Origin of the sequence: Streptomyces sp. NPDC006458, assembly GCF_040612135.1 — a bacterium.
In the GTDB taxonomy this organism is placed as follows: Bacteria; Actinomycetota; Actinomycetes; order Streptomycetales; family Streptomycetaceae; genus Streptomyces.
In genome coordinates this window covers 1-87173 of sequence record NZ_JBEXPR010000031.1, presented here as the reverse complement: position 1 = coordinate 87173, position 87173 = coordinate 1, and the positions used below count along the sequence as shown (strand labels likewise).

General features: G+C 69.0%; 81 protein-coding genes and 19 pseudogenes. 46 read left to right on the top strand and 54 right to left on the bottom strand.

The annotated features are described in order from the left end of the window. Window positions 1-293: 293 nt before the first annotated feature. A complete protein-coding gene (locus tag ABZZ79_RS32640; protein ID WP_356694967.1) occupies window positions 294-725 on the bottom strand; it encodes a MarR family winged helix-turn-helix transcriptional regulator in 432 nt (143 codons plus the stop codon). Between the two features lie 68 nt (window positions 726-793). Between ABZZ79_RS32640 and ABZZ79_RS32635 the strand changes: the two genes are divergently transcribed. From ABZZ79_RS32635 to ABZZ79_RS32595, 9 genes and pseudogenes are all read left to right on the top strand, one after another. Beyond that, a complete protein-coding gene (locus ABZZ79_RS32635) occupies window positions 794-2152 on the top strand; it encodes an MFS transporter (RefSeq protein ID WP_356694965.1) in 1359 nt (452 codons plus the stop codon). Continuing rightward, window positions 2149-2961: an NAD(P)H-binding protein gene (locus ABZZ79_RS32630; protein WP_356694963.1), complete on the top strand. Its 813-nt coding sequence runs from the start codon at window positions 2149-2151 to the stop codon at window positions 2959-2961. The genes ABZZ79_RS32635 and ABZZ79_RS32630 overlap by 4 nt, the downstream gene beginning before the upstream one ends. 962 nt (window positions 2962-3923) lie before the next feature. Continuing rightward, window positions 3924-4115, top strand: a complete 192-nt coding sequence (locus tag ABZZ79_RS32625) for a hypothetical protein (protein ID WP_356694961.1) — start codon at window positions 3924-3926, stop codon at window positions 4113-4115. Next, window positions 4108-4974, top strand: a complete 867-nt coding sequence (locus ABZZ79_RS32620) for a sigma-70 family RNA polymerase sigma factor (protein ID WP_356694959.1) — start codon at window positions 4108-4110, stop codon at window positions 4972-4974. Before ABZZ79_RS32625 ends, ABZZ79_RS32620 begins: the two co-directional genes overlap by 8 nt. A gap of 523 nt (window positions 4975-5497) precedes the next feature. Continuing rightward, window positions 5498-5722, top strand: coding sequence for a hypothetical protein (locus ABZZ79_RS32615; RefSeq protein WP_356694957.1), 225 nt, complete (start codon window positions 5498-5500; stop codon window positions 5720-5722). Between the two features lie 151 nt (window positions 5723-5873). Continuing rightward, window positions 5874-6230, top strand: coding sequence for a hypothetical protein (locus tag ABZZ79_RS32610; protein ID WP_356694955.1), 357 nt, complete (start codon window positions 5874-5876; stop codon window positions 6228-6230). A gap of 376 nt (window positions 6231-6606) precedes the next feature. Next, a pseudogene (locus tag ABZZ79_RS32605) lies at window positions 6607-7348 on the top strand (phosphotransferase). A 28-nt stretch (window positions 7349-7376) separates the two neighbouring features. Beyond that, window positions 7377-7699: pseudogene (locus ABZZ79_RS32600) on the top strand (transposase); the annotation flags it as partial. Window positions 7700-7950: 251 nt separating this feature from the next. Further along, complete coding sequence (locus ABZZ79_RS32595; RefSeq protein WP_356694953.1) at window positions 7951-8925, top strand: GNAT family N-acetyltransferase; 975 nt, start codon at window positions 7951-7953, stop codon at window positions 8923-8925. Window positions 8926-9746: 821 nt separating this feature from the next. Here ABZZ79_RS32595 and ABZZ79_RS32590 read toward each other — a convergent pair. From ABZZ79_RS32590 to ABZZ79_RS32575, 4 genes and pseudogenes are all read right to left on the bottom strand, one after another. Further along, window positions 9747-10388, bottom strand: a complete 642-nt coding sequence (locus ABZZ79_RS32590) for a hypothetical protein (RefSeq protein WP_356694951.1) — start codon at window positions 10386-10388, stop codon at window positions 9747-9749. 47 nt (window positions 10389-10435) lie between these two features. Beyond that, complete coding sequence (locus tag ABZZ79_RS32585) at window positions 10436-11014, bottom strand: hypothetical protein (RefSeq protein ID WP_356694949.1); 579 nt, start codon at window positions 11012-11014, stop codon at window positions 10436-10438. Between the two features lie 121 nt (window positions 11015-11135). Then, on the bottom strand, window positions 11136-11909 hold the full coding sequence (locus ABZZ79_RS32580; RefSeq protein ID WP_356694947.1) for an MFS transporter: 774 nt from the start codon (window positions 11907-11909) through the stop codon (window positions 11136-11138). 34 nt (window positions 11910-11943) lie between these two features. Then, window positions 11944-12384: pseudogene (locus ABZZ79_RS32575) on the bottom strand (MFS transporter); the annotation flags it as partial. Between the two features lie 35 nt (window positions 12385-12419). On the opposite strand from ABZZ79_RS32575, the pseudogene ABZZ79_RS32570 reads away from it, so the two are divergent. Further along, window positions 12420-12614: pseudogene (locus ABZZ79_RS32570) on the top strand (transposase family protein); the annotation flags it as partial. Window positions 12615-12681: 67 nt separating this feature from the next. Here the strand turns inward: ABZZ79_RS32570 and ABZZ79_RS32565 are convergent. Next, entirely contained in the window at window positions 12682-13914 is a 1233-nt protein-coding gene (locus ABZZ79_RS32565) for a SpoIIE family protein phosphatase (RefSeq protein WP_356694945.1), read from the bottom strand. A 726-nt stretch (window positions 13915-14640) separates the two neighbouring features. Then, complete coding sequence (locus ABZZ79_RS32560) at window positions 14641-15078, bottom strand: hypothetical protein (RefSeq protein WP_356694943.1); 438 nt, start codon at window positions 15076-15078, stop codon at window positions 14641-14643. 161 nt (window positions 15079-15239) lie between these two features. Here ABZZ79_RS32560 and ABZZ79_RS32555 point away from each other — a divergent pair. Beyond that, window positions 15240-15344: pseudogene (locus ABZZ79_RS32555) on the top strand (hypothetical protein); the annotation flags it as partial. 259 nt (window positions 15345-15603) lie between these two features. On the opposite strand, the gene ABZZ79_RS32550 reads toward ABZZ79_RS32555, so the two are convergent. From ABZZ79_RS32550 to ABZZ79_RS32540, 3 genes and pseudogenes are all read right to left on the bottom strand, one after another. Further along, window positions 15604-15858 (bottom strand): hypothetical protein, encoded by a 255-nt coding sequence (locus tag ABZZ79_RS32550; RefSeq protein ID WP_356694941.1) that lies wholly within the window; start codon window positions 15856-15858, stop codon window positions 15604-15606. 345 nt (window positions 15859-16203) lie between these two features. Next, window positions 16204-16986, bottom strand: a complete 783-nt coding sequence (locus tag ABZZ79_RS32545) for an N-acetyltransferase (protein WP_356694939.1) — start codon at window positions 16984-16986, stop codon at window positions 16204-16206. Between the two features lie 462 nt (window positions 16987-17448). Beyond that, window positions 17449-17683, bottom strand: a pseudogene (locus tag ABZZ79_RS32540) (hypothetical protein); the annotation flags it as partial. Window positions 17684-17975: 292 nt separating this feature from the next. On the opposite strand from ABZZ79_RS32540, the gene ABZZ79_RS32535 reads away from it, so the two are divergent. Continuing rightward, window positions 17976-18359: a hypothetical protein gene (locus ABZZ79_RS32535; protein ID WP_356694937.1), complete on the top strand. Its 384-nt coding sequence runs from the start codon at window positions 17976-17978 to the stop codon at window positions 18357-18359. Here ABZZ79_RS32535 and ABZZ79_RS32530 read toward each other — a convergent pair. After that, window positions 18355-18549 (bottom strand): annotated as a pseudogene (locus ABZZ79_RS32530) (transposase); the annotation flags it as partial. The gene ABZZ79_RS32535 and the pseudogene ABZZ79_RS32530 overlap by 5 nt on opposite strands. A gap of 98 nt (window positions 18550-18647) precedes the next feature. On the opposite strand from ABZZ79_RS32530, the gene ABZZ79_RS32525 reads away from it, so the two are divergent. Further along, window positions 18648-19148: a pentapeptide repeat-containing protein gene (locus ABZZ79_RS32525; RefSeq protein ID WP_356694975.1), complete on the top strand. Its 501-nt coding sequence runs from the start codon at window positions 18648-18650 to the stop codon at window positions 19146-19148. On the opposite strand, the gene ABZZ79_RS32520 is transcribed toward ABZZ79_RS32525, so the two are convergent. The 3 genes from ABZZ79_RS32520 to ABZZ79_RS32510 all read right to left on the bottom strand — a co-directional run bounded on the left by ABZZ79_RS32520 (window position 19063) and on the right by ABZZ79_RS32510 (window position 22580). Next, entirely contained in the window at window positions 19063-20265 is a 1203-nt protein-coding gene (locus tag ABZZ79_RS32520) for a hypothetical protein (RefSeq protein ID WP_356694935.1), read from the bottom strand. The two genes, ABZZ79_RS32525 and ABZZ79_RS32520, sit on opposite strands and share 86 nt — an antisense overlap. Then, window positions 20262-22253, bottom strand: coding sequence for a CHAT domain-containing protein (locus ABZZ79_RS32515; protein ID WP_356694933.1), 1992 nt, complete (start codon window positions 22251-22253; stop codon window positions 20262-20264). The genes ABZZ79_RS32520 and ABZZ79_RS32515 overlap by 4 nt, the downstream gene beginning before the upstream one ends. A 150-nt stretch (window positions 22254-22403) precedes the next feature. Beyond that, window positions 22404-22580, bottom strand: a complete 177-nt coding sequence (locus ABZZ79_RS32510) for a hypothetical protein (RefSeq protein WP_356694931.1) — start codon at window positions 22578-22580, stop codon at window positions 22404-22406. Between ABZZ79_RS32510 and ABZZ79_RS32505 the strand changes: the two genes are divergently transcribed. Both ABZZ79_RS32505 and ABZZ79_RS32500 read left to right on the top strand, forming a co-directional pair. Beyond that, entirely contained in the window at window positions 22537-23496 is a 960-nt protein-coding gene (locus ABZZ79_RS32505; RefSeq protein ID WP_356694983.1) for a hypothetical protein, read from the top strand. The genes ABZZ79_RS32510 and ABZZ79_RS32505 overlap by 44 nt on opposite strands. Beyond that, a pseudogene (locus ABZZ79_RS32500) lies at window positions 23391-23768 on the top strand (tetratricopeptide repeat protein); the annotation flags it as partial. The gene ABZZ79_RS32505 and the pseudogene ABZZ79_RS32500, both read left to right, overlap by 106 nt. Before the next feature lie 134 nt (window positions 23769-23902). On the opposite strand, the gene ABZZ79_RS32495 reads toward ABZZ79_RS32500, so the two are convergent. Next, window positions 23903-24556, bottom strand: a complete 654-nt coding sequence (locus ABZZ79_RS32495) for a hypothetical protein (RefSeq protein ID WP_356694929.1) — start codon at window positions 24554-24556, stop codon at window positions 23903-23905. A 151-nt stretch (window positions 24557-24707) separates the two neighbouring features. Here ABZZ79_RS32495 and ABZZ79_RS32490 point away from each other — a divergent pair. Then, window positions 24708-24894, top strand: a pseudogene (locus ABZZ79_RS32490) (acyl-CoA dehydrogenase C-terminal domain-containing protein); the annotation flags it as partial. Here ABZZ79_RS32490 and ABZZ79_RS32485 read toward each other — a convergent pair. Next, the gene (locus ABZZ79_RS32485) at window positions 24895-25098 is read right to left on the bottom strand and encodes a hypothetical protein (protein ID WP_356694981.1); all 204 of its coding nucleotides are present in this window, start codon (window positions 25096-25098) and stop codon (window positions 24895-24897) included. Window positions 25099-25460: 362 nt separating this feature from the next. Between ABZZ79_RS32485 and ABZZ79_RS32480 the strand changes: the two genes are divergently transcribed. The 3 genes from ABZZ79_RS32480 to ABZZ79_RS32470 are packed head-to-tail and all read left to right on the top strand — an operon-like array spanning window position 25461 to window position 28104. Continuing rightward, window positions 25461-25994, top strand: coding sequence for a SigE family RNA polymerase sigma factor (locus tag ABZZ79_RS32480; protein WP_356694927.1), 534 nt, complete (start codon window positions 25461-25463; stop codon window positions 25992-25994). Window positions 25995-26015: 21 nt separating this feature from the next. Continuing rightward, window positions 26016-26885: a hypothetical protein gene (locus ABZZ79_RS32475; RefSeq protein ID WP_356694925.1), complete on the top strand. Its 870-nt coding sequence runs from the start codon at window positions 26016-26018 to the stop codon at window positions 26883-26885. Window positions 26886-26928: 43 nt separating this feature from the next. Beyond that, a complete protein-coding gene (locus ABZZ79_RS32470) occupies window positions 26929-28104 on the top strand; it encodes a hypothetical protein (RefSeq protein WP_356694923.1) in 1176 nt (391 codons plus the stop codon). An 849-nt stretch (window positions 28105-28953) separates the two neighbouring features. Here the strand turns inward: ABZZ79_RS32470 and ABZZ79_RS32465 are convergent. The 4 genes and pseudogenes from ABZZ79_RS32465 to ABZZ79_RS32450 form a co-directional block, all read right to left on the bottom strand. Next, the gene (locus tag ABZZ79_RS32465) at window positions 28954-29466 is read right to left on the bottom strand and encodes a GNAT family N-acetyltransferase (RefSeq protein ID WP_356694973.1); all 513 of its coding nucleotides are present in this window, start codon (window positions 29464-29466) and stop codon (window positions 28954-28956) included. A gap of 138 nt (window positions 29467-29604) precedes the next feature. After that, on the bottom strand, window positions 29605-29904 hold the full coding sequence (locus tag ABZZ79_RS32460; RefSeq protein WP_356694921.1) for a hypothetical protein: 300 nt from the start codon (window positions 29902-29904) through the stop codon (window positions 29605-29607). Window positions 29905-29989: 85 nt separating this feature from the next. After that, window positions 29990-30199 (bottom strand): TIGR04222 domain-containing membrane protein, encoded by a 210-nt coding sequence (locus ABZZ79_RS32455; RefSeq protein WP_356694919.1) that lies wholly within the window; start codon window positions 30197-30199, stop codon window positions 29990-29992. A 394-nt stretch (window positions 30200-30593) separates the two neighbouring features. Next, window positions 30594-30836, bottom strand: a pseudogene (locus ABZZ79_RS32450) (hypothetical protein); the annotation flags it as partial. A gap of 116 nt (window positions 30837-30952) precedes the next feature. On the opposite strand from ABZZ79_RS32450, the gene ABZZ79_RS32445 reads away from it, so the two are divergent. Beyond that, complete coding sequence (locus ABZZ79_RS32445; RefSeq protein WP_356694979.1) at window positions 30953-31273, top strand: hypothetical protein; 321 nt, start codon at window positions 30953-30955, stop codon at window positions 31271-31273. A gap of 100 nt (window positions 31274-31373) precedes the next feature. Here the strand turns inward: ABZZ79_RS32445 and ABZZ79_RS32440 are convergent, their stop codons facing one another. Beyond that, window positions 31374-31637, bottom strand: a complete 264-nt coding sequence (locus ABZZ79_RS32440; protein WP_356694917.1) for a hypothetical protein — start codon at window positions 31635-31637, stop codon at window positions 31374-31376. A 130-nt stretch (window positions 31638-31767) separates the two neighbouring features. Between ABZZ79_RS32440 and ABZZ79_RS32435 the strand changes: the two genes are divergently transcribed. Then, a complete protein-coding gene (locus ABZZ79_RS32435; RefSeq protein ID WP_356694915.1) occupies window positions 31768-32706 on the top strand; it encodes a MerR family transcriptional regulator in 939 nt (312 codons plus the stop codon). 174 nt (window positions 32707-32880) lie between these two features. On the opposite strand, the pseudogene ABZZ79_RS32430 reads toward ABZZ79_RS32435, so the two are convergent. Further along, window positions 32881-33648, bottom strand: a pseudogene (locus ABZZ79_RS32430) (IS256 family transposase); the annotation flags it as partial. 462 nt (window positions 33649-34110) lie between these two features. On the opposite strand from ABZZ79_RS32430, the gene ABZZ79_RS32425 reads away from it, so the two are divergent. The 3 genes from ABZZ79_RS32425 (at window position 34111) to ABZZ79_RS32415 (ending at window position 36226) form a co-directional block, all read left to right on the top strand. Beyond that, a complete protein-coding gene (locus ABZZ79_RS32425; RefSeq protein WP_356694913.1) occupies window positions 34111-34647 on the top strand; it encodes a hypothetical protein in 537 nt (178 codons plus the stop codon). Window positions 34648-34900: 253 nt separating this feature from the next. Then, window positions 34901-35242: a cyclic-phosphate processing receiver domain-containing protein gene (locus tag ABZZ79_RS32420; RefSeq protein WP_356694911.1), complete on the top strand. Its 342-nt coding sequence runs from the start codon at window positions 34901-34903 to the stop codon at window positions 35240-35242. A gap of 204 nt (window positions 35243-35446) precedes the next feature. Continuing rightward, window positions 35447-36226 (top strand): hypothetical protein, encoded by a 780-nt coding sequence (locus ABZZ79_RS32415; RefSeq protein WP_356694909.1) that lies wholly within the window; start codon window positions 35447-35449, stop codon window positions 36224-36226. Here ABZZ79_RS32415 and ABZZ79_RS32410 read toward each other — a convergent pair. Then, on the bottom strand, window positions 36196-36558 hold the full coding sequence (locus tag ABZZ79_RS32410; RefSeq protein WP_356694907.1) for a hypothetical protein: 363 nt from the start codon (window positions 36556-36558) through the stop codon (window positions 36196-36198). The two genes, ABZZ79_RS32415 and ABZZ79_RS32410, sit on opposite strands and share 31 nt — an antisense overlap. Window positions 36559-36624: 66 nt before the next feature. On the opposite strand from ABZZ79_RS32410, the gene ABZZ79_RS32405 reads away from it, so the two are divergent. After that, complete coding sequence (locus ABZZ79_RS32405) at window positions 36625-36900, top strand: ATP-binding protein (RefSeq protein ID WP_356694905.1); 276 nt, start codon at window positions 36625-36627, stop codon at window positions 36898-36900. Window positions 36901-37045: 145 nt separating this feature from the next. Beyond that, the gene (locus ABZZ79_RS32400; protein WP_356694903.1) at window positions 37046-37513 is read left to right on the top strand and encodes a hypothetical protein; all 468 of its coding nucleotides are present in this window, start codon (window positions 37046-37048) and stop codon (window positions 37511-37513) included. Window positions 37514-38609: 1096 nt separating this feature from the next. Here ABZZ79_RS32400 and ABZZ79_RS32395 read toward each other — a convergent pair. From ABZZ79_RS32395 to ABZZ79_RS32355, 9 genes and pseudogenes are all read right to left on the bottom strand, one after another. After that, window positions 38610-39404 carry a VOC family protein gene (locus tag ABZZ79_RS32395; protein ID WP_356694901.1) on the bottom strand — a complete coding sequence of 265 codons (795 nt, stop codon included), beginning with the start codon at window positions 39402-39404 and terminating at the stop codon, window positions 38610-38612. 665 nt (window positions 39405-40069) lie between these two features. Further along, window positions 40070-40864 (bottom strand): annotated as a pseudogene (locus tag ABZZ79_RS32390) (PIG-L family deacetylase). A 44-nt stretch (window positions 40865-40908) separates the two neighbouring features. Next, on the bottom strand, window positions 40909-42273 hold the full coding sequence (locus ABZZ79_RS32385; RefSeq protein WP_356694899.1) for a hypothetical protein: 1365 nt from the start codon (window positions 42271-42273) through the stop codon (window positions 40909-40911). After that, window positions 42270-42506, bottom strand: coding sequence for an NUDIX domain-containing protein (locus ABZZ79_RS32380; RefSeq protein ID WP_356694971.1), 237 nt, complete (start codon window positions 42504-42506; stop codon window positions 42270-42272). Before ABZZ79_RS32380 ends, ABZZ79_RS32385 begins: the two co-directional genes overlap by 4 nt. Window positions 42507-42547: 41 nt before the next feature. Further along, on the bottom strand, window positions 42548-43168 hold the full coding sequence (locus tag ABZZ79_RS32375) for a class I SAM-dependent methyltransferase (protein ID WP_356694897.1): 621 nt from the start codon (window positions 43166-43168) through the stop codon (window positions 42548-42550). A gap of 33 nt (window positions 43169-43201) precedes the next feature. Next, window positions 43202-43936, bottom strand: coding sequence for a phosphotransferase (locus ABZZ79_RS32370; protein ID WP_356694895.1), 735 nt, complete (start codon window positions 43934-43936; stop codon window positions 43202-43204). Between the two features lie 242 nt (window positions 43937-44178). Next, a complete protein-coding gene (locus tag ABZZ79_RS32365) occupies window positions 44179-44895 on the bottom strand; it encodes a dihydrofolate reductase family protein (protein WP_356694893.1) in 717 nt (238 codons plus the stop codon). Window positions 44896-45258: 363 nt separating this feature from the next. After that, window positions 45259-45654, bottom strand: a complete 396-nt coding sequence (locus ABZZ79_RS32360) for a DUF5958 family protein (RefSeq protein ID WP_356694891.1) — start codon at window positions 45652-45654, stop codon at window positions 45259-45261. 306 nt (window positions 45655-45960) lie between these two features. Then, window positions 45961-46908, bottom strand: a pseudogene (locus ABZZ79_RS32355) (WYL domain-containing protein); the annotation flags it as partial. Window positions 46909-47112: 204 nt separating this feature from the next. Here ABZZ79_RS32355 and ABZZ79_RS32350 point away from each other — a divergent pair. Beyond that, on the top strand, window positions 47113-47799 hold the full coding sequence (locus ABZZ79_RS32350) for an alpha/beta fold hydrolase (protein ID WP_356694889.1): 687 nt from the start codon (window positions 47113-47115) through the stop codon (window positions 47797-47799). A 57-nt stretch (window positions 47800-47856) separates the two neighbouring features. Here ABZZ79_RS32350 and ABZZ79_RS32345 read toward each other — a convergent pair. Further along, window positions 47857-48147 (bottom strand): annotated as a pseudogene (locus ABZZ79_RS32345) (integrase core domain-containing protein); the annotation flags it as partial. Window positions 48148-48267: 120 nt separating this feature from the next. On the opposite strand from ABZZ79_RS32345, the pseudogene ABZZ79_RS32340 reads away from it, so the two are divergent. After that, window positions 48268-48681 (top strand): annotated as a pseudogene (locus ABZZ79_RS32340) (transposase family protein); the annotation flags it as partial. A gap of 125 nt (window positions 48682-48806) precedes the next feature. Then, on the top strand, window positions 48807-49199 hold the full coding sequence (locus tag ABZZ79_RS32335) for a DUF6281 family protein (RefSeq protein WP_356694887.1): 393 nt from the start codon (window positions 48807-48809) through the stop codon (window positions 49197-49199). A gap of 2 nt (window positions 49200-49201) precedes the next feature. On the opposite strand, the gene ABZZ79_RS32330 is transcribed toward ABZZ79_RS32335, so the two are convergent. Then, complete coding sequence (locus ABZZ79_RS32330) at window positions 49202-49339, bottom strand: hypothetical protein (protein WP_356694885.1); 138 nt, start codon at window positions 49337-49339, stop codon at window positions 49202-49204. 181 nt (window positions 49340-49520) lie between these two features. On the opposite strand from ABZZ79_RS32330, the pseudogene ABZZ79_RS32325 reads away from it, so the two are divergent. Further along, window positions 49521-49829, top strand: a pseudogene (locus ABZZ79_RS32325) (helix-turn-helix domain-containing protein); the annotation flags it as partial. A 448-nt stretch (window positions 49830-50277) separates the two neighbouring features. Here the strand turns inward: ABZZ79_RS32325 and ABZZ79_RS32320 are convergent. From ABZZ79_RS32320 to ABZZ79_RS32305, 4 genes are all read right to left on the bottom strand, one after another. Then, window positions 50278-51468 carry a Mu transposase C-terminal domain-containing protein gene (locus tag ABZZ79_RS32320; protein WP_356694883.1) on the bottom strand — a complete coding sequence of 397 codons (1191 nt, stop codon included), beginning with the start codon at window positions 51466-51468 and terminating at the stop codon, window positions 50278-50280. Next, a complete protein-coding gene (locus tag ABZZ79_RS32315) occupies window positions 51438-51935 on the bottom strand; it encodes a hypothetical protein (protein ID WP_356694881.1) in 498 nt (165 codons plus the stop codon). The genes ABZZ79_RS32320 and ABZZ79_RS32315 overlap by 31 nt, the downstream gene beginning before the upstream one ends. Window positions 51936-52208: 273 nt before the next feature. Next, window positions 52209-52958, bottom strand: coding sequence for a TnsA-like heteromeric transposase endonuclease subunit (locus ABZZ79_RS32310; RefSeq protein ID WP_356694879.1), 750 nt, complete (start codon window positions 52956-52958; stop codon window positions 52209-52211). Window positions 52959-53319: 361 nt separating this feature from the next. Further along, entirely contained in the window at window positions 53320-54267 is a 948-nt protein-coding gene (locus ABZZ79_RS32305) for a hypothetical protein (RefSeq protein WP_356694877.1), read from the bottom strand. A 663-nt stretch (window positions 54268-54930) separates the two neighbouring features. Between ABZZ79_RS32305 and ABZZ79_RS32300 the strand changes: the two genes are divergently transcribed. The 4 genes and pseudogenes from ABZZ79_RS32300 to ABZZ79_RS32285 form a co-directional block, all read left to right on the top strand. Beyond that, on the top strand, window positions 54931-55089 hold the full coding sequence (locus tag ABZZ79_RS32300) for a hypothetical protein (RefSeq protein ID WP_356694977.1): 159 nt from the start codon (window positions 54931-54933) through the stop codon (window positions 55087-55089). 85 nt (window positions 55090-55174) lie between these two features. Continuing rightward, complete coding sequence (locus ABZZ79_RS32295) at window positions 55175-56059, top strand: hypothetical protein (RefSeq protein WP_356694875.1); 885 nt, start codon at window positions 55175-55177, stop codon at window positions 56057-56059. A 144-nt stretch (window positions 56060-56203) separates the two neighbouring features. Further along, window positions 56204-56704: a hypothetical protein gene (locus ABZZ79_RS32290; protein WP_356694873.1), complete on the top strand. Its 501-nt coding sequence runs from the start codon at window positions 56204-56206 to the stop codon at window positions 56702-56704. Window positions 56705-57436: 732 nt separating this feature from the next. After that, window positions 57437-57641: pseudogene (locus ABZZ79_RS32285) on the top strand (IS256 family transposase); the annotation flags it as partial. A gap of 22 nt (window positions 57642-57663) precedes the next feature. On the opposite strand, the pseudogene ABZZ79_RS32280 reads toward ABZZ79_RS32285, so the two are convergent. The 7 genes and pseudogenes from ABZZ79_RS32280 to ABZZ79_RS32250 all read right to left on the bottom strand — a co-directional run bounded on the left by ABZZ79_RS32280 (window position 57664) and on the right by ABZZ79_RS32250 (window position 65277). Then, window positions 57664-58417, bottom strand: a pseudogene (locus tag ABZZ79_RS32280) (transposase family protein). 249 nt (window positions 58418-58666) lie between these two features. After that, window positions 58667-60142 carry a VCBS repeat-containing protein gene (locus ABZZ79_RS32275; protein WP_356694871.1) on the bottom strand — a complete coding sequence of 492 codons (1476 nt, stop codon included), beginning with the start codon at window positions 60140-60142 and terminating at the stop codon, window positions 58667-58669. 150 nt (window positions 60143-60292) lie between these two features. Then, the gene (locus ABZZ79_RS32270) at window positions 60293-60916 is read right to left on the bottom strand and encodes an ATP-binding cassette domain-containing protein (RefSeq protein ID WP_356694869.1); all 624 of its coding nucleotides are present in this window, start codon (window positions 60914-60916) and stop codon (window positions 60293-60295) included. Between the two features lie 47 nt (window positions 60917-60963). Beyond that, a complete protein-coding gene (locus ABZZ79_RS32265) occupies window positions 60964-61533 on the bottom strand; it encodes a DoxX family protein (protein WP_356694867.1) in 570 nt (189 codons plus the stop codon). 140 nt (window positions 61534-61673) lie between these two features. Then, window positions 61674-62330 carry a lytic polysaccharide monooxygenase auxiliary activity family 9 protein gene (locus ABZZ79_RS32260; RefSeq protein ID WP_356694865.1) on the bottom strand — a complete coding sequence of 219 codons (657 nt, stop codon included), beginning with the start codon at window positions 62328-62330 and terminating at the stop codon, window positions 61674-61676. Between the two features lie 76 nt (window positions 62331-62406). After that, window positions 62407-62850, bottom strand: coding sequence for a DoxX family protein (locus tag ABZZ79_RS32255; protein WP_356694969.1), 444 nt, complete (start codon window positions 62848-62850; stop codon window positions 62407-62409). Between the two features lie 96 nt (window positions 62851-62946). Further along, window positions 62947-65277 carry a family 49 glycosyl hydrolase gene (locus ABZZ79_RS32250; protein ID WP_356694863.1) on the bottom strand — a complete coding sequence of 777 codons (2331 nt, stop codon included), beginning with the start codon at window positions 65275-65277 and terminating at the stop codon, window positions 62947-62949. Between the two features lie 748 nt (window positions 65278-66025). Here ABZZ79_RS32250 and ABZZ79_RS32245 point away from each other — a divergent pair. The 7 genes from ABZZ79_RS32245 (at window position 66026) to ABZZ79_RS32215 (ending at window position 74074) form a co-directional block, all read left to right on the top strand. After that, complete coding sequence (locus tag ABZZ79_RS32245; RefSeq protein WP_356694861.1) at window positions 66026-67207, top strand: ROK family protein; 1182 nt, start codon at window positions 66026-66028, stop codon at window positions 67205-67207. Window positions 67208-67261: 54 nt separating this feature from the next. After that, window positions 67262-69004, top strand: a complete 1743-nt coding sequence (locus tag ABZZ79_RS32240) for an alpha-glucosidase (protein ID WP_356694859.1) — start codon at window positions 67262-67264, stop codon at window positions 69002-69004. Window positions 69005-69044: 40 nt separating this feature from the next. After that, window positions 69045-70358: an extracellular solute-binding protein gene (locus tag ABZZ79_RS32235; RefSeq protein WP_356694857.1), complete on the top strand. Its 1314-nt coding sequence runs from the start codon at window positions 69045-69047 to the stop codon at window positions 70356-70358. Between the two features lie 132 nt (window positions 70359-70490). Next, window positions 70491-71384, top strand: coding sequence for a sugar ABC transporter permease (locus tag ABZZ79_RS32230; protein ID WP_356694855.1), 894 nt, complete (start codon window positions 70491-70493; stop codon window positions 71382-71384). Next, window positions 71381-72316, top strand: a complete 936-nt coding sequence (locus ABZZ79_RS32225; protein ID WP_356694853.1) for a carbohydrate ABC transporter permease — start codon at window positions 71381-71383, stop codon at window positions 72314-72316. Before ABZZ79_RS32230 ends, ABZZ79_RS32225 begins: the two co-directional genes overlap by 4 nt. A gap of 141 nt (window positions 72317-72457) precedes the next feature. After that, window positions 72458-72922 carry an ATP-binding protein gene (locus tag ABZZ79_RS32220; protein WP_356694851.1) on the top strand — a complete coding sequence of 155 codons (465 nt, stop codon included), beginning with the start codon at window positions 72458-72460 and terminating at the stop codon, window positions 72920-72922. 789 nt (window positions 72923-73711) lie between these two features. Further along, window positions 73712-74074 (top strand): transposase, encoded by a 363-nt coding sequence (locus ABZZ79_RS32215; protein ID WP_356694849.1) that lies wholly within the window; start codon window positions 73712-73714, stop codon window positions 74072-74074. 615 nt (window positions 74075-74689) lie between these two features. On the opposite strand, the gene ABZZ79_RS32210 is transcribed toward ABZZ79_RS32215, so the two are convergent. The 5 genes from ABZZ79_RS32210 to ABZZ79_RS32190 all read right to left on the bottom strand — a co-directional run bounded on the left by ABZZ79_RS32210 (window position 74690) and on the right by ABZZ79_RS32190 (window position 78370). Next, window positions 74690-74851, bottom strand: a complete 162-nt coding sequence (locus ABZZ79_RS32210; RefSeq protein ID WP_356694847.1) for a hypothetical protein — start codon at window positions 74849-74851, stop codon at window positions 74690-74692. Continuing rightward, window positions 74841-75215 (bottom strand): hypothetical protein, encoded by a 375-nt coding sequence (locus ABZZ79_RS32205; protein WP_356694845.1) that lies wholly within the window; start codon window positions 75213-75215, stop codon window positions 74841-74843. The genes ABZZ79_RS32210 and ABZZ79_RS32205 overlap by 11 nt, the downstream gene beginning before the upstream one ends. Before the next feature lie 660 nt (window positions 75216-75875). Continuing rightward, the gene (locus tag ABZZ79_RS32200) at window positions 75876-76802 is read right to left on the bottom strand and encodes a carbon-nitrogen hydrolase family protein (protein WP_356694843.1); all 927 of its coding nucleotides are present in this window, start codon (window positions 76800-76802) and stop codon (window positions 75876-75878) included. Between the two features lie 60 nt (window positions 76803-76862). Continuing rightward, window positions 76863-77345: a GFA family protein gene (locus ABZZ79_RS32195; RefSeq protein WP_356694841.1), complete on the bottom strand. Its 483-nt coding sequence runs from the start codon at window positions 77343-77345 to the stop codon at window positions 76863-76865. Between the two features lie 473 nt (window positions 77346-77818). Further along, the gene (locus ABZZ79_RS32190) at window positions 77819-78370 is read right to left on the bottom strand and encodes a hypothetical protein (RefSeq protein ID WP_356694839.1); all 552 of its coding nucleotides are present in this window, start codon (window positions 78368-78370) and stop codon (window positions 77819-77821) included. A 93-nt stretch (window positions 78371-78463) separates the two neighbouring features. Here ABZZ79_RS32190 and ABZZ79_RS32185 point away from each other — a divergent pair. Next, a pseudogene (locus ABZZ79_RS32185) lies at window positions 78464-78973 on the top strand (transposase family protein); the annotation flags it as partial. Between the two features lie 40 nt (window positions 78974-79013). On the opposite strand, the gene ABZZ79_RS32180 reads toward ABZZ79_RS32185, so the two are convergent. Then, entirely contained in the window at window positions 79014-80309 is a 1296-nt protein-coding gene (locus ABZZ79_RS32180) for an ISAs1 family transposase (RefSeq protein WP_356694837.1), read from the bottom strand. A gap of 224 nt (window positions 80310-80533) precedes the next feature. Here ABZZ79_RS32180 and ABZZ79_RS32175 point away from each other — a divergent pair, with 224 nt between their 5' ends. From ABZZ79_RS32175 to ABZZ79_RS32165, 3 genes are all read left to right on the top strand, one after another. After that, on the top strand, window positions 80534-82387 hold the full coding sequence (locus ABZZ79_RS32175; protein WP_356694835.1) for a DUF2207 domain-containing protein: 1854 nt from the start codon (window positions 80534-80536) through the stop codon (window positions 82385-82387). Then, window positions 82317-82547: a hypothetical protein gene (locus ABZZ79_RS32170; RefSeq protein ID WP_356694833.1), complete on the top strand. Its 231-nt coding sequence runs from the start codon at window positions 82317-82319 to the stop codon at window positions 82545-82547. Before ABZZ79_RS32175 ends, ABZZ79_RS32170 begins: the two co-directional genes overlap by 71 nt. 246 nt (window positions 82548-82793) lie before the next feature. Continuing rightward, window positions 82794-83090 (top strand): hypothetical protein, encoded by a 297-nt coding sequence (locus ABZZ79_RS32165; RefSeq protein WP_356694831.1) that lies wholly within the window; start codon window positions 82794-82796, stop codon window positions 83088-83090. Between the two features lie 337 nt (window positions 83091-83427). On the opposite strand, the gene ABZZ79_RS32160 is transcribed toward ABZZ79_RS32165, so the two are convergent. Both ABZZ79_RS32160 and ABZZ79_RS32155 read right to left on the bottom strand, forming a co-directional pair. After that, entirely contained in the window at window positions 83428-84216 is a 789-nt protein-coding gene (locus ABZZ79_RS32160; RefSeq protein WP_356694829.1) for an SDR family NAD(P)-dependent oxidoreductase, read from the bottom strand. 82 nt (window positions 84217-84298) lie between these two features. Then, window positions 84299-84967 (bottom strand): NAD(P)H-dependent oxidoreductase, encoded by a 669-nt coding sequence (locus tag ABZZ79_RS32155; RefSeq protein ID WP_356694827.1) that lies wholly within the window; start codon window positions 84965-84967, stop codon window positions 84299-84301. A gap of 98 nt (window positions 84968-85065) precedes the next feature. Here ABZZ79_RS32155 and ABZZ79_RS32150 point away from each other — a divergent pair, with 98 nt between their 5' ends. Further along, a complete protein-coding gene (locus tag ABZZ79_RS32150; protein WP_356694825.1) occupies window positions 85066-85578 on the top strand; it encodes a MarR family winged helix-turn-helix transcriptional regulator in 513 nt (170 codons plus the stop codon). 305 nt (window positions 85579-85883) lie between these two features. On the opposite strand, the gene ABZZ79_RS32145 is transcribed toward ABZZ79_RS32150, so the two are convergent. Further along, window positions 85884-87017 carry an IS630 family transposase gene (locus tag ABZZ79_RS32145; protein WP_356694823.1) on the bottom strand — a complete coding sequence of 378 codons (1134 nt, stop codon included), beginning with the start codon at window positions 87015-87017 and terminating at the stop codon, window positions 85884-85886. Window positions 87018-87173 lie beyond the last annotated feature (156 nt).

The following is an 87173-nucleotide window of genomic DNA, read 5'->3' as shown; positions in this document are numbered from 1 at the left end:
CCTGCTGCGGTTGCTCTTACTTCCCACCTGGCCACTACTTCCTCTGGAACCTCATGTCCCAGTCTCCAGGTGTCCAGCATCACGGGGAAGCTTCAGGCTCAGCGGGACGAGACCGTTGCCGAGCTCACCACATTCAAGGAACTGCCGTCTCGCGCCTGGCCGCACAGCACGACGAGATCGTCCGTCTACGGGAACAGAACGCAGCCCCCGGCAACGTCCGCCGCCTACCCGCCGCCCGCTCCGGAACGGCTCCGTACGGGTCGTGCAACTGAGCCTGAAGTCTGTAGACGCCTCTAGCGACCGAGGATCTTCTGCAGTGCGGCGATGAGGCTGGCCTGCTCGTCCGGGGTGAGCGGGTCGACGAGTTCCTGCTGCGCGCCGGTCAGCTCGCCATGGATCTGGTCCAGTCGTTCTCGCCCCGTCGCGGTGATCCGGACGAGGTTGCGCCGCGGATCGGCCGGATCGGACCGACGTTCCAGGCAGCGTTGGCCCTCGAGCTCGATGACGCGCTGGGCGACGTCCTTACGGTCCATGTTCAGCCGGCGGCCGATCTCGGCCTGACTGCACGGGCCGAACTCCTCGACGGCGCAAAGGATCGCGTAGTGGTAGCGCCCGGCTCCGACCGAGTCGAAAACTTCGCGTGTGCGTCGACTGGCAGCCGTCGCGATCTGGGTGAGCAGCCAGCTGGGTGTCTCCAGAAGCCGCTGGGGCGGGCTCGTGTCCACAACTCCTCCTTGCGTTGGTGGCACCAACACCCTACTGTGCGTTGGTGCCACCAACCATAGGAGGGTCTGTGACGCACACACCAAGACCGTGGTTCGTTCTCGGGGCCGTGGTGACGGCTCAACTGATGGTCGGCGTCGACGCGACCATCCTGGCGCTGGCGATACCCGGGATGACCGCCGATCTGCAGCTGTCGACCGAGGCGGCCGCGTGGGCCATGGCCGCCTATGTCCTCGCCGCGGGAGCGCTGATGATCGCCGGAGGGCGCATCGCGCAGGCAACTGGTTACGCCCGCATGATGACCCTGGGGCTGGTGACCTTCGGCTTCGCGTCGGCGGTGGGCGGCGCGGCTGATGCCGGCTGGGTTCTGATCGGCGCCCGCCTCACCCAAGGCATCGGTGCAGCGGCAATGACGCCGGCCGCGATGGCACGACTCTCGGCAGCGTTTCCCGATGACGGTCGCGCCAAGGCGTACGGCATCTTCGGGATGATCATGGGCAGCGGAACCGCCATCGGCTTGCTCCTCGGCGGCGTGCTGACCCAGGTCTCGGGGTGGCGGGCCTGCATGTACGTCAACCTCGTGTTCGTCGTGGTCTCGCTGGTCCTCTCCGCATGCGCCAGGGACCGCGTCGAGCCCTCACCTGGGCATGGGCGTGGCTGGTGGCGTGGGATCGTGCTGGGAGTCGGCGTCGCACTGATCGTTCAGGCCCTCACCGTTGTGGACACCCCCGGACAAGCCGCCGCCTTCGCCATCGCCGGCCTCGCGGTGGTCGGACTGTTCGTCGCGACCGACCGGCGTACGGCCGCACCGATGATCCCGGTGGCCCTGTTCCAGAACGCGACGCGGCGGGTCGCCTACTACGGACTCTTCCTCTGGGGCATCGCGACGATCGCAACCTTCGTGGCAGCCAGCGGTTCGCTCCAGCACGAACACCACTTTGCACCGCTGGCCGCGGGGTCGCTGTTCCTGATCTACCCGGCCGCCATCCAGGTCGGGCTGGCGATCACCCGCCGCCTCCACGCCGCCCTGCCCCCGGCCCGGTACATCGGCCTCGGCCTCGCCTTGATCGGTGTCGGGCAAGCCGTCCTAGCGCTGTCTCCGGATGGCGTTACCGCCATCCTCGCGGCCCTGGCGCTGATGGGGCTGGGCACCTCACAGGTCATGCCGAACGCGAACAGCGCCATGAACCAGGACGCCGGACCACATTCAGGAGTCGCCGGAGCTGTCGGCACCACCCTGCAACAACTCGGCGGAAGCCTCGGCCTGGCCATGCCGGTGGCCTTGGCCGCGTGGAGCACACACGCGACCAGCGTCGCCGCCGTCGTCACCGCCCTGCTGCTGCTCAGCGCGTCGCTCCTCGCCCTGCGCCAACCACAGATCACGACCACACCCACTGCAGCGACAGAACCCAGGGAAGTGTCCGCATGAAGATCCTGATCACCGGAGCAACCGGACGCGTCGGCAGCCACCTGGTGAGACAGCTCGCCGAGCACCACCACATCGCCGCTACCGGGCGAACCGTCCATCCGCGCACGCAAGGCCGTGTCACCTGGCATCGAGCCGACCTTGCCGACCCGCAACTGTGGACAGCCCTCCTCGACGACGTCGATGCAGCGTTCCTCTTCCCGGCTTTCGGCCACACCCACCACTTCATCGATGCCGCCACCGAAGTGGGCCTGCAGAAACTCGTTCTCCTGTCTTCCGCCGCAGTCAATGACACCCAAAACAGCTTGATCAAGACCGTTCACGCCGAAGTCGAGGCCCAAGTCGAGGCCAGCGGTATTCCAACAGTGCGGGTGCGGCCCACCGTCTTCATGGCCAACGACCTCGCCTGGCTTCCAGCCATCAGGAGCGGAGCGCCCGTGCCGTTGGCCTACCCGGACGCGTCGATGCCGGCCGTCGCCGAACAAGACATCGCCGCCGTCGCAGCCACCTGCCTCACCCAACATGTCGACCGTGACACCTACGAACTCACCGGGCCACAAAGCCTGACCCAGCTCGAACGACTGGCAGTTCTGACGAAACACACGACAGGAGCACCCGCTTTCTGGACCGACATCACCGACAATGCCGAACGGGACGGGCTGCCGGACATGCCCGGCCCACCCGGCGAGTACCTCCTCAGGAACCTCGCTCGCTCGTCGCACACGCCCGTCCCGCCGACCGAAGACGTTCATGAAGTCCTGGGACGAGCTGCCATCGATTACCGCGTCTGGGCCACGGGGGCAGCGGCATAACCGCTCGACGACGCACGGTAGACCGCAACGCGCCGCTGTCGGTCGAGATCTGCCCAGTGCCCGGTCACGGCGAGGGAGTCCGGCGGCGCGGCCTGCCGCGTTCCCTCGCCGCCCACCCCGATCTCCTCGCGGATGGAAGCGCTGATCAACAAGGGTCCGACCAGCACAACTCCTCCTGCGAACACAGAATCCCCCCTTCGCCTATCGTTCCATCTGACGTAGCACCCCTATTCAGACTTGATCTCAGTCACGCATTCGTACAGAACAAAGGGACACCATGCCTCGCTGCAACGCGACACAACAGAGACTCTCGGCCCTCGCGTAAAGCGACATGACCTGCATGGGACACGGCATCTGCTGACACAACTGCCATGCGCTGCCGGTCGGTCAGACGGGCGTAGAGCGCATCTGCGTCTTGCCGGTGATCCGCTCGGCGCGCTGCCGCCTTGGTAGCGGGACTGTGCGGACGGGCAACGGCTCCTGTCAGCCGTAGCGGGATGCCTCCTCGACGCCGAGGCCCGGGAACCACGCCCTGGTTGGCGAGCGTGGCACGGATGGTGAGGAACCCGCCCGGATCCCGTTCCGCGCTGGTCATAGCGGCAGCATCTGGTGCTGTCCTTTGATCACGGCCAAGGGCTCCACCTGCTGCTGCGGCTGGCGCTGGGCCTGACGGCATGTCACGGGGGTGCTGTGTCACAGTGTTCGAGGCGTGGTCTCACCGTAGGTCGTCGGCAGGCCCGTAGAGCCCGAGAGCCTCGTGCTGCGTCGTCAGACAGCCTGAGCGCGCTCCACTCGCCACGGTGGACCCGGCTTCCGGGCCGCGCCGCCGCCCAGGGCCCGATCTCACCGGGCGACTTCTTCTCGTGCCGTGTAAAGAATCGGCTGCCCGAACGCCTCTCAGCATGTGTACGGCCGCCGCTGCTTCACCGTGAGGCGCTGGGCCGCAGACTGGAGGAGGTCCGGTGGAGTCGACGGGATTTGGAATCGTGGTGCTCTTGGTGGTGCTGTTCGCGCCTGCGCTGAGCAGCCTGCTGAAGAGCATTGCGTTCCGCAACCGCGCGGCGGGCAAGGCAGAGATGATCCGCGCGAAGAGGAAGTCGAACGTCCAGGCAGGCAAGGTTCGCCGGACAGGGAAGCGGGGAGAGCGTGGCTGATCCCGAGATGCCTCGATCGCGGCACGCCGAGGCGTTGGAGGCGCTGGTTCAGGAGCGGTACGCGAGGATGATCCGCTTTGCCCGCAGCAGGCTGCGCAACGGCGGGGTCCCGCAGTCCTCGGCGGACCCCGAGGACGTTGTGCACAACGCCCTCAGAGCCGTACTGGCCGTCACCGAACCCATCGGCAACATGCGCGCCTACGTCTACGCCTGCATGGGCACCGAGATCACCCGAGCGGTGGAGCGCCACGCCATGGGCAGGGGCTACGCCTCGCTCGACGCGGACGTGCGGCTGGCGGACGAGCTGGCGGTCCACCCCGTCGCCGAGGCCGAGTTGCGGCACGCCCGCACCGAGGCCCGGGACGACCTGCCCCTGCAGCAGCGCAAGGTGATGCTGCTGACCTGGGAGCTGGGGATGACCCACGCGGAAGCGGCCCAGGTGCTGCGGATTGCGCCGGGCACGGTGGGTGTCCACGCGCACCGTGCGATTCGCGCGCTGCGTGTGACGCTCGTCTGCCTGGGTACCGCCCTGGTCGCATGGACCAACTGGATCATGACGGCTGGCCGACGGGAGATCATCCCGGCCGCCGGCATCGAGTCGCCGGCTGACGTGGTGACGCTGGGCCTTACCAGCACGGTCGTCGTCCTGATCAGCGTATTGGCGGGCCTGGTGACGTGGACGAGGAGAGACATCGGCCTGCGGTGGGCTCAGCTGCTGCGGGCGCTGCTCAAACCCGCCGAGTCCGCACAAGCAAGCCGCGACGAGACCGGCTCCCCCAGTGCGTCCGCTGAAACAGAGACGCCGGAACCCACCACTGGCTTCCCGTCCTTCCGAGGGGGTGCTGAGCCGCCGCAGTGACGCCCCCTGGGCAGCCGACTCGCACGGCTGCCCAAGGGGCTCCAGGGTCTCCGGCATCCTCGAAGCTCAGTCTCCCCGGATGAGCCGGGGCCCCGGCGGACCTGCAAGATGCGAGGGCAGCTGCCAAGAAGCAGCGTTGGCGCGTCCGGAAGTGCGGCTGGCCGGACGCGCCCACGCTTAATCTGCGCACGTGGGCGGAGGGTTCAGCCGTCACCCGCGCAGCGTGTCAGCGGTGAGTGGCGGTTGTTGTCGCCCCGGATTCCGTCGTCGATGAGTCGGCCGCCGCCAGCTGACGCGTGTGTTGCTCCGGCTCACGTTGGTCCTGCCGAGCCGGGGAGGGCGCTGAGCAGCGGGGTGGGTGCGGGGTTCACGTACCGCGAGCGGCCAAGTGTCGCCGTCGTGGAGTCGGAGGTCCGGGCCGGGCGGCTCCAGCTCGACGAAGCGGCGGGAGCGCGGCCGGACCTGTCGGGAGAGGAACAGGCCGATGCCCGCTGAACCGGCCGCGTAGTCATGGGAGATGCGGGTGAGCCATCTGCCGGGAAACGCTGTTCCGTCCTCTCCCTCGATCCTGAACCACAGCAGGGTCTCGGCGATGTTCGAAGGCGTTGCGGCGGTAACGCTCCTCGTCGGTGAAGGTGTGCAAGCCGAGCATGAACTCGCCGATGCCCGAGAGACCTTCGAACAGGCCTGGGATGAAGGCGTACTTGACGTACGTGTCGTCCGCGACGAGGCGGGGAGTCTGCCGTAGCGCTCGACGCCGAACCCTGACGCTGAAACGGCGGAAGTCAATGGATGCTCCTCGATCCCTAACAGAGCCCTGACGCAAGCGAGTTCGAATCCACAGTTCTTCTGAGGCTGAAGCACTCCACACCGACTGACGGCTGTGGGAGGGTCGTCGTGTGACACGCCTGGCGGACCCGCTCCGCTTCCTCAGCATGCTCGCCGCCTGGGTCGCAACCCCCTGGGCGCTCGCCCCGTACTCGGTGCTGCTCGCCGTACTGTCGGTGATCCTGCTGCTCCTGGTGCTGACCGTCTTCGTCACACCGGGCGACAACGGTATGGAGAGGGAGAAGGTCCTCGTGCCCGTACCGGGGGTGGTGACCATCGGCCTGGTGCTGTTCCAACTGCTCGCGGCTGTCGTCTCCTCCTGGGTGGCCTGGCCGGCATGGGCCGCCGTCGCCGTGACAGCGCTGGCCGTGGCCAGCCTGATCGCCGAACAACCGCGCTGGCGGCGCCTGCGCGCCCTGCCGGGTTGAGGGCTGCGGCGCCCGAGTAGCCGGACTTCCCTCAGCGCAGCGCGACGCGAACGCCTCGAAGCGGTCGCGCGGCGCTGCGGCGGGGAGCCCTGAGCCGAGGTCACCCATCACTGTGAGTGGCGGGTGACAGCATCGAGTTCTTGGCACACCCAGACGTCCGGGAGACAGCGCAAGCAGCCCGCGATCCACAATGATCACCGCCCCCTGGGATTTGGTCGTCCAGAGGGGCTCAGGCTGTGCGGTGGGTTGTCGGACTGAGTTGCGGCGGGTTGCGGTTCGGTCTTGACGACGGTGGTGGGTTTGACCTGGTCAGCCGTGTAATCGCACGCGATGAACCCGGCGACGTCGGCGATCATCCCCGGGATACTGGTCGCCCATGGATGAGGTCGAAGTCGTCGTCGCCCATTCCGAGCGCGCGACCCTGCGCGTCGGCGACGTGTTCCTGAAGGTGGACCCCGATCAGGCGCGCATCGACGTCGAGGTCGAGGCGATGTCCCTCGCGCCGGTCCTGCCCCCCACGGTCCTGTGGCGCAAGCCGCCCGTGCTCGCGATCGCCGCGCTCCCGGGCACGACGCTGGGGCGCCTCGGCGGGCCGTCGACCGGGTCACCGGCGGCGTGGGCCGCGGCGGGCGCCGCCATCCGGAAGCTGCCCGACGCCCCCCTGCCGCCCCGGCCTGGCCGGGCGGAGCGTCGTCGTGCTGGCGGCGGAACCCGACGACGAGTGCGAGTCGCTCGTGACCAATGGCGTCCTGCCCGCCGACCTGGTCACCCGCAACCGCCAGGTTGCCGAGGCCGCGCTCCGGCCGTGGACCCTGGCGTTCACGCACGGCGACCTACAGATCGCGCACGTCTTTGTCGACGGCTGCGAGGTCACCGGCATCATCGACTGGTCCGAGGCGGGCCAGGGTGACGCCCTGTCCGACCTCGCCACCTTCACGCTCGGACACGAGGAGCACCTCGACGACGTCCTCACCGGCTACGGTAGCGATGTCGACCTCGGCGTGATCCACGCGTGGTGGTCTTTGAGGAGCCTGCTGGTGGTTCGCTGGCTGATCGAGCACGGTTTCGACCCGTTCGCGCCGGGTTGTGAGGTCGACGTGCTGAGATCCCGGATGTGAGGCCGCGCGGGCCCGACTGCTGTGAGTGGGCATGCGCCGTTCCATCGCCGACCGCGACTGGCTCACTGTCTTCCAACTGCCGCCCTATGCACTCGACCTCAACCTGGTCGAGGGCATCTGGTCCGTCCTGCGACGCACACCATCGTGGTCAATCGTGCCTTCGCCGACCCCGATGACTTGATCACTGCCGTCCGAGGCGGCCTCCGCTGGCTCCAGTACCGCCACGACGTCCTCGACGGCTGCCTCACCGGCACCGGCACCCGGCACCGGCACGGGCACGGGCACCGGCCTCCGACGCCAGCCACCATGACGACATCACGTATTCAAGGTCAGGTATCCATGGCCGGGTGAACTTGTCGACGGCGGTGACAACCATGGCGGGGCGGGGCGGTAGAGCAGGCACAGTCGGTGCTCCTTAGGTTCCTCGGAGGCCCCCGGCCGACCGGACCCGGGGCCCAGCGGGTCGTCGATCGGCAGGAAGACGGCCGCCCGATCGTCGGGGAACGCGGCCGCTCCATCCTTGAAGTACCGCCGGACCTGTCGCTTCGCCCGCGGCGCACGTCCGTGGTGCGATGGAACCGGGGGTGGAAAGGAGAGCGATCATGCCCGCAGCGAAGCGAACGAGTGTCGCCGCCTCGGTGTCGGTCCGCCCGCTGGTTGAGCCGGACCTGGATCGGGCCGACGAGATCTTCAGGGTCGCCTTCGGGACCTTCCTCGGGGTCCCTGAGCCGGAGACGTTCTTCGGGACCGCCGACTATGTCCGCACCCGCTGGGCGGCAGATCCACACGCGGCCTTCGCAGCGACCGTCGAGGGCGAGGTCGTCGGATCGAACTTCGCCGCCAACTGGGGCAGCGTCGGGTTCTTCGGCCCGCTGACCGTACGTCCGGATCTGTGGGACCAGGGCATCGGCAGGCGCCTCATGGAACCGGTCATGGCCTGCTTCGACACCTGGGAGAACCGCCACCTCGGCCTGTTCACCTTCTCGCACAGTCCCAAGCACCTCGAGGTGTACCGCCGGTACGGCTTCTGGCCCCGATTCCTCACAGCCATCATGAGGAAACAGGTCAACGTCAGTGCCGCAGTCCCCGGCCGAGTGCTGTATGGCGAGCTGACCGCCGCTGAGCGGCCCGAAGCACTGAGCCTGAGTCGCGCACTGACGGGGGCCGTGTACGAGGGCCTGAGTTTGGAGCGCGAGATCACGGCCACACAGGCGCAGGGGATTGGTGACACCATACTCCTTGAGGGCGCCGACTCCGGCCTCGACGGTCTGGCTGTCTGCCACTGCGGAGCGGGGTCGGAGGCCGGTGACGACGTGTGCTTCGTCAAATTCGGCGCCGTACGCCCTGGCCCGAACGCCGCGGACCGGTTCGAACGACTGCTGAATGCGTGCGAGCAGCTGGCCACCGAGAAGGGGCTGGGGCAACTGGACGCCGGAATGAACCTGGCCCGCCAGGATGCCTACCGGCGCATGGTCGACCGCGGTTTCCGTACCTGGCTGCAAGGCGTGACCATGCACAAGCCCAACGAACCTGGCTACAGCCACCCAGACGCCTACGTGATCGACGACTGGCGCTGAGTACACCGCCATACTCGGCTTCGGGGAAGACCCGATGCCGTCAGGAGACGCCTGACACCAGGACTCCACGCTGAACGACCACAAGGAACGGCCCGCCGCTACGGGGGAGAGCGACGGGCCGGACCTCAACGATGACATATCCGTGGCCTGTGCAGGCCGATTTCGTGCCTTTCGTGCCCTGCTGTGCGGGCGAGCCGGGCGCGTGGGGGTCGGTGCGGCTGATCTTCGGTCGGCGGTCTGGCCGGTGGGCCGTCCGCCGCGTGGTGGCCCTGCATCGCTGAGGGTCGTCACGGGAAGTCGGGTCGTGTGGAGGCGGTCGTGGCTGGGTGGGTGATGGGAGTGAAGTGGGCGGGGGTGTGGTCCCGCTGGGCCAGCATCGCCCGATCTGGCGCCGAAGTCCCAGGAACAGTGGAACGAGGTGATGCGCAACGAGGAAGCGCTTCTCAACTACACCCGGGCGCGAGTGACCGCCGCACACGAGGACGAAGTCTTCGTGAAGGTCCTGTTCAACCTGAACGCCCATCTGGTAAAGCGCCCTGTCAACGGGGGTCGAGTTGAACGACTCGGCGAGTGCGTTGTCCGCGCGAGGTCGGCTTCGAACCGGCGGGTCAAGTGGCGGCAGTCCTCGACTGCTACCAGCACCGAACCGAAGCCGTGCAGCCAGGCCGGCCTTGAGATGGCCAGCGGGTCTGGCTGCCACGGTCAGTTCCGGCCAGCCGCTTTCCCAGCGGATCGACCGCCACCAGCGTGTGCGTGTTCTTGTGTCCGTCTATCGGAGTTCAGGGCCGCAGCGATGTGCGCTCACAACACCGAGTTGGTGGTCACTGCTTCCGCTCTCCAGCCGTGAACGGGCCGGTCGCGGGGGCTACGCACTTGTCGACGACGGTCTTCTCGCCGGCTGCCGAACCCTCCAAGCAGAGCCGTCCACCCTTTTCACGCAGGTCGAGGAAGAAGCGCGTGGTCGCACCGGACTGCTTGAGGTCGTGGATGCGCTCGTCGACATAGCCGAGGTCGTTCAGGATCGCCCTGACCTTGGTGGGGCTGGGTTCCACCAGATCCCACAGCGACTGGGCGAGGCGCTCTTCATGGAGGTTGCCCGCGCACCAGTCGCGAGCGTTCAGCTCCACTTCCGGTCCAGCCGTGGGGGCGATGGGCTCGATCGAGTCGCTCGGCGGTGTCTCCACCGAACCGGCCGGCAGTGTCTCCGCCGGACCGGTCGGCGGCGCCTCTGGCGGAGCGCTCGGGGGACATGACTGCGCGATCTTGTCCAGCATCGCCGTGAAGGCCGCGTCGGGCTGGCCTCCGACGGCGTCTGCGGGCTTGGTTTGCTCTCTGCCGGCGTTCGTCTTCTCGGTGCCGCACGCGCCAAGTGTCAGCGCAGCAAGGGCGGTTATCGCGAGGGCGAGGTGCGGGCGGCGCGAGGTGCGGGCGAATGTGCTGGTCAAGGCGGGGATTCGTGTCATGCGCACAGTCTCCGATCAAGCCTCTCCCTGCACCTGAGTACGCATACTCATGTGGGTGGGGGTACTCGCTCAACCTTCGATGAGACGTGACCAAACAGCGCGGTGATGGCGGCGACGTTGCCCGCACCGAGCACCAGAGCCACGGCCGGACGGCCGGGCCTGCCCCGGTACTCGTCCGCCGCGCGGGCCCGTGCCTGCTCCGCGGTCGTGACGGGGCGCATCCACACCTGGGCCGTGAAGCCGTTGAACAGGAGGGCGTCCCAGCCGGTGGCGGGGAACACGTCGACCCGTGTGCGGCCGTCCTCCTCGTGGACGGCCTTGGCGCCGACGGGATCCTTGCCCGCGGCGATCCGCCGCAGCACGTGCAGGTACGCCGCGGTGTTCTGCGCCAGGGCCCACGGTCCGCCGATCCAGTCCTCGGCGGCCCACGGCGAGCCGGACGCGTACCCCTTCGTGCGGGCGCCGGCAGCGGCCAGCCCGGCGGCTCGGGAGACCACGCGCGGCAGCAGGCGCTCCAGGAGCGCGATGCGTTCGGCGAGCGGGGTGGCGGACCAGGACTCGGCGCTGCCGCGTACGTGGGCCACGGTGCGGTCGAGGAAGGAGGTGTCGAGGGCACTGGTGTTCAACGTCGGTCCTCGCGGAAGGTCGGGAGTGGGAGGGGCGAGGGCGGTACCTGTTCCGTGCGTTGCGCGAGGAGCCGGCACAGCGTGCGGTCAGGTCCGGGGGAGGAGCCGGCACCGCGTGCGGTCAGGTTCCGGGGGACAGGCGGCGGGCGTCGCGGTCCGGGTCGATCAAGGTGAGGGCGGCGGCTCCGCTCAGCAGGAGCACGGCGCCGGTGATCAGGACCGCGTGCTGGTAGCCCTGCGCACCGTGGGTGTCCACGAGGTGCCCGATCAGCGTCGGGGCGATGAGACCGGCGGTGGTGACGACGGCGTTCATGATGCCCAGGGCACCGCCGCGGCGATCGGCCGGAGCCGGCTCCGTGACCGTGGTGACGGCGACGCTGCTCATCGCTCCGGCGAGCCCGAATCCCGCGATCAGGAGCACGGCGGTCACGGCGCCGGCCGGAGCCGACGGCAGGGCGAGGCATGCCGCGGCGCCGATGAGCAGGAGTATGCCGCCGACCCCGCCGCGGGCCCACCGGCTCGTGGTCCCGCGGCGCAGCAGCCATCCGGTCAGGCCCCCCTGTCCGAGCACCACGACGCCGCCCAGACCCCAGACCAGCATGAGCACCCGGGTGGCCCCGGCCGTGGTGTATCCCAGCGCGTCGTGGAGGTAGGAGGGGAGCCAGACCAGGGCGAAGGCGATGACCCAGTAGGTGCCGAAATAGGCGGCCGTGGCAGGTACGGGTCGCGAGGATCCGCCGGTACGGCGTCCCGGGCCGGGCGCGAACCCGCCCGGTTCCCGCCTGCGCCCCCTCGGTCCTGCTGTCGCCGGAGCCGATCGGCGGCGTGGTGTCCGACGCGGCCGCGTACGGTCCCTCCCCGCCGAAGGGGATCCACAGCAGGGCCCATACGACACCCACGAGGGCCACCGCGGCGACGGCCGAGCGCCAGCCGTGGTGCTGGATCACCCACGTCAGTACGGGAGCGGCGACCAGAACGCCCAGGGTGATCCCGAGGACGATCAGCGCCCCGGGCAGGTTGCGTCGGTGGTTGGGGAACCACGACAGGGTGGCCTGCTGGGCGACGGGGAAGGAGGGCCCCTCGGCAGCACCGAGGAGAACACGTGAGGTGATGAGGACGGCGAGCCCTTCGCCCACCGCCAGCGGCGCCTGGGAAATGGACCAGAGGACGGCCATGGCGAGAAGCAGCCACTTGGGCCGTTTGCGGTCGGCGAGCAGCCCTACTGCGGCACCGGAGATCGAGAACAGCAGGAAGAAGGCGCTGCTGGCGAGTCCGAAGGCCGACGCCGACAGGCCGAGGTCGTGTCGGATCTCCTCCGCGGCCAGACCGAGCACGGACTTGTCGGCGAAGTTGACTGCCGCCGGGGCCATCCGTGTCGGGCGATCAGCTCGTAGATGCACCGGATCTCAAACGACCGCCCGGCGGGGAACCCGCGCCCGCCCAGCGTACCGTCAACCGCGCCCGAGCCCGGCCACGGGCGCCCGTCGAACGCGGCATGGCACGGCTGAAGCCCTGGCAGATCTTCCGCAGATCCCGCATCAGCCCCAACCGGATGACCGTCATCGTCAAGGCCGTCCTCACCCTGGAGAGACAACGCTGAAAAGGCTCAATGCAGGCCGAGCAGGGCGCGGATCACGCGCTCCGCCGGCCGCTCCCCTTGTCTTATGTCATAGGCGCATGACGATGAGGGCGGTGTCGTCGGTGAGGCCCGCTGGGGGGATGAGCTGGGCCAGGAGGGTGTCGGCGAGGGTGTCGGGATCGGTGGTGTGGTGACGTGCGAGGGTGTCGGCGAGCCGGGCGAGGCCGGTGTCGATGTCTTCGCGGCGGCGCTCGATGAGGCCGTCGGTGTAGAGCACCAGCACACAGCCGTCGGTGAAGGAGGTGACGGCTTGGGGGCGGGAGACGCGTTCGGGACGGGCGCCGAGCGGCGGGTCGGTGGCCTGGTCGAGGAAGGTGACTGTGCCGTCGGGGTGGCACAGCGCGGGCGGGGGGTGGCCGGCGCTGCTGTAGGTGAGCGTGTGGGCGTTCCAGTCGATGAAGACGGAGGCGGCGGTAGTGGACTCGGCTCCGTCGAGGGATCGCGCGTACTGGCCGAGGACCTCGAGGGCCTGGGCGGGACCGCTGGCGACACGAGAAGTGGCGGACAGGGCGCTGCGGAGCTGGCCCATGATGCCGGCCGCGAGGAGTCCGTGGCCGACGACATCGCCGACGGCGACGGCTGTGCGGCCGGTCCTGGGCATGTCGACGAGGTCGTACCAGTCGCCGCAGACGTTCAGGGCGCCGACCGCGGGGCGGTAGCGGACTGCGGCGCGGTGGTGGCCGAGGGGGCTGGGCGCGGGAAGCATTGCCTCCTGGAGGTGGAGGGCGACTTCGCGTTCGCGGGCGTGTGCCTGGCGTAGGCGTTCGTTGACCTCCTGGAGCTCGCGGGCGCGGGTGTAGAGCTCGGCCTCGAGGACCCGGGCGCGGTCACCGATGTCGCGGGCGCCGCGGGCCTTGATGAGTTCGGTGACCTCCTCGACGCGGTGCAATAGCAGGGCCACGGTGCCGTCCGGGGCGAGGACGGGGACGTTGACCGGGCTCCAGTAGCGTTCCTGCCAGATGCCACGACGCTCGGGGTCTTCGACGTCGTAGCGTTGCAGGGCCATGGTGTCGCGTTCCCCCATGGTGGCGACGCGCCGCAGCGAGGTGTAGAGATTGCGCATGCCGTTGGCTCTGAGGTCGTCCGGGTTGTCGGGGAAGACGTCGAACAGGAAGCGGCCGATGAGCTGACCGCGGGTCCGCCCGGACAGGGAGAGATACGCCTCGTTGACGTCCGCAAACACCAGCTCGGGCGTCAGGAGCGCGATGCCGGCGGGCAGGGCCTGGAAGACAGCCTGGTAGTCGATGACGGGTTCGTGCACGGTGCCACCTGCCGCATGCCAGTCGGGTGTGTTCCCACGATGCCAGTCCGGCGGGGATCCGGCCTGCCGCGGCGCGAGGCACGGCCCGTTCGGGGTCTCCCGCGGCGACAGCGCAGAGAGGGCAGCCCCCCCGCTGCCGTCACGCGCCTCGTAACCCATGCCCGCCTCGCACCGCCCCCTGCGCCACGCCCCTCCGTTCCTGCACCGCCGTCGGGGGCTCGCTCGTCGTTCACCGGCGGGCGGGATCGACCACTGCAGCGCGCGGCCGTACGTGAGATCATGGCCGCCGCCCACGGTTACGCCGGTCTGGTCCTGGACACGTCCCGCGTGAACCCCGCCGACTCCGGCCTCCTGACGCTCCTGGGCAGCAGGATCGTGGCCGGCCGACCTCGCGGGCGGCCGCCCGTTCCTTCAGATCCGCCGGTTCCACGGAATCCGGGGAGCTCGTACCCGAGCGCTTCGACCGGATGTGCGACCCGACGTACCCCGCCGCCCTCGCACGGCTGCGGTCAGCCCTTGACGGCGGAACCGGCGACCCTTGGACGCGCCACGCGCTGGAAGAAGGCGACGGCGTCAAAGCGTCGGCGGAAGACCACCGTTCGGCGCCGTTGACGGGCGCCGTCTGAGCAGCCGGTCCATCCGGCCTACGGCCGCTCGCCGGTGTTGCAGCCCTCGTCCTACCGCACGCGCTCGGCAGTCCCTCACTCCGTGGTGCCCTCGTGCCTCTCAGGCGACTTCGGGCCACTCGTAGTCCTGCCAGTCGTCGGGTTCGTCCCGGATGCCTTTCATGAGGCCGGCGAAGGCGTCACCGTCGAACATCAGCGCCGTGAACTGGGGAGGAAGACGCACCTCGTTGATGACTACGGTGGGAGTGCCCGGCCCGTCGGGCTCCTTCGTGCCTCCCGTGCGTTGGTAGGCGTTCTGGGAGGCGGTGACGAAGGCGCGGTACTTCATGGCATGGACCGCGGAGTCGAAGGCCGGGCTTCGCAGTCCGTCGACCTTGCCGGCCAGGTCGAGCAGGTAGGCGTCGGTGAAGCCGTTGACGTCCTCCTCGGGCTGGTGGGCGTAGAGCACCTTGTGGTCATCGGCGAACTTGCCTGCCTCCAGGGCGGCCCGCAGCGCAGGGCGCTGGACGACCGCCTGGCCGACGAGATCCTGCGTCATACACAGGGCACGCGGTAGACGCCCGAACCGTTCTGTACGGCGTTCCCGTGGTGTTTCCACTGCATCTGAAGGACCGGCGCATCAGCGACGAGGCGGACGAGCGAGTGAGAGAGGAGACGGCCCGTCGGCTGAGGAAGTTCGAGCTCCGGTAAGGACCTCGTGTGTGTCCGCTCCGGTGCCATGAAGAAGTTCCGGCCGCGGCCCGGTTCGTGGTGCAGGCGTACCGGTTCGCGCTCGACCCGAACGCCTCGCAGGAGGCCGCGTTGCGGTCGCACTGCGGTGCCGCGCGTGCCGCGTACAACTGGGCTGTCGGCTGGGTGACCTCCTCCTGGTGGCAGCGCCGCGCGGAGGAGACGTACGGCGTCCCCGAGGAGTCGCTGATCAAGTGGCGGCCGTGGTCGCTGCCGTCGCTGCGGAAGGCGTTCAACGAGGCCAACCCGACCCAAGGTTCGCCGCCTGGTGGGAGGAGAACTCCAAGGAGGCGTACTCCAGCGGGCCGGCGAACGCGTCGGCGGCGTTCGACAACTACGCGAAGTCGAAGAACGGAAGGCGCGAGCGCGCCTGGATGGGCGCGCCGCGGTTCAAGGCCAAGCGGAAGGCGCGCCTTGCCTGCCGAATTCGGCGAAGGTGGCCGGGATGTTGAAAGAACATCTTGCCCATGGGGTCAGCCGGGTCGTGGAGGCTGCCCCCGAGGGAGAGTTTGACGCCGCGGGCGACGAGGGAATCGTCGATGTCGCGGGCGTCGGGCACGGAGCGTGCGAGGCGGTTGAGCTTGGGCACCACGAGGGTGTGGCCAGCGCGAATGGACGCGCCTGATCCAGCCCGGGCCGGTTGCGGTGGGTGCCGGTCAGTCTGCGGTCGAGGGAGATCCTTTGTTCGGGGACGCCGGGGCCGAGAAGGATCTCCTTCTGGGCGGTGAGGTCCTGGGCGTCGGTCGAGCAATGGGCGTAGCCCGTGAGGAGTCCGGTCACAATTCCGGAGGGTGCGGATAGCCCCCGCTCACCGTACAGGGCACCGGACACCCCAAGTGAGATGGCGTCAGGGCTGGTCGGATTCCCCGTTCGACCAAGATTGCTTGCGTGCGTTGGGGGTCCCCCTGTCGAACGGCCGGGTGCGGGTGTCCGGTCAGCCTGCCTTGTAGAGCTGGACCTGTTGCTCTGTGTCCGTGAAGCCGAGCGCCCGGTAGAGGCGGATCGCGTGGTAGTCAGGGTCGGCAGCGATGACGAGCGTGTGGACGCCCGGGTCGGCCAGCGCGTGCTCGGCGGCGTGGCGGATGACGGCGGAAGCGAGACCCCGGCGGCGGAAGTCAGGATGGGTCTCGACATTCTGGAACCGCGCCAGTCCCGAGCCGACGGCGAACAAGCCGGCACCGGCACGGAGGCTGCCCTCGACGAAGGCGCCGATCCAGCTTCCGTGACCGGACTCGCACAACTGGCGGTAGCCCGCGACCCGTCGCTCGGCGAAGCGCCGACTGTCGTCGTCCGACCGCTTGTAGCAGGCGCAATCGAACTCAAGGGCTTGATGCCAGTCGTCGTCGCTGGACAGGGCGCGGATGTCAGCTTGAGGGGTTGCGGCAGACGGCACAAGCCTGCTCGCTGTCAACACCGTGCTGAGTTCAGCGGTCACTCCGAGCGCCTCGTGCTCTGCGGTGTCCCCCGCCACGCCGATGACACCGTCCACCCCGAAGGCCCGGTGCTTCGCCTCCGGGAACTCCGCTGCGAACAGTGCCGACCACCCGGCGACGTCACCGGGACGAGGTGGTGCGTCGAAGAGGAGGAAGTTCCCCCAGTGAAAGCCGGGGTTCGCCGGGGTCCGCACCACGACGTGAGTTCCGTGGTCGGTGACCACTGATCCACCCAACTCCAGCAACATCACATCAGTGCGGAACCCGAGCGACACCATCTCCATCCGCCGAGCGTAGCGGGGCTTCCCATTGCGCTTCCAGACGCGCTGCGCTGGCCGGGGTTCGGCGCACAGAGAGGAGCAGGCCGTGCGAGTGGCATATGGCAAACACGGGTACCGCTGGCGGTCTCATCACCGTCGTGTCAGCCGGGCCGCGTCGACGCCGAGGGTGCCCTTTCGGCGTCGCGCCCACGTGAGGCGAAGTCACGGCTGCGGGCTGTTGTTCGGTGCGGCCTGTGTTTCCGACGAACTCCCAACCCAGCGACAGAGCGCTCGGCGGAGTATGCGCGGTGCGCCGACCCTTGCTACGCCAAGGGCCCAGCCCTGAGGGGTGGTGGCCGAAACGCCGAGGGCCTCGAATTTAGGCTCGCCAGTGCGTGCCGCGGCTACGGGCGGGTGAGGACCGGGCGTTATGCGGGGGCGCGGAGGGCGAATTCGAGTGCGGGGTCCGTTGTTGGGCTGCAGCATGAACCTGCCCGGCTTCTCCTCGAAAAGCCAGCCCCGTTCCACCAGCCGTTTCAGCCAGGCCCTCGCTCCCTCGACACGGGAAGCGGAGGCGCTGTCCCAGCCCAGCACCACCGCGGCCCGCCGGGCACCCGACCCCTCTCCTCCCGCCTCCGCAGCAGCGGCATCAACGCCTGGTAGTCCACCGACAACACCTCAGCCCGGACGCGTCGTCCCGGTGAGGCACCGCCCGGCGCGGACGACGTCTCGGTCAACAACGGACCGAAACTTCCGTGCCAGCCGCCACCTCATGCCCGACCAGTGGAAACCACACGTGAGGTTCGGAAGAGAACGACCGCTCAGGGGCCCCTGCCAGAGCACCACAGTGGTGCCCCCTGCTGAGTGCATTCGGACAGCCCCGGGCCGCGGCGGGGCGTGCTGCACGACCTCTACCTTGATCAGCACCCCGCCATCATCCACGACCGCCGCAGCAGACTCCTTCGCGGTATATGGGGTGCGGCATGGTGAGAGCGGCTGGCACAGTGACCGGTATGGACCTGCCTCCCGATACCGTGCTCGTCTTCGACCAGGACGAAGACCTGAGTGTCTTCGAGTCGTTCACCCACGCCACGAACTACCTTGAGGCGATTGACGTGGTGGAAGGCGAGTACACGGCGGCGTACTCACCGGACGGTCGCCTGCTGGCACTCACCGCTCCCGACGGCTGGAAGGGCCCGGTCGCTCTGGCCAGGACCGGCAGGGCTGACCTGGCTGACCTGGAGCAGAGAGTGGCGTGTTACTGGCAACGTCACCACAGGGGCCAGGTTCCGCGGGACCCGCTGCAGACAGCACGCTTCCTCATCGACAGAGACAGTCAGCCCGGCAACGGAAGCCTCGTCCGGCTCACTCGCCTGCTCAGACGCAACCACCATTGAGCTTGCCGTGGTTGAGCGCGTCGTACATCGCTCCGTGCCCACGCCGGTGCTCGGCCGTGAGCGTCAGCTCGACCAGCGACGTGACCGGGCCGTCCGAGCACAGCACCGCGTCGGTGAGCTCGAAGAGCGCATCCGCCCTGGTGTAGAGGCAGTCGTGGAACTCGACACGACAGTGGGACAGGACGCGCAATTCGGCGTCGGCGGACCGTTCAGCAGTGAGACTCTTCACCAGCGGCCTTTCCTTCACGCGACGTTGCTCGACACCTTGACGCGTGAAGAACGGCCGTCCTGCAGTCCCGGGGACGAACCAGGATCAGCGGGTCAGGTGAACGGCCGAGGTTAAACGCCAAGCTCAGCGGTGCTGATCTGCGCGGCGCGGACCTGAGGGGCGCCAATCTGACAAACGCGGACCTCAGCAATGCGAACCTGGCCGGTACGAAACGCGAGGGAGCGATCCCGACAGGTGCCAACCTGGACGCGTTCGACAAAGCCCGGGAAGCGGGTCCAGTGGCAGCCCTGCTGGCCTGCGGTGCCCGGCGAGATGCTCTTGCCCGCACCACTCTGCCTGCGCGGGGACCACTCCTTCATCCGGGTCGGGCGCACGCCGGGCTGCGGAACACCCCCGCCTGCTCGGGGACCACGAACGTAGCGGCGGCGGGTCCACGGTCCCGCTCGGAACACCCCCGCCTGCACGGAGGGGAGTTCACGTCCCCCGGACGAGTTCGCGTGCCGCGTCTCGGACCACGTTCAAGCCCCAGTAGGCGGAGTGGGTCCACAGCCCGGAGGTGACCAGGTGGGGAGCCGTCCGGTCCTGGGGGCGGGACCCGTCCGACAGTCGGAAGACCCTGCCCGCGACGAAGGCCAACGGGTCCATCGGCTCCCACACGTTGATCCAGCGTCCCACCGTGGCGGGCAGGTAGATCGGTGTCTCGCCGTCGTAGGGGCCCAGGCCGTTGCGGGGGTCCATCAGCTGGAACAGCGGCCACTGACTGCCGAAGGTCAGCAGTCCGCGCATGTGCACGGGCTCCTCCCGCGCCGTCAGCAGGTCGAGCAGGATGACGCCTCCGAGGCTGTGGCAGATGAAGTACGCGGGATTGTTCTCCCCGCCGGTCCGGTCCTGCGGGGGCCGGTCGGCGAGGCCGGCGTCCTCGTCGTAGGCGTGCAGCGCGTCACGGACCCGCTGCTGGATCAGCGGTTGGCTGCGCTGGTAGACGGCGATGTCACCGGCGAAGGAGGCGAAGCCGGGGCTCAGCTCCGCGCGGAGGTAGGTGTTGAGGCGGCCGGCCCCCGCGCCGATGACGGCCCCCGCGGCACGGTCCATGTCGCGGAGCCTTCTCCTGATCCAGTCCCCGGCACCCCGGACGTGCTGCCCCCCGGGGTCCTCCGTGTCCTCCTCGGCGAGCGCCACGCCGACGTCCGCGAGCACCGTCGCGTTGCGGAGGCGGGGCAAGTACGTCAGCTCGTCCCAGGCTTCTTCGAGTTCGGACCGCCAGTCGGCCTGTGTGCCGCGGACGGCCGCTCTGCCCTGCCGGTCCTGTTCGGCGGCGGCTTCGGCGACGATCCGCAGGCCCTCGTGCCAGTGGTCGGAACCGTCGCGTACGGTGCTGGTAGCGGTCATCGTCGCGGGAGACGGACCGGCGAGGAACGTCCACACCGGATCGTCCGGCGGCGGGACAGGCCTCGGTTCGATGCCGGGCGCCGCATCGGCGCGGGAGTCGGCCGCCGCCCCCATGGTGGGGATCACGCGGTCCAGGAAGGCGTCCCGGCCACCGAGGTCCCCCCAGAAGACCGGGTGCAGGTCGGCCTCGGTGGGGCGGAGGCGGTCGCCGAAGTCTTTGACTCTCGCCTCGAAGGCACCACGGTCGTGGTTGGCGACTCCGTGGATGACGAACACGGGATTGGTCATGACTGCATCACCTTCGCGCGTGGGTCTCCATAGACCGTGTACGCGAGCCAGGTCGAGTCCCCCGGCATGTTGTCGCGTGCCAGGGCGCGTGCCTCGCTCACCGACTCACCCAGCGTCAGCCCTGCCCGCAGCCGCTCGTACAGCGTCCCGGCGAACAGCCGTGCGGTGGTGTCGCGCACGGCCCAGGACGTGCCGATGACCGCGGCAGCGCCGGCTTGGAGGAAGACATCGGCCCAGTTCTCCAGGCTCGTATAGCTCGGGGTGCTTCCCTGGGTGCGGCAGGCGTTGAGGAAGACGAGGGGGACGGTGGCCGCGAGCGGACAGGTCACGGTGGCGATCGCCAGATCCTGCGGCTGGAAGTCACCGTCGGTGAAGCGGATGCGGCTTCCTTGCTCGGCACGGTAGATGTTGTGGCACGCGAAGTGCAGGCAGTCGAACGAGGGGGTGGCCAGCGCGGAGATCAGCACATCCCGATTGCTCACCCGGTTCGGTGTGGACTGGTCGAGCTTCAGGGCGATGTCGTCGATCTCGGACTCGGCCTCCTGCGGGGAGCCGTCCGGCACCACAAATGTGGGGCGTTCGAGGGTCAGCCGCCGCCCGCGCCTGCTCTTCATGACCCACCGCACCACAGGGAAGTGCTCGACGAGGAAGTGGCCGAACCCCACACCGTTCTCGTCCAGCGGATACAGCAGTTCCCAGGGCACGACCTCCCGGTCGCTGAAGATCGTCATCTGGCTGATGGTGTCCGCGTTGTCGAGGATCATCTGTTGGATCGGTGGGGGAACCAGGAACTTCCACAGGCGGAAGCCCTCGTTCTTCATCCGCTCACGCGCCGCCTCCGGGGTGAGATTGCCCGCGTCGGAGGCGTACGCGTCGAACTGCGGGATCAGCGCCTCGACACGGTCACGGATGTCCCCTTCGATCGGGCGGCTGGGCACCTCCAGGCGCTGTGAGTCGGTGATGAACAGAAAGCGGAAGGTCCTGCTCGCGTCGTCGTACATGATCTGCAGGCTGGCCTCCTCATGGGCCGCCTCGTCGACGTCCAGCGCGTTCGCCACTTCGCGGGTGGCGGTGGAGCGGAAGGTCAGCGCGGAAACCTGTATCTGCAGTTCGAGCGCGCCCAGGAAGGTGCCGCCGCGGTAGGCGGTGAACCGCACTGGGAAGCTGCCCACCGCGCCGGCCCGCATCATGAAGAGTCCCGGCGGGGAGTCGCCCCGCTCCGGGACGTCGAGGTCGATGACGCGTTCGCCCTGGATTTCGAAGGAGTCCGGCACCGTCGCGACCACCGAGACCGTCACGCCCCCGGGTATGTCGAGGGGCACGCCCAGGGGGGTCTCCGCCCCGCTGGTCTGCCGGATGGACACCTGGACCGGTATCCAGCGCTGCCTGCGGACGGATTTGGGGAGTTCCGCCACCATCTCGCGCCGCACGTTCTCCGCGGCGACGGCGACCGGGGCCGGGGGAGGGGCGGCGGGGGAAGGAGCGGCTGGCGGCCGTAGGGCAGGGGGAGGTGCGGCCTGGGGAGGTACGGCGTCGGGAGGCGCGTCGTCCACGAGATCGGGGCTTCCGCCCATCTCCGGCGCCGCTGCCGACTGGTCTTGATCGAGTGTCACCAGTCTTACGTCCCACGGCACGGGCCGCACGTCGGTGAAGCCGGACCCCCGCAGGTCGGCGACGACCGCGTTCACGTCCGTACGCAGGTACTGCAACCGGTCTACGCTCCAGGCGCCGACCCGGATGTGCTCCACGTCGACATCTCCCCGCACCGCACGGATGTGCTCGTCCTCGTCCTCCAGCAGGTCGAGCGGCAGCGCGCGACGCGTCCCGACCCGGTCGGTGACCAGGGCCCATTCCGGTCTGTTCGTCGCCGGGTCGACCAGGAGGTGGCTGATGTGCCCCAGGACTCGCCCGCGGTGGACCACGGAAGCCTGCGAGAGATGCGTGAAATCGCCCGTCTCGGGGTCATAGGGCTCACTGAATTCCTGCATGGGAAACACCGCCCGCGTCGGAACCGGCATTGACGTGCGGCTTGGCCTCCTTCGACGGTACGGCCACGGCGTCAGCGCAGTGTCATCGCGTTGTCATCGGGGGCCTTTCCACGCGTCCCTGAAACGCGAGACCCTGCAGGGCGCACGCGACTACGGTGACGCCAGCACCTGCCGCACGACGTCCGGCTGCGGGGCGGCGAGCGCCTGGTCGACGACGTCCCGTTTCCAGCTCGAAGCGATGTGTGCCGTGGGCGCAGGGCGGTCGGGCGCATAGGCAGCGAGCGTGCTGGCCACTGCGACCGTCATGGCGGCCTTCGCCGCCGCCAACGCCGCAGCATGGGAGGAGACCGTCCCAGCCAGGATGCTGCTCGGACGGCCCCGCGCCCCGGCCCACGCTGCGGTGTCCGCAGCCGTGCGGAGAGGGCTGGCGTTCGCCAAGGGCACTGGAGTCGTAGGAGTAGGCGGAGTAGAAGGCGGCGAGGAATGCCTCCAGGGCTGCTTCGCGCTCGGGGCGGACAAAGCCGATGCGCTGGATGATGCCCTCGCCGATGCGGTGATGGATGTCGATCGGATCGGTGCCGGCTGTGGTGCGGGGCTCGCCCAGGAGACCGGCAAGATGGCGACGGGCTGCGGGCGTGACGAAGGCGTCGGCCTACTTCTGAGTGGGTACCTGCAGGTAGGCGTTGATCCGGTTGGCAGCCAGGTGGTTGTGCCGCATGTGCGCGGCGATCGTTCCGATCAGGAGCTGCAGGTGCTCCAGGGCGTCTGTGAGCCGGTACAGGGAGATGCGGCACCAGCCCCCGTGGAGCCCAAGAAGGCTCTCCTGGTCGACACGCTCGTCGACGAGATCATCAACGAGCTGTACGGCGCCGAGCCCGGGCGCACCGACGCGAGCAACGTCGCCTGCGACAAACTCCCCGCTGTGAAGGCATGCGACTACGGGGCCGACACCGGCTTCATGTGCCAGTACTGGGGCGAGCACGCCAAGAGCGGCGAGCCGGGCTACCGGACCGTGCAGATCAAGATCGGCAGCAAGGGCTACGGCTACAACTTCGAGGAAGTCGAGCAACGCCTGCCGGAGCCCAGGCCGAGGCCCGTGCCTGTCGACGACAGCTCTGCGCTCGGGAAGCCGCCGGCCTGGCCGCGCTCGACCTGGCCGACGCCGAGGCAGTCACCCGCCGCGCGAACCGGCCCGGCCACGTCGCCGTCGGCATGGGCGAGGTCGCCGCGGTCCGCACGATGACCACCATCCTCGGCGTGGCCGCCTCCGAGCTCGGCGGCGGTCACGCCCGGCACCTCGCGGTCCGCTACCTGACCGTGGACGTCAAACGGTGGTTGGAGGGCCGTTACACCGAGGAGACCGGGCGGGAGCTGTTCGCCGCGACCGGCGAGCTGGTGCACCTGACCGACTGGATGGCCCGCGACGAGGGCAACCAGGGTCTGAGCCAGAGGTACCACCTGCACAGCTACCGGCTCGCCGCCGAGGCCGGCGAGAACGAACTCGCCGCCACCGCTTGTTCTTCACACACCAGACAACCCACGCGGCCTTCCGCGTGTCCCAGACGGCCAAGATCAATCGCCGGGGCAGCCCGCAAGCCTCCGTTGGCCTGGTAGACGGCTGACGGAGCGTCAGCTGCGGTGCGGCGTGCTCAGTCTGTGAGGAAGGCACCTTCGCGGCAAGCGCGGCAGACGAAAACGTAGCCCAGCTGGCCGCCGAGGTTCATCGCGGTCTGCGCGGAGATCCCTTCCTCTAGATGTGCCGCGAATTCCATCAGGCCGGCGCAGGAGGGGCATGCGGGCAGTCGGTCGTCCTCAAGGTAGGAGGGGCTGCCTCCGAGTGACCCGAGCACTTCGCGTTGCTTCCCGAATCGTTCCTCGGGCTCCCGCTTCCATCCCGAACGGGCAAGGTCGTATGCGTCAGGCGCGAGTTCGTCGTGGTCGTCGTTCTCTTCGGGGTCGAGCGTCACGACGTGGTTGCGGATGGCTGAGGTGGCGGGCAGTAGCGTCACACCCGTCTCGGGCACGGCTACCGGCTGCAGTTCCTCCCGGGGAAACAGGTAGACCCGGTTCGCGCCGGAAGTCGCGTCCCAGAATTCACATGCGCCGGGGTCGTTCTGGCACACGAATACCGACAGGACGCCGTCCTCGAAGGGGATATGGGCGAAGAACTGCAGCGGCTCTCCGCAGCAGGAGCCGCACATGGGCCAGGTGAATCCTGCAGGAGCCAGCGGCACGCCCCCGGTACGCGGGACGTCGGAGTCGGCCGGTGCGGTGCCGTCGTGGATCATCAGAGTTGTCTGCATGGTGAGAGGTTACGGGCGGCCTATGACATGGGAGCCTGGATGCCGTCCACTCCAGCGGTTGTGCTGGCTGGAGCCGCACGTGCGGCCTGCTCCGTCCGGCCGCCTGATCGGGCCGCGCCGGACCTTGGACGTCCGCCGACCCCGGCGGCGGCTGAAGGGCGTCGCCGTCGCCGCCGCCAAGCTCCCGGCCGCCCACCGGCAAGGACGCCGCCTTCTACACCAGCAAGGTCGCGGCCGCGAAGTTCTTCGCCGCCAACGTGCTGCCGGGCCTCGCCGTCGCGCGCCAGCTGACCGAGTCCGTCAGCCTGGACGTGATGGAGCTGCCGGAGGATGCCTTCTCAGCCCCCACCGGTCCGCTCGAGAACTCCCCCGGCGCCTGCGGCGCCGGGGGAGTTCCGCCGTTCAGGGCCCGGCATGGCCTCGTAGATCTCGCACCAGATCGTTTTGCCGTCGCCACGCGGTTCGGCGTCCCACCGGTGCGCCAGGCGCTCGACGATCTCGCCGCGCACCTTGCGGACCTGCCGTGGCCCGGTCCGGGTCACGGAGAGGACGATGCCGGGGGACCAGGACGGACGGCAGCGGGCCGTCGGTCTCCCGGCGCAACAGCAGCAACGCGATGTCGTCCTCACGGCGGTCGGCGAGCGGGCCCGCGGTGTGGTGCGCGGCAGGCCCGTGTACCCCCTGCACGAGTGGGTCGGCGAGCGCCTCCAGGTCCTCGGCAGGTCAGGTCTCCAGCGCGTCCCGCAGCCGCTTCCAGCCGGTCCTGCACGCAGTTGCTCGCCGATTGCCGAAGCAGTGGGAGTCGGCGGAGGCGAACTCCGTTTCAACCTTTGCCGCGTGGCAGCGCTCTGTAGATGGGTGACAGGGAGAGGGCCCTTTGACAGGGCTTCTGAAAGGAGAGCAGATGCCGGAGAACGGCCAGGGCTCCGGATCTCCGGAGGGCTCCTCGGCGCCCGTGAGCTTCGAGGCTTTCGCCCGGACCAGCCAGAGACGGCTCTACCGGACCGCGTACCTGCTGTGCGGGGACCCGGAGACTGCCCGGGATCTGACGCAGACCACGCTCGCCAAGCTGTTCCAGCACTGGCGGCGGGCGAGCGCCGCCGACCACATAGGGGCCTATGCCCAGACTGTGCTGACCCGCACCTATCTGGCCGAACGACGGCGTCGGATGCGGGACCTGCTGGCCCACTCCCGCCCCGGCCCCCGGCCCGCGTCCGAGCAGGCCGATCTGCGGGTGACGCTGATGTCGGCCCTGGCCGAGCTGCCGCCCAGGGCTCGGGCCATGGTCGTCCTGCGGTACTGGGAGGACCAGAGCGTCGAGTCCGTCGCCGAGCTTCTGAACTGCAGCGCATCCACGGTCAAGAGCCAGTGCTCACGCTCTCTGGCGAAGTTGCGCACTCAACTGGGCGAGGCCCACCTCTACACCACGGGGAGCTGAGGAACCGCTATGGGAGACGACATGCCCGAAGACGACGACCGGACCGCCCTGCTGGTCAGGGACGCGATGGAACGGACGGTGGCTGACCTGCCGCCGGTCCACGACCTGGTGCCGACCGCGGTCGCCCAGGGCCGCCGCCGAAGGGCGCGTACCCGTCTCGCGATCGCCGCCGGGATCGTCTGTGTGGCCGGGGCAGTGCTGTCCGGCACCGTGAGGCTGCCGGTCGGGGGGGACGGCGACACGACGGCCCGCTACGCCGCGAGCGGCACCTCCGGGCCGGGCGAGTCACCCGCCCCGGAGCGGGAGCCCGAGCCTTACCGCACGCCGGTCCACATCGAGCCGACGAGCGACGAAGAGACGTCGATGGCCGACCTGCCCCCCGACGAGCGGAAGCGGCAGGAGGAGTTTCAGCAGCGGGCGGCAGTGCTCCTTGACGAGCTGTTGCCGGACACGGTCGGCGCTGTCCGGCCGGTCGACCTCGGGGTGCGGCAGTACCAGGGCGCAACCGAGGACGGCAAGGTGTTCACCATCAGCTTCTCCGTACGGCCTTCCCACGACGGCTCCCGCCCGAAGCCCTGCCCCGACGGCCCCGCCACCCGCTCGCTGAAGGGCGGAAGCTGTGAGCAGAGCACCCTGCCAGGGGGCATCGAGGCGACCTCGTACCGCCTGCCCGTCGATGTGCCGGAGACCACGGCCACCATGGTCTCTTTCTCCTATGGCGACAGTGACGTCGAGCTCACTGTGAACCCTGACACCAAAGCCGCCGCCTCCGCCCCCGTCACCAACGAGGAACTGCTGGCGGTGGCCAGGGACTCCCGCTTCCTCGACCTCGTGCGGTACGCCGACGAGAGCCCGATGGAGGAGAGGCGGATCTCCATCGCAGGCGGCTGAAGGCCAGTTGCATCCAGGACATCGCGATCGAAGGGAAGAGCAGTTGAGACGATGGTGGAAACCGCTGGTGACGCTGACCGCGGCCGGAACGCTGTTGGCCGGGACGGCCACGGTGCAGGCGAGCGCCACGGGAGGGGACAAAGAGTGGATCGCGCAGACCTTCCCGTCCGGCAACGCCCGGCTGCAGGACGCGGCACGCGTGGACGTGGACACCACCTGGGCCGTCGGGTGGAGGCAGTACGGGGAGGGACGGCAGAGGTCCAGCGGGCCGGTGATGTTCTCGCATGACGACGGCACCCCCGACTGGCGCGAGATCCCCGTCCCGACGGGCCTTTCCAGTGTCCGCACGGTGACGGCCGGCCCGGCGGGAAGCGTGTGGGTGGCCGGTAGCAAGCCCTGGGGCGCTGAGAGCATCCCGACCGCCGCTTTCGACGGAGGCTGGCACGTGCGGCAGGCTCCTGCACCGGCCGGTTCATGGGCCGCCGGATTCCGTGGACTCGCCGCGATCGCCGACAACGACGTGTGGGCGGTGGGCTGGTGGCAGCCCGCGGAATACCTGACGTTCCATGGATTGATCCAGCATTGGGACGGCAGCGCGTGGCAGCAGATTCAGCCGCCGGTCATCGACAGCGACTACTGGACGCTGTCCGGCGTGGTCGCCACGGCTGCCGACGACATCTGGGCATCGGGGACCGTGGGCACGGAAGAAGGCCGGAGACGGCCACTGCTGCTGCATTACGACGGAGACGCCTGGGCCCGTGTGGCCGCGCCCGACGTGGAGGGCATCAACGGGGAGTTCTACGACCTGGCGGCAACCGGACCCGACGATGTGTGGGCCGTCGGCACCGAGGAAACCGTCGGAGGGCAGGGCGAGGACCGCGGACTGATCGCCCACTTCGACGGGAACCGCTGGACGAAGGTGGACTCCGGAACGAGACCGGGCGGGTGGCACGCGGTGTCCACGGGACCGTCGGGTGTCGCCGTCGTCGGCACCCGGTTCCTCGCGCACAAGGGGACGTACGAGCCGATCGGCATGACGCGAACGGACACCGGCTGGCAGACGATGCTCTTGCCCGCGGGGGACGGACCGGAGGGCAGGTCACCCACCGCGGTGGTGAGCGCCGGCAGAACGCTCACGGTGGTCGGGATGGCTCCGCAGGGCGAGGCCGAGAATGGGGAGCCAGTGCCGCCGATGCCCTTCGCGCTGTCCCGGGGTTGAGCGGTCACGCCGACCGAAAGCGTCCTGGCAGGGCATCCGTACCGGCTCCGGTTTCGGCTTGCTCTGCCAGGCCCGCGACACTGGGAACCCGACACCGTCCGCCCCAACCCGGCACCGCGACCTCGCATCCCTGCCCTCCTCGACGCACTCGCCGCTGCCCTCCCGGGCCCGCCGCTGGTCGCCCGGCGGCATCGCGCGGCCCGCGGAGCCCCGCACCTCGTGGAGCGTGCCGGACACTGCGGCCCCGCCGCCGTCCCCGTTCGGTCTCACGCGGGTGCGCGGCGTCCGCAGGATCGACCCGTCGTCGCCGACGACCACGCAGCAGGGCCTACGCGACGGTGCCCTCGGCGTGGGCAAGGGCGATGGAGCCGCTGAGCGCCACGTAGTCCTCGGCGTGCAGGCAGGCGTGCACCACGGACGAACGGTGGTCGCGGGCGGCCTCGCCCGGTCCGAGCAGACGGGCAGGCCGATGCGTCGAGGGCGACCGTCGCCGAGGCGTCGTCCCAGTGCCACAGGCCGGTGCTGGCCGCGGCGAGCACGTCTTCCATGCGCATAGGCCCAGCTTGGGCCGGTCGCGTTGAGCCGGGGTCGACCGCGGTGAAGGCGACGTAAACGGCCGGGTGGGGCCACCCGTCTGCTTCCGAGGGTGCCCGCCCGCCGGGCGCCCTCGGCCATGGTGTCGCCATGAGTGAGGCTTCCTTCTCCCGGGAGACGGGGTCTGCGGAACGTTTATGTCAGATCGTGCGCAGGCTGGCACTGGCGAAGGTCCGCATGGAGAAGTTGAGCCGTGGCCACCAGGTATTACAAACTTGTGGTCCGCTACGGGCCCACGGTCCCTCGTTGCCACCGTTACCGAGTCGTAGTGAGGTACTGGTCCGACGACAACTCGAACACCCTCACTCGCCTACCGCAGGTGGGATTGACGGTCTCACGGACCGGTTGCATCCCCAGTTTGGTCATGATCCGTTCGGAGGCGTCGTTTCCCAGTTGGGCGATGCTGACGATCCGCTCCAGCCTTCGCTCTTCGAACCCGAACCGGACAGCGGCCGCAGCGGCCTCGGTGGCCAGGCCCCGCCCCCAGTGGGAACGTCCCAGCCGCCAGCCGACCTCAACCGCCGGCAGGACCTCCGGCAGAAAGTCGGGCACCGAAAGGCCGGTGAAACCGGCCAGCTGGCCAGTGGACCGGATCTCCACGGCGAAAAGGCCGAAGCCCTGTGACTCCCACTCGCTTTCCCATGCCCGGACCCCGTCGCGAGTCTGCTGCTCGTCACGGACGCTGCCGTCGCGGATCCACCGCATGACCTCGGGGTCGGCGTTGACGGCAGCCATGGGCGCAACGTCTTCCTCGCGCCAGCGACGCAAGATCAAGCGGGGAGTCTCAAGCGTGACCACGCGATGATTCTGGATCACGAATGGGCTCTCCACCATCCTCACCCCCGCATGCGTGTCATCAACCTCCCCGAACAACGCATCTGGGCCGAGGGGGCGAGTCGAGGGGCGTCAGTCACTGCCGCTCCCACCGCCACGGCTGAAGTCACTGCCCGAGACGCTGCCCGAGTCAGAGGCGTAGTCGGAGTCGCTGTCCAGGGCCTTGCCCATGCGGATCAGAGCCCGGCCGAGACCCGACGGGATCGGCCGCGCGCCGACGATCCCGCGTCGGACCGGGCCGTGCGGGAGGACGGCAGGACCGCCGAGGACGGAGGACGGCAACCCTTCGTCGCCTTCGGCCGCCCGAAGCCGCCGCCCGCCCAGCCGGGTCAACCGGCGCCGATGTCCCGTCACCAGGCCCTGTGCGGTCAACCAGCGGCCGATCTCCTTGGCTCAGGGGAGCGTTGCAAGGCGGCATGCACAGCGGCGGCGCTCCTGTTGCGCTGGCACGACGTGATCAGCGCTCGCTCCACGGATGCTGAGGCAGTGCCTCGCCCACGGCGCGTACCCGTGGGCCGCTGAGCTTGAGCAGTCCGCGCTCGGCCAGTGCGATCACCGCGCAGTCGGCCACCCTTTGTGTCCCGCCCGCCAAGAAGGCGACGTCGTAGGTGTCCAGGACCTGCGGCTCCGCCACCGCCGATGCCAGACGCCGGAACCCTCTCCTCATGCTGAGCTCCTCCCGGACACGTCGCCTGCCGGGAGTGTCGCCCGGCAGAAGGTCACGCAACCCTGCCGCGCCCAGCGACGCGCAGGCCACATCAGGGATCAGGGCCGGGTCCAGCATGCTGTCCCTCGGGCACCAAGGCGCACCGGCCGCTGAGCCTTGCCGCACCCCGGAGACGCGGAGCTGGAAGCCGCCCCGATTACGCCTGGCCACGGCCAGCGGCAGGTCACCGAGCTCCACCACGGGCCGACGTCATCGGCCGTGGAGCCAAAGACGCACCCCAGTGCGGCAGTTGGGGATCACGCGGCAGCCTGGACGGCCTGGTCCGAAAGCCAGGCGGCGGCCATCAGGGCCTGCATGCGGGTGGAGGTCGACGGGCCGCCGTGTTCTGCCTGCTCTAGCGAACCGGACCGCGTTCATCGACGATCACAGTCGGCTCCGACAGGAAGACATCCCGGGCGACGGGACCGTAGGCAATGTTGAATGTGTCGAGCCAGTACGACCAACCGCGGATTCCCAGGGCGCTGTTGAACCGGTAGTTCAACTGCCAGCGGACCCACTGCCCGGGAAGAAGTCGAACTGCCGGCGGCCTGCGCGGGCGAGGTGGCAACCCGAAGAGTGGCTCCACACGAGCGAGTAACGCCTTCAAGCCCTACCTCGACCAGCGATGGCAGGAGGGCTGCACCAACGCCTGGAAGCTGTGGGAGGAGATCAAGGCACAGGGCTACCCGGACGGCTACGGCAACGTTCGCGCCTATGTCAGCCGGAACCTACGGGGCCCAGCCGGTCGGCCCCCGGCCGCCGTCCGCCCGCGCGGTCACCCGCTGGATCCTTAGCCACCCCGACGCCCTGGCCGAGAGCGACCGACTCCAGCTCGTACTGGCGAACTGCCCCGAACTGGACGCACTCGCCGGGCACATCCGTTCCTTCGCCCACATGCTCACCCAGCTGCAAGGCCACCAACTGCCGGCATGGATCGAAGCCGCAACCACCCGCCGACCTGCCCAGCCTCCAGCGATTCGCCCGGCACAGGAGCGCGACCTCAACTCCGTCACCGCCGGACTCACACAGCCGTGAACTCCGGAGTCGACGAAGGCCACGTCAACCGGATCAAGATGCTGAAGCGCCAGATGTTCGGCCGCGCCGGCTTCAAACTCCTCCGCAAGCGCGTCCTGCTCTACTCCTGAAAAGCTGTTCGGGACGCATCATTGATCAGCCCGAAGCCCTCCGGGAACTCTTCCAGGAACTCGCGGCGAGCCGGGTTGCTCTCGGCGGCTGCCAGCTCCTCAACCAGCCCGATCAGCTCCTGCTGCTGATCACTCGGTAGCGTGCTGACCACGCGGGAAACACCCTCCATGACCTTGACCGCGTCGTCCTGATCCATCTGTTCGTCTTGGCTGCCGTCGATGAACCACAGGACATCGACCAAAGCCTCGGTCAAGGCACGAGTCAGGGACGGGTACAAGGACGTCGCGAGGGGAGGAATAGTCAAGACCTGTGTACGAGGGGGCTGGCCGTCGGCAGGCGAGGGGGCTTGAGTCTCCCGTAGGGGGAGACACCAAGGTATGGGCATGGACGGCGACACGCTTTACTCGATCGGCGAGCTGGCTCGGCGGACCGGTCTCACGATCAAGACCATTCGGTTCTACTCCGATCGCGGAATCGTGACGCCGACGGACCGCAGCCCGGCCGGCTACCGCTTATACAACATCGACGCCGTCGCGCGCTTGGACCTCGTGCGGACCCTGCGGACACTGGGGCTAGACCTTCCCACGATCCGCAAGATCGTCGATCGGGAGCTCTCGCTCCCTGAGGTCGCCGCGGCGCATGCCGAGGCACTCGCGGTGCAGATTCGCATCCTGCGTCTGCGGCACGCGGTGCTGACAGTCGTGGCCGAGCGTGGGCTCACTCCCGAGGAGACCGATCTCATGCACCAGCTTGCCCAGCTTTCCGAGGACGAACACCGAGATCTCATCGGTGATTTCCTCGACACTGTCTTCGACGGTCTCGGCGCCGACCCCGCATTCGCAGGGGTCATGCGCTCGATGACCCCCGAACTGCCGGATACTCCCGAGGCGGAGCAGGTCCGAGCATGGGTGGAGTGGGCCGAACTGGCCCTGGACCCGGACTTCCGTGCCGGCGTGCGACAAATGGCCGAGGATCTGGCGGCCGAACGAGCACAGGGCGACACCACGGGCCCGCGCCGCGACTTCGCCGCAGCTGTCCGTGACCTGGTCGCCCCGGCCCTGACGGCGGGCATCGACCCGGCCTCCCATCAGGCCGATCCGATCGTCGCGGCGCTTGCGGATCACTACGCGCACATCTGCGGCCGCCCTGACGACGCCGAGCTTCGCCGTCGGCTGCTGCTCCGGCTGGAGAGTGTGAACGACCCGCGCAGGGACCGGTACTTCCAGCTACTCGCAGTGATCAACAGCTGGCCTGCTCCGGAGAGCCTGGCGCGAGTGCTCGACTGGTCCGTCGAGGCCCTGCGCGTTCGGACGCAGCGGTAGTGGGCCCGGAACCGTCTGTGCCGGGGCCAGACGCCGACGCGTACGATCGGCCGGTGACTGGCACCGCCGTACTGCGTGCGGATGCCACGCCGTCCGCTCCCGCCCTCGTTATTCGTCCCTGGTGCATGCAGGACGTTCCCGCGCTGGTCGAGGCATGCCGGGATCCAGCCTTGCGTCGGGGAAGACCTCGCGCAGGGCCTTCCAGAACCCGAGCGCACCGTCGCCGACCGCGAGCACAGGGGCGCGCATGCCGCGGCGCGCGCAGTCCCGCAGCAGCGCGGCCCAGGACTCGGACGACTCCCGGTAGCCGTCGGCCATCGCGACCAGCTCCTTGGTGCCGTCCGCGCGGACCCCGATGACGACCAGGACGGCGGCCTTGGCCTCGTCCAGGCGTATGCGCAGGTGGATGCCGTCGCCCCAGACGTAGACGTAGTCCGTGCCGGATAGGTCACGCTCATGGAAGGCGGCATGGTCGGCCTGCCACTGGGCGGTCAGCCGGGTCACCGTGACCGGGGACAGCCCGGCCGAGCTGCCCAGGAACTGCTCCATCGCCGGCACGAAGTCGCCCGATGACAGGCCGTGCAGGTAGAGCAGTGGCAGGACCTCGACGATCTTCGGGGACTTGCGGCACCAGGGCGGCAGGATCGCCGAGGAGAACCGCTTGCGCTCGCCGGTGGTTTCGTCGACGCGCTTGTCGTTCACCCGTGGGGCCTTGACCTCGATGGCTCCGGCGGCGGTGGTGACCTTCCGGGGCTGGTGGTAGCCGTTGCGGACTACCAAGCGCCGCCCCATCTCGTCCTTCTCGTGGGCCAGCTCGGCGATGTAGGAGTTGACCTCGGCCTCCAGCGCCGCGGCCAGCATCCGCCTCGCGCCCTCGCGGACGATCTCGTCCAGCAGGGAGTCGTCTTTCGTGGAGCCGTCGGGATTGACTACGGCGAGCACAGGCGTGCCTTCCCGACCCGCGCTGCGAACGCGGGCCTACTCGATGACCATCACGGGATCATCGGGAAGGTACGCCCTCTGCGTTCCTCCCGCACTGATCCACAGGTCTTGAGCATTGCTCTCGCGAGGGCCTCCCAGCGGATCAACGGCAGAGTCTGGCCATCCCACCACACACCACTGACATCACTGTCCGTGAGCCTCCACAAGAAGTGGACCAGAGCCCGAAGGCCGGAGTCGCTTGTCAACGTCTTCGGGAGTCATCGCGGCCTTACTGTTGCTCGCCCCATCGTCGCTGGTGACCCATTGGAGCGGTGTCGGTCGCTACCGATGGGTATCCGGCACCGGCGACCTGACCTCCTTTTGGGCACAACAATCATGCTCGCCCGCGTGGTGTCGTGTTCCCCGACGTCACGCGGGTGAGCATGTGCGGACCCAGCCCTCTTCCCGCACCGAGGGGATGCGATGCCCGACCGAGCTGAATGTGTCCGCCCCGCGGGCGTCACACCAAGGGGGCTCTTGTGGCGACAGCCGTCGGAGCAGTGGCTGTTCAGCGGCATCTATGGACTGGTGCTGGCCAGCGCCATGGTGGCCGCGCTGGACGCGACGGGGGAGGAGGCCGATCCCGGTGCGGACGCGCTGTGGGTACTGATCACCGCGCTGGCGTCCAGTGCCGCCCATGGATACGCTCACGTCATCGCCCAACGTGCGTCAGCCGACGGGGAAGCCACCACGAGCAGACTGCGGTCGGTGCTCGCCGAGTGGCCCTTGGTCGCCACCGTGCTGCCCACAGTGGGAGTACTGCTCGCCGCGGTAGCCGGGTGGTGGTCAGAGGCCACTGCGGTGGACGCGGCCCTGCTGTTCAACACCGTCGCCTTGTTCGGCTTGGGCGCCTGGGCCGCCCGCACGGCTGGGCAGGGATGGCCGTCCTCGTGCCGGGCAGGGGGCCTCGATATGCTCATCGGCCTCGTGATCATTCTGATGAATTCCGTGATCCATTAGCTTCCGTCGGGTGCCATGTCGGCGAAAGGCCGCGCTTCCTTGTCCATGACGCCCTTCCTGTTGTGCCGCCGCCGACGTCGGCAACCCGCGTCGCTTCGTCTTCACCCGGACCGCAGATCGATCGGACACGATGAGGAGGCTCCGGCGAAAGCGTTGCTGGAAGCGGGGATGAACGCCGGCCGCCTCGGCGGACTGGCACACCGCCTCCCTCTGCCGGCACCTGCCCCTGCCGTTCACCGGGCATGATGGTCGGGTGCAGCAGCCCTCTCCTGAACCAACACCGATCATCCTCGCCATTGACGACCTCAGGGCGCTGCCCCGAGCGACACGGCTCGCCCGCACAAGCCGCGAGGGAGTCCAACTCCTCCAAGAGCACCAGGACATCTTCATTGACGAGCTCTGGCTCGACCACGACCTCGGCGGGGACGACAACATCATGCCGGTGGTGGCCCTCCTGGAGGAGGCCGCCTTTCATGGAGACCCGTTCCAGATCGGCACTGTCTACGTGCACAGCGCCAACCCCATCGGGGCCGAGACTGTCGTGCGGTCCCTTTCACACTGGAAGTACCACGTTCGGCGGGCTATCGCCCAATGAGTAGCAGTGGCGCATCACGCTGGCACCAGCACATGCCGAGCACATCGAGGTCATCTCGTCGTTGGGCGGTGAACGGATGCCCTCTTCCCGTCCAGCTGCGCCACTTCGTTATCGCCGCGCGGACGGCCTCGGCGCGCGGCGGACACCGCGAGGCTTCGCGATCTATCTGAGGCTCATGCAAGGGGTGGCCGAAGTGCGCGCGAGGTGGGGCGGCGCGCCGCGCAGTCCCACTTCGCCGACCTCTACGGCGGCCACGAGCTCGCCGCGTTCGGCACCACCCTCGACCTGCACGAGCAAGGACAGGAAGCTGCCCTCGACGTCTTCGCCACGCTGCTCGAACTCGATAACCGGACCGCTCTGCGTCACACCCTGCGCGGCGGGCTCGCTCTGGCCCAGTTCGACGACCTCGGTCAGGCGGAGACGAGTGGCATCGGCGGACTGCTCGCGGCCATCGCCATGCATGAGGGAACCCGAGCTGGCGATCCCCGCGATCCCCGCGATCCCCGCGATCCCCGCGATCCCCGCGATCCCCGCGATCCCCGCGATCCCCGCGATCCCCGCGATCCCCGCGATGTCGGCGATGTCGGCGCTGCCTCGGCCCTCGTCTCAAGCGGCACGAGTGGCGTGCCGTACAGGGCGAGCCAGGCGGCGGCAGCAGCGTACGAGTGGATCGAATCGCTGCTCTCGCTGCTCTCGCTGCGCTTGCGGCGGGCGTTCGGCGCCGAGGATCCCGGCACGGTCACCGATCCGAGGACGACCGCCGCGCGGTGGCACACCCACGTCCTGCAGACCTGGCTGGTGACGCACGGCGAGACGGCCCGCTTTACCGCGCGCATGGACTGTCGCACTCCCAACTCGGCGCAGACAGCGGCGCATTCACGAGAGGTGTACTGGGCTCCGCGATCCTGCGCTGAAGTGGGTCCTCCCAGCGAGGGGAGGACCCACGTGCTTGATCAGCCGATGGATGTGCGTTTCGCCCAGTAGCTGTTGGACGGGACGATCTCTGTTCCTGCCCCGGCGAGAGCAGTCCGGCTGCCGGTGTAAAAGCGGACCGATCCGTCGGCCCTTACGGTCCAGATGTCGGGGATGGCGTCGCCGTTGGCGTCGGGTGTCCCGATCAGTATCGGGATGCTGGCGGCGGTCCAGCCCGAGGAACCGTACACGCTGTCCACTCCGTCCGTTGAGCCGGCGCTGCTGGCAAGCGAGCTGAGTCTGACACCCCCGTTCTCGGCGATGCCCTTGCGCAATTTGAGCTGCCCTGTGGTGTCGCCCCGGAAGACGAGGTCGGTCACGCCGTCACCGCTGACGTCCTGCACGGTGACGATGTCGCAGCAGTGCCAGCCGGAGGGGCTCAGCCGGGTCGCTTGGTCGATGGAGGCGCCGTGGTACCCGGTGAACGCCCACAATTCGGTGTTGCTGCCGTTCATGACCGTGGCGAAGAACTGCTGTTCCAGATCTTCACCGAATGCGAGGAACGGCATGCGATCGCGATCGCCTCGAGCAGGCCGTTCACCGAATGGGACCAGACCTTCACCGACAAGCGGCTCTGCCAGGCCATCGTCGACCGGCTCACCTTCGAGGCCCACATCATCGAGACCGGAAACCAGTCCTTCCGCCTCGCCAGCACCACCGCCAAACGCAAAGCGGCCGCCGCCTGACCATGAGAGCGGTCCCGTGGTGAGAGCGATGCGCGCCCCTCGCTCTCACCACCCATGGATGCCCACAACGAGCGACACCCCGCTCAAGCCCCGCATGCCTGAACTGGGACACTGAACGAGTTGAGTCTCATGGGTGGGGGTCCATATGAACCGCAGGCTGTTCGGCCTCGCATGCACGCTGGTTCTGGCAGCATCGGTGAGTACGACCGGATGCTCCAGCCGATACTCCCCATGCCCGGGAGCGGACCAAAGGCCCGAGGGACTGAACACGCAGGACCTGGTCGGCACCTATGAAGACTTTGCCGCAAGGTTGGCTCTCCGCAACGACGGGACTTTCACAACGGTCGGATGGCCCGAAAGTCTTGAAGAAGCCGTCGGCGACCCTCGGGACAGAACCGGAAGCGGAACCTGGGAGCTGACTCCCGCCCACGCCACCGACTGGCCCGTCTCCTTCAGCTTCCACAAGATCAGCGGCTACTGGGACAGCAATGTCAACGGTGGTTACTACGGAAGTGGACTCTACGTTGGCGGCAGTCGAGAGAATCCACACCTCTACGAATACGTCGGCGACCCCGACAGTTGCGACCTCCACACCCTGACGCGAAACAGCTGAGACGCCGGACACACGGCCTTCTGCACCTGGCCCAGCGCGTCGTCTGCACGTGAACTACTGCGGTCGCAGTGCCTCAACAAGGCGGCCGCCCGTCCGCGTTCCTGTCAGGGGAAGCAGCCGGGCAAGCGCCGTGGACCACACGCCACCGGCCGCCGCGGACAGCCGTCCGCACCTCGCTACCTCCGTCCCAAGACACTCGCGAAACGTCACCCGATCGAGGGGGGGCCACTTCAAGCCGTTCTCTTGCGGCACCGTCCTGACTCCTCACCCACGCGGCTCGAAAGTGGGGCCAGACGAATCCGGTCCGGTGGGGCCACATCACACCGTCGAAAACAGAGGAGCCAGGGCAGACAACCCTACGCTCGCCATCTACGGCATTTCACCGGACGGCGATCTCCAGTGGTACCGCCATGAAGGCTGAACAGACGGTACAAACCGTTGGACAGTCGGAGTAGGCGGAAGAAGTGTCAGCGGAGGGTGGAACATCCACAGCACCGTCTTCGGCGGCGGCGGAGTGATCTACGGAATCACGCCGGACGGCGATACTCCGCCCGCCGACCGTCGGGAGTGTCGGTGCGTCAGACCGACGGGATGTGCGTCAGACCGAGGGATGTCGACGCGGCCTTCGGCGATAGACGTCGCGGCCCGCCGCTCATCCCCGGGTGGTAGGAGTAGTGGGTAGGCGCCGCCCCGTACGTGCCCCGGCTCTCGCTGCCGAACCGGCGGACGCGGACATCTGCACGACCAGCGGCGCCCGGCAGCACTCGTCACGCACCGGCCACAGCCCGGCGACTTCGCGACTGTCCAGTCAGGGATCCTCCTCGTGCGTTGACTCAGGAGTTCCCGGATCTGGCGTTCGCGGCATGCTTCCCCCCGATGCGGCAAGCCCCCAGTACACACCCGTCGCCCCGCATGCCGACAGAGCGCCTGGGGCGCCGCCACACGTGATCGATGCAGCCCTCCGGGCAGTCAAGCGGCGCCCGATGCAGGCGCCCCGCCGGAAGGAAGGGGTGGTGGTGGACTCCCGGGGTGGTGCTGACGTGCAGGGCCGGCCAGTTGGGCGCGTGCCCGCTGGCCGGACCGTTCGCCGATGCTGTTACATTCGAGGGTCCGGCTTGAGCAGCGCGAAGACTGCCCCGGCTGGGTCGGAGGCCCAGGCGATCCGGCCGACTTCGGGGACGTCGGCGGCTGGCATCACCACTGCGCCGCCGTTGCCCTCGACCGCCGAGACGGTGGCGTCGACGTCTGTCACGTGGAAGTACGGCACCCAGCGAGGCGCCGTCGATGACCCGCCGTCCGCACCGTCGCTCTGCGGCGCCACTCCGCCGAAGGAGCCCTCCTCCTGGTTGCCTTCGCCGATGCTCAGCACCCGGTACGTCATCCCCGGCGTCTCCATCTCGGCGTACCGCCAGCCGAACACGCCGGCGTAGAAGCCGATAGCGGCGGCCGGGTCGGGTACGTGGAGCTCCACCCACACCAGGGAGTTCTCCGCGGAGGCCTGCTCCAGCCCGCGGGTCCTGCCCGGCTGCCAGGAGGCGAACTGGGCGCCCTGCGGGTCGGTGAACTGCGCGAGCCAGCCCTCGCCCATGACGTCCATGGGCTCCATCCGCACGGTCCCGCCCCCGGCGCGCACGGCTTCGGTGGTCGCCTGCATGTCGGGGCTCTGGAAGTGCACCATCCACGCGGAGTGCGCGCCTTCCTCGGTGAGCGGACCGAGCGCGGCGAGGGTCTTCCCGCCGAGCCGGAAGTAGCCGTACCCGCCGGCCTCGGGTCCGGCGGAGACGAACTCCCAGCCGAAGACTGTCCCGTAGAAGGCGGCGGCCGCGGCGGTGTCGGGGCTGCCGAGGTCGAGCCAGTTGGGAGATCCGGTACGGAAGGCGGTGCCGAGCATGCGGTCCTCCAGTGGTACGGCGACACGGTCGCTGACCACCTTGCCCGCCGCTCGCGCGCGTGACTGCGTACTGCCGCCCGGGCCTCGGTGGATTCATCCGTTCGGTATCGCAACGGTCGCCGCACTCGCGTGGGAGAGCATCACCGGCCGATCGATTTCACGGCTCTGTCCACAGTTCCGTGCATGATCTTGAAGTTGGTGTTGTGTCAGAGTGGTGCTGAGTACCAGAGAGCCGGGGCGACTCTGCGTGCACGCAGGCAGGGAAGGGCGGGGACATGGCGGCGGCGGAGTTTCACTTCGCTGACGGCCGGTTGTTCTGCGTCGCGGTCGACCCGGTCCACGGACCCCAGGTGAAGCTCTGGGGAGGGGAGTTGACCCGCCTGCATCCCAGGCGACGTGGATCAATTCCTGGGGCACGCTCCGGAGGCGTGTCTGGCCCTGATGCGGTTGGCGAACCGGTCGCTCTTCCACGGTGAAATGGGTGCTTCCTCGGGCAGAGTGGGGTCACCGGTTTCCTTTCCGGCCGGTTCGGGGACGAGGACGCGCAAGCAGCGCGGCCGAGGCGCGCAAGGCCCCGTACTCCTGGTCGGTCATCAACGTGCTCGACGCTGGGTCAGGGGAGGGTGTGGCGGTCATCTCGGGCTCCGATCGTGCGGTGGTCCCGCTCAGGCGGGCAAGGTGCGGGCGGCAGCCGCGGGCGCGGCGAAGAGGCGGTGAGGAGCACCCGGTGCGGGCCCAGGGATAAACCGGGTGAAGAACTCGGTGCCGATGATCTCGGCGCGTTCGGCTTCGGGCAGGCGGGCGAGCAGGCCCGGCAGGGGCCGGGGGCGGGCGACCCTCGCTGCGGTGCGCGAGGATCGCGGCCCACTTCACCGCGGTCCACGGTGAGACGTCAACGGTCGTGGTCACGTACGCGTCCGGCGCCGCGAGGACCGTCTTCCCGACGTTCTGCAGCAGCGGGCCGAGCAGCAGCACACCGGATTCCGGGTGCGTGGCGGCGTACAGGGCGGTCGGCTGCCAGGGCTCTCCGGCGTCGGGGTACAGGTGCGGCAGGCCGGCGGCTTCGGCGGCGAGGAGGGTGATCTGGTGGGCGCGCCGGTGGTCCGGGTGGCCGGTGAGCTGTCCCAGGGCGTCGTGGCCGATCACGATGTCGGGCCTGAACTCGCGGATGTGTGCGACCAGGCGGCCGACGGCCTCGTCGAGGGGGCGTCGACGAGGCGCGCGGCGCCGTCGGGTGCCGAGGCGGGGTTGCGGGCATCGGCGTAGCCGAGCAGCCGCGGGGCCCCGGCACCCAAGGCGGTCAGGGCGTCGGCGAGTTCGGGGATGCGGTGGGTGTCGGCGGTCCAGGTGGCGGTGGCGACCGCGGTGCGGGCACCCGCGGCGGCGTGCTGTGCGAGGACGCCGCCGTCGAGGAGGGATTCGTCGTCCGGGTGTGCGAAGACTCCCAGGAGGGAGGACATGCTCGGTTGTGTCACAGGGGTGCCTCCGGGCAGGGGCGGGCCGGTCAGTGGGAGGGGACGGGGGTGTGGGTGAGCTCTTCGGCCCGGCGCGCGATGAGCGGGGTGGGGGTGGGGTGGACGCCACGGGTGCAGGCTTGGGGGAGCTGGGCGAGGGCGACGAGTTCGCCGGTACGGCAGGCGTCCGTGTCCAGGACGTGGGCGAACTCGCGTCGGATGCGGGCGGCGGTCGCCGGTGTGGCGAGCGAGTACGCGTGAAAAAGGCCCAGGTCGTAGCCGACAGGCAGGCGCCCCCAGTTCTCCCAGTCCAACAGGGCTAGGGGCTCGCGGGTGAGGTTCGCCCAGTGCAGGTCGGCATGCCCGGTCGTGGTCTCGGTGATCTGCACGGGGTCGATGCCGAGGAAGCGGCGGAAGTTCCGGTCGACCCAGCCCTGGCGTACGGATTCCCGGTCGGTGGGCACCGTCGCGAGCGTGGCGAGCGCGGACTTCAGCTCGGACCACCAGGCGTCCGGGAGCGCGATGTCTCGGGCAAGGGCCGAGGTGCCGCGGGTGACCGGATGGACCGGCACGTACTCGGTGAGCTCGGCCCGGTAGGCGACGCCCGCTGAGGCCCAGTCGAGGACGCCGCGAAGCCGCGGGCGCGATACCGATCGGGGCACGGCGGTGTCTGCGGTCGCCCTGCCCTCCCACAGCCGTCCGCCGGCCTTGTCCACCGCGGCGGAGACGACCCGCAGCCAGCAGTCCCCGGCCCGGCGCCCCAGGGTGCGGCCCTGCCACCCCCACACCTCCGGGCCCGATGCGGACACCTCGAACTGCCGGGCTGCCGCTGTGTGCGCGCCGCATCCGGTGCCTGTCGTCGTGCTCCGCCGGCGCGGCGAACACCGCCTGGTGTACCGCAGGTTCCACCGGCACACCCCCTCTGTCACGATCTCGGCCCCGGGGTGCTCAACGGGCCGGGGCAGCGGCACGTCACGGCCCGGCCAGCGGAACACCAGACGGCAGTGGTCCTTGTCCACGATGTCGCCGGCGGGCAGCAGAGCGTCGGGCGTGTCGGCCGGGTGGACGGTCAGTACGGGGTCGGCGTGCTGGTCGTTGTCGTCGGCACGCACGTGGCGGTCCCAGGCCAGGACCGTAGCTGCCAGCTGCTCGGCGAGTTCGTGGCCCTGCTCGCCGAAGGCGTGGACGACCCACTCCGATTCCTTGTCCTGCGGGCGGTCGCCGTCCTTGGTCTGGACGTGGATCAGGTAGGCGAGGGAGGCGTCGCCGACGATCGCGGGTGCGTCGCGGCCCTCCGCGATGGCGGTCACGGCCTTGTCCGGATCCTGGTGTGCGGCCAGTCGGCAGAAGCCGGGCAGGGTGGTGGCCGCGTACAGCTGCAGGGAGCCGAAGTAGGCGTTCGCCCCCATGGTCACGCCGGTGGTGACCTCGTGCCGCAGCCCGCGTACAGCTTCGCCCAGGCCCCCTGTCTCCGCGGGGTGCCGTGGCTGTCGTCGAGCAGCATCGTCACCACGCGCGCATCCGTGGGATCGGCGACCAGGTCGGTCTTCTCGGCGAGTTCGCGCACCGCGGCGGCGGCGAAGTCCTCCGGGCCGGTGGTCTTGCCGCCGGGCAGCTCCAGCATGCCGCGCGTCGACCGGCCGAGCAGGACCCGGCCGGCCTCGTCTGTGACGACGGCGAGGGCGCCGGTCAGGGCGTGGCCGGTGGTCGGCTTCTTCTCGACGGCCCGGGTGTCGGTGTGGAGGGGCCGCGCAGGACCAGGAACGCCAAGCCGTCCGCGTCCAGCCGCTGCACCGTCTCCCAGCCCGCGCAGAGCAGGCCGATCTCGTCCTCGTCCAGGGCGATACCGCGCCGCTCCTGCGGCGTGGTCTCCGCCACCGGCGTGATGACGACGAGCGCACCGCCGTCCCGCAGTCGCTCGCCCAGCCCGTGCACGACGCGGTCGCGTTCCCTCAGGAAGGGGTACATCAGCCGCATCACGACCAGGTCGTACCCCTCTGCGTGCAGCGGGGCCGGGTCGTCGCGCTCGATGTCCAGCGTCATCCACCGCACACCTGCGACATCGGCGTGCTCCTCGCGGGCCCGGGCGATCGCGCTGCCGGCGAAGTCGCAGGCATCCACGGTGTAGCCGACACGGGCCAGGTGGACGGCCAGCCCACCGGTTCCGCAGCCCACCTCCAGGGCCCGGCCGCCTCCATGGGGGGCCGGGGTGTGTTCGGCGAGGAGTTCCCGCTCGCGCTCACCGAGCTGCCGGAACCCCTTCCCGTCGCCGAAGTGCTGCTCCCACTGATCGCGGGCGATGTATGTCAACGTGCTGCTCCTCATGGTGGGCGGAGACGGTCATCAAGGGCGCTGTGAGGCGCGGAGCCCGGCCAGCGTACGCAGGCCGCGCTCCACCAGCTCGGGAGCTCCGTGGGCTGTGCCGTAGGGGATGCCGGAGACGGCATCGAGGACGGACAGGGCTGTGAGCTGGGCCTCTTCCTCCGGGGTGAAGGGGCGGCGGTAGCCGTCCATCACGGCCTGGAACAGGTCGGGCCGGCCGTGCCACGCATCAGACAGCCGGACGAAGTCCCGCACCGCCGGGCCTTCCTCCGACCGCTCGAAGTCGATCACGTACAGATGGCTGATGGTCTCGTCCCAGCGCAGATTGCGGAGCTGGAAGTCGCCGCGCGTGGGCACCGTCTCCAAGGGGGCCAGGCCGGCGGCTGCATCAGCGGTGGCGCGGATGAACTTCTCGTCGCCGGGCGCGAGGTGGGGCAGGGCTCCGCTCAGGTGCCGCTCCAGCTTCTCCAGGGGCAGGGTGCCGGGGGCCGGACTGGGTGGGGCGGCGTGGTGGATGGCCGCTGCGAGATGCCCGATGCGGTGGAAGATCCGGCGCTGCCGCTCGGGCGGGTCGGTGTTGCCGTGCAGGGATCGGCCTCCCACCGCGGTCAGTACGACGGCCCGCAGCGCCGCGTTGGCGGCTACCAGCCTGGGCGCGGCCGCTCCGAGGGTGGGAACCCAGCCGCGCAGCGCGTCCACTTCTCGGTGGTGGAAGCGGTCGTTCTGCAGTGGTGTCTGGGGTTTCCAGGACGGCATTCACGGTCAACACCGCATCATTCTCGCCTCGGGCGGTCCGGCCCGCCCAGCAATTTCTCCCGGGGGCTCATCACGCCGGGAGAACGCGCTTCGGAGGAGGCCGAAGCCGGCGCGGCCGGACCTCTGGCGCCTGAGCATCTTGATCCGGTTGACGTGTCCTTTCATGACCGGTGAGGCCGGCGGCACCTGTCAGGCCGCCACATCAGGTCGCTGGCGAGGCCCTGCGCCCGCTGCGGCGACCCTCACACGGCCGAGCCCGACGCAGACGACGCCGGTGCCGGCGCGACCGTCCCGCCGGACGACGCGGAGCGGGCGCTGGAACAGGGTGTCAGTTCAGGCGCCCGCCGAGGCCGCCGGGTCGCGCCCCGTGCGGCGCGACCGGGGCCGGGTGCGCTGACCGGGGCAGTGCGCCGGCTGGCTATCGCTTTGCGACGGTGTAGTTCAGGTGGGTCACCCGGGACGATGTGTCCGTGCGGGTCTGGTGGAGGACCAGGCGGTCGGGTCGAGGCGGTCGAACAGGCGGATGCCGTGCCGAGCAGTACGGGCGCGAGGGTGATCGTGAACTCGTCGATCAGGCCGCTGTCCAGGTACTGCTGGATCGTGTCGGCGCCGCCGGCGATGCGGACGTCGCGGTCGCCGGCGGCCTCGCGGGCCCGGTCGCGGGCGCTGGAGATGCCGTCGTTGACGAAGTGGAAGGTGGTGCCGCCGGGCCGCTCCCACGGGTCGCGCCGGGTGTGGGTGACGACGAACACCGGGGTGTGGAACGGCGCCTCCTGCGGCCATGCCGGCTCGCCCGCGTCAAGCATGCGCTTGCCCATGACGCTCGCGCCGGTGCGCTCGTAGGTCGCCCGTGCGATGTCGTTGTCGAGTCCTTCCTCGCAGCCCTCGCCGAGCTTGAGGTTCTCCCGGGAGAACCGCTGCGGGAACGCCCACGCCTGCAGCTGCGCCCACTTCGTCATCCAGCGCTGGACCCTCGGGTCGCTGTGCCCTTCGGGTGAGAAGACGAGCTCGGCGGGCACAGGTTCGGCGCGATGAAGCCGTCGAGCGACACGGTCACGCTGAAGAACACCTTCCCCGCCATAAGCTCTCGTCCTGGCCCATCGGGTCGGGAACGTCGCGGCCGGGCAGGTAGAGGCGGAGCTTGCGGGGCGTTGCGGCCGCCGCCGATTGTGCGGAGGGTGACGAGGACGGCGGCGTCCATCGCCAGGACGTCATCCGCCCAGTCCATCCTCCAGGGTGATCTGCCGTCCGCGGTGGTGGGTGAGGTCGGGCCCGAGCCGCCGCGTCTGCGGATGGCGTCTCAGGTGTGCGGGGCTTGGGCTTCAGACCGCCGACAGTCTGTGCCACCAGTGACTGCAGCCATCGGAGCAGAAGCGCTCGCGGCGCCGTGCGTCGGCGATCGTGAGAACTGCGATCAGCAGTCTGAACGCTTTGCGGCGTTCGTCCATGGGTACGAGACCAGCGATCCTTCCCAGTTGTTCGTCGATCCGGCCTCGTGAGATCAGCACTGCCGGCGTATGCGTCGGGCGTAGCCCGGCACGGCGGATGGCCTCTTGCGCGTCCTCGGAGGCAGCGCTTGCCTGGACGCAGTGATGGCCCAGGAACAGCAGCACCTCGGATTGCTCTTCCTGGCCGAGGCCGTCGAACCATTCGATGCCCTCTGACATCGGGCGCAGCCCCTGCGCGAGCTCGTTGAGCAGGACGTCACGTTCGTTCATGACTGCCTCCTGTGGAACGGGCGCCTCTCCGAGGCGGTGATGAGGATTGAGTGCAGCACCACCAGATCGACCACGCCTTCGGCGTCGTCGGCCCAGCGGGTGGTCTGGAGCGGGTGTACCTGGCCGAGGAAGACGCTAACGGCTCCCTCGCCCCGCTGAGCTGCGCGGCTACCAGGGCCCGTATCGAATGTGTTGGTCCCGGCCACTCGTTGAGGGCCGCGACGACGGGGACGCTTGCCTCGTGGCGGGATGATCCCGGGCTGGCATCGATGGGTCCGGTTGAGGGCCCTGTTCGGGCTGGTCGGCCACGGCGGCGGTGAAGCGTGCCGCGAGTGCCGCGACCGCGGCACGCAGCTCTTGACCGCCCTCGACGCGGAAGGCGAACGGCAGCCTCGCCAGCCATTCCTGCGCGTACATGGCGGGGTTGCGGGTGCTGCCGACCAGCACGCATCCGTCCCCGAAGGCTTCAAGCCGTCCCATGGGCGGCCGGATCCAGGGGGCCACCTCGGTCACAGGGAGGTCGAACACCACGCGGGTGGAGAACTCCCATCCCAGGCCCAGGTTCTCCTCCAGCACCGCCACCGGGTCGAGACCTTCGGGTGGTTCGAACCCGTGCCCGGTCCGCCGGACCGCGCGGACCCGGTCGACCCGGTAGGTGCGGATTGCGTCCGCGCGATGGGAGTGGCACAGCAGGTACCAGCGCCCGTAGCGGGCGACGAGGGACCAGGGGTCCACCTCCGCCTCCCACTCGTTGCCGGCCTCGCTGCGATACGTGACCAACACGCGGTGCCGGGCCGCGACGGCACCGACGAGCTCGCTGGTGATGGCCGGATCCGGGCGGGCCGAGTACGGGTCTGGTGCGGCCGCCGCGTACTCCCGCAGCATTGCCGCATGCTGGCCGACGCTCTCCGGCAGCGCCTTGACGACCTTGCCCAGGGCGGTGCTGACCAGGTCGTCGGCACCGGCCGCGCTCGGCTGGCCGCTGAGTACGGCCGTCACCAGGCCGAGGGCCTCGGCCTGCGTGAAATGCACAGGGGGCAGCCTCGTCCCGCGCCCCAGCCGGTATCCGCCATGCGGTCCCCGGGTCGACGCCACGGGGATGCCGGCCTCTCGCAGTATCCCGACGTATCGGCGCGCGGCTCGCTCTGTGACGCCCAGCCGTACGGCAAGTTCACCGGCCGTCGTACCGGGGCGGGCCTGGATTATCTCCAGGGCTCGCAGTGCTCGCGCGGTGGGGCTGAGATCGTTCGGCACGGGAGCAGGCTAGTGCGCTCCACCGGGCTCCAGGGTCAAAGAGCCGCGGGATCCCCGGCTGCGTGGGGCGAGGGCGAACGGGGCTGGTTCCCGGACTTGGCCGCCACCGAACGTCGCCTGGACGGTCGCCGGACAAACCGGCAGTGGATTGTCCGGATCTCCTCCTACGGTGACATCCGTGCAGCAGAAGAAGGAGAACTGACCATGGACATCCTGCTCATCGGCGGCCTGTGGCTGAACGGATCCGTGTGGGGCCGTGTCGCCTCCGCGCTGGAGGCCCTCGGCCATCGCCCAGTGCCGCTGACCCTCCCGGGCCAGGGGGACGGCTCCGCAGCCGCCACGCTCGACGACCAAGTGGACGCGGTGCTCGCCGCTGTGGACGCGGCGCCCGGCAAGCTCATGGTGGTGGGGCATTCCGCCGCCTGCTCGCTGGCCTGGCTGGCCGCCGACCGGCGGCCGGGGCGGCTGGCCAAGGTCGCCCTCATCGGCGGCTTCCCGTCCTCCCACGGTCAGCTGTACGCCGACTTCTTCGAGGTGAGAGACGGCGTCATGCCCTTCCCGGGCTGGAGCCCGTTCGAGGGGCCGGACGCCGCCGACCTCGACGACAGGGCCAGGGGAGAGCTGGCGGCTGCCGCGATCCCCGTGCCCCAGGGCGTGGCCAGGGGCTTGGTGCGGCTGGCAGACGACCGGCGGTTCGACGTCCCGGTCGTGGTCGTATGCCCGGAGTTCACGCCCGCGCAGGCTCGGGAATCGATCAACGCCGGCGACGTCCCGGAGCTCGCCCGGGCCAAGCGTGTCGACTTTGCCGATATTGACTCCGGTCATTGGCCCATGGTTACCAAGCCTGCCGAGCTGGCCCGGATCCTGGCTGCGGCAGCCGGCGCGGCCTGACGGGATGACTGCTGGGCAGGGGGCCTTCCCCCGTGAAGGTGGGCACGCGGTTATTGATCACGCGGCGAGCGTGAGTTTAGCGGTGTGGTGTCGGTGTTCGTATTCGTTGGGGCTGAGGTGGCCGTTGGCGGAGTGCCGACGGCGGGTGTTGTAGCGGGTCAGCCAGGCGAAGACAGTCCTGCGGCAGGTGCCGGCGTCGCCGTAGTCGCGGGCGCCCTGGAGCGTCTCGCGTTTCAGGGACGCGTGGAAGCTTTCGCAGGCCGCGTTGTCAGCGCTGGTGCCGACCGCGCCCATCGACCGGGTGACCCCGAGCTGGTCGCAGAGGCCGGCGAAGGCCCGGGATCCGTACTGACCGGATTCAACCGGTAGTTGCAACACCAGCTTGTTGAAGCAGCTGTAGCTGCTCGTTGAACGCCTCGGCGGGTGTCTTCCAACCGAGCGTCTTGCGGGGTCTGCTGTTGAGAGTGTGACACCCCGTACTACTCCGGCAAGCACAAGCGGCACGGCATGAACGTCCAAGTCCTCACCGATCCGTTCGGCCGCCTGCTGTGGGCATCCCCTGCCCTGCCCGGAGTCACCCACGATCTGACCGCCGCTCGCAGCCACGGGATCATCGACGCCCTCGCCGCCACTGGGCTGAAATGCTGGGCGGACAAGGCATACCAAGGTGCCGGCCGCCTCGTCCGCGTGCCCTTCAGGGGCCGCCGGCTCAAGCGATGGAAGCGACGGCACAACAGCAGCCACGCCAAGATCCGGTGCGTCGGTGAGCAGGCCATGGCCGTCCTGAAGGGCTGGCACCTGCTGCGGAGGCTCCGCTGCAGCACGAACCGGATCACCGACATCGTGAAGGCCGTCGTCGTCCTTCACCACACCTCAACGTGAGGTTGGAAAAGGCTCATTGACACACCCACCATTTATACAAACGCCGAGCGGTGCACGACAAAAGCAAGGACGCTCGGCAAGGGAGACGTCCTTGGACTTCGCAGCATCTACTGAGGGGAACAGCAATGACCTCGTCCAAGCCTGCTATGGGCATGCTGCTCGCGGCGGCTCTGATGGCCTCGGCTGCCGCCTGTACCACTGACAGCAGCAACGGCGCAACGTCGAACGCTTGCGTGCACCAGTTCATATACGAGGACCGGTCGTATCAGGACGTTGCAAACGTCGAGTTCGCTGTCGGCGACAAGCTTGGCAAGGCGACCCAACCCCCTTGTGACGACACCGGCGGCCAGGATGAGGTCGTGGAGCCAGAACCGCCACAGACCGCCTACGCCGTACAGGGCCTCTCACCAAACGTTGCCATTGCCGTCGGAGACACCCCCGAGGAAGCGAAACTTTTCGCGGCCTACACCGGCTCAAAGCTTCCGCCTGAAGTCCAGAAGCTGATCGACAACTCCTGACGTCATGCGCGGAACACCAGCAGGTGGCCTACGTGCCCCAGAAATGCCTCGGGGCATACCGTACAAGCGCCCCAGGTGGCCCCCACGCTCAGGATGACGATGAAGACGATCTGAATCGTCCCGTCGGAAAGCCTGTTCACGTGCATTCTCCTCCCTGGCGCGCCCGCGGACGGCCAGCCGCGGGCACGCCAAGCCCTTGGTGGCGTGCTCGGTGTCGGCGACGGTTGAAATGAGGGCTACTGTCAGCGGATCAAAAGAGGGCCGGTGTGCGGTCTCGTGATCATCCTGGGTTCAGCGGTGCTGGAGTCAGGAGGAAGCGGGGTGATCCGCGTGGAGGATTGGGCGGAGATTCGCCGGCTGCATCGGAGTGAGGGCCTGTCGGCGCGGGCGGTGGCTCGTGAGCTGGGGATTTCCCGGGGGACGGTGCTGCGGGCTCTGGCCTCGGACCGGCCGCCGAAATATCGGCGGGCGTCGAAGGGCTCGGCGGTCGACGCGGTCGAGCCCGTGATCCGGGAGCTGTTGAAGCAGACGCCGACGATGCCGGTCACGGTGATCGCCGAGCGGATCGGATGGGAGCGTGGGCTGACGGTCTTGAGGGAACGGGTGCGGGAGTTGCGGCCGGCCTACCTCTGAGCTCGTGGGCCAGGCCGAGCTGGGTGAGCGCGATGGTCTTCCCGGTGCCGGCCGGGCCGGAGACGATAAGACCCCGGCGCGCACTGATCGCGTGCCGGTTCAGCATGACCAGGCGGCCCGTGGTGACGGTGTGGCGGACCGTGGAGGTGGCCACGACCATCAGGCGGGCGTGATGGTCGATGCGCAGGTCGTCCAGCTTCAAGCGGGTTTCCCTGGGCAGCTTGGCGTACGACTTCGGCGACGGCGCCGGTATGTGGGGCGGTTTCGGGCCGCCGGCCACGAACCGGCGCCAGCCGTCCTTCGTTGTCAGCTGCTGCCCGGCATCGTCGGTGTCGAGCAGCGTCATCGTCGTCTCCAGGGAACTTCGAGCGGGTCGAACAGGCCGAGCGGGATCACGTCGGCGAGCTTCTCCTCGGCCTCTGGCTCGGGTGCGGGGGCGGGCTCGTCAGCGGTCTGCGCGGGCAGCGGGGTCGCCGGCCCGGCCGCCTTGGTCCGGGCGGCCACCCGGCGGCCACCCGGCGGCCACCCGGCGGTCGCGCCTGGTCGCCTTGGGCTTCGGTTCGCCCGCCGGGCCGGCGTGGGCCCGGGTGAGCAAGGAGGCGACCGCGTCGGCGATCTCCGCCTCGGTGGCTCCGGGCATCTGGTGGCTGACGTGGTCCCAGGCCAGATCACCGAACGGTACCGGCGCCCGGTGCAGCTGCTTCCAGGTCGCCTGGATCCACCGGCGCTCGTCGGCGCGGTGGTCGCGTACCCAGACCTGGGAGATGTCGTAGGGGTCGCGGTGGACCTCCCAGAGCCCGCGCTTGGCGCGGATTCTGGAGTCCTGGCGCCGCAGCGGGGTCAGGCCGGGGCTGTCGTAGATGCGGTTCTTGACCCGGATCCCGTAGTCGTTGACCGCCCGCCAGTCCGAGGGCAGCAGCTCGACGTAGTCGTCGCCGGTGAGCGCGACGGGGACGTAGCCGCAGGCCTCGACCAGCGCCGCGTACTTCTGGTTCGGCGTGAACAGCCGGCCCGGGTGGGCGGGGTCGCGCAGGCCGTCGTGCGGCCGGTTCTGCCAGACGCCGACGATCCACTCGTCCAGGAGCTCCTGCAGTTCCAGCAGCGACCAGATCCGCTCGCGCTCCGGGTGACGGCTGCGGTGGTCCGCGCTGCGGCCGGTGTAACCGGGCAGGAACTGGACGAACAGCGTCGCCACCGAGCCCAGCATCGACTCGATGTGGCCCTTCTCGAAGCCGGAGCCCTTGTGCGCGGGCTGGAAGTCGATCTCCAGGAACCGGCAGGACGACTTGAAGTTCCGGGAGATGAACGCCTTTCCGTGGTCGCAGACGATCATCTCCGGAACGATCACCGGGCGGGCCGCGGCGTGCTCCAGGCGCTCGTCCCGGCTCAGCAGGCGGCGGTGCGGCAGCACCGAGCGCGACATCTTCAGCACGTCCGCCCAGCCGGGCCGCATCAGCTCGGGGGTGACCGTGCGGGCCAGCAGCACGCTCGCGTCGACCGCCTTCGTCGTGGGCCGCAGCACCGCCGCGGTGAGTGTCCGCGTGGCCACGTCGATCATTGCCGTGAGCTCGACCCGGCCCGGGACGCCGTCGTCCAGCAGGACCATCACGTCCAGCGGGGTCGAGTCGATCTGCATGACCTCGCCCGGGGCGAACGCCGGGAGCTCGCCGCGCTGAAGGTGTGGGTGCCGTCGGTCAGCTTCGCCAGCAGCCGGTAGAGGGTGCGTTCGGAAGGCACCTCGAGATCCTGGGCCCCGGGGGTCTCGCGCAGGATTTCCCCGGTCCGCCAGAGGATGAACGATCCCGTCCTGGTGGAGGCGTCGACGGCTTCGCTGATGGCCGTACGCATCGCCGTCACCACCCGCTCGTCCATCGAGCCGAACGCGGGCCGCTTCGCGGCCTGGCGGTGGTCGACCAGGCCGAGCACGCCCTCGGCCTGGTAGCGGCGCCGCAGGTTGGCGACCGCGCTGGCCGACACCTTGTCGCCGGCCGCCGTCAGCTCAGCGGCCTTGGCCTGCTGGCGGGCCGTCAGCGAGCGGTCCGGACCGTACTCAGGCCGCGGCGCGGTGTCCGGGCCGGCTTCCGGAGGCCGCCCGTGCAGCACTTCGAGGATGTGCCCCTCCCACCACAGGGCCTTCTCGACCGCCTTGGCTGGGAACGTCTCCAGCCTTCGAGGCCGGAAGCGGCATCCGGACCGGGATGTTGATGACGGCGAAGTCCGCCTCGCCCGTCAGATCCTCCACCGCCATGACGCGCTGGCCGGCCTCCGTGTCCGTCAGGGTTACCGTCCTGGCCGTGACGCCCACGACGGCGCGGACTTGCCCGGCGAAGCGCACCCATGCGCCGACCTGGATTCCTACCGGCCTCTGCAGCCCGCTCATCGTTCTCCCCTCGTCGTCACGACGAGGCTGTCGGATGACAGCAGCCCGCCCTCAAGATCGGCACTCAGCACGCCGGACCACAGCAGGTGGAACAGGACCGGCAGCACCAGCAACGGGTCGCCGACCCCCACCGCCCCGGGCCTCAGCGGGACCGGCTCCTCGAACACCCGCAGCAGCCGCTCGGCGACGTCCGCTCGCGCGCAGCGGCGTCGGCGGTAGCGCGACAGCCACCGCACGTTCGCCATTAGCACCGGATCCACCTCGCCGACGCGGACGAACTCCCAGCCCACCGCCCAGCAGGCCCGCTCGGTCTCCTCGAACGCCTCGGCGGCCGCCCGGTCGATCCGCCCGCCCGCCCGCGCGTCCACGACCCGGCCCCGGCCGTCTCCCAGCCGCACGAAGAAGTCGGGCGCGTGACGGCGCTGCCGCTTTCCGTCGTGCCAGTGCAGCCAGAACGGCTGCGACGCGATCCCGACCACCTCGGGATCGCGGTCCAGCAGGATCAGCCGATCCCGCTCCAGCCACGACTCGTAGCCCACGTGGGCGCCCACCGTGGTCGAGTAGTACAGACCGGCGAAACTCTCCCCGCCCTTGGCCCACCGGAACTCCCGTACCGGATCAGCCGCCTCGAACCGACGGTTCCAACCCTGACCCAACGGCAGCCGACGCCGCTGCCCGGACTCGATAAACCCCAGCTCAAAGGCCGACAAGACGGCATCGCCGTACGCCAGCGCGGCAACAGCCACCGTCTCCCCTCACAAGACGAGACCCACCGGTCAAGATCAAGTGGCAGAAACCTACTGGCCGTCAAGATCACTTGGCAAACGAACAAGATCGCCTGTCAGAGGTCACACATCCCCGCCGCAGGCCCTCGCCTCACACCTGACAGCCTCACAGCACACCCCGCCCACCAGGCAAAACAAGGTGTGTGACTCACAGCAGGAGCCGGGCTTCTGCGGGCGGCGGCGGTCAGAGGACGGTGCCGTGCAGGGCGCGGCGGTCACCGGACTTCGCGTAGCGGCGGGCGGCGAGGCGGTGTTCGAGGGGCTCGCCGATCTGTTCGCACAGCAGCGCCAGGACGTCGGCGGCTTCGCTCTCCTGCGCACCCTAGCGCTCACCGCGCCGCCCGCTCGCCCAGATCCGGCGGGGACCTCGGCGTGCGCCGAGGTCCTCGGGTCGTATGCGCTGGACGATGTGCGGTGGCTGGTGGTGCTGTTGCAGGGTCCACAGGTGAAGGGCGTTGTCGGTGTCGGACACGGTGTACCAGCTGCCGTGGCCGAGGGGCGTGGGCGGACCGGACACCTCGAAGGGATAGACGATCCGGTCGGTGAGCCGCATGGGGGTCGTGTCGATGAGCCAGTGCCGGCCTGAGCCGAAGCCCTCGTCGCTCTCGACGGTCCCGACGACGGCGGTGTCCTCGTCGAGGAAACCCCCTTCGTGATCGAAGAACGCCAGTGTCTCGCCGTCCTCGGGCGGTTCGAACTGCTCGGTGTCCCGCACGGGATGCCGGGGGATCACGGCCGCATCGAGTTCGGCTTCCACCGTGCCGTCGGCGGTCCGATGGAGCGCAAGGGTGTCCTGGGCGTGGGTGACGGTCAGCAGGCGGTTTCCGCTGGGGCTCACGGCCAGCGGGACGCGGTCCTGGCCGTCGAAGTCGTGAACGGTCAGGACGTGGCCGTTCCAGCGTCCCCATCGCAGCGGGGTACCGTCCTGGCCTTCGCCGATGCTCAGGCCCATCTGGCCGGGGTCGGGGTGCGGTACGTGGTCGGAGCACGCGGCGGCCGTGTGCGTCCGGGTACGTGCGAGCACCGTTCCGTTCACGGCATCGATGACCAGCCACTCTTCCGTGTAGCGGCCGAGGACGGGCTGGTCGTGCGCCAGGGGGCCGCGGATGTGGGCCCACACGAGTGCCCCGTCCGCGGAGAAACCGGCCGAGCCGCTGCTCGCAAAACGATGGCGGTGATCGTCTGCGTATTCGGTGACGTCCTCGTGTCCCGCGCAGCCTGCCCAGCAGCGATGCCGCAGCTCCCACTGCGTGATGCCTTCGCGGTCCACGGCCCGGATTGCGTGCGGTCCGGTGAAGACGGCCAGATCACCGGCCGGCGACACGGCGTGTCGGCTGAACCGGTGCGGCCAGGGGGCCGGAAAGCGGACGGTCGGCGCCGCAGCCGGCGGCTGGAGTCTTTGCACGATCAGCTCTGTGTCCCCGCGCTGTACGAGCAGGCATGTTGCGGGCGTTCCTTCCAGGCGCGGGGCGTCGTCGGCTCTTGAGAACGGCAGAGGAGCGGCGATCGTTCTCACCAGTCGGGCAGGCTGCGGCACGAGGACTCCGAAGTTCCGGTATGCGGATCCGCACATTGATGCCGTCACGGCAGAAGATCCACCGGAAGGCGGTGGGCTCGGCCCCGGGCTGTGCTCGGCACGCGGTCTCGCTGGCGATCAGACGTGTCATTGCCGTCAAGCGATCTTCGGGTGCAGCAGTGGTCAGGAAGCGCAGCAGGGCGGGAGTGTTCCCGCTCCCGTGACGTCTGCAGGATCGCGGGCAGTTCGGCGCGGAGCGGGCGACGTGTTCTGCGCAGGCGCGTAGGACAGCGGCCGGTGTGGCGGCTGTCTTCCGGGACGGCGTGCCCGGCCACAGACGTATGGACGACCCGCTGCCTGACGTCGCCGTTGCCGTCCTGCGGGGGTCTGCCCGCCGGCCACCGCGGGCACGACGTTTTGGACGAGGACGTACCGCGGCTGTCCCCGCTGAAGCATGTCGACCTCAACTGCCTGGGCCGCTACAGTTTCCGCGCCACAGTCCCTGCCGGTGGCGGTCTGCGCCCGGTACGCGACCCGGCCGCGGCCTTCCTGGACGAGGAGGACGGGCATGGCTGACGCCCAAAACTCTGTCAGAATTTCTTTGTCGATTGGTCTGTTCCTCGGGACCGGGTAGTGGAGGCCACCCAGTCAAGGAGCGCAGATGAATGCCGAGCAGCTTGTCGGAACCCTCACCCAAATCTTCCCAGAGCAGGCGCAGTCCGCCCCGGAGGGTGATCACCACATCGTGACGCTGAGGGGGAATGGCCGAACCTTGCCAGACAGAGCGAACCTGACGATGTCGGACATTGCGAACCTGATGGACATCGGCAAGGACGCTGTGATTCTGAAGTCGGTCGATGACGGGGTCGAATGGATTCCCCAGCTGTCAATCAGCGCCGCAGCAGCGGCTGTGCGCACCTTCCACGAGTTCAAAGAGCGCAAGTTGCCCTTTCGTGATCTGGAACTCGCCCTACACATCCGTACGATCGCGTGCCACCAGCCCGTTGAGCCGCACGTGATGGATGTGCTCGCGGTGAAGTCCCTCGCATTGCCGGTGAGCGACCGGTGGCGGGAGGCAGTGTCCACCGCCCTTGTCGGTGGCTGGGTTGATCCCCTGGAACGAGATGGGCGGCTGCCCGTGGGCGCGCTCGGTGTCCTGCGTGCGGAAGCGCGTGCTGTACACCGTCAGTTGGTGCCGGTGTGGCGACGGCGTACGCGGCAGGGCCGGGTGCTGTCCCTGGATGCCGACCTCGGGGGCGGACTGTCGCTGTACGACTTGGTCGCCGCCGATGTCGACCTGCTGAATCGGGTGGCAGGCGGGATCTATGAGGACGAGCGGCTCAACACGCTCCTCCGAGGGCTCGACCCAGCCGAGCGACAGGTGGTGTTCGCATACGCGGCGGCCGACGGGACAACCTGGAAGGAGGCCGCAGCCGCCGCAGGCGTCACCGAGCCGGACATCGTCGGCGAACGGGTGCGTCGCAAAGCCAAACGCCTGGCTGCCGAACAGCGCCGCCGCTCCGAACTGGCCGTCCGCGATGCGTGACCCGGGGGCCGCGAAGGCCTTCAAGATTTATTGCCGGTGGGCCCTGTCCCCGGGGCCGAGAGGCATGCGACCAGCGCATCCGGGCTCGTCGTCTCCAAGACCTGCAGTCCAAGGCGGCGAGCAGGACCTCCCGAAGGGACATCCGTGACCACTACGTACCCCGGCAGCCACCAAGGCCAGCCCGCTCGCCAGCTGCCGATCCTGGCCACCTCATTCGACGGCTTCCTCGCCCAGGCCGAGCAAGACCTGCGCTGCCGTCGGCGTGAGGTCCGTGCCCTACGCCAGCGTGCCCGGCGCCAGCGCCGCCGCGAAATCGGCCTCTTGAGGCGCACCGCCTCCTTCGTCGGCAAGGCATCGGCGGTAACCCTTTCCATTGCCGGGATCGTCGCTCTCCTCGCCGGCACGATCCTGCTGGTCTTCGGTAACTTCGACACTGCTAAGGACGCCTTCGCGCTCTCAGCCGCCGCGTGGGGGGCCACCACGGCCGTCTGCGCCCCCCGTGGTTCCTACCGCAACCAGCGGTTCGGCGGCCCGCATGGTGCCGTCGCCGCTGCCAGCTCCTGCTCGCGAGACTCGAACGGATGGCCTCAGCCGGACCCGTCATCCGATGGGCTGCCCGGTTCGAGGGCTGTGTCGGTGCAGTAGCCGTGCGTGGTGACGGCGGGGTGGTCAGCCGCGGGGATGCTCCTCGTCGGTGTCGGGGCATGGTGGCCTGGTAGATCTCGCGTTGAGCGGCCGGGTCATCGTCCGGGCACGGGATCACGGCCTGAGAAAGAGCGCCGGTGTCCATGGGGTGCAGCCACTGGTCGCGTATGGTCCAGCCGCAGGCGCCTGCCGGAGCCCGGCGAGGAAATAGTTGGAGGCTGCTCGTCCCCGCCCTCAGGGGGAGCGCGCCGCGGTTGGCAGTGAGGGAACGGCTGCTCGAGGTCCTGGGTGCGCCTGGTCATCTCGATGGCCTGGGCGATCTGTCCGGCGGCTGCGATCTGGTGGCCCTGGATCAGGGCGGTTTGGCGAAGGGTCCGGGCGCCCGATCATGGCGGGCGAGGAGCCAGGTAGCGGCGTACGGTCCGGTGCGCCGGCGCGGTCGGTGAAGGACCGCGGGCGGTCGCCGGCGTCGCTCCGCAGGAAGCAGCGTCTGCAGATGAGGAATGACTTCATTGCCGGGGCGGTCGCCTGGATCGGCACCCGCGGTATGCGTATCTGTGGGACGGCCCTGGCGACGTCGACGAGCTGGCGGTCGACGGGCGTCATTTCGTCGAGGACAGCGACGCGGAGGAGATCCGCGGGCGCGTTTGATGTCGTGGGCCTGGACCGGTGTGGTCCGGGTGGGGGACCGTAAGACGTTCGGTGTTACTCCCGATCATGGAAGATGCATCGATGACCAGTGAGAACGTTTGGGGGCACGACCGCTGCCGATTCGGCAGCGGTCGTGTCGGCGAAGGCCGCGGATGACCAGCTGATCGACGAGCTGGTGGGCCGCGCCCAGGCCGAGGGCCTGCAGCTGACCGGTGAGGGCGAGCTGCTGCAGCAGCTGACCCGGCGGCTGCTGGAATCCGCTCTTGAGGGCGAGATCACCGACCACGGGCCTTGAGCCTTTTCCAACCTCACGTTGAGGTGTGGTGAAGGACGACGACGGCCTTCACGTTGTCGGTGATCCGGTTCGTGCTGCAGCGGAGCCTCCGCAGCAGGCGCCAGCCCTTCAGGACGGCCATGGCCTGCTCACCGACGCACCGGATCTTGGCGTGGCTGCTGTTGTGCCGTCGCTGCCATCGCTTGAGCCGGCGGCCCCTGAAGGGCACGCGGACGAGGCGGCCGGCACCTTGGTATGCCTTGTCCGCCCAGCATTTCAGCCCAGCGGCGGCGAGGGCGTCGATGATCCCGTGGCTGCGAGCGGCGGTCAGATCGTGGTGGCTCCGGGCAGGGCAGGGGATGCCCACAGCAGGCGGCCGAACGGATCGGTGAGGACTTGGACGTTCATGCCGTGCCGCTTGTGCTTGCCGCAGTAGTACGGGGTGTCGGCGGCGATCCGGTCGATCGGCAGCAGCGTGCCGTCAGGGATCACGTATGCCTTCGCCGGGGCCGTCGTCATCACCTCAGCCAGGGTCGGCGCCAGGGCGGCCATTACCTCGATGGCCTCGCGTATGTAGCGGTAGACGGTCGCGATGCCGATACCGAACCGGCAGCGAGCTGGGCGTAAGTGTCACCGCACCGCAGGTGAGCCAAGGCGAGCAGGGCCTGACGGCTGACGGGCAGACGCCGCCACCGCGTGCCGATCTCCCGCTGATGAGAAGCCAGTTGCCTGGACAGGCGCCCCAGCGTGCGGCTGGACAGATCGATCGATGACGGGTAGACAAGCACACGAAGCTCCTGGCGGACACGGGTGATCTTGGTCGAGAACCCGTCTACCAGGAGCTTCGTCGTTCCGTACAGCCCAAGACCGCCAACAACCCAGCACCGCAGTCAGGTTGGAAAAGGCTCCGTGTGCCGCTTGCAGGGCGGCAGTTGATCTGACTGGCCGGAGCGCTGTGCCGGCGCTCCGGCCTCATGTCACCTTTCCTGCGGCGGCCCGGACGGCCGCGGGCCGTTCTGGCTGGTCCGACTGGCCGCTCAGTCGGCCATGTTGGCGCCGAACATCGGCATCCCGGCGAGTGACAGCCCGGCGGCGTTCGGGGTGACGACGCGCGCGCCTGAGGTGACGATCTTGGTGCCGCCGGAGCGGAGGTAGGTGACCGTGCCGTCGCCCGCGTTCTCGGCGGAGCCGACGATCAGGTCGGCGCGGCCGTCGCCGGTGACGTCGTCGAGTTTGACGTCGTAGCCGAAGTAGTCCTTGTCCTCGTTCTCGCCGGGCACACCCGTGGTGTTCTGGGTGAACAGCTGGGCGCCGGTGGTGCGCAGGCCGGACCGGGAGCCGTAGAGGACGGTGACCGCGCCGGTATCGGAGGCGTCGCCGGCGTTCTCGCCGGCCGAGGCGATGGCCAGGTCCTGGTAGCCGTCGTGGTTGACGTCGCCGAGGTCGAGGTCGGATCCGAACCAGTCGTCGGTCTCGGCGGCGTCCGGGACGCCCGTGCTGTCCTGGGTGATGCCGATGACCGAGCCGGGGCCGGAGGCCGTGCCGTAGGTGATCCAGACCTTGCCGCCCTTGCCGGAGTACGGGACCGGGGTGCCGTCCGACAGGCGTGTCTCGTACTCCCAGCCGCTGACGATGTCGCCGTAGCCGTCGCCGTTGATGTCGCCGATCCCGGTGATCACGCCGGGGCGCAGCGACTTGGCGGCCGAGACGTTGAGTCCGTTCGCGGTGCCGGGGACGTAGAAGTTGCGGTTCCAGCCGTAGTCGGACGTCGTCTCGTAGCCGTCGACGATCAGGTCGGTGCGCTTGTCGCCGTTGACGTCGCCGGCGGTGAGGTTCTTCGGGCCGCGGGCTGTGCCGCCGGACTGGATCGGGGCCTTGAAGCTGCTGCGGCCGCGCCCCGCGGTGCCGGTGGCGGTGATGCCGCCCCGGTAGACCTGGACCACGTTGGAGGTGTTGCCGACGGCGAGGTCCGCCTTGCCGTCGCCGTCGAAGTCACCGGCGGTGAGGTTCTTGCCCCACAGGTCGCCCGCGGACGGGGCCGGGTTGGGGACCAGGACGCCCCGGCCGGTGATGCCGGAGCGGGAGCCCCACAGCACGGTCACGGTGCCGCTGTCCGCATCCCCGCTGACGTCCTCCCACGGGGCGGAGACGGCCACGTCGTCGTAGCCGTCGTTGTTGAAGTCGGCGTACGCGTGCTCGGCGCCGAAGGCGTCGCCGGCCTCGGCGGCGTCCGGGGTGCCGGTGGAGTTCTGGCTGATCACGGACCGCTTGGCGGAGGAGATGCCGCTGGTGGTGCCGTACAGCACGACGAACTGGCCGGCGCGCGCCCTGCCGCTCACGTACGCGCCCCAGGCCGAGAAGCCGACGTCGCCGACGCCGTCGCCGTTGAAGTCGGCCTGCGGGACGTGCATGGAGTCGGCGGCTGTGGCCGGCGTCGCCGCGAGGGTGAGCAGGCCGCCCGTCAGCGCGGCGGCGGTCGCGGTCGCGAGGGTGGTGCGCAGGTACTTGTTCATGCGTTTGCCTCCTGAAGATCTGCGATCAAGAGACACACAGCAACGGTGAAGGGTTGTACGGGAGTTCGAGGAGTTTCCGAAGTCTCCCGCTGAGGCTCATTCCGCCAGGAAGCCGGCCGTCGGGAAGGTCACGGTCCGGCGTGCTCGCGATCACTCCGCCCTCGACGCACGCGTACACCGCGACCGTGTCCTTCGTCCCGCCGGGATACGTCCGCACCGCCAGGTCGGCCAGCCCGTACCCGTCGGAGTCCGCCGCCGCGAAGTCGCGGCGGTGGTCGTAGACGGTTCCCGACTGATGCCGTCAGAGGGCGTGTTCCAGTCCGTTGGCTCGTGTCCGACGATTGCGGCGGCCTTCTCGTACACGGCCCGCAGTTGTTCGTAGCGGAGGTCGGGGGCGGGGGTGCGGGTGAGCAGGGAGCGGATGCCGAGCCGGTCGGCGACGGTGTGTTCGTCGTCGCCGAGGGAGGCGAGGGGGAAGGCGATGTTCTCGGCGGCGCTCATGTGGGGGTAGAGCGCGAAGTTCTGGAAGATCATGGCCACGTCGCGTTCGCTGGGCGGCAGGTCGCCTGCGGGCTGGTTGTCCAGGAGGAGTTCGCCGCTGGTGGCGGTCTCGAGTCCGGCGATCATGCGTAGCATGGTGGATTTTCCGCAGCCGGACAGGCCGAGGAGGACGAGGAACTCGCCGGCCTGAAGGTGCAGGGAGATGTCCTGGACGGCCCGGTGGCCGCCTGCGTGTGTCTTGCTGAGTTGGTGCAGGGTGATGGTGCTGCCCACAGGGGGTCTCCTGGAAGATTGTGCGTGGCCCGGGCCGGGGCGGATGGTCAGCCGTGTCGCTGTGCTGCGGAACCGGGAGGCGGGTCGGCGGTGTACTCGTCGGCGGCGACGGCAAGGCAGGCCGCCACCAGGACCAGGTTCTTGAGCACGTACTGGCCCTCGAGGGTGGGCACGCCGTGGTGCCACATCGTGCCGGGCAGCAGCACGAGGGAGGCGAAGACGCCGCTCATGTGGACGAAGAACAGGGCTAACGCGGTCCGCAGCGCCAGCCCGGTGACCAGGGCGAGGCCGATCAGTGTCTCGGCGCAGCCCAGCAGCGGCAGGGACACCTGTGCGGGCGGCAGGCCACCGGTCATCTTCGTCATGGCGGCGGCCGCGATCTCCTCGGCGGGGCTCGCGGACGGGAAGAGTTTCAGCGTCCCGAACCAGCAGAAGACGGCTCCGACACTGACGCGCAGCACCGTGATGCTGCGCGTCCGGTAGGAGGCGGCCGCGCGGCCCGCCCGGGCCCGCAGAGCTGAGGGGACACGCCCGGTCCAAGGTGGCCGCTCGCGCAGCAGGCGGGGCAGGTGGCGTGGGCGGCCGGGGAGGGCGGCGCGGGAGTTCGGGTGCTGCATGAGGCCTCCGTGGGGCGGCGGACCCGGCGCCAGGCCGCCGGGAGGATCAGGAGGTGCGGGGGAGTGGGCGAAGAGCCCCGCGAGGCGTGCCTCGCGGGGCCGGTGTGCTGTCGTGCCGCTTCAGCCGTGTTCGGCCGGTGTCAGTTGAAGGTGACGTCGCTGCACAGGAAGTACTTCTGGTCCATGTGCGAGGCCTTCCAGACGGTGACCACGACGTGCCGTCCGCTGTAGCCGGAGGTGCTGACGTCGGTGACGTAGTGCGCCTGGTAGGGGTAGCGGCCGGTCCTCTTCACCAGCTCCAGGTCGTTCCAGCCGATGAGCTGGTACTCGGGGTTGAAGCCCTGCTTGGTGACGTAGACCTCCAGCCAGTCGGCTCCGTGCCGCGCCTCGTCGTAGAGGTCGACGGTGAAGTCGGCGCCGATGCCGGAGGTGATCCACGGTCCGGGGCGGTCGAGGGGTGCGTAGTTGGTCTCGCCCTGCCCGCCGGCACTGCAGATCCGGCCGTCGGGGATGACCTGCTTGTAGTTGTCGCCGGTGTTGTTGGCGTAGACGGCCTTCCATGCGGCGATGGCGTTGGGGTTCTCGTGGTAGGTGCGGTAGCACATGGGGTCCTGCGCCTCGTTGGGCTCGTTGTAGCCCCAGCGCTGCAGGCAGCCGTAGTTGCGGGTCTGCGGCGCGATCACCGTGCCGTGTGCGGAAGCCGTGGGTGCCATCGGGAGCAGGCACAGCAGGCTGGTGGCCAGGACGCCGGCGCCGAGCGCGGTGCGGCGTGCGGGTGCTGCGGGGGTGCGGTTCATGGTGCTGTTCCTCCGGTTGTTCGGGGGATCACAGGCCGGTTCCCGCCCGTGATTACGTGCACATGACAGCTTTTGGTCAGGTCTCGTGGGTGGGGGCGACCTCCCTGTGCGGGGTGGGTGGTCCGCTCGCGCGGTGGGCGAGCGGCGTCGTCACCGTCCACCTGCCGGGGCCCAGGGCGGCGATGAGCAGGAAGGCCCAGCAGAACAGGGCCGCCTTCTCCCCGCCGTTCTCCAGCGGCCACAGGCCGTCGCTCTGGTGGTGGACGAAGTAGGCGTAGGCCATGGAGCCCGAGCACAGCAGGGCGGCCGGCCGGGTGAGCACGCCCAAAAGCACCAGGGTGCCGCCGGCGAGCTGGATGACCGCCGCCCACCACCCCGGCCACTGCCCGGCGCCGGGGACGGAGCCGCCCTGCGGTCCACCGAGGACGTCGAACAGGGTCGCGGCCCCGTGGCAGGCGAACAGCAGACCGCTCACGGCGCGGAACAGTGCGAGGACAGCGGCTTCCTGACGTGCGGGGATCTGCACGATGGTGCTCCCTTCAAGGGGGGCCGCCGGAGCGGGGCCGGCGGGGGTGGCCGTCGGTGGTGCGGGTGCGCCGGCGGCCACCGCTCACGTTCAGCTGGTCAGGGTCCACTTCTGGCTGGCCCAGCCGCCGCAGTCCCACAGGTGCAGGCGGGCGCCGTCGGCCGTGCTCTGACCTTCGATGTCCAGGCAGCGGCCGGACTTGAGGTTCTTGAGCGTGCCGTCGGTCTGGAAGGCCCACTTCTGGCTGTCCCAGGTGCCGCAGTCCCACAGGTGGGCCTTGGTGCCGTTGGCGGTCGCGCCGCCCTCGACGTCCAGGCACTTGCCGCCGGACTTCAGCTGCTGCCCGTCGAGGCTCCAGGTCATGGAGGGCACGCCGGCGCAGGCCCACTGCTGGATGCGGGTGCCGTTGGCCGTACCGCCGGCGGCACGGTCGACACACTTGGAGGTCGCGCCGTTGACGATCTTGCCGCCGGTGACGGGGCCGGGTCCGGGGTCGGTGCTGCCGCCGGGTCCCCAGGCGTTCCAGTTGTCCCAGGTCTCGGCGTCGAAGCCGAGACGGCCGAGCTTGTCGGCGGCCCAGTTGGTGCCGGACTTGTCGATGACGGTGCCGCCGACGGTGTAGTTCTCCAGCTTCAGCCCGCGGCTGTCACGCGTCTCGTTGCCGAGGGTCACCTTCTGCCCGGCGGAGTTGGTGTACCGCTTGAGCAGGCTGATCTGGGATGAGGGGTCGAGCTGGCTCCAGGCGTCGATCCTGAGGTTCTTGACGTGGATGTTCTCGGTGCTGGACAGGGCGAAGACCCGGATGGCGCAGTTGGTCATGCCCTCGACGGTGATGTTCTCGAAGGTCATGTTCTTCACCCACGTGCCGGGGTCGGCCTTGGTGGTCGAGCCCATGTCCTCCCAGTGCGAGGAGGAGTTGAGGATGCAGGTGTTGTACTTGACGTCCTTCCAGTACATCCGGTTGTGGATGACGTGGGTGTTGTTCACGCGGACGTTGTCGATGGTGCGGGGGGTCCAGCCCCACTGGATGACCGGCCCGTTCTCGTTCTTCCAGATCACGGTGTTATCGATGTCGACGTTGCTGTGGTACAGCTTCAGCACATCGTCGTTGGCGTGGAAGAACGTGTTCTTCATGGTGCTGCCGCGGTACAGCTCGATGCCGTCGGTCTGCCAGTACCAGGAGCCGACCTGCTTGTAGTTGTCCACGCGCATGCTGAAGGTGTCCTCGTCGCCGTAGACCACGAACGAGTGGTACGGCGGCTCGTTGATCGTCACGCCCTGCAGGTCGAGGTGCTGCTGACGGCCCTGGGCGGAGGCGAACTGCAGCATCTTCACGCAGGAGGAGTGGCAGTTCGACGCGCCCGAGAGGTGGTCGTAGTTGTTGTTGGTGTCCGCCTCGTAGACGTACTGCTCACCGGACAGCACCCCGTAGCCGGTCACCTTGTACAGGCCCTGGCTGTCGTCGGGGAAGCGGACGGCACCCTTCACGTACGCGCCCGGCGCGAGGTAGACCCATTTGACCTGCTTGGGCAGCAGCGCGTGGTACTTGGAGGTCATGTAGTAGGTGCCGGGCCGGAAGTACACGATCTCCTCGGAGATCGTGTTGAGGTTGGTGACCTGCCCCTGCGGCGGGTAGTAGGTGCTGCCCGAGGACGCCGTGGGGACCAGCCGGTCCGCCTCGGCGCCGGCCGGCACCGGCTCCGCGAAGATCATCATCGAGTTGCGGGGCTCGGTGTGCACGGCCCGGTTGCCGCCCCCGCCCTGCGTGGTCAGCTTGCCCGCGTCGTTCGCGGGGCCGGACATGTCGTTGTAGGCGGTGTACAGCTGCGGGTCGAACTCCACCGAGAACCGGTGACCGGCCGAGCTGTAGGGCACCTTGACGCGGACGGTGTCACCGTCGACGAGTTCCTTGGCGAAGTTCAGGCTGCTGGGCTTGATCTTCACCTGGTCGGCCGACGAGATCGTCTGCCCCGTCTTCAGCGAGACGTCCACCCACACATCAGCGGCGTACTGGAACGACGACCAGCTCATCGTCAGCCCGGCCGACGAGGAGAACTCCGCGCCGTCCTCCTTGGTGTAACCGATCTTGCCCTTCCCGCTGCGCGGGATGCTCATGTACGCGAACGAGTCGAACCGCGCCGCCGGCGCCGCGGCCGTGGCGACCTGCACGTCGTAGAACGACGAACGGCGCACCTTGTCGTTCGCCACCGGGCTGGTGGTGTTGAACTCGTAGTTGTCGTGCCACCACGTCTTCAGCTGCGCGCTGCCGGCGGTGGTGACGGCCGCCGCCTCGGCGGCAGCTGCCGCCGAGGCCGGGAGCGGCCGTGCGCCCGCCGTACCGGCGGGCATCACGGCCCCGGCCAGGGCGAGCGCCAGGCCGGCGGCGAGCGCCGCCAGCCGGCTCAGTCTTCCTGCGGACATGACGAAGTACCTCTTCTCGTAGCTGGAAAAGCAGCGCACGCAAGGCGCTGGATCCGCCGCATACGGCGCCTGTCCCGGGAGACGGACGGCGTGCGGCGGACAGGTGCATGATGAGACCGGGAACGCGCGCCGCCCGGCGCCTGCCACGGCAGGACCGAGGCAGGTGAAGGCGCGCCCTGCCTCAGGGGGCCGTGCGGCCCGTAGGCGGTCGAACCCCCTTCCAGCCGGTCGGGCGGATGCGTCAGAAGCGATCGGGATCGTCCGGGGGCCGGGACGGGATGTGTCTCCGGCGTGCCCCGGCCCAGGGCGCCCCTGGATGCGGAGTGGGCGGGCCGAGCGGGCCGCCCGCTCCGCACGGGCCGTGCGTTGGCGCTCTGCGGTCGCGAGACAACGTCGCGTCATTTCTTCGCGATGTCAATGAAATGAACAGAGTCTCTTCGTGAGAGCGGGCCGGATGGGCGCCACTGGCCAGTCATATGCTGACAAAAACCCCAATCGTGTCGACCGAACAGATCGCATCACGGTCATGTAACGCCAAGTTTTCTTTCTTGACGCACGAAATGGATGGGGTCAGACTCTTGTCATACGCAGTCGGCCCCACCACCTGGAACGGCCGGCGTGCTCCACAGGAGGCCGCTGTGACAGCTGCCGTACGCGCCTTACCGGCAATGACCTGACCGGCCGGATCCCCGCCGCCGGGCCCACGCCGGTACCACTCTTGACCGATCGCTCTTCGGAGGCATGTGTGATGACCCCGTCCAAGATCCGTTTCTCGGAGCTTGTCGGTGAGCAGACCCGCGCGGAGATCTTCGCGATCGTCCTCACCGCGGGGCCCATCTCCCGCACCCAGCTCGCGCAGCGGCTCGGACTGGTGCCCTCCAGCGTGACGCGGATGCTGCCGCCGCTCCTGGAGCACGACTACCTGCGCGAACTGGACACCGCCCCTACGGGGCGGGGCCGGCCGCAGAAGATGCTCCAGGTCAACCCGGACAAGCACATCGTCGTGGGCGCGAAGATCGGCCCGGCGCAGGTGTCCGCGGTGGTCACCGACATGGCCGCGGGAGTGCTGGCTCGCGCCGAGGTGCCGATCGCCGACTGCACCCCCGAGACCGCACTGTCCGCCGTCGCCGACCTGACCCGGAGTCTCCTCGCGGAGGCGCCCGAGGCGGCGGACAGGGTCCTCGGACTCGGTGTCGGCGTCAGCGGACACATTGACTCGGCCGCCGGTATCTGCCGCTACTCCGCCCTGCTCGGCTGGAACAAGGTCGACGTGGCGGGTCCTCTGCGCCAGGCCACAGGCCTGCCGGTCGTCGTCAACAACGACGTCAACACCCTGGTCGTCGCCGAACGCTGGTTCGGCCAGGGCCGCGACGTGGACTCCTTCGCCGTGGTCACCGTCGGCCCCGGTATCGGCTGCGGCCTGCTCCTCGACGGCGCCCTCTTCTCCGGGGCAACAGGCCTTGCCGGAGAGATCGGCCACCTGCCCCTCGACCCCGGGGGTCCGATGTGCGGCTGCGGGCGCCGCGGCTGCCTGGAGGCCCTCGCCGGTGACCGGGCCGTCCTGCGCCACCTCCGGGACGCCGGAGTCGAGTGCACCGGCATAGCCGAGGCGATCGAGCTGGCCCGTTCCGGCACCGGTTCGGCACAGACCGTCGCCCGCTCCGCGTTCGCCGAGGCCGGCACTGCCCTGGGCAGGGGCCTGGCGGGCCTGTGCAACCTGCTGAACCTCCAGAAAATCATCATCGCCGGGGAAGGCGCGGTCGCCCATGACCTGTTCGGCCCCGCCATGACCCAGGCGATGCAGGCCCACGCCTTCTCCACCGCCGCCCAGGACTGCGACATACGCGTCGATCCCGTGCACCACGACCTGTGGGCCAGAGGCGCCGCTTGCCTCGTCATCCAGGACGCGGTCGGCGCGGCCCTGTCCTGACCCAGCCCTTCCCACAAAGCACCCAGTACCCGAGACCCACGATGAGGATTTGACGTGCCCGAAAACCTGGCCGGTCCCGCCGACTCCTGGTGGAGCAACGCGGTGGTCTACCAGATCTACCCCCGCAGCTTCGCCGACTCGAACGCGGACGGCATCGGAGACCTCCAGGGCGTCATCGAGCGCCTGGACTACCTTGCCGAACTCGGGGTCGACGTGCTGTGGCTGTCGCCGGTCTACCCCTCGCCGCACGACGACAACGGCTACGACATCAGCGACTACCAGGACATCGACCCGCTGTTCGGCACCCTCGCCGACTTCGACCGGCTCCTTCACGCCGTGCACGAACGCGGCATGAAGCTGGTGATGGACCTGGTCGTCAACCACACCAGCGACGAGCACGCGTGGTTCACCGCCTCCCGCGACGGCGGCCCCGGCGGCGACAAGCGCGACTGGTACGTCTGGCGGCCGCCGCGCGAGGGCATGGAGCCCGGCACACCGGGCGCCGAGCCCAACAACTGGGGCTCGTTCTTCTCCGGCCCGGCCTGGACCTACGACGAGGCGAGCGGCGAGTACTACCTGCACCTCTTCTCCCGCAAGCAGCCCGACCTGAACTGGGACAACCCCGAGGTCCGGCAGACGGTCCACGCCATGATGCGCTGGTGGCTGGAGCGGGGTGTCGACGGGTTCCGCATGGACGTCATCAACCTGATCTCCAAGGCACCGGGCCTGCCCGACGGCCCGGTGCACGAGGGCAGCGGGTACGGCGACGGCAGCGCGCACTACATCTGCGGTCCGCGCATCCACGAGTACCTGGCCGAGATGCACCGCGAGGTCTTCGACGGCCACCCGCGCCCGCTGCTGACCGTCGGGGAGATGCCCGGCGTCACCGTCGAGCAGGCAAGGCGGTTCACCGACCCCGCCCGCCGCGAGGTCGACATGGTCTTCCAGTTCGAGCACGTCGGCCTCGACCAGGGCCCCGGCGGCAAGTTCGACGTCCGCCCGCTGAAGCTCACCGACCTCAAGGCCAGCCTCGGCCGCTGGCAGGCCGGCCTCGGCGAGACCGGCTGGAACAGCCTGTACTTCAGCAACCACGACCAGCCGCGCGTCGTCTCCCGCTTCGGCGACGACAGCCCCGCCTACCGCGACCGCTCCGCCAAACTGCTGGCCACCGTCCTGCACCTGCACCGCGGCACCCCGTACGTCTACCAGGGCGAAGAACTCGCCATGGCCAACGCCCCGTTCGCCTCCATCGGCGACTTCCGCGACATCGAGTCCCTCAACCACCACCGCGACCAGCTCGCCCTCGGCACCGGCGAGGAACAGATCCTCGACGGCCTGCGCCACCGCGGCCGCGACAACGCCCGCACCCCCATGCAGTGGGACGCCACCGAGCACGCCGGGTTCACCGCCGGCACCCCGTGGATCGCCGTCAACCCCGACCACCGCCGGGTCAACGCAAAGGCCCAGCTCGCCGACCCCGACTCGGTCTTCCACCACTACCGCCGCCTGATCGAACTGCGGCACACCGAGCCCGCACTCACCCACGGCGACTTCCACATGCTCCACCCCGACCACGAGCAGCTCTACGCCTTCACCCGCCACGACCGGGAGAGGGGGGTCGAACTGCTCGTACTCGCCAACTTCGGCGGAACCGACCTCACCGTCGACCTGCCCGACGGCTGGGAGGACAGCGACACGCTCATCGCCAACCTCCCCGCCACCTCACCCCTCACGAGCCGCTGCACCCTGCGCCCGTGGGAAGCCCGCGTCCACCGCCGCAGCCGCACCGCCGACTGACCCTGCCCTTGTCGCAACGACGCACATCGAGGAACCAGCCATGAACAACCCGCGCACCCGCACCGTCCGCAGAAGGTCTCTCCTCCTCGCGGCCTCCTCTCTCGCCCTGCTGGCCCCGCTGACCGCCTGCGGCGGCTCCGACACCGCAGCGGGCGACGGCAAGACCCTGCGGCTGTGGCACTACGAGCAGCAGGACGGCGCCCTGAGCAAGGCCTGGGACGCGGCGATCGCCGAGTTCAAGAAGACCCACCCGGACGTCAAGGTCGTCTTCGAACGCAAGACGTTCGAGCAGGTCCAGCAGAACGCCGGCATGATCCTCAACTCCGACAAGGCGCCCGACGTCATGGAGTACAACAAGGGCAACGCCACCACCGGCCTGCTCGCCAAGCAAGGCCTGCTCACCGACCTCACCCCGCTGGTGAAGGAACACGGCTGGGACAAGGCGATCAGCGAGCGGGCGTCCGTCACCGCCCGCTACGACGCCAAGGGCGAGATGGGCGGCGACAAGTGGTACGGCATACCGAACTACGGTGAGTTCGTCTTCGCCTACTACAACGACGACCTGTTCAAGAAGTACAACGTCACCAAGCCCACCGATTTCAAGACCTTCGAGGCCGCGCTGGCGAAGTTCAAGGCCGCCGGCGTCACCCCGCTCGCCAACGCCGGCAACGACCACCCCGCCGGCCACTGGCTCTACCTGCTCGCCCTGTCCAGGGCCTCCGACGCCTGGGTCGACGACTACCAGCTCTACCAGGGCAAGGTCGACTTCCACGGCCCCGAGCTGACCTACGCGGTGAACAAGTACCAGGAGTGGCTCGACAAGGGCTACTTCGAGCAGAAGGACGTCGGTCTCAAGGGCAGCGACATGACCGAGCAGTTCGTCTCCCAGAAGCGGCCCGTCATGGTCGGCGGGAACTGGTGGTTCGGCGGCCTGAGCACCGACATCAAGGACTTCTCCTGGTCCACCGCCCCCTACCCGGGCAGCGAGAAGACCCTCGGTTCCGGCGGCAACCACTGGGTGATCCCCACCAAGGCGAAGAACAAGCAGCTCGCCGAGGACTTCATCGCCATCACCATGACCGACAAGATCCAGAAGCTGATCGGCGACGAAGGCGGCATCCCCCTCACCGCCAAGGCCGACACCATCACCAACCCCAAGGCCAAGGAACTCATCAACGCCTTCAACACCTACCAGACCAGCAACGGCCTGGCCTTCTACCCCGACTGGCCCGTCACCGGCTACTACGACACCTGGCTGGCCTCCACCCAGAACCTGATGAACGGCGGCAAGCCCGACACCGTCCTCGACGAGCTTCAGGCCCCCTACGACAAGTACGTCGCCACCCGGTCCTGACCGCACCGCGGCCGGACAGCACCGCGGCCGCACCCCGCATCAGGCAGCGCGTCTCATCTCCCCGGCGCCGCGTCGTTCAGGGGACGGCGCCCCGGCCCCCCGGGCCGCCGTCCCGCCCACCTAGGAGCAACCGTGAAAACCACACGTCACCGGCGGTCCACGGGCTACGCCGTCTTCCTCGCCCCAGGCCTGCTTCTCGCTCTGCTCTTCCTCGTCGTCCCGCTGGTGATGACCTTCTACTACAGCCTCACCACCTGGCAGGGCATCGGCACCCCTGAATTCACGGGTTTCGACAACTACACCCGCCTCTTCCAGGACGCCGACTTCTGGGCCTCCTTCCGCAACATCGCCTTCGTCATCGTCGGCATCGCGGTCGTGCCCACCCTGCTCGGCCTGTTCCTCGCCGCCCTGCTCTTCGACTACATCGGCAAGAAGCACGGCGACGGCGTCGTCGGAGTCTTCCGCTCCGGCCTCTACCTGCCCCAGGTCATCCCCGTCGCCGTCACCGGCCTGATGTGGGGCTGGATCCTCGCCCCCGAAGGCGCCGTCAACAGCATCCTCGACACCGTCGGCCTGTCCTCACTGCAGCAGAACTGGCTCGGCGACCCCGACCTCGCCCTGTGGATCGTCCTCGGCGTCCTGGTCTGGATGCAGCTCGGCTACCCCCTGGTGCTGTTCCTGTCCGGCCTGCAGCGCATCGACCCCGAACTGTACGAGGCAGCCTCCCTGGACGGGGCGAGCTGGTGGCAGCGCTTCACCCGCATCACCGTGCCCATCCTGCGGCCCGAGGTCTACGTCGTCCTGGTCACCACCACCATCGCCGGCCTGAAGGTCTTCGCCCAGATCTTCGTCCTCACCGGCGGCGGCCCCGGCAACTCCACGCTCGTGCCCGCGTACTTCGCCTACCAGAACTTCTTCGAACGCGCCGACGTCGGCTACGGCTCCGCGATCTCCAGCACCATCACCCTCCTCGTGCTGATCATCGCCGGGACCATGCTCACCCGCCAGGCCCGCGAGGACGGATGACCATGATCACCTACGCCAACGACGACACCAGCAGCAGGCCGGACGTACGCAAGGCCAGCCCCGCCGGACACGCCGCACCCAAGCAGCGTCGAAAGAAGAGAAAGACCAGCGGACGCAGCGCCGGCTCCTACGCCGTCATCGCCGCCGTCACCGTCTTCGTCCTGGCCTTCCTCGCACCCTTCGGCATCATCCTGGTCAACTCCTTCAAGACCAGCGCCGACTACCGCTCCAACGGCTCCCTGTCCTGGCCCGAACAGTGGAACTGGGGCGTCATCGGCGAGGTCTGGGAGCGGGTCGACTTCTCCCAGAAGCTGGTCAACAGCATCCAGATCAGCCTCGGCGTCGTCGTCATAGCCGTCGTCCTGGCCCTGTTCAACGCCTACGCCATCGGCATCGGCCGCGTCCGATGGCGCACCGCCTTCCTCGTCTTCTTCCTCGGCGTCAACGTCCTGCCGCAGGAAGGCCTGGTCTACCCCATCTACTACCTGTTCAAGGAACTCGGCCTCTACGACGGCAAACTCGGCTACACCATCCTCGTCGGCATCACCTACAGCGCCTTCGGCACCTACCTGCTGTCCTCCGTCTTCAGCAGCTTCCCCCGCGAACTCATCGAAGCCGCCTCCATGGACGGTGCCAGCCGCTGGACCATCCTGTGGCGCATCGTCCTGCCGATGAGCTGGCCCACCCTGTCGGTGATGTGCGTGTTCTTCTTCGTCTGGAGCTGGAACGAGTTCCTCTACCCCCTCGTCCTGCTCATCTCCAACAACAAGCAGACCGTCCCCCTCGGCCTGTCCGTCATGCAGGGCCAGTACACCAGCGACCCCACCGCACTCAGCGCCGCGGCCCTCCTCGGCGTCATCCCGATGATCGTGTTCTTCCTCATCTTCCAGCGCACCCTCACCCGCGGCCTCACCGCAGGCGCCGTGAAGTAGCCCCTCCTGGAACCGCCCCGGATCCGGCCCTTAAGCCGCCCCGCAACCGGATCCGGGGCACACCCGACCCGCACTGACTGGACAAGGACGGACAGCCCCCGAGCTCAGCCCACCGCAACGCCCCCCAACGCAAGGTTCGCCATGAAGACGACCACCCACTCCAGCACGTCCCAACGGCAGCACCACAGCGCCTTCTCCCGCGCCAGCCACCTGTCTCTCGAACACGCGCCACACGCCGTTCGGACAGCCCGGCAGCATGCACGTACGACCCTGCACGCATGGGGCCTGCCGCTGCCCATCATCGAGGACGCCGTCGTCGTCATCTCAGAACTCGTCACTAACGCCCACCTGCACACCCCCAACGGCCCGGCCGACATCCATCTGCTGACCCACGACCAAGGGCTCGTCATCTCCGTTCGCGACACCTGCCCCGCCACAACCGACCTGCCCGCGGCTCCGCCCGGTACCGACGAAGACCACGGTCGTGGCCTGAACATTGTCCGCGCTCTCGCCGAAGCGTTCGGGTGGAGCCACGGTCTGAGCGGCAAGATCGTGTGGGCCCGACTGAGCCTCCGCTCGGCCTACCGACCTCCTTGCGCATCGTGATACCCGGGGGGCAGGCGCCCGCAATGCGCAGGGAGCTGCATGCCTGTGCACGGCACGGACACAAGGGCATCGTCCCCGGCGGCGGGCGTAGCGTCGACAAGCCCTGCCCGGTGACGACGATCACCGCCGGCGCAAAGGCGCCACGGCGGCTGAACGGCATGTGGGCGCCCGCGTTCGTCCCTCGCCGACACGCCGCGGAGCCTTGCCTGGACGGCGACCGTGCTGTTGCGGGCCCGCTGTGCGCGCCACGCAAGGACGCTGATGCCATGCTGACCTTGCGCGGTACAGAGACGCGGGAAGGGTGACCGGGGGCCTACGGCTGCCCTGGCCGGGCTGCTGATGGGGATGTCTGAAATCGGTTCTGGCCGCAGTTCCGTGAATCCCCAGTTCAGCGAGGGGAACGAGGGATCGTTTCGGCAGAGTGTTTCCTGGCGTGGCAAGCAAGACGGTCGAGGCTGTGCTGTTTCCCGGGATCGATGTGCGAGTGGAGCGCGTCAGCGACTCCTCTGACGTCCTGGTGGTGGAGGCGGTGTCCACCGCTCGCCCGGGCCGGTGCCCGGACTGCCGGAAACAGGCGAGACGTAGACACAGCACGTACCAACGCGCCGACCGTGCGCCGCTTCCGCGACACCGACCTCGACGAACTGCTGGCCTCCGCCCGCGACCGCCGCTCCAACGGCGTCCTGGAGCCGTTCAAGGCATACCTCAACACTCGCCGCCCTCCGCGCGGGCACCGCCGAAGCGGTCCGGGCCGACATCCCCAGCCCTCGCAAGATCACCTCGTGGATCATGCGACCCCGGGAGACGCTCACCGAAAGCCAGGCCGAGCGACTCCTCCAAGTCCGGCTCGCATGCCCGGACATCACCCGGGCCTGCGATCTCGCCCGGGCATTCGCCGACCTGGTCCGCCACCAGCGCGGGTACCTGCTGCGCGAGTGGATCCGGCAAGCCGAGCAGGACGCACTGAAGCCCATGCAGGGCTTCGCCGGCTTCCTCCGCCAGGACCTCGACGCCGTCACCGCCGGCCTCACCCTCCCCTGGAGTTCCGGCGTCGTCGAAGGACACGTGAACCGGGTGAAAACGCTCAAGCGAGCCATGTATGGCCGAGCCTCGTTCGAACTCCTGCGAACCCGCATCCTCATCCAGCCATGAGGCTCCGAGAGCTGGGCATACAGTCAGGACCCATGAAGTCGCCACAACCCACGGATCCGCAAGCCGAGGCCGGACAAGGCCGTATCCCTCTATGGCTTGACCCGGAGGACTTGCGCTGGCTGGCGCAGCACTGCTGTTGCGCCGACGACGCAACCGACGAAGACAAGGACCGCTGCGGACGGCTCCGCTTCCGGGCTAGCGCAGCCCTGCACAAGCATCAGCACTCGGCATGAGGACGTAGGCCGTCACGGAACTGCGGCCAGAGCCCTGAAATCGACCAGTGCTGCTCGTCGCCCCACTCGCTCCGACGTTCAACCGAGTGGGGAGTTTCAGCGAGCGTCGCGCACGTTGTCGGCCGGGGCCGCCCGCTCGTGGAGTGTGCGGGCCGGGCCGGCCGGTCAAGGGCGCCCGCGGCGGCGCTACGCGCTGGGCTTCGCCCACCCTGGACAGTCCGACCCGGCCCTGGACCTGGCTGGCTATCGGGCGGCCCCTCCCTCGTGGTGTCCGTCCGCAGGTCAAGTGCCGGATGGGTGGGGGAGAGGGTCCGGACGTCGTCGGGCGGCCGCAGGCGCGACAGCGGGTCGGCAGCGGCAGACAGGGCGGGCGCCTGGGTGCTCATCGGGCGCTCACCGCCAGCAAGGGGAGTGCGTCGGCGGAGGCGGAGATCGCCACGGTGGGCGCGGGGCGTAGCTCGGCGCGCAGTCGCAGGGGCGTGATGCGCTCGCCGTCGGCGCGGCGGACAGCCGGCAGGTCCTCCCAGCCGAGGTCACGCAGCAAGACCAGCAGCGCCGCGCGTGTCTGGGGGCACCCCCGCTCGCGCGGGGAACACCGCCATGGTCGCGGGCTTCTGCGCCGGAACACCCCCGCTCGCGCGGGGACCACGCCTGCGGGATGAGGTTGGACTTCGCCTGCCGCGGAACACCCCCGCTCGCGCGGGGACCACGAGTCGGCGTACCTGCCCGGCGTCGATCCGCGCTTCTCCCGGGGCCTCCTTGCGCTTCTCGTAGGAGTAGATGCAGTCGATGTCGCAGGTCTCCCCGCGCAACTTCAGGATCGCCGAGACGGCGGCCTCGCCGTCGTCGGCCACCAGGCTGCGGTACAGCTCGTCGATCGGGTCGTGCCGGGCGGGGGCGCTGCGCATTGGCTGACTCCCTGGACGGGGCGGGGCGAATGGGTGGGGTCAGGCGTCCAGGAGTCCGAGCAGCGTGCCCTGCCCGGACTGGAGCACGTGAGCGGTCTCCAGCGGGGTCCAGAAGCACTCGAGCCGCGTCGGCTCACCGTGCCCGTCGTGGTCCTCCTGGCTCGGCCACCGCTCGCGCGTCGGCTCGGTCAGCTCCAGGAGGAAGATGTGCCGGACACGGGGTTCTCCTCAGGAGTCGTCGGATCGCGCCCGCCGGCCACAACCCGAAGTCGGGCAATGAGGATCAGTCGGGACGGAAGCGCTGATTCTAGGTCTCGCGAGGAAGCTCCGGCGGGGTCCGCAGAGGCCGAAGAGACCTGCCGCATGGGGCTGTCGCCGCCACTCGTGCAGGACTTCGAGGATGCGACAACTGTCCCTGCCAGCACAGAGGTTGCTGGTAGTCCCCCGGTAGTCCCCTTCGGCCGAAAGGAGGGACGGGGGGCGCGGGCCGGTGCTTGTATATCGGCGTCGACCAGTTCACCCACCCGCTCGCCTACCGCCGGTGGCAACGCGGACTGACCGGGCCCGACCTCGCGGCCGGGGATGGAGCCGCCGACAGCACGCCTTTGTTCACGCTTATCGCAAGATCTTCGATGGCGCACTGTAACTGATAGGGCGGTCTCAAAACGTTGTGCGGCCGTCGCTGCGCGGGTCCCCAACCAGCAGCCGGTCCCTGTAGAGCCCGTCCTGCGCCCGGCGGCGCCATGGCCGGGCGTACCGAAGGGCTACGTCGATGTCCGTGTCGGTCGAGTCGAGGTCGATGTCCACGACCGCCAGAGCGGGTTGTCCGTCGGCGGGGCACTGCGCCACCCACCGGCCTCCGGGCGCCACGATTCCGGAGGGTACCTTGGCACTGAACTGCGCCGGCACGGCGTAGCCCACCCAGTAGCAGTACAGCGTCCCGTAGGCCTGGGCGACGCGCGCCCTTGGAGCGTCGTCGACCATCACGGAGAGCAGGACGCAGTCGACGCCCAAGCGCTCGTACTCGGCGAAGAGCGGCGGGAAGTTCGCCTCCACGCACAGCGCGCAGCCGATCCGGATGCCACCCACCTCGAAGACCAACGGCTCCCGCCCCGGGGTGTATAGGTAGGAGACCTCGGTATGCGACAGGAACCGCTTGTCGTACCTGGCGACCAGCTCGCCCCGGTCGGAGACGACGAAGAGGCTGTTGTGGGGCCAGTTCGGCGGCGTGAGCGGGTGAATCGACCCGAACACCGTCCACAGCCGCAGTTCCCCCGCCAGCACAGCGATCGACTCGGCCTCCTCGCGCATGACGTCCCAGGCGGCACGGCTCCAGTCGGCCGGGACCAGCTCGCCGTGCGGGCCTGCCGCCATCACGTGCTTGCTCGGATAGACGATTGCCCCTTCGGGGAACTGCACCAGCTGCGCGCCCGCCCCGGCCGCCTCCGCCATCAGGGCCCGGATCTCCTGCCCTGCCGCTCGAAGTGCTCCTCGGTCAGTGGGATCTTCCGGCACGGTGCTCTGCGCGACTGCCAGCCTCAATGTCCTGGACGGGCTGGGGCATTCGTCCGGTGTAGAAGTCGTCATCGTCTCTCCGATCGGCGAGTGCTTGCCGGCTCCGTGAAGGAGGTGAGCAGGGAAGGGCGGTCAGCGGAACTGGGGGCTCTTTGTGGGGCCGAGGCTGGTGGAGTGCTCGCATTGGATAGCTGCATGCGGTCGAAGCGATCGGTGGCGCAGCGGCGCCAGAAGGTGGCGACAGCGGGGCCTAGCAGCCAGCCTGTGCTCCAGCGGCGTTAGCGTCACGGTGAGGCGGGCTCCGGATAGAGCGGGTCGGGACCGAGGGTGATTCATCCACGGCGCCGCCTCGCCACGGAAGGAGTGACTGACGGGATCGGTGCCACTGCGGTCATCGAGGCTGAATCCCGTGACCATGATCATGTTGGAGTCGTCGGCGATCGACACGAGGTGTGTTCCGCAGCGCGGACAGAAGCCTCGGCGCAGGGTCGGCCAGGTGGCGTACCAGGTCGGCTCGCCGCCCGGACCGATCCACGTCAGCCCGTTCTTGCGGAAGCCGACCCAGAGGACCGCGGGGCCGCCGGAGATCCGCGTCTCTTGCCAGCAGGAACACAATTCCCTGTCAAGTCCATGTGTTCACTTCTTGTGCTCCTCTGTGTGGTGGCGTGCGGTGCTGGCCGTCGAAGGAGTGGGACGGCCACCCACCGGTTCGGACGAGCAACTCCTTTCAGGCCGACTGTGCCTCGTTCACCGGCGCGACGTAGGCCGCTTCGATGAAATTGATGAACAAATGTGTTCTCGTCGCCGAGCATTGTTCTCGATGCAGAGGAGCATGTGGCGGGCGATTCTCAGTTCTTCGCTGATTTCCCGATGTTTCACTCACCCAGATTCTTCGAAGCGGCCCGCAGTTCTCAAAGTCCTGGGATGTGGGTCGTTCGCTTTCTTCTCGTCAGGTTTCGACGGCCCGAATGCCTCTATGAAGTAGCCCAGCGCCTTTCTGGAGTTGTCCTGGTTGAGCATCCCCTAAGGACTGTCCCGCAAAGATCTTGGCTCCGAGTACGGAGCAACCTGTAGAGCTGGTGAGGTGCTCAGCCGGTGGTTCGTGAGGTGTTCAGGGACCGGGCATAGTCGGCGAGTGCGCGGAAGTCGTTCTCCAGTAGGCCGATCCGCGGGTTGACGTGGTGGAGGAGCCCGGGGCCTCGATGGTGGGCGGTCACGTAGGTCTGATCCAGCTCGCTCTGCTCGTCGTCCACCCAGGCGAAAGGGCGGCCATTGGCGTAGTTCACCAGCGGTCCGGTCTTCCAGTGGACTCCATCAGGGCGTTCCTGGAGTAGGACGTCGCCGAAGTCGACGAAGGGAAGTTCCGGAAGGCCGAGCACTGGTGCGATCCACCGGTTTGCGTCGTCCATCCATGTGGTGGCCCAGCACAGCTCGAAGCCGAGCTGGAGCAGGATTCGTCCGTGCTCTGGGTTGAGCCAGACACGTAGGGGACGTCGTCGGGACGAGAGGCCCCTGTCGTCCTCATGGGCGTCGTTCCGGGGGACTCTGAGTGTGATGTAGCCGTGGGGACGCCTCTCCGGCTTGGCCGCGTAAGGGTTGAGCGGCCCGTCCACGTCGAGGAACAACAGTGGTCGGTTCACGGTTTCCCCCGGTCTTGCGCATTGTGGACTGCCCCGATCAGCGTAACTGCGGCATCGGCTCGGCATTGGGCCAGCCTGAGTGATGATCATGATGTGGCGAGTGTGATCACGGCATCGGAGCCGTCCTGGATAACCCCGTTCGCGGGGCTGAGCCCGCGCTGCTTCGGCAAACTGCTGACCACGCTGCGGCGCGATGGAGCAGATGTGGTCCGCCGAGGCCGGCCGTGGAGCCTGCCGTTGGAAGATCGGGTGTTGCTGGTCACGGCCTACTGGCGAACCAATCTGACGTTGCGGCAGCTCGCTCCGCTGTTCGGCGTCTCGAAGTCGACGGCTGGCCGAGTCATCAACCACCTCGGACCCCTGCTCGCACTCCAGCCCCGCAAGCGGTTCGCCAAGGACACCGTGCTCATCGTGGACGGCACCCTGGTGCCCACCCGCGACCACACGATCGCCGAGCGGTCGAAGAACTACCGGTACTCCACCAACCATCAGGTCGTCATAGACGCCGACACCCGCCTGGTCGTCGTGGTCGGCCGACCGCTCGCCGGGAACCGCAACGACTGCAAGGCATGGGAAGAGTCAGGCGCCAAGGATGCCGTCGGCAACCAGGGCCCCGGCGTTTGCCTGACTCGTCCGGTTTTGATCATGTGATGCCGTAGAGGGTGAGGACGCGGAGGCGGTCGGTGTGGGCTCGGCGTCCGGCGGTGGTGTTGACGTATCCGGCGAGCTTGAGTGCGCTGCGGATCAGGTCGCGGACGGCAGCGAGTACGGCGGGCGCATTGTGGGTTCTGACCTGGGACTTGTCTTCTCCGAAGACCGCATCGCGGACCCAGTGGACGGTGTTTTCCACCGTCCAGCGCCCGCGAGCCCAAGACGCGATCTCGGCCGCGTTCGCTTCTTCGGCGGTCAGGTCCGTGATGGCGTAGACGGTCTCGCTGGACCACTTCTTCGCTCCGTAGAGGCGGCGACGGCGCTGGATCCGCAGGACCTGGGCCGCGTACGGAAAGAGCAGGCCCGCGACAGTGACGACCTGGACGATCCGTTGCTCGTGGCGGCCGTGCCCTCGTGTGTCGTCGCGGTGGATCACGGGGATGTTCTTCCAGGGCAGGGCATGGAGTTGGCGGGCCTGGCCCCGCTGGTTGTTCTTGATGGTCAGCAGGTAGTGGGCGCCGCGTTCGTGCAGGTAGGTGGCGTGGTCGCGTTGGGCGTGGAGGGCATCGGCGGTGACGACGGTCCCCGCGAGATCTATGTCGTCGACCTGGTCGAGCAGGGGTGCGAACTCGGGGATCTCGTTGGTCTTCGCGCCATTCTCGCGCGAGGCGAGCGTGACGCCGTCGCCGTGGCGGACCGCGGACAGCACGAAGACCCGACTGCCGTCCGGTCGCTTCGCGCCACGCAGGCACTTGCCGTCCACCGCGATCGCCCGGCGCCTGGACCTCACGGGCTCGGCGCGGGTGGCTGTCCGGTGGGCCTGGCGCTGTTCGCGCTCGGTTCCGCCATCGGGCATCACCGGATCCGGCTGAGGGGGCTGCGTGGACAGCAGGGGCCGGAGGTAGTCGTAGCCGGCCGCGGTGATCTCACCGGGATCCAGACGCCCCAGGACGCTGCGCAGGGTCTTCTCGCTCGGGACTCGGTAGCGGCCCAGCAACGGGTGATAGGGCAGGCCGAAGGCGGCAAGCTCCTGCGGCGTCGCACGCCGGCACCACTCCGCCGCCGCGGTGATCGAGTCGTGGCCCGCCGCAGTCATCGCGCAGACCACCAGGGCCAGCAGCGAGGAGATCCGGTAACGCACCCCGCAAGCCCCTCGCGGGTCGGTGACCGACTCGAACTCGGCAACCAGACAACGGACTTGGACCTGTGCGCCAGCCTCACCGAGGGACTCCAGGCGGGGTGCGTGAGGCGCGAGAACAGCGACAGGAGATGATGGAGGGACGAACACGGCACCTTCGTGGATCTTGAAGCGTAGAGAACTCCATGATCCACAGGTGCCGTGTTCACCTGCTTCCGGGGCCCGCTGCCGCGATCAACCACTCCAAGCCGGGGCGAGCCAGGCACACGCCGGGGCCCTGGATGCGGACCGGCTCCTTATTGTCGGTCCGCGGCCGGGATACGCTGCCGATCTTCGTGGGGCTGGGGAGGCCCCATAATGTGGGGGGTGTTTCCTTGAGTGCCGCACAAGACGAGAGACCCAGGGACATTTGGACCCTGGCCCGCAGACGCAGGATCAACGACCCGCTCGCGATCACCTTCGTCACGCTGTTGCTCGGCGGTCTCGTCGCGCTCGGCTGGGTGAGCGGGAACGTGGAGCGCGTCAACACCATGTGGGTGGGCGCCGAGGTCGCCGCGGACGGCAGTGTTCGGGTCACCGAGGTCATCGACTACGACTTCGCGTACCCCGACGCGACTCGGCACGGCGTCTACCGCGACGTGCCGGGTCTGTACAGCGACCAGGAGACCGCCAAGGTCGTCGCGACCATGGATGGCCACCGCGTTCCGTGGGAGTTCGACGCGGGCGACTACTACGAGGAGCCGGACGGCCGACGGGAGATCGCCACCCGCATCGAGGTGGGCGACCCCGACCGCTCCGTCACCGGCGTGCACCGGTACCGCATCGAGTACACGCTCACGGACGTCGTGAAGAACGGCAAACTCGCTTGGGATGCCGTCGGCACGGGATGGCGGGTCGACCGCTCCGACGTCGAGATCCATGTCGTGGCGCCCTACGATCTCACCGGCACGCGCTGCGTGCAGGGCACCAACGGGTCGGAGGACGGATGTACGGCCAAGAAGGCCGCACCCGGCCACCTCGCCGTCACGCTCGACAAGCTCAAGGGGCGTGAGGGCGTCACTCTGTACACCTCCCGTGGGGCGAAGCTGACCGGCGCGAAGCCCGCCCTGCCCGCGCTGCCCTCCGGGAAAGCCGTCGGCGCCGCCGTCCCGCATCCGCTGTGGGTGGGCCTGCTCGCCTTCCTCTTCGCCCTGGCCTGCGCCCTGGTGACGGTTCAACTGCTGCGCTTCCTCGGCCGTGACCGGATCGCCGAGGAGGGCACTGACGGGGCGCCCGGCAGGACCCGGCGTGTGGACCTCGACCGGCGCGCCGCCTCGCTCACCCCGTCCCTCGTGCCCCCGGAGGGATTGACCCCGGCCCAGGGCGGGATCCTCCTCTCCGAAGGCGTAGGGCACCACCACAAGGTGGCCTGGCTGCTGGGCGCGGCCGCCGACGGCCACATCACCGTCGAGGGGACCGACCAGCACCCCACACTGAGACGCCGGGATCCGGCCGACGCCCCGGCAGACCCGGTCGCGAGAGTCGTCTTCGGCAGCATCTTCTCGGGGCGCGACACCTGCACCCTGGGCTGGTACGACCCGCAGTTCAGGTCGGCCTGGGAGAGTCTCACCCGCGCGCTGGAACAATGGCAGGCGGACAGCGGCCTGTGGGACGCGGCCGCCGCGCGTCGTTCCCGTCTCGGACGGCCCGTCGGCCTCGCCGCCACCTTGCTCGGCTTTGTCGTCGCAGGGCTCGGAGCCTGGGTCGGCGGCGGCCGGAACGCGGTCGGCTGGCCGATCCTCGCCGTGGGCCTGATCGCCGTGAGTGTCGGCTACGCGCTGCGGCGGCGCTCCTGGGAACTTGAGACCCGCAGCCCTCGCGGCGCCGCCCTCTGGCTCCGGACCGAGGCGTTCCGGCGTTACCTCGCCGACCCGGCCGCGCTCCAGGCGGACGAGCCCCTGGACGAGGAACGGATGGAGCTGTACACGGCCTGGGCGGTGGCCCTGGACGTGGCCCAGGCCTGGGAGAAGGCGATCGCCGACTCGACCACCGTCCCCGAACACCGGTCGGCCGTGACCTCCCGGATTGCCCCGGCCCTGGCCGTGGGCCTGCTCCTCCACACCGCGCGCGCCAGCACCGCCCCGGCGTCCAGCAGCGGCGGTAGCGGAGGAGGAGGGGGTGGAGGCGGTGGTGGTGGTGGTGGTGACGTCGGCGGTGGCTCCGGGGGCGGTGGCGGCGGCTCCTGGTGACGTCACCCGTGTAACGAAGGCGCCCGCCTTCGCAGTGCTCGGCGCGAACTCCCGCTTTGGCCTGGTGATGGCCGCAGGCTTCGCCGCCGGTGCGGTGCTGGGCGTGCTGCTCCTGGGCGTGTTCTCGGACCTGGTCCTTTTGTCCCCGTGCTGGCAGTGATCCTGCTCGCCTCGGCGGTCAAGTTCGCCCGTCACGACTGACGGGGGCATGGCCGCCGCTCAGCGGGGGCTTGATCAAACCCAGCGTGGAGGCCGCCGGGTGGATCCAGCCCGTCGACACCTTACGAGCAGCCGGTCGGCCGGTATCGCACCGTCACCGTGGCGCTGTTCAAGCTTCGCCCGCTTCGAGGCGGGATCCGGACGCCGAACTCCCCACGGTGCCGTGGCTGGTTGAACGGGTCGATGGGTGACTCGACGGCTGAAGCTTCCCCTTGATGACTTCCGGCCTGATCCAGCCCAACGGTCACGGCTGACTGACATCCGTGACAACCTGATTGCCCGGATCGCCGAGGCGGAGCGGGAAGGATGGCTGGGCGGAGTCGAGGGTCTACAGGTCAGCCTCTCTGGCGCGCAGGGCAAGCTGGACCAGCTCGATACCGAAGCAGCCCGCCGATCCTCCACAGTCGATCTCGGCATGTCGGCCTTCGCAGAGATTGCCAACCGCACCACCACCACAACGTCGACGGACCGGCATCGTCCCTGAAATCCATGGTCGTCACAAAGCTGAACTGCCTACGCTCCAACCCATGCGATCTGTCTTCGTGTTTCCCACAGGTGAGCGAGCTGAGACCGTTGCCTCGCTCGATCGGCATCTGCCCGAGCAGCGCAATCCGTGGACTCTGGACGGCAACCTCTATATCGACATCGACGATGAGCAGACCGGCTACCTCTTCTCCGACTGGGATCCTGAGGATGTTGCGATCCTCGAAGTGGCCATCGGACATCACCCCACTTGGGCGGTGCAGATCGACATGACCGGGGTTCCGTCCGACGGTGGCGGACGGAACCCCGGTGAGGGGTGGTACGCAACAGCTGGGGCGTCAGGGACCGACGTGCGGAGCGCGCGCGGCGGACGAACCGTCACGGACGACCTCGCCCGTGAGGTTGCCGTTGGCCCCCGAGCCGAGGAACAGGACGAGCTTGGCGACATCGTCCGCGTCGGAGAGGCGACGGGTGGGCGTGCCGGAGGCCAGCTTGTCGGTGATGGCCTTGGGGATCGGCGGGCGGCTGTCGGTCAGGGTGAAGCCGGGCGCCACGACATTGACCAGGATGCCGTCCCGGCCGGCCTCCCAGGCGAGACTGCGGGCAAGGCCGTAGAGACCGGACTTGGCCGTTCCGTACGGACCGGGTCCGGGCAGGCCCTCCTCGGCCACGCTGGAGGAGATCAGCACGATGCGTCCCCAGCCGCGCGAGCGCATGCTCGGCAGGACCGCGCGGACCTGGGCGGCGGCGCCGATGAGGTTGGCGCTGATCATGGCCTGCCACTCGTCGAGCGACACGTGCTCGAAGCGGACGCTCGGGTCCGGCGGGCCGTCGCCGCCCCAGCGCACGGCGTTGGCGACGAGCACGTCGATCCCGCCCCACGACTCGATGACGGTGTTCGCGGCCTCCTCGACGGTGGGCAGGTCCTCCAGGTCGAGCCGGACCACTAAGGCCTGCCCGCCGGCTGCCTCGATCTCGGAGGAGACCTTCTCGGCCTTCTCCGGATTGTTGCGGTAGGTGATGGCGACGCGGGCGCCCTCCTGGCCGTAGGCCCGGGCGGTCGCGGCGCCGATACCGGTGGAAGCGCCGGTGACCAGGACCACACGGTCCTTGAGTGCGGTGTCCATCGTGCGGGATGTCCTCTCTTCGTCGTGAGTGCGTTCTGTGACGCCGGGCCGGCCCGGGGGCCTGCCCGGCCGTCGACCCGGCTCAGGCCGTGGGGGTCTCGGCCGGTGCGCGGGTGGCGAGCACCTCGACCGCTTCCAGAGCGGCGATGCGGGACGCCTCGTGGGCGTCCTTGAACTGTGCCAGGAACGGCATGACCGGGGCGTGGGTGAGTTCGGTGTGCACGAACTGCACGTCCTCGAGCCCCAGCGCCGAGAAGTAGGCGCGCAGGAAGGGCTCCTGGAAGTCGAAGGGCTCCCGGGGGGTGCCGGGGCCGTAGGCGCCGCCGCGGGCGCTGAGGATCACGGCGGACTTTCCCGCGAGCGGCAGCCACGGCAGGGTCACCCGGTCCATCCAGGTCTTGAGCGAGCCGGGGACGGTGAAGTTGTACATGGGTGTCCCGATGAGGAGGACGTCCGCCTCGAGGAGCTGTTCGATGAGGGGGCGGGTCCCTGCCCACGCCTCCGCCAGCTCGGGCGCGGCGGCCGCCACCTCGTCCATGGCCGCGATGTCCCGCACCCCGTTCAGGGAGGACTGGGTGGCCAGCCGGACCCGGGCCTCGTCGATGGGCGCGACTGGCTCCGCCACCAGGTCCCGGTAGGTGTAGGTGCCTTCCGGATGGGCCGCCTTCCAGTGTTTGACGAAGGCCGCGCCGAGCTCCCGTGAGAACGAGTCACTCCGGGCACTGGCGTCCAGGTGCAGCAGATGCGCCACAGCATTCCCTTCCAGGCAAGATGATCTGAAGTCGAAACCAGAGTAGACTGAGATAATCTCAAGTCAAGGCGATTTGAATCCTTTGCTATCCTGCTGACATGTCCCTCACCACTCCCGCCGGCGACACGGCGTCGGGCAGCCGGCTCCACAGCGATCTGCACTGGTTGTTCGCCCGGCTCAAGCAGGGGCTCGCCACCGCGGAGACCTCAGTCGTACGCGAGCACGGCATGAGTCTGTGGGGCTACACGGTTCTGATGGCCATCGTCGAGGCGCCCATGAGGAGCCAGCTCTCGCTCGCCCAGGCCGTCTCGGTCGACAAGAGCAAGCTCGTCCTGGTCATCGACGAGCTGGAGTCGGCCGGCCTGGTCTGCCGCCGCCCCGACCCCGCCGACCGCAGGGCCCGTATCGTCGAGGTGACCGAGGACGGCCGCCGCGCCCTCGACGCCGCGCGCAACGACGTCGAGGCGATCGAGAACAATCTGCTGGCCGACCTGGACGCACCCTCTCATCAGGCGCTGCGGTCCGTGCTCCGCCAGCTCGTGGGGGCGCCGGTCGGACGCATCGAGGACGGGCAGCAGGCCGGCAACGCCTGCGCCCCGCCCCAGCCCTGACCGGACGGGGACAAGACGGGCGCGTGGCTCTCGCGCTTCACACGCGCAGGACACGGCCCAGTTCGGAGCGGCCCTGGATGCCGACTTGCGGTAGGCGCGAGCCAGGTGAGTCTCGACGGTCCGCCGGGGTCACGAACGGTTCGCGCGCGTTCGAGCCGTTGGTCCGGCCGACGGCGGCGAGCATGCTTGCCGGTTCAGGGCTGCTACCCGCACGTGCTGATGCCCCAACGACCGTGGCGGCGCCCTGGCCCCGACTGACTGGCAGAAGGCACCGATGCCCAATCTCTGACCTATCTAGTGCCGCATCAGGCAACGTTGGCCCTGGTGACGACTGCGCGTAGGCGGTCGTCGGCGGCGTGCTTGTTCCGCCAGATGATGTAGCGGCGGATCATGCTGCCCTGGGCCTTATGGCTGGCATGGTCGGTGCCGTCGAGGGCGAAGTAGCGCAGGGCGGTGAACTGGGCCTCGATGCGGTTGAGCCAGGTGCTGTTGGTGGGGGTGTAAGCGATCTCGACGTTGTTCGCCTCCGCCCACGTCCCGACCCGCTGGCAGCGCTTCGTCGTCAGGTGCGGCGAGTAGTTGTCGGCCACGATCGCGATCCGCACGTCCATCGGGTGCAGCGAGCGCAGGCAGCGGCAGAACTCCAGGAACTTGGAGCGGTTCCTGGTCATCTTGATGTGCCCGTAGAGCTGGTCCTTGCCGAGGTCGTAGGCGGCGAACAGGTGCCGGACGCCGTGCGGGCGGGTGTAGGTCGCCCGTCGGCGGGGCCGGGGCTCCCTGTCGGGGTCCTTGTGCTTCCCGCCGCGCTCCGCCCACTGCCGGCCGGGGTGGGGCTGGAGGTTGAGCGGGCCGAACTCGTCCATGCAGAAGACGATTTCGGGTTCGCCCTCCTCGGGTACGACCTCGCCGTCGGCGATCACGTAGAGGTGCTCGACGCGGGCCTTCTTCGTGGCGTACTCGGGGTCGCGGGAGGTCTTCCAGGTCTTCACGCGTTGAAAGGAGACGCCCTCCTCGCGGAGCAGGACCCGAAGGCCCTCGTGGCTGATGTCGTCGACCACCCCCTCGGCGACCAGGAAGTCGGCCAGTTTGGTCAGGCTCCAGGTCGAGAACGGCAGGCCGTGCCCGGCCGGCCTGGACTTGGCGATCTTCTTGATCTCCCGGCGTTCGGGCAGTGTGAAGGTCCTCGGCCGACCACCCCGGTACTTCGGGCAGAGCGAGTCGAAGCCGTCCGCGTTGAAGTTGTGGATCACGTCGCGGACCCGGTCCGCACTGGTGAACGTCACCTCCGCGATCTTCGCCACGGGCATGTGCTGGGCTGACAGCAGCACCATCTGGGCCCGCCGCCAGGTCACCACCGAACCGGTACCTCTGCGGACGATCCGCAGCAGCCGCCGCCCCTCGTCGTCATCGATCTCCCGGACCCGCACAAGTTCAGCCACGCGATCATTCTGACCGCCCGAAGCCCCCGGCCCAGCATCCGGACGACACGTCACACCGGGGGGGTCTGTGTAGCGAACGGTGGAACTCAGTCGATTTTGTTCAGCGGCGTCCGGCGGTGAGCCGGCCGTCGAAGGTGATGTCGAAGGCTTGGAGCG

Excerpts from the sequence above, each read along its gene's own strand:
- ABZZ79_RS32630 (WP_356694963.1), top strand. The coding sequence starts at position 2,149 with ATGAAGATCCTGATCACCGGAGCAACCGGACGCGTCGGCAGCCACCTG.
- ABZZ79_RS32595 (WP_356694953.1), top strand. The coding sequence starts at position 7,951 with ATGCCCGCAGCGAAGCGAACGAGTGTCGCCGCCTCGGTGTCGGTCCGC.
- ABZZ79_RS32590 (WP_356694951.1), bottom strand. The coding sequence starts at position 10,388 with ATGACACGAATCCCCGCCTTGACCAGCACATTCGCCCGCACCTCGCGC.
- ABZZ79_RS32560 (WP_356694943.1), bottom strand. The coding sequence starts at position 15,078 with ATGACGCAGGATCTCGTCGGCCAGGCGGTCGTCCAGCGCCCTGCGCTG.
- ABZZ79_RS32545 (WP_356694939.1), bottom strand. The coding sequence starts at position 16,986 with ATGGAGATGGTGTCGCTCGGGTTCCGCACTGATGTGATGTTGCTGGAG.
- ABZZ79_RS32535 (WP_356694937.1), top strand. The coding sequence starts at position 17,976 with ATGGACCTGCCTCCCGATACCGTGCTCGTCTTCGACCAGGACGAAGAC.
- ABZZ79_RS32520 (WP_356694935.1), bottom strand. The coding sequence starts at position 20,265 with ATGACCAATCCCGTGTTCGTCATCCACGGAGTCGCCAACCACGACCGT.
- ABZZ79_RS32515 (WP_356694933.1), bottom strand. The coding sequence starts at position 22,253 with ATGCAGGAATTCAGTGAGCCCTATGACCCCGAGACGGGCGATTTCACG.
- ABZZ79_RS32495 (WP_356694929.1), bottom strand. The coding sequence starts at position 24,556 with ATGCAGACAACTCTGATGATCCACGACGGCACCGCACCGGCCGACTCC.
- ABZZ79_RS32480 (WP_356694927.1), top strand. The coding sequence starts at position 25,461 with ATGCCGGAGAACGGCCAGGGCTCCGGATCTCCGGAGGGCTCCTCGGCG.
- ABZZ79_RS32475 (WP_356694925.1), top strand. The coding sequence starts at position 26,016 with ATGCCCGAAGACGACGACCGGACCGCCCTGCTGGTCAGGGACGCGATG.
- ABZZ79_RS32455 (WP_356694919.1), bottom strand. The coding sequence starts at position 30,199 with ATGAGGAGAGGGTTCCGGCGTCTGGCATCGGCGGTGGCGGAGCCGCAG.
- ABZZ79_RS32445 (WP_356694979.1), top strand. The coding sequence starts at position 30,953 with ATGTCAGCCGGAACCTACGGGGCCCAGCCGGTCGGCCCCCGGCCGCCG.
- ABZZ79_RS32435 (WP_356694915.1), top strand. The coding sequence starts at position 31,768 with ATGGACGGCGACACGCTTTACTCGATCGGCGAGCTGGCTCGGCGGACC.
- ABZZ79_RS32425 (WP_356694913.1), top strand. The coding sequence starts at position 34,111 with ATGCCCGACCGAGCTGAATGTGTCCGCCCCGCGGGCGTCACACCAAGG.
- ABZZ79_RS32400 (WP_356694903.1), top strand. The coding sequence starts at position 37,046 with ATGAACCGCAGGCTGTTCGGCCTCGCATGCACGCTGGTTCTGGCAGCA.
- ABZZ79_RS32395 (WP_356694901.1), bottom strand. The coding sequence starts at position 39,404 with ATGCTCGGCACCGCCTTCCGTACCGGATCTCCCAACTGGCTCGACCTC.
- ABZZ79_RS32370 (WP_356694895.1), bottom strand. The coding sequence starts at position 43,936 with ATGCCGTCCTGGAAACCCCAGACACCACTGCAGAACGACCGCTTCCAC.
- ABZZ79_RS32365 (WP_356694893.1), bottom strand. The coding sequence starts at position 44,895 with ATGACGAAGTGGGCGCAGCTGCAGGCGTGGGCGTTCCCGCAGCGGTTC.
- ABZZ79_RS32360 (WP_356694891.1), bottom strand. The coding sequence starts at position 45,654 with ATGAACGAACGTGACGTCCTGCTCAACGAGCTCGCGCAGGGGCTGCGC.
- ABZZ79_RS32350 (WP_356694889.1), top strand. The coding sequence starts at position 47,113 with ATGGACATCCTGCTCATCGGCGGCCTGTGGCTGAACGGATCCGTGTGG.
- ABZZ79_RS32335 (WP_356694887.1), top strand. The coding sequence starts at position 48,807 with ATGACCTCGTCCAAGCCTGCTATGGGCATGCTGCTCGCGGCGGCTCTG.
- ABZZ79_RS32320 (WP_356694883.1), bottom strand. The coding sequence starts at position 51,468 with ATGCAGATCGACTCGACCCCGCTGGACGTGATGGTCCTGCTGGACGAC.
- ABZZ79_RS32295 (WP_356694875.1), top strand. The coding sequence starts at position 55,175 with ATGAATGCCGAGCAGCTTGTCGGAACCCTCACCCAAATCTTCCCAGAG.
- ABZZ79_RS32275 (WP_356694871.1), bottom strand. The coding sequence starts at position 60,142 with ATGAACAAGTACCTGCGCACCACCCTCGCGACCGCGACCGCCGCCGCG.
- ABZZ79_RS32265 (WP_356694867.1), bottom strand. The coding sequence starts at position 61,533 with ATGCAGCACCCGAACTCCCGCGCCGCCCTCCCCGGCCGCCCACGCCAC.
- ABZZ79_RS32260 (WP_356694865.1), bottom strand. The coding sequence starts at position 62,330 with ATGAACCGCACCCCCGCAGCACCCGCACGCCGCACCGCGCTCGGCGCC.
- ABZZ79_RS32250 (WP_356694863.1), bottom strand. The coding sequence starts at position 65,277 with ATGTCCGCAGGAAGACTGAGCCGGCTGGCGGCGCTCGCCGCCGGCCTG.
- ABZZ79_RS32245 (WP_356694861.1), top strand. The coding sequence starts at position 66,026 with ATGACCCCGTCCAAGATCCGTTTCTCGGAGCTTGTCGGTGAGCAGACC.
- ABZZ79_RS32235 (WP_356694857.1), top strand. The coding sequence starts at position 69,045 with ATGAACAACCCGCGCACCCGCACCGTCCGCAGAAGGTCTCTCCTCCTC.
- ABZZ79_RS32225 (WP_356694853.1), top strand. The coding sequence starts at position 71,381 with ATGACCATGATCACCTACGCCAACGACGACACCAGCAGCAGGCCGGAC.
- ABZZ79_RS32220 (WP_356694851.1), top strand. The coding sequence starts at position 72,458 with ATGAAGACGACCACCCACTCCAGCACGTCCCAACGGCAGCACCACAGC.
- ABZZ79_RS32215 (WP_356694849.1), top strand. The coding sequence starts at position 73,712 with ATGCGACCCCGGGAGACGCTCACCGAAAGCCAGGCCGAGCGACTCCTC.
- ABZZ79_RS32205 (WP_356694845.1), bottom strand. The coding sequence starts at position 75,215 with ATGCGCAGCGCCCCCGCCCGGCACGACCCGATCGACGAGCTGTACCGC.
- ABZZ79_RS32200 (WP_356694843.1), bottom strand. The coding sequence starts at position 76,802 with ATGACGACTTCTACACCGGACGAATGCCCCAGCCCGTCCAGGACATTG.
- ABZZ79_RS32160 (WP_356694829.1), bottom strand. The coding sequence starts at position 84,216 with ATGGACACCGCACTCAAGGACCGTGTGGTCCTGGTCACCGGCGCTTCC.
- ABZZ79_RS32150 (WP_356694825.1), top strand. The coding sequence starts at position 85,066 with ATGTCCCTCACCACTCCCGCCGGCGACACGGCGTCGGGCAGCCGGCTC.